This is a genomic window from Saccharibacillus deserti, from assembly GCF_013618475.1.
GTDB lineage: Bacteria > Bacillota > Bacilli > Paenibacillales > Paenibacillaceae > Saccharibacillus > Saccharibacillus deserti.
Genome location: NZ_JABJVN010000001.1, coordinates 288,358 through 403,700 on the forward strand (window position 1 = coordinate 288,358; position 115,343 = coordinate 403,700).

107 protein-coding genes, 2 tRNA genes and 1 pseudogene (2 of these 110 only partly in view) are annotated in these 115,343 nt (G+C 49.0%); 73 read left to right on the top strand and 37 right to left on the bottom strand.

The window, feature by feature from the left end:
• The 4 genes from HOP44_RS01275 to HOP44_RS01290 form a co-directional block, all read right to left on the bottom strand.
• On the bottom strand, nucleotides 1-8 hold the beginning of the coding sequence (locus HOP44_RS01275) for a hypothetical protein (protein WP_172249833.1). 130 nt of this gene lie to the left of the window's left edge; only the first 8 of its 138 coding nucleotides appear in the window; its start codon is at nucleotides 6-8; its stop codon lies off the left edge, out of view.
• A 19-nt stretch (nucleotides 9-27) separates the two neighbouring features.
• Nucleotides 28-399, bottom strand: a complete 372-nt coding sequence (locus HOP44_RS01280; protein ID WP_172249834.1) for a hypothetical protein — start codon at nucleotides 397-399, stop codon at nucleotides 28-30.
• A 25-nt stretch (nucleotides 400-424) separates the two neighbouring features.
• Nucleotides 425-796: a NucA/NucB deoxyribonuclease domain-containing protein gene (locus HOP44_RS01285; RefSeq protein WP_172251499.1), complete on the bottom strand. Its 372-nt coding sequence runs from the start codon at nucleotides 794-796 to the stop codon at nucleotides 425-427.
• Between the two features lie 197 nt (nucleotides 797-993).
• Complete coding sequence (locus tag HOP44_RS01290) at nucleotides 994-1,176, bottom strand: hypothetical protein (RefSeq protein ID WP_172249835.1); 183 nt, start codon at nucleotides 1,174-1,176, stop codon at nucleotides 994-996.
• A gap of 345 nt (nucleotides 1,177-1,521) precedes the next feature.
• Here HOP44_RS01290 and HOP44_RS01295 point away from each other — a divergent pair, with 345 nt between their 5' ends.
• The 19 genes from HOP44_RS01295 to HOP44_RS01385 all read left to right on the top strand — a co-directional run bounded on the left by HOP44_RS01295 (nucleotide 1,522) and on the right by HOP44_RS01385 (nucleotide 27,503).
• Nucleotides 1,522-3,339: an APC family permease gene (locus HOP44_RS01295; RefSeq protein ID WP_172249837.1), complete on the top strand. Its 1,818-nt coding sequence runs from the start codon at nucleotides 1,522-1,524 to the stop codon at nucleotides 3,337-3,339.
• Nucleotides 3,340-3,530: 191 nt separating this feature from the next.
• Nucleotides 3,531-3,773 (top strand): hypothetical protein, encoded by a 243-nt coding sequence (locus HOP44_RS01300; RefSeq protein WP_172193962.1) that lies wholly within the window; start codon nucleotides 3,531-3,533, stop codon nucleotides 3,771-3,773.
• 78 nt (nucleotides 3,774-3,851) lie between these two features.
• Nucleotides 3,852-4,238 (top strand): SH3 domain-containing protein, encoded by a 387-nt coding sequence (locus HOP44_RS01305; RefSeq protein WP_172249838.1) that lies wholly within the window; start codon nucleotides 3,852-3,854, stop codon nucleotides 4,236-4,238.
• 488 nt (nucleotides 4,239-4,726) lie between these two features.
• Nucleotides 4,727-6,427 (top strand): methyl-accepting chemotaxis protein, encoded by a 1,701-nt coding sequence (locus HOP44_RS01310; protein ID WP_172249839.1) that lies wholly within the window; start codon nucleotides 4,727-4,729, stop codon nucleotides 6,425-6,427.
• A 165-nt stretch (nucleotides 6,428-6,592) separates the two neighbouring features.
• Nucleotides 6,593-6,675 (top strand) — tRNA-Leu (locus HOP44_RS01315).
• Between the two features lie 248 nt (nucleotides 6,676-6,923).
• Nucleotides 6,924-8,096 carry a glycoside hydrolase family 88/105 protein gene (locus tag HOP44_RS01320; protein ID WP_172249840.1) on the top strand — a complete coding sequence of 391 codons (1,173 nt, stop codon included), beginning with the start codon at nucleotides 6,924-6,926 and terminating at the stop codon, nucleotides 8,094-8,096.
• A 60-nt stretch (nucleotides 8,097-8,156) separates the two neighbouring features.
• A complete protein-coding gene (locus HOP44_RS01325; RefSeq protein WP_172249842.1) occupies nucleotides 8,157-10,403 on the top strand; it encodes a helix-turn-helix domain-containing protein in 2,247 nt (748 codons plus the stop codon).
• 485 nt (nucleotides 10,404-10,888) lie between these two features.
• Nucleotides 10,889-12,487, top strand: a complete 1,599-nt coding sequence (locus HOP44_RS01330; protein ID WP_172249844.1) for an extracellular solute-binding protein — start codon at nucleotides 10,889-10,891, stop codon at nucleotides 12,485-12,487.
• A gap of 135 nt (nucleotides 12,488-12,622) precedes the next feature.
• Nucleotides 12,623-13,570, top strand: a complete 948-nt coding sequence (locus HOP44_RS01335) for an ABC transporter permease (RefSeq protein WP_425501778.1) — start codon at nucleotides 12,623-12,625, stop codon at nucleotides 13,568-13,570.
• Between the two features lie 88 nt (nucleotides 13,571-13,658).
• Nucleotides 13,659-14,531, top strand: coding sequence for a carbohydrate ABC transporter permease (locus tag HOP44_RS01340; RefSeq protein WP_172249846.1), 873 nt, complete (start codon nucleotides 13,659-13,661; stop codon nucleotides 14,529-14,531).
• A gap of 40 nt (nucleotides 14,532-14,571) precedes the next feature.
• Nucleotides 14,572-15,576: a sugar phosphate isomerase/epimerase family protein gene (locus tag HOP44_RS01345; protein ID WP_172249848.1), complete on the top strand. Its 1,005-nt coding sequence runs from the start codon at nucleotides 14,572-14,574 to the stop codon at nucleotides 15,574-15,576.
• A 41-nt stretch (nucleotides 15,577-15,617) separates the two neighbouring features.
• Nucleotides 15,618-17,414, top strand: coding sequence for a prenyltransferase/squalene oxidase repeat-containing protein (locus tag HOP44_RS01350; protein WP_172251503.1), 1,797 nt, complete (start codon nucleotides 15,618-15,620; stop codon nucleotides 17,412-17,414).
• Between the two features lie 226 nt (nucleotides 17,415-17,640).
• The gene (locus HOP44_RS01355; RefSeq protein WP_172249850.1) at nucleotides 17,641-18,930 is read left to right on the top strand and encodes a Gfo/Idh/MocA family oxidoreductase; all 1,290 of its coding nucleotides are present in this window, start codon (nucleotides 17,641-17,643) and stop codon (nucleotides 18,928-18,930) included.
• A 213-nt stretch (nucleotides 18,931-19,143) separates the two neighbouring features.
• A complete protein-coding gene (locus HOP44_RS01360) occupies nucleotides 19,144-20,451 on the top strand; it encodes a response regulator (protein WP_172249852.1) in 1,308 nt (435 codons plus the stop codon).
• The gene (locus tag HOP44_RS01365) at nucleotides 20,448-22,232 is read left to right on the top strand and encodes a cache domain-containing sensor histidine kinase (RefSeq protein WP_172249854.1); all 1,785 of its coding nucleotides are present in this window, start codon (nucleotides 20,448-20,450) and stop codon (nucleotides 22,230-22,232) included. The genes HOP44_RS01360 and HOP44_RS01365 overlap by 4 nt, the downstream gene beginning before the upstream one ends.
• Before the next feature lie 111 nt (nucleotides 22,233-22,343).
• Complete coding sequence (locus HOP44_RS01370) at nucleotides 22,344-23,738, top strand: ABC transporter substrate-binding protein (protein ID WP_172249856.1); 1,395 nt, start codon at nucleotides 22,344-22,346, stop codon at nucleotides 23,736-23,738.
• A gap of 199 nt (nucleotides 23,739-23,937) precedes the next feature.
• Complete coding sequence (locus HOP44_RS01375; protein ID WP_172194189.1) at nucleotides 23,938-24,822, top strand: carbohydrate ABC transporter permease; 885 nt, start codon at nucleotides 23,938-23,940, stop codon at nucleotides 24,820-24,822.
• Nucleotides 24,822-25,652, top strand: a complete 831-nt coding sequence (locus HOP44_RS01380; protein WP_172249858.1) for a carbohydrate ABC transporter permease — start codon at nucleotides 24,822-24,824, stop codon at nucleotides 25,650-25,652. The genes HOP44_RS01375 and HOP44_RS01380 overlap by 1 nt, the downstream gene beginning before the upstream one ends.
• A 12-nt stretch (nucleotides 25,653-25,664) precedes the next feature.
• Nucleotides 25,665-27,503 carry a glycoside hydrolase family 127 protein gene (locus tag HOP44_RS01385; RefSeq protein WP_172249860.1) on the top strand — a complete coding sequence of 613 codons (1,839 nt, stop codon included), beginning with the start codon at nucleotides 25,665-25,667 and terminating at the stop codon, nucleotides 27,501-27,503.
• A gap of 182 nt (nucleotides 27,504-27,685) precedes the next feature.
• Here HOP44_RS01385 and HOP44_RS01390 read toward each other — a convergent pair whose 3' ends face one another.
• Complete coding sequence (locus HOP44_RS01390; protein WP_172249862.1) at nucleotides 27,686-28,552, bottom strand: polysaccharide deacetylase family protein; 867 nt, start codon at nucleotides 28,550-28,552, stop codon at nucleotides 27,686-27,688.
• A gap of 258 nt (nucleotides 28,553-28,810) precedes the next feature.
• Between HOP44_RS01390 and HOP44_RS01395 the strand changes: the two genes are divergently transcribed.
• Complete coding sequence (locus tag HOP44_RS01395; protein WP_172249864.1) at nucleotides 28,811-30,451, top strand: glycoside hydrolase family 5 protein; 1,641 nt, start codon at nucleotides 28,811-28,813, stop codon at nucleotides 30,449-30,451.
• Between the two features lie 102 nt (nucleotides 30,452-30,553).
• Here the strand turns inward: HOP44_RS01395 and HOP44_RS01400 are convergent, their stop codons facing one another.
• Nucleotides 30,554-32,398 (bottom strand): ABC transporter ATP-binding protein, encoded by a 1,845-nt coding sequence (locus HOP44_RS01400; protein WP_172249866.1) that lies wholly within the window; start codon nucleotides 32,396-32,398, stop codon nucleotides 30,554-30,556.
• 199 nt (nucleotides 32,399-32,597) lie between these two features.
• Here HOP44_RS01400 and rnhA point away from each other — a divergent pair, with 199 nt between their 5' ends.
• From rnhA to HOP44_RS01415, 3 genes are all read left to right on the top strand, one after another.
• Nucleotides 32,598-33,239, top strand: a complete 642-nt coding sequence (gene rnhA / locus HOP44_RS01405) for a ribonuclease H (RefSeq protein ID WP_172249868.1) — start codon at nucleotides 32,598-32,600, stop codon at nucleotides 33,237-33,239.
• A gap of 227 nt (nucleotides 33,240-33,466) precedes the next feature.
• Nucleotides 33,467-34,135, top strand: a complete 669-nt coding sequence (gene ung / locus HOP44_RS01410) for a uracil-DNA glycosylase (RefSeq protein ID WP_172249870.1) — start codon at nucleotides 33,467-33,469, stop codon at nucleotides 34,133-34,135.
• Nucleotides 34,136-34,159: 24 nt separating this feature from the next.
• Nucleotides 34,160-34,573 (top strand): hypothetical protein, encoded by a 414-nt coding sequence (locus tag HOP44_RS01415; protein WP_172249872.1) that lies wholly within the window; start codon nucleotides 34,160-34,162, stop codon nucleotides 34,571-34,573.
• Nucleotides 34,574-34,826: 253 nt separating this feature from the next.
• Here the strand turns inward: HOP44_RS01415 and HOP44_RS01420 are convergent, their stop codons facing one another.
• Complete coding sequence (locus HOP44_RS01420) at nucleotides 34,827-35,291, bottom strand: GNAT family N-acetyltransferase (RefSeq protein ID WP_172249874.1); 465 nt, start codon at nucleotides 35,289-35,291, stop codon at nucleotides 34,827-34,829.
• A 207-nt stretch (nucleotides 35,292-35,498) separates the two neighbouring features.
• Here HOP44_RS01420 and HOP44_RS01425 point away from each other — a divergent pair, with 207 nt between their 5' ends.
• From HOP44_RS01425 to HOP44_RS01475, 11 genes are all read left to right on the top strand, one after another.
• A complete protein-coding gene (locus HOP44_RS01425; RefSeq protein ID WP_172249876.1) occupies nucleotides 35,499-35,993 on the top strand; it encodes a YflT domain-containing protein in 495 nt (164 codons plus the stop codon).
• A gap of 217 nt (nucleotides 35,994-36,210) precedes the next feature.
• A complete protein-coding gene (locus HOP44_RS01430) occupies nucleotides 36,211-37,458 on the top strand; it encodes an ATP-grasp domain-containing protein (protein WP_172251505.1) in 1,248 nt (415 codons plus the stop codon).
• Nucleotides 37,455-38,243 (top strand): Rossmann-like domain-containing protein, encoded by a 789-nt coding sequence (locus HOP44_RS01435; protein ID WP_172249878.1) that lies wholly within the window; start codon nucleotides 37,455-37,457, stop codon nucleotides 38,241-38,243. Before HOP44_RS01430 ends, HOP44_RS01435 begins: the two co-directional genes overlap by 4 nt.
• 22 nt (nucleotides 38,244-38,265) lie before the next feature.
• Entirely contained in the window at nucleotides 38,266-39,069 is an 804-nt protein-coding gene (locus HOP44_RS01440) for a class I SAM-dependent methyltransferase (protein ID WP_172249880.1), read from the top strand.
• A 22-nt stretch (nucleotides 39,070-39,091) separates the two neighbouring features.
• Nucleotides 39,092-40,711 carry an ABC transporter substrate-binding protein gene (locus HOP44_RS01445; protein WP_172249882.1) on the top strand — a complete coding sequence of 540 codons (1,620 nt, stop codon included), beginning with the start codon at nucleotides 39,092-39,094 and terminating at the stop codon, nucleotides 40,709-40,711.
• Nucleotides 40,712-40,732: 21 nt separating this feature from the next.
• Nucleotides 40,733-41,695 (top strand): ABC transporter permease, encoded by a 963-nt coding sequence (locus HOP44_RS01450; protein WP_172249884.1) that lies wholly within the window; start codon nucleotides 40,733-40,735, stop codon nucleotides 41,693-41,695.
• Nucleotides 41,688-42,515 (top strand): ABC transporter permease, encoded by an 828-nt coding sequence (locus HOP44_RS01455; RefSeq protein ID WP_172249886.1) that lies wholly within the window; start codon nucleotides 41,688-41,690, stop codon nucleotides 42,513-42,515. The genes HOP44_RS01450 and HOP44_RS01455 overlap by 8 nt, the downstream gene beginning before the upstream one ends.
• A 33-nt stretch (nucleotides 42,516-42,548) precedes the next feature.
• Complete coding sequence (gene nikE / locus HOP44_RS01460) at nucleotides 42,549-44,198, top strand: nickel ABC transporter ATP-binding protein NikE (protein ID WP_172249888.1); 1,650 nt, start codon at nucleotides 42,549-42,551, stop codon at nucleotides 44,196-44,198.
• A gap of 14 nt (nucleotides 44,199-44,212) precedes the next feature.
• On the top strand, nucleotides 44,213-45,361 hold the full coding sequence (locus HOP44_RS01465) for a PLP-dependent cysteine synthase family protein (RefSeq protein WP_172249890.1): 1,149 nt from the start codon (nucleotides 44,213-44,215) through the stop codon (nucleotides 45,359-45,361).
• A gap of 36 nt (nucleotides 45,362-45,397) precedes the next feature.
• Entirely contained in the window at nucleotides 45,398-46,603 is a 1,206-nt protein-coding gene (gene cntE, locus HOP44_RS01470) for a staphylopine family metallophore export MFS transporter CntE (protein WP_246369544.1), read from the top strand.
• A 206-nt stretch (nucleotides 46,604-46,809) separates the two neighbouring features.
• A complete protein-coding gene (locus HOP44_RS01475; protein ID WP_172249892.1) occupies nucleotides 46,810-49,122 on the top strand; it encodes a putative bifunctional diguanylate cyclase/phosphodiesterase in 2,313 nt (770 codons plus the stop codon).
• Nucleotides 49,123-49,343: 221 nt separating this feature from the next.
• Here HOP44_RS01475 and HOP44_RS01480 read toward each other — a convergent pair whose 3' ends face one another.
• Entirely contained in the window at nucleotides 49,344-50,450 is a 1,107-nt protein-coding gene (locus tag HOP44_RS01480) for a glycerol dehydrogenase (protein ID WP_172249894.1), read from the bottom strand.
• 205 nt (nucleotides 50,451-50,655) lie between these two features.
• On the opposite strand from HOP44_RS01480, the gene HOP44_RS01485 reads away from it, so the two are divergent.
• The gene (locus HOP44_RS01485; protein ID WP_172249896.1) at nucleotides 50,656-51,825 is read left to right on the top strand and encodes a copper amine oxidase N-terminal domain-containing protein; all 1,170 of its coding nucleotides are present in this window, start codon (nucleotides 50,656-50,658) and stop codon (nucleotides 51,823-51,825) included.
• Nucleotides 51,826-52,077: 252 nt separating this feature from the next.
• On the opposite strand, the gene HOP44_RS01490 is transcribed toward HOP44_RS01485, so the two are convergent.
• From HOP44_RS01490 to HOP44_RS01505, 4 genes are all read right to left on the bottom strand, one after another.
• Nucleotides 52,078-53,004 (bottom strand): MFS transporter, encoded by a 927-nt coding sequence (locus tag HOP44_RS01490; RefSeq protein WP_172249898.1) that lies wholly within the window; start codon nucleotides 53,002-53,004, stop codon nucleotides 52,078-52,080.
• 762 nt (nucleotides 53,005-53,766) lie between these two features.
• Nucleotides 53,767-54,099: a hypothetical protein gene (locus tag HOP44_RS01495; RefSeq protein WP_172249900.1), complete on the bottom strand. Its 333-nt coding sequence runs from the start codon at nucleotides 54,097-54,099 to the stop codon at nucleotides 53,767-53,769.
• Nucleotides 54,078-55,769, bottom strand: coding sequence for a glycoside hydrolase family 32 protein (locus HOP44_RS01500; protein ID WP_172249902.1), 1,692 nt, complete (start codon nucleotides 55,767-55,769; stop codon nucleotides 54,078-54,080). Before HOP44_RS01500 ends, HOP44_RS01495 begins: the two co-directional genes overlap by 22 nt.
• Before the next feature lie 22 nt (nucleotides 55,770-55,791).
• Nucleotides 55,792-56,112, bottom strand: a complete 321-nt coding sequence (locus tag HOP44_RS01505) for a hypothetical protein (RefSeq protein WP_172249904.1) — start codon at nucleotides 56,110-56,112, stop codon at nucleotides 55,792-55,794.
• A 183-nt stretch (nucleotides 56,113-56,295) separates the two neighbouring features.
• Between HOP44_RS01505 and HOP44_RS01510 the strand changes: the two genes are divergently transcribed.
• Nucleotides 56,296-57,414: an excalibur calcium-binding domain-containing protein gene (locus HOP44_RS01510; protein WP_172249906.1), complete on the top strand. Its 1,119-nt coding sequence runs from the start codon at nucleotides 56,296-56,298 to the stop codon at nucleotides 57,412-57,414.
• 86 nt (nucleotides 57,415-57,500) lie between these two features.
• On the top strand, nucleotides 57,501-57,713 hold the full coding sequence (locus HOP44_RS01515; protein ID WP_172194212.1) for a hypothetical protein: 213 nt from the start codon (nucleotides 57,501-57,503) through the stop codon (nucleotides 57,711-57,713).
• 853 nt (nucleotides 57,714-58,566) lie between these two features.
• On the opposite strand, the gene HOP44_RS01520 is transcribed toward HOP44_RS01515, so the two are convergent.
• Complete coding sequence (locus tag HOP44_RS01520; RefSeq protein WP_172249908.1) at nucleotides 58,567-58,866, bottom strand: hypothetical protein; 300 nt, start codon at nucleotides 58,864-58,866, stop codon at nucleotides 58,567-58,569.
• Between the two features lie 246 nt (nucleotides 58,867-59,112).
• Here HOP44_RS01520 and HOP44_RS01525 point away from each other — a divergent pair, with 246 nt between their 5' ends.
• The 4 genes from HOP44_RS01525 to HOP44_RS01540 all read left to right on the top strand — a co-directional run bounded on the left by HOP44_RS01525 (nucleotide 59,113) and on the right by HOP44_RS01540 (nucleotide 61,024).
• A complete protein-coding gene (locus tag HOP44_RS01525; RefSeq protein WP_172249910.1) occupies nucleotides 59,113-59,358 on the top strand; it encodes a stalk domain-containing protein in 246 nt (81 codons plus the stop codon).
• 31 nt (nucleotides 59,359-59,389) lie between these two features.
• Complete coding sequence (locus HOP44_RS01530) at nucleotides 59,390-59,671, top strand: stalk domain-containing protein (protein WP_172249912.1); 282 nt, start codon at nucleotides 59,390-59,392, stop codon at nucleotides 59,669-59,671.
• A gap of 18 nt (nucleotides 59,672-59,689) precedes the next feature.
• Nucleotides 59,690-59,947 carry a hypothetical protein gene (locus HOP44_RS01535; RefSeq protein ID WP_172249914.1) on the top strand — a complete coding sequence of 86 codons (258 nt, stop codon included), beginning with the start codon at nucleotides 59,690-59,692 and terminating at the stop codon, nucleotides 59,945-59,947.
• Between the two features lie 72 nt (nucleotides 59,948-60,019).
• A complete protein-coding gene (locus tag HOP44_RS01540; protein WP_172249916.1) occupies nucleotides 60,020-61,024 on the top strand; it encodes a hypothetical protein in 1,005 nt (334 codons plus the stop codon).
• Nucleotides 61,025-61,276: 252 nt separating this feature from the next.
• Here the strand turns inward: HOP44_RS01540 and HOP44_RS01545 are convergent, their stop codons facing one another.
• Nucleotides 61,277-61,699: a hypothetical protein gene (locus HOP44_RS01545; RefSeq protein WP_172249918.1), complete on the bottom strand. Its 423-nt coding sequence runs from the start codon at nucleotides 61,697-61,699 to the stop codon at nucleotides 61,277-61,279.
• 146 nt (nucleotides 61,700-61,845) lie between these two features.
• Here HOP44_RS01545 and HOP44_RS01550 point away from each other — a divergent pair, with 146 nt between their 5' ends.
• The 4 genes from HOP44_RS01550 to HOP44_RS01565 all read left to right on the top strand — a co-directional run bounded on the left by HOP44_RS01550 (nucleotide 61,846) and on the right by HOP44_RS01565 (nucleotide 65,361).
• Nucleotides 61,846-62,094, top strand: a complete 249-nt coding sequence (locus tag HOP44_RS01550) for a helix-turn-helix domain-containing protein (protein ID WP_172249920.1) — start codon at nucleotides 61,846-61,848, stop codon at nucleotides 62,092-62,094.
• 306 nt (nucleotides 62,095-62,400) lie between these two features.
• On the top strand, nucleotides 62,401-63,579 hold the full coding sequence (locus HOP44_RS01555; RefSeq protein ID WP_172249922.1) for an HNH endonuclease: 1,179 nt from the start codon (nucleotides 62,401-62,403) through the stop codon (nucleotides 63,577-63,579).
• A gap of 137 nt (nucleotides 63,580-63,716) precedes the next feature.
• Nucleotides 63,717-64,376, top strand: coding sequence for an Ntn hydrolase family protein (locus HOP44_RS01560; RefSeq protein ID WP_172249924.1), 660 nt, complete (start codon nucleotides 63,717-63,719; stop codon nucleotides 64,374-64,376).
• A gap of 220 nt (nucleotides 64,377-64,596) precedes the next feature.
• Nucleotides 64,597-65,361 (top strand): stalk domain-containing protein, encoded by a 765-nt coding sequence (locus HOP44_RS01565; protein WP_172249926.1) that lies wholly within the window; start codon nucleotides 64,597-64,599, stop codon nucleotides 65,359-65,361.
• A 1-nt stretch (nucleotide 65,362) separates the two neighbouring features.
• Here the strand turns inward: HOP44_RS01565 and HOP44_RS01570 are convergent, their stop codons facing one another.
• The 9 genes from HOP44_RS01570 to HOP44_RS01610 all read right to left on the bottom strand — a co-directional run bounded on the left by HOP44_RS01570 (nucleotide 65,363) and on the right by HOP44_RS01610 (nucleotide 81,466).
• Nucleotides 65,363-68,113, bottom strand: coding sequence for a phage tail spike protein (locus HOP44_RS01570; protein WP_172249928.1), 2,751 nt, complete (start codon nucleotides 68,111-68,113; stop codon nucleotides 65,363-65,365).
• Nucleotides 68,114-68,164: 51 nt separating this feature from the next.
• Complete coding sequence (locus HOP44_RS01575; RefSeq protein WP_343059701.1) at nucleotides 68,165-70,855, bottom strand: transglycosylase SLT domain-containing protein; 2,691 nt, start codon at nucleotides 70,853-70,855, stop codon at nucleotides 68,165-68,167.
• A gap of 26 nt (nucleotides 70,856-70,881) precedes the next feature.
• Entirely contained in the window at nucleotides 70,882-74,313 is a 3,432-nt protein-coding gene (locus tag HOP44_RS23100) for a phage tail tape measure protein (RefSeq protein WP_343059781.1), read from the bottom strand.
• Between the two features lie 602 nt (nucleotides 74,314-74,915).
• Nucleotides 74,916-76,550, bottom strand: coding sequence for a phage tail tape measure protein (locus HOP44_RS01585; protein WP_172249934.1), 1,635 nt, complete (start codon nucleotides 76,548-76,550; stop codon nucleotides 74,916-74,918).
• A 53-nt stretch (nucleotides 76,551-76,603) separates the two neighbouring features.
• A complete protein-coding gene (locus HOP44_RS01590; RefSeq protein ID WP_172249936.1) occupies nucleotides 76,604-77,095 on the bottom strand; it encodes a hypothetical protein in 492 nt (163 codons plus the stop codon).
• Nucleotides 77,082-77,579 (bottom strand): hypothetical protein, encoded by a 498-nt coding sequence (locus HOP44_RS01595; protein ID WP_172249938.1) that lies wholly within the window; start codon nucleotides 77,577-77,579, stop codon nucleotides 77,082-77,084. The genes HOP44_RS01590 and HOP44_RS01595 overlap by 14 nt, the downstream gene beginning before the upstream one ends.
• Before the next feature lie 58 nt (nucleotides 77,580-77,637).
• Nucleotides 77,638-77,865 carry an HU family DNA-binding protein gene (locus HOP44_RS01600; protein ID WP_172249940.1) on the bottom strand — a complete coding sequence of 76 codons (228 nt, stop codon included), beginning with the start codon at nucleotides 77,863-77,865 and terminating at the stop codon, nucleotides 77,638-77,640.
• Nucleotides 77,866-78,014: 149 nt separating this feature from the next.
• The gene (locus tag HOP44_RS01605; protein WP_172249942.1) at nucleotides 78,015-80,669 is read right to left on the bottom strand and encodes an RNA dependent RNA polymerase; all 2,655 of its coding nucleotides are present in this window, start codon (nucleotides 80,667-80,669) and stop codon (nucleotides 78,015-78,017) included.
• 2 nt (nucleotides 80,670-80,671) lie between these two features.
• Nucleotides 80,672-81,466, bottom strand: a complete 795-nt coding sequence (locus HOP44_RS01610) for a hypothetical protein (protein ID WP_172249944.1) — start codon at nucleotides 81,464-81,466, stop codon at nucleotides 80,672-80,674.
• Between the two features lie 183 nt (nucleotides 81,467-81,649).
• Between HOP44_RS01610 and HOP44_RS01615 the strand changes: the two genes are divergently transcribed.
• The 21 genes from HOP44_RS01615 (at nucleotide 81,650) to HOP44_RS01710 (ending at nucleotide 97,224) form a co-directional block, all read left to right on the top strand.
• Nucleotides 81,650-82,714 (top strand): tyrosine-type recombinase/integrase, encoded by a 1,065-nt coding sequence (locus HOP44_RS01615; RefSeq protein WP_172249946.1) that lies wholly within the window; start codon nucleotides 81,650-81,652, stop codon nucleotides 82,712-82,714.
• Nucleotides 82,715-84,392: 1,678 nt separating this feature from the next.
• Nucleotides 84,393-85,622, top strand: a complete 1,230-nt coding sequence (locus tag HOP44_RS01620; RefSeq protein WP_172249948.1) for a hypothetical protein — start codon at nucleotides 84,393-84,395, stop codon at nucleotides 85,620-85,622.
• Nucleotides 85,623-85,990: 368 nt separating this feature from the next.
• Complete coding sequence (locus HOP44_RS01625; protein WP_172249950.1) at nucleotides 85,991-86,782, top strand: hypothetical protein; 792 nt, start codon at nucleotides 85,991-85,993, stop codon at nucleotides 86,780-86,782.
• 437 nt (nucleotides 86,783-87,219) lie between these two features.
• Nucleotides 87,220-88,035 (top strand): hypothetical protein, encoded by an 816-nt coding sequence (locus tag HOP44_RS01630; RefSeq protein ID WP_172249952.1) that lies wholly within the window; start codon nucleotides 87,220-87,222, stop codon nucleotides 88,033-88,035.
• Between the two features lie 186 nt (nucleotides 88,036-88,221).
• Nucleotides 88,222-88,419 carry a hypothetical protein gene (locus HOP44_RS01635; protein ID WP_172249954.1) on the top strand — a complete coding sequence of 66 codons (198 nt, stop codon included), beginning with the start codon at nucleotides 88,222-88,224 and terminating at the stop codon, nucleotides 88,417-88,419.
• Between the two features lie 1,309 nt (nucleotides 88,420-89,728).
• The gene (locus HOP44_RS01640) at nucleotides 89,729-89,929 is read left to right on the top strand and encodes a hypothetical protein (RefSeq protein ID WP_172249956.1); all 201 of its coding nucleotides are present in this window, start codon (nucleotides 89,729-89,731) and stop codon (nucleotides 89,927-89,929) included.
• Nucleotides 89,930-89,988: 59 nt separating this feature from the next.
• Complete coding sequence (locus HOP44_RS01645) at nucleotides 89,989-90,279, top strand: hypothetical protein (RefSeq protein ID WP_172249958.1); 291 nt, start codon at nucleotides 89,989-89,991, stop codon at nucleotides 90,277-90,279.
• 178 nt (nucleotides 90,280-90,457) lie between these two features.
• Nucleotides 90,458-90,760 (top strand): DUF7662 domain-containing protein, encoded by a 303-nt coding sequence (locus tag HOP44_RS23220; protein ID WP_425501781.1) that lies wholly within the window; start codon nucleotides 90,458-90,460, stop codon nucleotides 90,758-90,760.
• Nucleotides 90,753-90,986 carry a hypothetical protein gene (locus HOP44_RS01650; protein ID WP_172249960.1) on the top strand — a complete coding sequence of 78 codons (234 nt, stop codon included), beginning with the start codon at nucleotides 90,753-90,755 and terminating at the stop codon, nucleotides 90,984-90,986. Before HOP44_RS23220 ends, HOP44_RS01650 begins: the two co-directional genes overlap by 8 nt.
• A 335-nt stretch (nucleotides 90,987-91,321) precedes the next feature.
• A complete protein-coding gene (locus HOP44_RS01655) occupies nucleotides 91,322-91,627 on the top strand; it encodes a hypothetical protein (RefSeq protein ID WP_172249962.1) in 306 nt (101 codons plus the stop codon).
• Between the two features lie 36 nt (nucleotides 91,628-91,663).
• Nucleotides 91,664-91,930 carry a hypothetical protein gene (locus tag HOP44_RS01660; protein ID WP_172249964.1) on the top strand — a complete coding sequence of 89 codons (267 nt, stop codon included), beginning with the start codon at nucleotides 91,664-91,666 and terminating at the stop codon, nucleotides 91,928-91,930.
• A gap of 156 nt (nucleotides 91,931-92,086) precedes the next feature.
• Entirely contained in the window at nucleotides 92,087-92,569 is a 483-nt protein-coding gene (locus HOP44_RS01665) for a hypothetical protein (RefSeq protein WP_172249966.1), read from the top strand.
• Nucleotides 92,570-92,911: 342 nt separating this feature from the next.
• Nucleotides 92,912-93,472, top strand: a complete 561-nt coding sequence (locus tag HOP44_RS01670; protein WP_172249968.1) for a hypothetical protein — start codon at nucleotides 92,912-92,914, stop codon at nucleotides 93,470-93,472.
• A gap of 29 nt (nucleotides 93,473-93,501) precedes the next feature.
• On the top strand, nucleotides 93,502-93,837 hold the full coding sequence (locus HOP44_RS01675) for a hypothetical protein (RefSeq protein WP_172249970.1): 336 nt from the start codon (nucleotides 93,502-93,504) through the stop codon (nucleotides 93,835-93,837).
• 48 nt (nucleotides 93,838-93,885) lie between these two features.
• Nucleotides 93,886-94,047, top strand: coding sequence for a YggL 50S ribosome-binding family protein (locus tag HOP44_RS01680; protein ID WP_172249972.1), 162 nt, complete (start codon nucleotides 93,886-93,888; stop codon nucleotides 94,045-94,047).
• Nucleotides 94,048-94,076: 29 nt separating this feature from the next.
• Nucleotides 94,077-94,253, top strand: coding sequence for a hypothetical protein (locus HOP44_RS01685; protein ID WP_172249974.1), 177 nt, complete (start codon nucleotides 94,077-94,079; stop codon nucleotides 94,251-94,253).
• 178 nt (nucleotides 94,254-94,431) lie between these two features.
• Entirely contained in the window at nucleotides 94,432-94,641 is a 210-nt protein-coding gene (locus HOP44_RS01690) for a hypothetical protein (RefSeq protein ID WP_172249976.1), read from the top strand.
• 44 nt (nucleotides 94,642-94,685) lie between these two features.
• Complete coding sequence (locus tag HOP44_RS01695) at nucleotides 94,686-95,468, top strand: hypothetical protein (RefSeq protein WP_172249978.1); 783 nt, start codon at nucleotides 94,686-94,688, stop codon at nucleotides 95,466-95,468.
• A gap of 55 nt (nucleotides 95,469-95,523) precedes the next feature.
• Nucleotides 95,524-96,063: a hypothetical protein gene (locus tag HOP44_RS01700; protein ID WP_172249980.1), complete on the top strand. Its 540-nt coding sequence runs from the start codon at nucleotides 95,524-95,526 to the stop codon at nucleotides 96,061-96,063.
• Between the two features lie 103 nt (nucleotides 96,064-96,166).
• Nucleotides 96,167-96,871, top strand: a complete 705-nt coding sequence (locus HOP44_RS01705) for a hypothetical protein (RefSeq protein WP_172249982.1) — start codon at nucleotides 96,167-96,169, stop codon at nucleotides 96,869-96,871.
• 86 nt (nucleotides 96,872-96,957) lie between these two features.
• Nucleotides 96,958-97,224 (top strand): hypothetical protein, encoded by a 267-nt coding sequence (locus HOP44_RS01710; protein WP_172249984.1) that lies wholly within the window; start codon nucleotides 96,958-96,960, stop codon nucleotides 97,222-97,224.
• A 117-nt stretch (nucleotides 97,225-97,341) separates the two neighbouring features.
• On the opposite strand, the gene HOP44_RS01715 is transcribed toward HOP44_RS01710, so the two are convergent.
• From HOP44_RS01715 to HOP44_RS01735, 5 genes are all read right to left on the bottom strand, one after another.
• Nucleotides 97,342-97,821: a hypothetical protein gene (locus HOP44_RS01715; RefSeq protein ID WP_172249986.1), complete on the bottom strand. Its 480-nt coding sequence runs from the start codon at nucleotides 97,819-97,821 to the stop codon at nucleotides 97,342-97,344.
• Nucleotides 97,822-97,866: 45 nt separating this feature from the next.
• Nucleotides 97,867-98,703, bottom strand: a complete 837-nt coding sequence (locus HOP44_RS01720; protein WP_172249988.1) for a hypothetical protein — start codon at nucleotides 98,701-98,703, stop codon at nucleotides 97,867-97,869.
• A 141-nt stretch (nucleotides 98,704-98,844) separates the two neighbouring features.
• The gene (locus tag HOP44_RS01725; RefSeq protein ID WP_172249990.1) at nucleotides 98,845-99,579 is read right to left on the bottom strand and encodes a hypothetical protein; all 735 of its coding nucleotides are present in this window, start codon (nucleotides 99,577-99,579) and stop codon (nucleotides 98,845-98,847) included.
• 254 nt (nucleotides 99,580-99,833) lie between these two features.
• A complete protein-coding gene (locus tag HOP44_RS01730; RefSeq protein ID WP_172249992.1) occupies nucleotides 99,834-100,469 on the bottom strand; it encodes a hypothetical protein in 636 nt (211 codons plus the stop codon).
• A gap of 16 nt (nucleotides 100,470-100,485) precedes the next feature.
• Nucleotides 100,486-101,523, bottom strand: a complete 1,038-nt coding sequence (locus HOP44_RS01735) for an endonuclease/exonuclease/phosphatase family protein (protein WP_172249994.1) — start codon at nucleotides 101,521-101,523, stop codon at nucleotides 100,486-100,488.
• Between the two features lie 250 nt (nucleotides 101,524-101,773).
• Between HOP44_RS01735 and HOP44_RS01740 the strand changes: the two genes are divergently transcribed.
• On the top strand, nucleotides 101,774-103,093 hold the full coding sequence (locus HOP44_RS01740) for a DNA sulfur modification protein DndB (RefSeq protein ID WP_172249996.1): 1,320 nt from the start codon (nucleotides 101,774-101,776) through the stop codon (nucleotides 103,091-103,093).
• Nucleotides 103,083-104,081 (top strand): phage lytic cycle repressor MrpR family protein, encoded by a 999-nt coding sequence (locus HOP44_RS01745; protein WP_172249998.1) that lies wholly within the window; start codon nucleotides 103,083-103,085, stop codon nucleotides 104,079-104,081. The genes HOP44_RS01740 and HOP44_RS01745 overlap by 11 nt, the downstream gene beginning before the upstream one ends.
• A gap of 602 nt (nucleotides 104,082-104,683) precedes the next feature.
• Here the strand turns inward: HOP44_RS01745 and HOP44_RS01750 are convergent.
• The 4 genes from HOP44_RS01750 to HOP44_RS01765 all read right to left on the bottom strand — a co-directional run bounded on the left by HOP44_RS01750 (nucleotide 104,684) and on the right by HOP44_RS01765 (nucleotide 106,911).
• The gene (locus HOP44_RS01750) at nucleotides 104,684-105,277 is read right to left on the bottom strand and encodes a hypothetical protein (RefSeq protein ID WP_172250000.1); all 594 of its coding nucleotides are present in this window, start codon (nucleotides 105,275-105,277) and stop codon (nucleotides 104,684-104,686) included.
• Between the two features lie 118 nt (nucleotides 105,278-105,395).
• Nucleotides 105,396-106,319, bottom strand: a complete 924-nt coding sequence (locus tag HOP44_RS01755) for a tyrosine-type recombinase/integrase (RefSeq protein ID WP_172250003.1) — start codon at nucleotides 106,317-106,319, stop codon at nucleotides 105,396-105,398.
• Between the two features lie 125 nt (nucleotides 106,320-106,444).
• Nucleotides 106,445-106,516 (bottom strand) — tRNA-Val (locus tag HOP44_RS01760).
• Between the two features lie 92 nt (nucleotides 106,517-106,608).
• Nucleotides 106,609-106,911: a helix-turn-helix transcriptional regulator gene (locus tag HOP44_RS01765; protein WP_172250005.1), complete on the bottom strand. Its 303-nt coding sequence runs from the start codon at nucleotides 106,909-106,911 to the stop codon at nucleotides 106,609-106,611.
• A 207-nt stretch (nucleotides 106,912-107,118) separates the two neighbouring features.
• Here HOP44_RS01765 and HOP44_RS22665 point away from each other — a divergent pair.
• Nucleotides 107,119-109,441, top strand: a pseudogene (locus HOP44_RS22665) (beta-glucosidase).
• Between the two features lie 118 nt (nucleotides 109,442-109,559).
• Nucleotides 109,560-109,829 carry a hypothetical protein gene (locus HOP44_RS01775; protein WP_172250007.1) on the top strand — a complete coding sequence of 90 codons (270 nt, stop codon included), beginning with the start codon at nucleotides 109,560-109,562 and terminating at the stop codon, nucleotides 109,827-109,829.
• Nucleotides 109,830-109,918: 89 nt separating this feature from the next.
• Here the strand turns inward: HOP44_RS01775 and HOP44_RS01780 are convergent, their stop codons facing one another.
• The 3 genes from HOP44_RS01780 to hxlA form a co-directional block, all read right to left on the bottom strand.
• Entirely contained in the window at nucleotides 109,919-110,620 is a 702-nt protein-coding gene (locus tag HOP44_RS01780; protein ID WP_172250009.1) for a Na-translocating system protein MpsC family protein, read from the bottom strand.
• Nucleotides 110,621-110,851: 231 nt separating this feature from the next.
• Nucleotides 110,852-111,433: a 6-phospho-3-hexuloisomerase gene (hxlB, locus tag HOP44_RS01785; protein WP_172250011.1), complete on the bottom strand. Its 582-nt coding sequence runs from the start codon at nucleotides 111,431-111,433 to the stop codon at nucleotides 110,852-110,854.
• A 4-nt stretch (nucleotides 111,434-111,437) separates the two neighbouring features.
• The gene (gene hxlA, locus HOP44_RS01790) at nucleotides 111,438-112,085 is read right to left on the bottom strand and encodes a 3-hexulose-6-phosphate synthase (RefSeq protein ID WP_172250013.1); all 648 of its coding nucleotides are present in this window, start codon (nucleotides 112,083-112,085) and stop codon (nucleotides 111,438-111,440) included.
• Between the two features lie 325 nt (nucleotides 112,086-112,410).
• Between hxlA and HOP44_RS01795 the strand changes: the two genes are divergently transcribed.
• On the top strand, nucleotides 112,411-112,815 hold the full coding sequence (locus HOP44_RS01795; protein WP_172250015.1) for a winged helix-turn-helix transcriptional regulator: 405 nt from the start codon (nucleotides 112,411-112,413) through the stop codon (nucleotides 112,813-112,815).
• A gap of 223 nt (nucleotides 112,816-113,038) precedes the next feature.
• Here the strand turns inward: HOP44_RS01795 and HOP44_RS01800 are convergent, their stop codons facing one another.
• The gene (locus tag HOP44_RS01800; RefSeq protein ID WP_172250017.1) at nucleotides 113,039-113,767 is read right to left on the bottom strand and encodes an MBL fold metallo-hydrolase; all 729 of its coding nucleotides are present in this window, start codon (nucleotides 113,765-113,767) and stop codon (nucleotides 113,039-113,041) included.
• Nucleotides 113,768-113,994: 227 nt separating this feature from the next.
• On the opposite strand from HOP44_RS01800, the gene HOP44_RS01805 reads away from it, so the two are divergent.
• Both HOP44_RS01805 and HOP44_RS01810 read left to right on the top strand, forming a co-directional pair.
• Nucleotides 113,995-114,543, top strand: coding sequence for a stalk domain-containing protein (locus HOP44_RS01805; RefSeq protein WP_172250019.1), 549 nt, complete (start codon nucleotides 113,995-113,997; stop codon nucleotides 114,541-114,543).
• A 119-nt stretch (nucleotides 114,544-114,662) separates the two neighbouring features.
• Nucleotides 114,663-114,998, top strand: a complete 336-nt coding sequence (locus HOP44_RS01810; RefSeq protein WP_172250021.1) for a DUF1292 domain-containing protein — start codon at nucleotides 114,663-114,665, stop codon at nucleotides 114,996-114,998.
• A gap of 228 nt (nucleotides 114,999-115,226) precedes the next feature.
• On the opposite strand, the gene HOP44_RS01815 is transcribed toward HOP44_RS01810, so the two are convergent.
• Nucleotides 115,227-115,343, bottom strand: partial view of an aminotransferase class I/II-fold pyridoxal phosphate-dependent enzyme gene (locus HOP44_RS01815; RefSeq protein ID WP_172250023.1) — the 3' end only. It continues 1,362 nt past the right edge of the window; 117 of the gene's 1,479 nt are visible here — the last part of the coding sequence; the start codon falls outside the window, past its right edge; it ends in the stop codon at nucleotides 115,227-115,229.

Here is a 115,343-nt window from a genome sequence, read left to right on the forward strand (position 1 = left end):
TTGGACATGTGGGTTTCCTCCTTCCGGTTACAATCCGAATAGTATCCGAACCCGGAAAAAAGACACGAAAGAACACCGGAACTTGAGCGGCCTCAGCATCCGATGTTTGTACAGAATCGGAATGGGGGAGTCCGTATAGGGATTGCGAAGCACGATGATCGGACACGCGGCCAAAAGCCCCGGAAAAAGAGGCAGGCCTGGCGTGTCGGGAACCGGAATCAGGTAGGGGGAAGAAGGCGCTGCATAATGATGCTGTTGATGGTAGGACAGATGGCGAAGTTCCGCTCCGGCCGATTCGCCGGCCGCACCGGGCAGACGGATTTCGGGAAGCAGCATGAACAGCACGCAAAGAAAAAGGACGGCGAATTTTCGGTAAAATGATTTCTTTGCCTGGTTCATTGCGGCTTCCCTCCCGTCGTTTCTTCTATTGGAATACGAATTCAACCCGCGTGCCGTCCGGATACTCCTCCAGCGCATTGCCCACCCAGGAACCTGCGCCGCGATTGTCGGCGGGAACGACATATTGAATGTCCGCTCCCGTGCCGCCTTCCTCGCACATGGCCATCGGCCATTCGTCGCGGTCAAAGCCTTTTTTGGTCGGAATTCCGCGCAGCGAGTCGTCGCGGTTCTCCTCCGCGCCGCCCCGGTCAATCGTGCAGACGGCGGATTCCCCTTTGGCGATGGCTTTCTGAATATGCGCAGCCGTCTTCGGGTAGCGTTCCACGGGGAATTCGACCGTAACGACCTGGCCTGTCCGGGTATCGGAAGTCCCCAGGCCGGGATCCAGATCGAGCATGGGGGCGGCCCACTTGTACAGCTGCGGGGCAAACAGCGCCAGCAGCACCGCAATGACGATCGTGATGAGCGACGGGGCTCGGCCCTGTTTTTTGCGAGGGGATTTTTTGCTCACGCCAAGAAGCCTCCTTAACCGGTAGTCGGAGCTTCATTATACCGGAAAAAAGGCTTCTTCGCGCACACAAAATGCGGAGCGGTTTATTTATCGAGTTCTTCGGAGTCTTCCGGGTCGTCAATGATGCTGCGTTCGCCCGTCAAATTGTCTTCGGTAATCTTGTCGAACGAACCCGGATCGGTATCTTCATAGCGTTGATCGGCTTCGGGAATCCCGTCGGGACCCGGTCCTTCGTCGATACGTTCGGCCTCTTGGTCTCTGGTCATTTTGTTCATCCTTTCGTCTTCAATCGATTCTGTTTCCTCTTAAAAGCATACACGTTCCCGATTCGAATGAATCACTTTGTAAAATCGGGCTGGATCCCGTTCACAAAGCAAGCATTTCCGGCATACGGCAGAGATTGAACGCGCTGCGCTTCGCAATGATCGCGCCCAATCATGAAAATGTGAAAAAAAGAACGAAAACGAATGAAAACAGCCTCAATCTGACATTGCTAATTATCGCCGAAATCCTTAAAGTAAAGCGGTAGCTTCGAAAGACGTGCGAGAGCATGCGTTTTCCGAAATTTGATATTCACCCACGACATTAAACAAAAAGGAAGTTAACCGACCATGACAGGCAAAATCAAAAGATTTCTGATCGGCAGACCCATGAAATCGAACGAACTGGAAGGCGAAAAGCTCGGCAAACTCAAAGCCCTGGCGATCCTCTCGTCGGATGCCTTGTCGTCCGTTGCGTACGGAACGGAACAAATTCTGCTGGTCCTTATGCTGGCAGGGGCTGCCGCATTGTGGTATTCGCTGCCGATCGCCCTGGCCGTACTGGCGCTGCTTGCGATTCTGATCGTATCTTACCGCCAGACGATCTTTGCCTATCCCACCGGAGGCGGCGCCTACATCGTCGCGAAAGACAATATCGGCAAATTCTCGAGTTTGATCGCCGGCGGCTCGCTGCTTGTCGATTACATCCTGACGGTGGCGGTCAGCTCCTCGGCGGGCACGGACGCCATTACCTCGGCTTTTCCGATTCTGCATGAAGACCGCGTACTGATCGCGCTGGCCATGATCGTGTTCCTGACGCTGATGAACCTGCGCGGCGTGACGGAATCCGCATCGGTGCTTGCGATTCCGATCTATGCTTTTGTCGTCTCGATTTTCCTGCTGATCATTATCGGCACGATTAATTATTTGACGGGCGGGGCACCGGCTGCCGCACCGCAGATGGAAGCGACGATCTCGAACGTCAGTTTGTTCCTGCTGCTCAAAGCGTTCAGTTCCGGCTGTTCGGCGTTGACCGGCGTCGAAGCCGTCTCGAACGCCATTCCGAATTTCCGGGACCCGGCTCCCAAAAATGCGGCGGCGACGCTTGTCATGATGGGATTGATCCTTGGCGCGATGTTCACCGGGATTACGCTGCTGGCCTACTGGTATGGAATTCGTCCCGACGAGAAAGCAACGGTCATCTCCCAGATCGCGGAAGCGACGTTCGGGCGGGGCTGGATGTATTTCGTGATTCAGGGCGTAACGGCGCTGATTCTGTTCCTGGCGGCCAATACGGCGTATTCGGCTTTTCCGCTGCTGGCCTTCATGCTGGCCAAAGACAAATACCTGCCGCATATGTTCATGGTACGCGGCGACCGCCTGGGCTTCTCGAACGGCATCATTTTCCTGAGCGTCATGTCGGCCGTTCTGGTTGTCGCGTTCAAAGGCAATACGGACAGTCTGATTCCTCTGTACGCGGTCGGCGTATTTATTCCGTTCACGCTGTCGCAGCTGGGGATGATGATCCGCTGGATCAAGCACAAACCGAAAGGCTGGCAGGGGAAGCTGGTCGTGAACACAATCGGTATGCTGACGACGCTGTCGATTACGCTGATTTTCGTATTCACGAAATTCTCGCAGGTCTGGATTATTTTCGTCTTCCTGCCGTTCGTTGTTTATCTGTTTGCCAAAATCTATCGCCATTATGAGAATACCGCAGACCAGCTGCGGATCGATTTGGCGGTGGACAAGCCGTGTGTCAAAGGCAACACGGTCATTATCCCCGTATCCGGAATCACGCAGGTGGTACGCAACACGGTCAGCTACGCCAAAACGCTGTCCGACAGCGTCGTAGCCGTCTATATCGGATTCGACGACGAGTCGATCCGCAAGATGGAAGACAAGTGGGCCGAGTGGGATCCGGGGATCCGGCTGATCGTGCTCAAATCCCGCTACCGCAGTATCATGCGCCCGCTGCGCAAGTTTATCGAGACGGTAGAGTGGAAAAAAGGCGAACACGACAATATTACGGTACTGATTCCGCAGTTTATTACCAAACACTGGTGGGAAGCGGTACTGCATAATCAGACCAGTCTTATGATGCGGGCTTATCTGCTCAATTACAAAGATGTGATCGTAACGACGGTTCCTTTCCATCTGCATAAATGAGCGGAGGAACCACCCCGGAACAGCCGGCGCAAAAGCCGGACAAAGGATTCGAAGATTCATCGCGAAGGGCTGCCGATATCATTCGGCGGTCCTTTTTTATAGACAAAATAGGGACTCGCCGGCTTGAAAAAGAACGTGCGTTCGTATATAATAAACATATCGAACAAACGTTCGGAATGGAGGGAACGAGAATGCCGGCCAAGTATATCGGAGAAGTAGTGGAGATCGTCTATATGGACAAAGACGGCAATCTGTCGCAGCGGAGAATCGAAGTGCACGGGATTCGCGGCGAGCTGGTATATTCGACCTGTCTGGCAAGCGGCGAACGGCGAACGTTCCGCAAAGACCGGATTCTGGCTTGCCGTCCGTCGCCGTTCCGGCGGCGGGAAATGCCCAAGAATACACGAAGAGCCGTTTATGCGGCCAGACCCTAGTGCTTGGGCTGCGGATTAGTCGGCAATCGAAATCGTCCGGTCGAACGGACGGTTCATACATAAGGAGCGAATCGGAGAATGAACAAGGAAACGAGAACGGACACGATAGCGATTCAGAAAGTGACCGTGATCCGTGCTTATAAGACGGCGTATCCGGAACCGATCGAACTTCAAAAAGGGGAATGTATCCTAACGGAAGAAGAAGACGAAGAAAACCCCGGCTGGATCCGCTGCCATCATCCGTACGGCCGGTCGGGCTGGGTGCCGGTTAATCGTCTGATCCGGGACGAGTCCGGGAAACGGGCAATCGGACTTGCCGCATACAGCGCGCACGAATTAACCGTCGAACCCGGGGAACGTCTGACCGTGCTGGAAGCGGAGAACGGTTGGCTGAGATGCCGCCGGATGAACGGCGAAGAAGGATGGCTGCCGAACCGGCACGTGGAATGGGATGCGCTGCATTAAGAGGAAGTTTCCTTGGGGAAGCTTCTTTTTTTGACCTCAAAAAAAGGCCGTCCATATGGACGGCCTCTCTACCCGCGGCGCTATTTGCTTGCTTGGCTTCCGTATCCCGCGCCACCGGGCAATCTCTCGTTAAAGAGCTGCACCGGCTCGGGTAAGGGATACGCTCAGCATGCCATTATAGATGTGAACGCACCTCCTTTCTGTTGAGGTTATATTAGCACAGTGTAAACGCGCTGCCAACCTTTTTTTGTATAAATAATTCCAAATCTTTGTTCGATGCATTAATAAACAAAAAGGTGAAAAATTCACAAAAGAAAATGACGGGGCAGAACGCTTCTAAAGAAGACAAACGGGAAATTCTGAGCCGTTCTCTAAATTCCCGGGGATTTTTGTCGATAAATAAATAGAGTTTGCAGCCTGCCGGGAACGGACATTTTGGCAGGCTCGTCTTTAGGAGAAACCAGTACAGACAGGAGAGGAAAAACAGCATGAAGAATTCGATTCAAATCAAACTGCTGAGCGGATTTATGGGTGTGATTGTCCTGCTCGTCATCGTCAGTCTCGTTTCGCTGAGCAATCTCAACGGAATGGGCCAGCAGGCCAAGGAAGTCAACACGAAATGGATGCCGAGCGTCACGCTGCTCGGAACGTTAAACGGCGATATTTCCGATATCGAACGGCTGGTCCTGAATCTGATCGTTGAAAACCGTTCAAGCAATTTCGTCTCGATCTTGGAAGATTATACGGCCCTGCTGGAGAAGATTGAACAGGGAAGAACCGAGTATCAGACCCTGATCCGCAGCGATGAAGAGCAGCGGCTGTACGATCAGTTCTCGACTGAATATGATGCGTTTGTCGCGGCGCTGCCGCCGCTGATTCAGGCTGCGCAGAACAATCAGGTGGAGAATTCGCGCAAGATTCACCGCGAAGTGTATGGACGTTGGGAAACGGCCAACAACACCATCATGAAATTGATCGAACTGGATAACCGGCAGGCAGGCGGCAAAACGTCGGAAGCGGTCGACAAGTCGGAAGCGGCTACCCTGATCGTTATCGTGCTCGGTACCATCGCCATCATTCTCGCTGTGCTGGTTGCGCTGCTGCTCGGCCGGATGATCGCAACGCCTCTGAAACGCGTTCAAAAAGCGGCCGAGCGTATTGCGGCCGGCGATCTGACCGGCGAAGAGATTCAAGTTCGCGGACGCGACGAGATCGGCGCACTGGCTTCTTCCTTTAACGTCATGACGCTGAGTTTGCGCGAATTGATCGAGTCGGTAGCCGCATCTTCGGAACTTGTGGCCGCATCCTCGGAAGAACTTACGGCAAGCGCCGAACAAAACAAACTCGCTTCGGAACAAATCGCGGCTACCGTTCAGGAAACGGCAGCCGGCACGGTTCGCCAGGTGGATATTGCGGAAACTTCTTCGCAGGCCATGCAGGAAATGTCGATCGGGGCCAATCAGATCGCAACGCGGGCACAGACCGTATCTTCCTCGGCAGCCGAAGCCGCCCATAAATCGGAAAGCGGCAACGAAGCGATCCGTCAAGCCATCGGCCAAATGGATTCGATTCGCGACTCCGTCGCCTCCATGAGCAGCGTAGTCAAAGAGCTGGGCACCCGTTCGGAAGAAATCGGGATGATTACTAACGATATCACGGCTATTTCGTCGCAGACCAATCTGCTGGCGCTGAACGCCGCGATCGAAGCGGCGCGCGCGGGCGAAGCCGGTCGGGGATTCGCGGTGGTCGCCGACGAAGTACGCAAGCTTGCCGAACAGTCTTCGGAATCGGCGAAGCGGATTACCGAACTCGTCTCGCTGATCCAATCCGATACGAGCAGTGCGATCGAAGCGGCCGAAGCCAACGATCGGGAAGTTTATAAAGGCATCGAAATGGTGTCCGCGGCCGGCGATGCTTTTGAGAACATTCTGGAAGCCGTCGGCAAAGTTGCCGGCGATATCGAAGAGGTGTCGGCGGGAGCGGAGCAAATGTCCGCCAGCACAACCGAGATTCTGCATTATGTCCAGCAGAGCTCGACGATCGCGGGAGAAGCTTCGTCGGGGATGACGGAAGTGTCGGCGGCAACGCAGCAGCAGCTGGCTTCGATGGAAGAAATCGCATCTTCTTCCTCGGCGCTGTCCGAGACGGCGGAGCAGCTGCATGCCAATGTCAGCCGCTTCAAGATCTGATTCTGCTCCACAGCTTGCAGCCGAGGCCGCGTTCCGACAGGAACGCGGCTTTTGCGCGGCCGGAAAAGCCGAATCGATTCCCTTTTTGCCGCTCCTATACTTGGGATTGACAGAGGAAAGAATGGCATGCTATGATCTTTTGAGTCGGCAAACTTTCCTTATTAAGCCGGGGTGGTGGAATGGCAGACACAGCAGACTTAAAATCTGCCGGGAGTAGTCCCGTACCGGTTCGAGTCCGGTTCTCGGCATCCGATGGACCCAAGCAGCGAATCTCTTCTCCAGAGAAGAGATTCGCTGCTTTTTTTTCGTTTGGATTTGTACCGAATATCCCCGGCCGTTCATCCGCACCTTTTCAAATTCGATTGAAAACAGGCTTCGACTCCCCTATAATAAGCGATAAGTTAAAAAGGAAGCGCTTAATTGAAGAGATTCGGCCGAAGAGACTTCCGGACGGGATTTCTGAGCACTTGGGCAAACAGACGAACGGAGGCGGAGCATGAACAACAAAGGGGCGATCGATACAAAATCGGGAGGGGAAACAGAGGTGGACAGCCAGGCTTCTGGGAGCGTAACAAAAAGCGCACTGGTCGAAGCGCTCGACCTGGTGACGGATCGTCTGATGAACCTGCAGCGTCCCGATAATGAAAGCGAACTTCAGGCTCTCGACGGCGAAGCGGAACGCAGAGGTTATTTTGCCCGGGATTTCGGAATGGACGAGTGGGACTGGCCGCAGGGAGTAGGCCTGTACGGTCTGGCGAAGATCGGCGGGTACTTCGAAGACGGGCGTTTCGGCGACTATGCCCGGCCCTGGATGCAAGCCCGGTTCGAGCAGGGGATGCCGAGCCGGAATATCAACACGACGGCGCCTCTGCTGTCGCTGATGGATCTGGACGAGGCGGAGGCGCTGAGCCTGGAATGGACGGAGTGGTTGATTAACGGTCTGCCCCGTACCGAAGAAGGCGGCTACCAGCACGTGACAACCGGCCGCACATCGGCCGAACTGACGCTGAACGAGAACGAGATCTGGATCGATACGCTGTTTATGGCTATTTTGTTCACCGCGAAGATGGGCGTCAAATACGACCGCGAAGATTGGCGGCAGACCTCGCTGCATCAACTTCTGCTACATATCAAATATTTGTACGACCGCAAAACGGGATTGTTCTTCCACGGCTGGCATTTTACCGGCAGGCATAATTTCAGCGAAGCGTTCTGGTGCCGGGGCAACGGCTGGTTTACGCTTGGACTGCCCGAATATATCGATCTGATGCGCCCTTATTTGAGCGAAGGCGTGCTGCTGTATCTGACCCAGACTTTCCGTTCCCAAAGCGAAGCCCTGCTTGGTCTGCAGCACGAGAGCGGACTCTGGCATACCCTGCTGGACGAACCGGGCAGCTATACCGAAACTTCGGGTTCTGCCGCGATCGCCGCGGGGATTCTGTTCGGCGTACGCCGCGGGCTCCTGCCGGAAGAGTACGCGAAGCCCGCGATGCGGACCGTCGCTGCCGTACTCGAACGGATCGGCACGGACGGTAAGGTTGAAGGCGTCTCGGCAGGCACGCCGATCGGGCGGCTGCGCGAAGATTATGCGGCGATCGTGACCGCTCCCATGGCTTACGGACAAGCGCTTGCCATCGTGCTGCTTGGCGAGGCTTTGTACCGCGTATAAACAAACCGAGCAGGGCTCTAACAGGATCCGCACGCCGTAAAGCGAGGAGGAAGTCACCCAATGTCCCGAACCTGGTACCGCCGGCTGCTGCTGTCCTATTTTCCGATTTTTTTGCTGACTGTTACGATTCTGATCTTCACTTCGTTTGTTTTCGTCAATGACATCTCCAGGCAGGAGACGCAAAAAGCGGACCGGGCGGCCTCCCGTTATCTGGTGGACGATGTGGACCGGGCCGTGCGCGAAGCCGAAATGTCGGTACTGGAGGAAGTGGAGTCCGAACCGGCCTACAAATCTTATTTCAACGGCTCCGCAGCCGAAGACAAGACGAATGCGTATACGATCGCCCGCAGCCTGCGGAACATGACCGACGCTTCGCCATATATCGAATCTGTGTATCTGTACGACCGCAGGAATCAATTTGTGCTGACCCAGAGCGGGCTGACCGGAACGGAAGGGTTCGCCGACGCGGATTGGCTTAAGCGGATCGATGCGAACAAGCTGGCGGCGGGCTGGCAGCCCCTGCGGGAATATTCCTCCGATCTTGCCGTCGGGATGCCTGTCCGTGTCCTTACGATCAACAAGAGTATGCCGCTGCCGTTCGGTACCGAAGGGACACTCGTGATCAATGTCAAGATGAGTGCCATCGAACGGCTGGTCGACAATCGGGTCAACGAACAGCTTTCGTTCCTTGATATTGCGGGCCCAAACGGAGAGAAAATCTACCAGGCCCACTCCGAACCGCCGGGAGAAGGCAAGAAACTGAACGAGTTGAAGCTTAACCGTTTGGGATGGACCTTTTCCAGCGGAATCAAAGCGGGAGGTCTGTTCGGATGGGTATCGGTCATCTCGTATCTGTGGGTTGCGATTGCATTGGGCACCGTGCTGTGCGCGATCGTGTACCTGGTTTATATCACCCGCCGCAATTACAAACCGGTCCAAGTCATTATGAACCGGATCGAAGCGCATCAGATCCGGACGATGGATCAGGGCGGGACCCAAACGGATGAGCTGAAGATGATCGACGGGGTACTCGAGAGTCTGATTCACCATACGCAGGATTACGAACAGAAGAGCCGGGAGAACGAACGGCTGCAGCGCAGCCGATTGTTCAGCGAACTGCTGCGAAGCGAGCGCGCCGAGCAGACGGTCGAACGCCTGCAGACGCTGTCGCCTCTTGAAGGCGCTTCGGCTGCATCCCGGTTTGCCGTCGTCGTGCATGAGATCGAGAAATACGAAAGCGTCTTTCAGGGCCGCTACACGCGGGGAGACCAGAACGCGCTCAAGTTTGCACTGATGAACGTTTTTCAGGAATTGGCAAGAGGGTCGGGGCTGCAGGCCTGGGCCGAGTGGGTCGGCGGAGACCGGCTGGCAGTGGTCTTCCTGGCCGAATCCGAAGACGGCGAGACGACCGAAGCGCTCCGCCGACTGGCCGAGAGTTATCGGGCCTGGGTGGCGAGCCATCTGAGGCTGTCACTCTGCTGCGGAATCGGACCGGTGGTAGACGGTCCGGAACATATCCGCATATCTTATGAAGCGGCCGAATCCGTCATGCGGCACAAACTGCTGCTCGGCGGGGATATCGTGCTGGCCGGCACCGAAGATTCGTCGCCGAGGCTGCTGGAGACCTATAAGTATCTGCAAACGATTGCGGAGCTGGTTAAGCAGTTCCGGATGTCGAACGGACAGTGGCGAAGCCAATTGGAGCTGCTGATCGAAGAATTCGAACAGGATTTTGTCCAGGACGAAGATATCCGTTCGCTTATTCGGGCACTGCTGCAGATGCTGCGCCGTGAAGTGGCCGTGATGTCCGACTCGCTTCAGCAGGCATTGTCCGAAGAACAGACCGCCGCATTCGAAAGCCGTCTGCTCGAAGCCGATACGCTGGATGAAGTCGGCGCCATGCTGTCGGATTATTTGACGGATCTGTTCCGCCTCTATATATCGGCCAGCGAAACTAAAAGCTACCGGGCAATGGTCAGCGAGATGAAGGCGTATATCGAAGAACATTTTGCCAATCCGGATCTGTCCCTTAAGCATTTGAGCGACCGGTTTCAGGTATCCGGCAAATATGCGAGCTACTTGTTCAAGACGGAATTCGGTATGAAGTTCGTAGACTTTCTGACCGAGCTTCGAATGAAGGAAGCCGAGAGGCTGCTGCTGGAATCGGAATGTCCGCTTCAGGATATTGCGCTCAAAGTCGGCTATGCCAACGCGATTACTTTCGGCCGGGTCTTCAAGCGTATTTCGGGAATCACGCCGGGCGACTATCGCCGGCAGAAACGAAGTTTGCCTCCGCTCGAGAATTGAAGTCAGGCAGCCGCATTCGCACCGGTTTTCCCGTTTCGGGAAACAGGTTGGCGAATGCGGCTTTTTGCTGTAGGTTAGCTTCCCTTTAAACAGGAAAGAAGCTCCAAACCCGCCGCACGAATCTCGGCAGTTGCACGAAAATAGTTTATAAACCGGGTTTTTTTGTGTTTTGTAAGCGATTACTTAAGCCTTTTTCCCGCGAAAAAGGTCAGGTTGACGAAAAAAGACGGTTGGATAAACCGAAAGGCGATTTTGGGCTTCTTTTTCAAATCCGAAAGAGGTTTATTGCCAGTCCGAGCCGCAGTGTGGAATACTGAGGGCACTTCCGAAACAGGCTGCAGCGGTTTCTTCTACAGGGAAAGCGCAGAAGCCGGACTCAAGCCAAGCGCTTGTTTCTATAGCCGGAACATCAAAATTGTCTGAACTGCTGCAGGGGTCTGAAGATGATGCAGTACCGTCACACCACAGAAAAAGGAGATGGGAAAATGACAGGCAAAACGCGCAGAGGGGTCATTAAAAAAGCAATGGGAGCCGCAATCGCCACCGTAATGGGGGTTGGGCTGTTGTCGGGCTGCGGAGGCGGAGAAGCTTCTACCAAAGAAGGGGCGGCAGCGGGTGCGAACGGCGAACGCGTCACATTGAAAGTGGAAGTGTTCGACCGCGGCAACAGCCCGTCTCCGTACACGATCACGAATAACTGGTTAACGCAGTACGTGCAAAAAGAATTCGGCGACAAAAACAATATCGATGTCGAATTCGTACCGGTCCAGCGTTCGGAAGAAACGACTAAATTGAACGTGCTGATGGCAAGCGCGAGCGACGTTCCGGATATCGTGTTCGTCTACGATTCCAGTGTCTTCTATCGGTACGCACAGCAGGGCGGCTTGACCGATGTGGGCGAACTGATCAAAGAACACGGTCCGAACCTGCAAAAATACCTGGGCGACGAGACATTGAAATTCGGCCAGCTGGAAGGCAAGCAGTTCGCGATTCCGGGTAAACGAGCGATCACGGCCCGTTACAACTCCTATATCCGCCAGGATTGGCTGGACAAAGTCGGCATGAAAGCTCCGACGACAACGGATGAGCTGTACGAAACCTTGAAAGCGTTTAAAGAAAAAGATCCGGCCGGACTCGGTGCCAAAAATATCCCGATGGGCATGGCGCTTGCACCGGCCCAATATGAAACGCTGATCTATTCCTTCATTAAACCGGTCGAAGGGGACCTGACTTACAGCCAGCGCTATGAGCTGCCGCTGCATGAAGGCTTCAAAGAATCGATGCAGTTCCTGAACAAACTGTACAACGAAGGACTCATCAGTCCCGACTTCAGTCTCGATGAGGAAAAAGAACAGCTGTATAAAGATTTCCAAAACGGCAATATTGGCTACATGTCGGAAGACGTGGGGCAAATCCTGTACGCGGACGGCGGGCTCGACAACCTGACCAAAAACGTCCCGGACAGCAAAATCGCGGCACTTGATGCTTACACGAATCCCAACGCGGACGGCAAGCATATTAAATCGCGTTACGGTCCGAACGGGATGTATATCATGATTCCGAAAAGCAGCAAGCGTTCCGTCGAAGCGATCAAGTACCTGGATTGGATGACTTCCGACAATAACCTGCTCACAATGTCGACAGGTGTGGAAGGCGAGAACTACGATCTGGTCGACGGCATTCCGGTCATCAAGGAAGACGCGCCGCAGGAAACGAAAGACCGCGTCTACAACGGCGGCGATATGGCGATCATGGCCAACGGCAAAGTGATCGGCGATCAGGAAATGAACGAAAAAGCATGGATCGCCGGCTTCCCGAAAAACAACCAGAAACTGATGAGAGAATCGATTGATATCGCGAATACCGATACGGTCGGTCCGATCGTCTTCGATCGTCCGATCGAAGCGGAATCGAAATACGGCACGGCGCTGAACGACAAGCTCAAAATCGTGATTGTGCAGTCCGCGATGGCGAAACCGGACCAATTCGAAGCCGTCTACGAACGCGAAATGAAAGATTACATGAACATCGGCGGTACCGCGCTCAAAGAAGAACTGGAACAGGCTCTGCAGGAAAAGAAATAAGCAGCCGCAGCAACAGACCGGGACGAACGGCGTGAACGGCGTACGGCTTAGCCCCGGTTTCATTTTGCAGACAGGATTCGGCGTTCGCCAAAAGGGGACGCCGAAACCCGATCTGTCCGCGAGGAGGAGACCGACTTGACTTTAACCAAAGCAACCCATGCGAGTAAATCGGGAGATTTCGGCAAAAGAAAGTCTTACATCAAACGCTACTGGCAGCTTTATGCGCTTCTCTCGCTGCCGCTGGTCTACTTTCTGATCTTCCGCTACGGTCCGATGTACGGCGTACAGATCGCCTTCAAAGACTTCAACTTGTTCCAGGGGATCAACGGAAGCGAATGGATCGGTCTGGAAGCGTTCCGCGAAGTCTTCGCCATGAACGATTTCTATATCACACTGCGCAATACGTTTATGCTCAATTTTCTTGATCTGCTCGTCTCGTTCCCGGCGCCGATCATTCTGGCGATCATGCTGTACGAGATCCGGAACGCCTGGTTCAAAAAAATCTCGCAGACCCTCCTGTATATCCCGCACTTTATCTCGTGGGTCATTATCGGCGGGATCGTGTATCAGCTGTTCGGCACCCAGTCGGGTATGGTGAACGCGATACTTCAGGGACTCGGCATGGATCCGCTTCCTTTCCTGACGGACAAAAATTCGTGGCTGATCACGTATCTGTTCACGGGAGTCTGGCAGAGCGCGGGTTGGGGCACGATTCTCTATCTGGCTGCGCTGACCGGCGTCAACAAGGAGCTGTTCGAAGCCGCGGACGTCGACGGGGCTTCGCGGATGAAGAAAATTTGGCATATCACGCTGCCAAGCATCAAACCGACGATCATTACGCTTCTGATCCTGAACCTTGGCAAAATGGTCAGTATCGGCTTCGACCGCCCGTACATCATCGGCAACACGGCCGTGCGCGAATATTCGGACGTGCTGAGTACGTTCGTCTACCGAATCGGCCTGGAATCGGGTCAATACACGCTGGCTACCGTCGTCGGGCTGTTCCAGGCCGTTGTGGGTCTCGTGTTCATCCTGGGTTCCAATTATATTTCGAAAAAGGTCACCGGAGACGGTATCATGTAATCTTGCCTGCGAAGTCGTTTACCTATGCAACATCCGCTCCTTAAGCGGCTAAACCCACTTCCGAACCAGGGAAAGGAGAGTCTCCGAGATGAGTTCACGCACCTCGAACCGGATTTTCGATATCGTCAATATCACGTTCGTATCCCTGTTTGTCCTCTTCTGTCTGCTGCCTTTCGTGCATATGATCGCGGTCTCGCTCAGCTCCAACCGGGCGATTACCTCGGGCGAGGTTACGCTGCTTCCCGTCGAATTGAACTGGGGCGCTTACACGCAGGTCTTTTCCGATCATTCCATGCTGACATCGCTCGGCTTTACGATTCTGCTGACGCTCGCAACGACTCTGCTGTGTATGCTGTTCACGATCGCCGCGGCGTACCCGCTGACCAAAGGCAAGCTGAAAGGCCGCAAATTCTTCATGTATCTGATTGTCATTACGATGTTCTTCAGCGGCGGGATCATTCCCGAGTACCTGCTGATCCGGGATCTGCACATGCTGAATTCCGTCTGGGCACTCATTTTGCCGGGATTGGTCAGTCCGTTTAACCTCATTATCCTGATTACGTTCTTCAAAAACATCCCGCCGAGCCTGGAAGAGTCCGCGGAGATCGACGGCAGTTCGTATCTGCATACGCTGATGAAAATCGTGCTGCCCCTGTCGCTGCCGGTCATGGCGACGCTCGCTTTGTTCTATGCGGTCGGCCGCTGGAACGGATTCCAGGATGCGCTCATGTACATCACCGACCCGCAGATTTATCCGCTGCAGCTCAAGCTGTTCCAGATGGTACAAAACAACATGGTGACCGAACTGACGCAGATGGAAGGCGCGAACCGTACTGCGCTGACACCGGAAGCACTGAAAGCGGCCACCGTCGTCTTCGCTACCGTGCCGATTCTGTGCGTGTATCCGTGGCTGCAAAAGTACTTCGTCAGCGGCGTCATGCTCGGAGCGGTCAAAGGCTGATCCTGCGACTAAACGGGAAATGCGTAAGGAGGAATGCCGCATGAACGACAGTCTCACGGACGATACCCAAGCAAGCGACAAAGGTTCGTATTCGTTTTCGACTTGTTGGAATATCCGCCGGCAGCCCGGCGGACGTGCGATGATCGAAGAGATCGCCGCGCTCGGTTTTCGCCGGGTAGAGCTGAATTACAATGTAACGCGGGAGATGCTCAAGGAGATCGAGCCGATGATCGAACGCGGGGAGATCGGCGTGTCCAGCGTGCACAATACGTTCCCGCACATGCCCGACCCCGATTACGGCACCGATTCGTTGCTGCTCGGATTCGCAGACGAAGCTCGCCGGCGCAAAGCGGTCTCGCTGCTCGTCGAATCGGCGGATTACGCGCACCGTTACGGCGGGGAAGCCGTTGTGGTCCATCCCGGCGAAGTGCCGATCGACCATGCCGTCGTCAAGCATCTGGAGAAGCTGTATCACAGCGAAGGCCGGGAATCGGAAGCGTACCGCGCCGCCTGGGCCGAGTTTATCGAACGCCGGCAAAGCGAGGCGGACGTTTATCTGCAGCGGATTATCGCAAGCCTCGACGAAGCGTGCAATCTGGCCGCTTCCAAGGGGCTGAACGTCCGCTTTGGGATCGAGACGCGATCGCGTCCGAACCAGATGCCGACGCTCGCGGAAGCGAAGACGGTCATCGAAGCGCTCCGGGGAGCGCCGGTCGGCATCTGGTACGATACGGGACATGCGATCATGATGGACCGGCTTGGCCTGTACGACAGCGTGGGAGAGATGGACGGGCTGATGGATCATATCGTCGGTGTCCATATTCACGAAACGATCGGATTGTCCGATCACTGGTGTCCGTACGTACACAGCGGCGACCCGCGGTTCTATGATGCCTATCTGCCCGTGATCGAACGCGCCGGGACCAAAGTGTACGAATTGAAAGCGGCCTGCCTGCCCGATGAAATCGAAGCCGGTCACCGGATGCTGACGGATAAGCTGGCGGAGCGGGCGTCGAAAGCGGGGCACGATGCAGCAAGACTTTAAGAGAATCGATATGAGGCGGAAATACAGGGGAGGACGAGCTTATCCTTTACGAACGGCTGGTACAAAAAAACGACGAAGCGGTAGAAAGCGGCCTGCTGAGGCAGGTATTGGAACCGGAAAGCCGGTATTACGGCGGCACCGTAGATCCGTCGACGGGGATCGCCTGGGTCAATCATACGTCGGGAACGCCGACGGATATGTGCAACTGGGGAAGCGCGCTGGTGAATCCGGATTCGGTGCATTACCGCGACGAATCGTTATTGGAACGGCTGCGGCTGGCTTCGGAGTTCGTGCTGCGCGCCCAGCACGGCGACGGTTCGATCTCGCCGGGCTGGACGAATTACCATTCGCCGCCGGATACGGCTTTTGTCGTCGTGGGTTATTCGCAGCTGTATGAACTGCTGGAACGGGCGCAGTGGGAGCCGCTGCGTCCGGTACTGGGCAACATGAAGCTGTTCCTTGAGCGTACGCTCCCGGCTCTTGTGACCGGAGGCGGTCACACGCCGAACCATCGCTGGGTATTGTGCGCGGCGCTCGGCTGCCTGCACCGTCTCCTGTGCAGCGAAGAAGCGCTCCGCCGTGCCGACGAATGGTTGGCCGAAGGCATGGATATTACGCCGGACGGCGAATGGACCGAGCGCAGCAACGGGATTTACAGCGCGGTCAGCGATATTATGCTGATCTATGCGGCGCGTCTGCTCGGTCGCCCGGAACTGCTGGAGCCCGTGCGTCTCAATCTGCGCATGATGGTCTATCTGGTCCATCCGTCGGGCGAGATTGTCACGGATTATTCGGGACGGCAGGATCTGGGCCATTTCCACGATCTGTCGCCGTATTACCTGCCGTATGCCATGCTGGCGCTGCAGGGCGGCGATCCGCTGTTGGCCGGTATGGCCGAACTCGCAGGCGCCGTACTTGACGGACCCGGCGCCGCTTCCGTTCATGTTCTGGTGCAAATGCTGCTGGATCCCGAACTGCGCGGGCCTTTCGGGGCCGAAGCCGGCCAAGCCGCCGCGGCCGTACCCACGCGTTACGAGAAAGTGCTGAACGGCGAATTCCTGCGCGGCGGTTATTTGAAAGACATGGAAGGGGCGGGGCATTACGGACGTATCTTCCACAGTCGTCTGCATACGGACTTCGGAGCGCCGGTCGCCCGTATCCGTGACGGCGGCACCAGTGTGACGCTGATGACCGAGACGCCGTCTTTCTTCGCTTTGCGCCACGGCGCGGCGCGGCTTCTGGCTGTGCAGGTCTCCTCGTACTTCTCTCCGGGTTATGTGCCGATGCAGGAGATGGCGCCGGCGGAAGGCGGGGGCTACCGCCTGTCCGGCGAACAGAAGAAAGGGTACTACGGACCGGTTCGCCGCGAACAGCTTCCGGCTTCGGCCGGAACGAAGATCAGTCCGTGGTATCTGCTGCCGCACCATGCGCGGGAACTGACGCATGAGCAGACGTTCCGCGTCGGGGTCGAGGCCCGGTCCGCGGAAAAAGGAAACGCCTGGGTTCTGCGGATTGCGGCGGAGGAGCCGCAGGACGTCATGACTCAGCTGTCGTTCGTGTTCGGCGGAGAAGGAGAGATCGTATCCGGCGAGCTGCTCGAAGCAGGAACGGATCGCTGGCTGTGGAGCGGCGGGATTCTGCGCTACGAATGCGGCGAAGACTGGATCGAGCTGGAAGGCGGTGAACTGTCGCATTTGTCGAAGTCGGTCCGCGAAGCGAACCTGCCAAGCGGCTGCAAAGCCGTATCCGTTAACCTCATGACGCCGCTGGACAAGACGATCACGATCCGGCTGTCCCCGAATGCTTCCGGCGGTCCGGCGGAAGAGTTGGCGGATTAGGGATTGCAGCGGGTCGAATCGAGCCGGGGCGGATTGGTCGTATCGGACGGACGCAAAACCCGTGCTTTTTCCAAGCACGGGTTTTTGACGTGTCTTTGGAAGGGCCGCAAGCGGATTTTGTGCATAAAAAGCGGCATTTCGCCCATTTGAACATAAAAAGCGGAGAATTCGATCTTTTTTTGCGGTACGCTTACAAGCAGGCAGGGCAATCAGAGGAGGGGACAAAATGGGCACAAAAACGTATGTCCTGGTCGGCACGGGCGGCCGGGCGGAATTTTTCTATGGAGCGATCGCGAACCGTTTTCGGGAAACGGCGGAACTGCTCGCTTTTTGCGATATCAACCCGGTACGGATGGACTATGCGAACAAGCTGCTGCGAGAGAAATACGCCTGCCCCGAAGTGGATACGTACCCAAGCGACCGATTCGAAGACATGATCGCCGACAAGAAGCCGGACTGCGTGATCGTGACCAGCGTCGACCGCACGCATCACCGGTATATCGTGCGGGCGCTGGAACTCGGATGCGACGTTATTACGGAGAAGCCGATGACGACCGACGCGAAGAAATGCCAGGAGATCCTGGACGCCGTCTCGCGTACCGGGCGCAAAGTGCAGGTGAGCTTCAATTACCGGTACGCGCCGCATCATACGAAAATCCGCGAGCTGATCGAAGACGGTACGATTGGCGACGTAACGTCGATCCATTTCGAATGGCTGCTCAACACGCGGCACGGCGCCGATTATTTCCGCAGATGGCATCGGGACAAGCGCAACGGAGGCGGCCTGCTGGTGCACAAGTCGACCCATCATTTCGATCTTGTGAATTTCTGGATCGCTTCGCAGCCGGACACGGTGTTCGCGATGGGCGACCTGCTGTTCTACGGCCGGGAAAATGCGGAGAACCGCGGCGTAACGAAATTCTATGATCGGGCGACGGGGCATCCGAACGCCGAAGGCGATCCTTTTGCGCTGACGCTGGATGACAACGAACAGCTCAAAGCGATGTACCTCGACGCCGAAAGCGAAGACGGCTATATTCGCGACCAGAGCGTATTCGGCGACGGCATCTCGATCGAAGACACGATGAGCGTCATGGTCCGGTACAAAAATCGGGCGCTGCTGACGTATTCGCTGAATGCCTATCTGCCGTGGGAAGGCTACCGGATCGCTTTTAACGGAACCCGGGGGCGGATCGAAGCGAACGTCGTCGAACAATCGTATGTCAACGCCGGCGGCGACAAGGCGCTTGAAGGCGCGCTGAAGGGTGCGAACATTCTCGTCTTCCCGATGTTCGGCGAGCCGTACAAAGCGGAATTCGAAGAAGGCGAAGGCGGCCACGGCGGCGGCGATCCGGTGCTGCTGAACGATCTGTTCGGCGAACCGGCCGAAGATCGGTTCCGCCGGGCAGCCGACCATGTAGACGGCGCGCGTTCGATCCTTACCGGCATTGCGGCCAATCTCTCCATGGCGCAGGGCCGGCCGGTAAAGGTGGACGAGCTGGTACGGTTTTCTTAAACGGAATTCACAAAAAATAGATCATGAACAGCCGCAGCGCGTGGACGCTGCGGCTGTTCGTGCGCCCGATCTCGCGTGAGACTCGTCGGGAACCTAAAGAAAGTCCACCTTTCCAATAGATCTGTCCTTCTGCACGCTTGAGATTCGACGGTATAATAGTCAGCGACAACACCTTTATACAGCAGATCCAGAGGAGACGGAGGTTGGTTCGGAATGAATATTTTGATCGTGGACGACGAGCCCCGCCATCGCAGGGGAATGATGAACCTGATCCTGTCGCTGAGTCCGGGCAATCGATTGGATGCTGTCGGAGACGGCGAAGCGGCGCTGAAGCGAATCCGGGAAGATCGGCCGGACCTGGTGCTGACGGACATCCGAATGCCGAACATGGATGGCCTGCAGTTCCTGAAGCGGCTGGAGAGCGAGCGGCCGAAGCCCCGCGTCGTCATGGTATCCGCGTACAATCTGTTCGATTACGCGCAGGAAGCGCTTCGGTACGGAGCAAGCGATTATCTGCTCAAACCGGTGGACGGGAGCAAACTCGAAGCGATGCTTCGGCGGATCGAAGAGGAGCTGGAGCTGGAAGAGCGTCAGCGGCACGAAACGAACGAACAGCAGCGGCGCCTGGTCCGGGCGCAGTCCGTGTATCGGAGCCGTCTGTTCGCGGATTGGCTGGACGGCAGCCTGCCGTCGGACGAAGCGCGGGAGCTGGAACATACGGAGCGGCTACAAGCAAGCGGCCTTGTGATCTTCACGGAGATCGGGATCAAGCCGCAGCGGCGGCAAGACTTCGACGCGCAGCAGGTCCTGAGAAGATTGGAGACAGGCTGGTCGCAGCTGGGAGACGCCTCTTCGTTTGCCATAGACAGCTGGCAGGAAGGAGTTATGCAAACGGTTACAATCGTTCGCGATTCCGCGCCTTTGTCACCCGAAGAACGTATGGAAATCCGCGGGTGCGCGGATCGTATGCTGGGCGATTTGGAGATATACGGCGAGGTGTTTCACGGAATCGGTCCGTTCTGCACGCCGCTGCAGGCCGAAGGCGCGGACGCTTTCCGTCTGGCCCGGGAAGCGGGCAGCCACGGTATTCGCAGGAGTCTGCACGGGCCGGTATTTTACGATGAACGGCCTGTGTCGGAAGCGGCATCGGCGAACCCGGAAGTCTGCGCAAGCGCAGAAGCCGATGCCGACGCGCTTGCGGCGGACTGCTTGAAATGGATCGAGGAGCATTTGCACGAAGAGCTGACGCTGGAGCGCGCAGCGGAACGGTTTTTTTTCAATCCTTCGTATTTCAGTACCTGGATCAAACAGCAGACCGGCAGCACGTTCACCCGTCATCTCACGGAAGCGCGAATGCAGCGGGCCAGGCTGCTGCTGGGCGCGGGACGCCGGATTCGGGAAACGGCGGAAGCCTGCGGTTACCCGGACACCAAATATTTCTGCCGCGTGTTCAAGAAAGCACACGGGATATCGCCAGCCGCTTATAAGCACGGCTCGATCCGACAGGTGACGGCCGAATGAAGCGTTCGCGTTCGTTCCGCTCCCGTTTATTGGCCAGTTATGTCCTGCTGACGGCCATTCCGCTGCTTGTCCTCGGCACTCTGTTCTATCAGGCGAGTCTGCGCGTCGTCACGGATCAGGCGCAGGATAACGTATACGAGATCGTCCGCAAGAACAACGAACTGATGGATACCAAGCTGCGAATCATCGACCAGAACAGCATGGCTTTGTTCACGGACAGGGATTTGTTCGAACTGTTCAACGAATTGGACCCGTCCAGCGGTTCGGAACTGCTGGCTGCGGACCGGCAGGTCTCCGATGTGCTGCGCAATTATTTTTCGAGGATCGACGATGTATATACGTATCAGCTGTGGACGTCGTACTTCACTTTCGGACAGCAGCTTCCGCAGGGCGACCCGACGAAATCGGAGGTGTACCGTACCGCGAAGGAAGCCGGCGGCCGCTTGGTCTGGTATCCCACCTACGACTTCGCGGGCATGTTCGCCCAACCGGATTACGCCCGGGAGAATATCGATTTCCGCCAACTGTTCTCGGCGACCCGTGTGCTCGACTTTTCCTATTTGTATAATTCCATTCTGCGCCGGCTGGACGAAGATGTCGAACGGCCCGTACTGGTCATCAGCTTCAAGTCCGAAGCGCTCAACGAGCTGTTCGCGGGCAGTCTGCCCGACCGTTCGCGGTATTTGGTACTGGACGAACAGAATCGCGTAGCGGCGGGAGATAATCCGGCGCTTATTTCGCGTACTTATGCCGAGCCGTGGGTGAAGGAGCTGCAGGAACTGGGCAGCGGCAAGCGGCGGATGACGCTCGGCGGCGAACGGGTCATCGTCTGCTTCGACCGTTCGGAAGTCACCGGGTGGCTGTCGATCGTGATCACGCCGGAATCGTCGCTGATTCGCGAACTCGCCCCCGTAATCCGGACTTCGACGCTGCTGCTGGCCGTCATCATGACCGTCGCCGCACTGGCTTTGGCCTATTTCATTTCGGGCAAGATCACCAAGCCCGTCCAGCGTTTGACGGCGGCGATGCGTTCGGTCGGCGAAGGCGATTTCGACGCGCGCGTACCGGTCACCTCAAGCGACGAATTGGGACAGCTGCTGAGGCATTTCAACCGGATGAACGACCGGATCGGTTCGCTTGTGACGGAAGTTTACGAGACCCGGCTCAAAGAACAGGAAGCGGAAATCCATGCGCTGAACCGGCAGATGAATCCGCATTTTCTCTACAACACTTTGAACGTCATGAACTGGATGGCGATCGAAAACGACCAGCGCGAATTGAGCCGCATGCTGGTCTGCTTGTCCAATATGCTGCATTATACCTCCCGGCGGGAATGGGGAACGGTATCGCTGGACGAGGAGATCGAATGGATGAACAGTTATTTCTATATTATGCAGGCCCGCTTCGAAGACAAATTTACGGTCGAATACGATTTGGATCCCCGGTTATTCGGATACGATCTGCCGAGACTGACTTTCCAGCCGTTTGTGGAAAATGCCATCCTGCACGGATTCGAAGGTCTGGAATCCGGCGGTCTGATCCGGATTGCCGGCCGGATCGAACAAGGGAATCGGATCTACGGGATCGGAGATAACGGGAAAGGCATGGAGGCGGCGGTGCTTGAAGCCATTGCCGAAGAAGAAGGCGCTTCCGTCGGGATCCGCAATACGATCGCGAGAATCCGGATGCAGTACGGGCCCGAAGCTTCGGTGACGATCGAATCTTCGCCGGGCGAAGGGACCCTTGTCGTTATCCGGCTGCCGGATCAGAGCCAATCATAGTCCACCTATCCAATGAAGTTCGGGTTATGTAAGCGTTATCAGAGAACCTATACTGAAAGCAATCATAGACTGCAGCTATGACCCACACACCAACCGAGGGGGAACGAACAGATGGCGGGAGTAAAAAGACAAACGGCTTGGGTAATCCTGGTCTTGTTTCTGACGACAGCGGTGTTGGCCGGATGCACGCGTTCCGGTTCGCAGCTCGGCGAAACGGATTCCGGATCGGACAAGGACGGCGGCGGAGAACGGATTACGCTGCGCCTGACCGCATGGGGGGCGCCCGACGAAGTGGAGCCCTACAAGATCGCAATCAAGAAATTCGAGAGCGAACATCCGAATATCAAAGTGCAGCTGCAGCATATCGCGGCGGATTACGACACCAAGCTGACGACGATGGTGGCCGGCAACGACGTGCCCGACGTAGCGATGATGGAATCGGGCAGTATCGCTTATCCGCTGGCCGAGCAGGGCAAGTTCTACAATCTGCAGGACTTTCTGACCGACGATCCGGATCTCAACGCCGAGAGCCTGGTGCCGAATATTACCTATTCGCTGGAAGAAGGCAATATTATCGGCATCGCGCCCGGTCCGGAAACGTTCGGCTTATTCTACAACGAAGATGCGTTCAAGGAAGCGGGCGTAGAGCCGCCGCCGTCGGATGCGAAAGACGCATGGACCTGGGACGAATTCGTGGAGGTCGCCAAGAAGCTGACGCTGGACAATCAGGGGCGCAATGCGGCGGACCCGAATTTCGATCCCAAGAATATCAAACAGTACGGCGTCAATCTGGCGTCCTGGTGGGCCAGCTACAGCAACTTCGTCTATTCCAACGGCGGAGACTTCATTTCCGAAGACGGCAAGACTTTCGCGCTGAACCAGCCTGAAGCGGTGGAAGCGCTGCAGAATCTGGCGGATCTGGTCAACGTGCACCATGTCGCGCCTTCGCCGGTCCAGTCGAAGAATATTCCCGCAACCCACGTGGCCCTGCAAACGAAAAAGGTTGCCATGGCGATCGAAGGACAGTGGGTCAGCTCCTCGCTGGCCAAGTCCAATTTCAACTTTAATGTGGGTGTGCTGCCGGTCATGAAAAAGCCGGTCACCACGGTCGTCTGCGCCATGTTCTCCATGTTCAAATCCACGGAGCATCCGGAAGAATCGTGGGAACTGATGAAGGCGCTGATCGATCCGGAGTCGTCGATCGACATGCTGACGGCGGGCACCTGGATGCCGGCAGAGCGGGACTGGTATACCGACCAGGCGCTGCTCGACCGCTGGACCAAAGACCAGGCGGCACGTCCGTCCGGTTACCAGGGAGCCGTCATCGACATGCTGCTGGAAAACAGCCATCCGACGCCGACGGGCTACGTCAAGAACTTCAACAAGATCATGGACGTCGTCACGCCGGCGCTCGACAAAGTCTGGCTCGGTCAGCAGAGCGCCCAGGAAGCGCTGGACGGAGTCGCCCAGAAAGCCCAGGCGCAGGTTCAGGGCCGCCGGGACTAGAAGTTCGGCGGCTTAATACGCCGGGCTGCCCGGCAGAGACGCACAACAGATACGTCCCGCGCCGAGAAGCGGAGACCGGGGAAGGGCGGGCCCTTCCTCCGGTTTCGCGCGGCGTCCTGCAGATTCGACAGGAAGCGCTCCGGTACGGATTCGGCCGCTGCCATCCTGATCCGCATGCGTATCGGACATGGAGGTCAATATGAGAAAAAGCTTGTTCTACGGACTGCTGTTTACTTCGCCGGCCATCGTCGGATTCATTGTCTTTACACTGGGACCCATGATCGCGAGTCTGGTGCTCAGTTTCACGGATTATTCGGTGTTCAAAGACCGGACTTCGTTTATCGGATTCGACAATTACGTCCGTATGTTCTCGGGGGCGGACGATTATTTCTACCCGTCTCTTGCGGCGACCTTTTACTTCGTCGTCCTGCGCGTTCCGGCCGTTATTGTTCTGTCGTTTTTCATTGCGCTGCTGCTGAATATGAACGTAAAAGGCAGAGCCTTTTTCCGTACCGTCGTCTATCTCCCCAGTATCGTGCCGGCCGTGGCTTCGGCCATGATCTGGATGTGGCTGCTCAATCCCGACCTGGGGCTGATCAATACGCTGCTGAATGCGGTCGGACTGCCGGGCAGTCTGTGGCTGTACGGAGAAAATTCCGTTGTGCCGGCTGTCGTGCTGACATCGCTGTGGGGAATCGGAGGAACGGTCATCATTTTTCTCGCCGGTTTGTCGGGCATCCCGCGCCAGTATTACGAAGCGATCGACGTGGACGGGGGAGGCTGGTTCAGCAAGCTGCGCCATATCACGATTCCGCTCGTATCGCCGACGATCTTTTTCAATGCGATCATGACCTTGATCGGTTCGATCCAGGTCTTCAACGAAGCGTATATTCTCACTCAGGGCGGACCGAACAACAAAAGCTTGTTCTACGTCTTCTACCTGTGGAGAACCGGTTTCCGGGACACGGAGATGGGATATGCCTCGGCTCTGGCCTGGGTGCTGTTCCTCGTGATCTTGTTCTTCACGTTCCTAGTGTTCCGCACGTCCAAGTCCTGGGTCTATTACGAAGGGGAGGGTCGCTGATGAGATCGTCCAAGCTGTCGCTGACTTTTGCCTACTTGATGCTGGCGCTGATTACGGTGCTGTTTATCGGCCCGTTTCTGTGGCTGATCCGCAGCTCCTTAATGGATCTGTCGCAAATCTTCACGATGCCGCCGGAATGGATTCCCCGGCCCGTGCGCTGGGAAAACTTCGGCCGGGCGCTCACCGTGCTGCCTTTCGGCACGTATTTCATGAACACGTTTACGATCACGATCTCCGTCATTATCGGCACGGTGGTCAGCAGCAGTATCGCGGCGTTCGGCTTCTCGCGTATCGACTGGCCCGGCCGAAATGTCGTCTTCGCCATCTTGATGTCCGCGATGATGCTGCCGGGGGCGGTGACGCTGATTCCGAGTTTCCTCGGCTGGCAGGCCCTGGGTTTCTACGATACCTTTTACCCGCTGATCGTGCCCGCCTACTTCGGCGGAGGCATCTTCAATATCTTCCTGCTGCGCCAATTCTATCTGACCATTCCGCGGGACTTCGACGAAGCCGCTTTCGTGGACGGGGCGTCTTATTTTCAAATCTACCGCTCGATCATTTTCCCGCTCAGCCGCTCGGCGATTATCGTGGTGTCGCTGTTCTGCTTCCTGGCGACCTGGAACGATTTCATGGGCCCGCTGATCTATCTCAAAAGCGAGAATTTGTTTACGCTGGCGCTTGGACTTCAGATGTTCCAGGGGACGTATACGGCCCAGTGGGATCTGCTGATGGCGGCGTCCGCAGCGGTCGTGCTGCCTTGCGTCGTCGTGTTCCTGATCGGACAAAAATACTTTCTGGAAGGCATTACGCTGACCGGATTGAAGGGCTAAAGGAGCGGGAAGATGATCACAACCGAAACGAAGATCAAACGGTGGGACAGCGTGCCGTTCACAAGCGTAAAGATCTGGGACAAATTCTGGCGCCCCCGGTTGGAGCAGGTTCGCAAGATAACGCTTCCCGTCTGTCTGGATCAATGCGAGAAGACGGGGCGCCTCGACAATTTCACGAAAGCGTCCGGCCGGATGGCCGGGGAATTCCGGGGGATGTATTACGACGATTCCGACGTGTACAAGGTGATCGAAGGCGCCGCCTATACGCTGATGCTGCAGCGGGATACCGGACTGGAAGCCCGGCTGGACGCGGCGATCGACGAGATCTGCGCGGCGCAGGAGCCGGACGGTTATCTGAATACCTACTACACGCTGAATGCGCCGGACCGCAAATGGACAGACATGGAAAAGCACGAAATGTACAACGCCGGCCATCTGCTGGAAGCGGCGGTCGCCTACCATGCGGCTACGGGCAAACGAAAACTGCTCGATAGCGCCTGCCGGCTGGCCGATCATATGGATAAACGGTTCGGTCCGGGCAAACAGCATTGGGTCGAAGGCCATGAAGAAATCGAGCTGGCCCTGGTGAAACTGTACGGCGTCACGGGCGAGGTGCGCTACCTGGAACTTGCGCTGTGGCTGTTGGAGGAGAGGGGCCAAGGCCGCGGCCAAGGCGAAATCTGGGACAATCCCGAATGGGGACCGGCTTACTGCCAGGACGATGTGCCGGTAAGCGGGATTGAACGGGTTACAGGCCATGCCGTGCGGGCGATGTATCTGTACACGGCGATGGCGGATCACGCCCGCCTGTCCGGCGATTCCGCCTACATCGGTGCCCTTAAGCGGGTATGGGCGCATACGGCGGAACGGAATCTGTATATAACGGGCGGGATCGGACCGTCGCGGCATAACGAAGGCTTCACGCACGATTACGATCTGCCCAACGAGAGCGCCTACTGCGAGACCTGCGCGGCAATCGGCATGGCATTCTGGAACCATCGCATGAATCTGCTCTTCGGCGAAGGCAAATATGCCGACCTCGTCGAGACGGAGCTGTACAACGGGGCGCTGTCCGGTATCTCGCTCTCGGGCGACCGGTTCTTCTACGTCAATCCGCTGGCTTCCCGGGGCGATCATCATCGGGTCGAATGGTTCGATACGTCCTGCTGCCCGACCAATCTGGTCCGCTTTCTGCCCGCAATCGGGCAGTATGCGTACGCCCAAAGCGGTGACGGGATCACGATCAACCAGTATATCGGCGGCAAAGCCGATCTTGCGGCCGGCGGAGGACGCAGGGTAGAAGTCACGCAGGTCACGAATTATCCGTGGGACGGAACGGTCGATCTGGGCATCGGCCCGGCCCAAACGTCCGAATTCACGCTGAGGCTGCGTCTTCCGGGCTGGTGCCGGAGCTATCGGCTGTTCGTCCGCGGGGAAGAGACTGCCGCGGTACCGTCAGGCGGATACCTGGAGCTGCGCCGGATATGGCGTCCGGGCGATCAGATCCGGCTGGTGCTGGATATGCCGGTCGAGGTGGTGCGCGCGCGCCCGGAAGCGGAAGACAACCTCGGCCGCATCGCTCTTCGGCGCGGCCCGATCGTCTACGCGCTGGAAGAACGGGACAATCCCGGACTGGCGTATGACGGTTTCGCACTCGACCCGGTTCGGGCCGTCCGGGTCCTGCACGATCCCGACCTTCTGGGCGGCGTGACCGTACTCGAAGCGGAGAGCCGTATTCCGGGGCGGCCTCCTGTGCGCTTTGTGCCTTATTATGCCTGGGACAATCGCGAACCCGGGTTTATGCAGGTATGGGTAAAAGAAGAACCGGACACCGGGTTGTACCGTTTCTGAAGCTGCGGACGCAACCCTGGGCTTCCGAAGAGCGTGTCTTCGACATGATATCGTTTCTTCGCCGAATTTCTCCCTCGCCTTATCGCTTTGCTCGGAATCAGACTTTCTCGACGCGTTGAAGCCCGGCTCTCTTGGAGATCCGGGCTTTTTTTTAGGGCTTGCGGACGCAGGGCAGCCTGGTTTCAGCGTCCCGTGGACGCGGATCGCTGAAGCTCGCGCAGTTCGCGCCAGCCGATCAAAGCGATATTTTCCTCCTCGATAACGCGCCGTACGTCGGGATCGAGGAACAGGCGGTAGTCGTACAGGCGGTAAGGCCAGCTGTCGGTGATCGCTTTGAGCTCTTCCGTCTCCAGCGACGGGTGAAACAGCAGCTCGGTTACGCCCGGTTCCAGCCCGCGCAGCAGGTCGATCACATGGTCTCGGGCAAAATCGTAATCTTCGCCTTCGCGGTACGTGAACGGCAGCCCGATGACCCGATCGGGATGCAGGACGCCCTGTTCTTTTGCGAGCGCCGCGATTTCCGCTTCGTCGCCGCTTGCGTAAGCGGGATGCTCGGAGAAGCGGACCGGCAGGTCGTATTCCGCCCCCAGTTCGATCAGCAGCCGATGATGCACATTGCGCAGGCTGCCCATATGGTTGTCCAAATGCGTCGGATCCATGCCGAGCCGCTGCGCCATTTCAATCTGGGCGACCATTTCGGCCCGGACGACGGCCGGGTCCACATCCGGCATATAACCGGAATCGGGCGGGAAATGTCCCTGTTCGTCGGTCAGGATGCGGGCTTCGGCGCTCTGCAGTACCGGTCCCCACTTGTAGGCTTCCCATTCGCTTGTCGAGGTCAGATGTACGCCCACATCGAGCGCGGAATCGAGTACGGCGGCCCGGGCCGCTTCGGGCGCCCACGGACAATTGACCATCAGGGTGGTCGAAGTGATCGCGCGGCGCTCCCACAAGTCGATGATCGCACGGTTGGTCGAGTGGCACATCCCGAAATCGTCGGCGTGGACGATCAGATGGCGGCGTTCGGTCCAGTTTTTCAGCGTAAGCATGATAGGTCTCCGTTCTGTTCGTATTTCCGTCCGAAGTCTACTTACCGACCGCGTTCGGGTCGTTCTTTTTCCATTATGCCCGCAAACCGCTGCGAAAATCCAGCGCACCGCCGCAGAAGCCCGCAGACCCGGAATAATGTCCGTTGATCCGAAAAAAAAGTCCTTACGCCCCGCATGGATAACGCTTACAATTTGGGAGACTCCTGTCCGACTGTCAATCGGGCAGGCCTACGTATCGAAGAATCGGGAGGGAAAGCCATGTTCGGGAAAACGGACCGCTCGCTTGTCAAAGGCTTCCTGCGGGCGCAGGGAAACCGGATCGTCAACGGAGAAAACGAAGAGATCGTTCTTACCGGCTGGGGGCTCGGCAATTGGCTGTTGAGCGAAGGGTACATGTGGAGTACGCATCACGAACGCTTTGATCGCCCGAGGCGGATCGAAGCGGTGATTCGGGAACTGACGGGCGAAGCGTATGCGGAGAAGTTCTGGACCGCTTTCCGGGAGCGTTATATTTCGCGGGAAGATATTCGCCAAATGGCGGAGCAGGGCTACAACTCGGTCCGTATTCCGTTCAATTGGCGGGTTCTGATGAAAGAAGGGCCGGACATCGTCTGGATCGAAAAAGGATTCGCTCTGATCGATCGCTGTCTGGACTGGTGCGAAGAATTCGGTCTGTATGCTTTTCTCGATCTGCACGGTGCGCCGGGCGGTCAGACGGGTGCCAATATCGACGACAGCCTCGACGATCGGCCGCGCCTGTTTACGGATCCGGACAGCCGCCGCAAAGCGGTTGAATTGTGGAAAGAACTGGCCCGGCGGTACCGGGAACGCTGGATCGTCGGGGGATATGACCTGCTGAACGAACCGCTGCGTCCGGGTCTTGTTCCCGATCGGCACGAATATCCGCTGGTGCGGAAGCTGGCGGAATTCTATGACGAGACCATTGCGGCGATCCGCGCAATCGACGAGCGCCATATGCTGTCGATCGAAGGGCACCATTGGGCCACGGATCCGGCGATTTTCTACAAAAGGTACGACGGGAACATGGTCATCCATTTTCACCGTTATGCCTGTATGCCGGGCGCGGAAGCCTACGAAACTTATCTGAAGCTGTCGCAGCGCTTGGATCAGCCGCTGTGGCTCGGCGAGACGGGCGAGAACCTGCCGGAGTGGTATGCCGCCATGTATCCGCTGGCCGTTTCGCTCGGGATCGGATACAATTTGTGGCCGTGGAAAAAGATGGACTGCGACAATTCGCCTTATTCGATCGTGCGTCCGGAAGGCTGGAGCGAGCTGACCGCTTATCTGGAAGGCGGGGCGCATCCGGGATACGGACGGATGCATGAAGTTTTCGACGATTATCTGGAACGGATTGTTACGGCCAACTGCCGCTACAATCCGGCGGTTTCCGCTTCCGTCTTCCGGCGGCCCGGCTGTGCGGTGCGGGGAACCGATTTCGACGAACAGCCGGGCCGGGGCTTGTCGTTCAGCGGGCTTCGGCAGGAAGGGAATCTGTACGAATACCGTGCGGGTACCGGCATGGAGATTGTGCCGCTGGCCGACGATCCGCCGCCGAAGCGGTTTGTGTTCGACTGCGGCTGGGATTTCCTCGGTCTCGCGCTCGAAAAAGAAGAATTTGCGGTGTATACGTTCACTTCCGTCGGTCTCGGGATGTTCGCGGAGATCGTCTGCGAAGCCGTGGAAGGAGACGCGGAAATCGAGATCGAACAAGACGGGAGCGGAGCGGTAAAGCATCGGGTCGGCAGGGGTAGCGGAACGCAGGTCTGCATGGCGGACCTGCAGGAAGCGTCCGAGACGAAGCTGAAGCTGCGCGCTGCGCGCGGAAGGCTGATCGTCCATACCGTTGCCGTCCGGGAAGTGGAACGCGAACCGGATTGAAAAAGCGGGGTACGGCGGAATTCCGCCGTGCCCCGCTCTCGTCTTCGGTATGCCGAAGTGTCTGCGAATCCAAGGATTGGCGTCCCGGTCCGAATCCCGGCTTCAATCCTGCGCTTGCGCCGCAAACTGTTTGTCGTGCAGTTCTTTGTACAGCCCGCCCTGCGCAAGCAGCTCCGCGTGGCGGCCGCGTTCCGTGATTCTGCCGTCGTCGACGACCAGAATCTGGTCCGCGCCGCGCACCGTAGACAGCCGGTGCGCGATGACGATCCCGGTTTTGCCGTGCAGCAGCGATTTCATCGCCTGCTGCACGTAATGCTCGGAGCGGGTATCGAGCGCCGAGGTCGCTTCGTCGAGAATCACGATTGGAGGGTTCTTCAGCAGAACCCGGGCAATGGCGATCCGCTGCTTTTCGCCGCCCGACAGCTTGATCCCCCGATTGCCGACAAGGGTATCGTAACCGTCCGGAAGCCCGGTAATGAAATCGTGGATGTAGGCGGCCCGGCAGGCGGCGATCAGACGCTGTTCATCCGCAGTCTCGTCGGCGTACAGCAGATTCTCGCGGATCGAGCCGTTGAACAAATACGTATCCTGCGTGACCAGTCCGATATTGGAACGCAGCGACTCGAGCGTCAGCGACCTTACGTCGGCACCGCCGATCGACACGCTGCCTTCGGAGACATCGTACAGACGGGGGATCAGCTGGGTAATCGTCGTTTTGCCCGCTCCGCTGGGTCCGACAAGAGCGGTGACCGTGCCCGGTTTGGCGGCAAACGATAGGCCGCGCAGCGCGGGTTTGTCCGGCCGATAGGCGAAGCCGACATTCCGGAACTCGATCCCGCTGCCGGAAGCCCCGGCGGGAAGGTCCGCAGAGGCGTTTACCGGAAACTGCGGCGAAGCTCCGGGCCGGTCCGCGATCTCCGGCACGAGATCGAAATATTCGAAAATGCGCTGAAACAGCGCCACGGAACGTTTGATATCGACATAGAGATTGGTCAATTGGCCGACCGGGCCGTACAGCCGGCCCAGCAGCGCGACGAAAGCGATAATGGCGCCGACGGTAATCTCGCCCTGAATAAACAGATAGCCGCCGTATAAATAGATCAGCATCGGCCCGATCGAACCGAAAGTGCCGACAAGCATCATAAACCAGCGGCCGGCCGTGGCTTCGCGGATTTGCAGCCGGGTGGTCTCGGCGTTCGCTTCCCGGAAGCCTTCGTATTCGCGCGATTCGCGTGCGAACAGCTTCATAAGCAGATAACCGCTGATCCCGAGCGTTTCTTCGATGATCCGGTTCTGCTGCCCCAGCTTCTCCTGCGTCTGCCTGGCGAATTTCCAGCGCACCCGTCCCATCCGCCGGGTGGGTGCGGCGAACAGGGGAAGCACGCACAAGCTGAGGATGGCGAGTTTTTCATTCATGATAAACAGGGTGACGGCCGTCGAAACGAGAATCAATACATTGCTGGCGAAGCTGACCAAAGTTCCGCTGAACACGCCCTGGATGCCGGCGATATCGCTTGTCATGCGGGTAATGACTTCGCCCTGCTTGACGTTGGAGAAAAACGAGAGCGGCAGACTTTGCAGGTGACGATACATATTGTTCTTCATGTCGTAGACGATATGCTGCGAAATATAGGTGTTGAGGTAACTTTGCAGAACGCCAAGCGTGCCCGATACGATCGTAGCCGCAAGCGAAGCCAGAACAAGGAAGGTTAACAGCCGCATATCCCTGCCGGGCAGTGCCCGGTCGACGATCTGCTGGATCAGCAGAGGCGGAAGCAGCCCCAACAGCGAAGTGACAAGCAGCACGGCGAACACGGCCAGCGTGCGTTTGCGGTAAGGAACGAAATACGAAGCGATCCGGCGCAGCATGGCGGGAGACAGATCGGGCTTCTCGGAATTTTCATCGAATTTCATGCGCCCCATACCGGGGGTTCCCATTTTGGACATCGGTTCAACTCTTTCCTCCATAGTCTTCCAGTCGCGATGGGAATAGTTTAGCATGAACGAATTTTGTATACAAGTGTATACGAATTGAAGAGATGTATTTTTTGGCTCTGCCTCCTTCCTATACGGTTGCATTTGGAAGGATCGAACCCTTATAATGAAGTGTTTCACAAAAAAAGGCCCAAAAAGGCTGGAGGTGCGCATGGGCAAGTCGAAGTTTTATGTCGTCTGGACAGGCAAACAGCCGGGGATCTATTCCACCTGGGCGGAATGCAAAGCGCAGGTGGACGGGTTTCCGGGCGCCCGCTACAAGTCGTTCGAATCGAAGAGTGCGGCCGAAGAAGCTTACGCCGGCGGCGCTAAGCCTTACATAAGGTCCGGCGGCGGAGCCGCGAAGAAACCGGCGGCTGCGAGAGCCGGAGCCAAACCGGCAAGCGACATCGATTACAACAGTATCTCGGTGGATGTGGGAACGCGCGGCAACCCGGGACCGGTGGAATACAAAGGCGTCGATACGGCGACGGGAGAAGTGATCTTTTCGCACGGGCCGGTATCCAAGGGAACGAACAACCTGGGCGAATTTCTGGCTATCGTGCATGCCCTGGCCCACATCCAGCGCGAAGGCAGCGACAAATCGGTGTACAGCGATTCCGTCAATGCCATCAAATGGGTCAAGCAGCGCCGGGTATCGTCGACGCTTCCGCGCGACCCGTCGACGGAAGAGATCTGGACGCTGGTGGACCGGGCGGTGGAGTGGTTGGAAACGCACCCGTACAGCACGAAAATCATGAAATGGGAAACCCGGGACTGGGGCGAAATCAAAGCCGACTACGGCCGGAAATGAAGCGGGCCGTGCGCCTGCCAAATTGCGCCTTATCCCTAAACGTGCTAGTATAATTTCTAACGTTTACCGGACCGCCAGGCCGGCTCTTGTTCGCGCGAGAGTCGGCTTTTTGACCGTTTTTCGGTGTCCGAAACGTCGGGACCGTTTTCGGGTAATTCCGGGTAAAGGCCGAACGAATTTCCCTTAAGGCAAGCCGCGGCAGGAAATTCCGGAAAGGAGCGAAACGAATGTTTGGCAACGATTGGGACGAGGTATTAAAAGACGAGATTCGTCAGCCGTATTTTGAAGAGTTGATGCAGCGGGTCGGGGAAGAGTATCGGACGCATACCGTATACCCGCCGGAGCCTCTTTTGTTTCAGGCATTGAAGCTCACCCCTTTTGCCACCGTCAAAGCCGTTATACTCGGTCAGGATCCTTATCATGGACCGGGTCAGGCCCATGGGCTGAGTTTCTCTGTGATGCCGGGGGTGAAGATTCCGCCCTCGCTGAGAAATATGTACAAGGAATTGAACTCGGACCTCGGTCTTCCGATCCCGAACCACGGGTATTTGATCCGCTGGGCCGAGGAAGGCGTACTGCTGCTCAACGCCGTGCTGACGGTAAGGGAAGGCCAGGCCGCCTCGCATCAGAAGCTGGGATGGCAGCGTTTCACCGATGCGGTCATCCGGGCGATCGGGGAGAGAACGCAGCCGGCCGTATTTATTTTGTGGGGCGCCCATGCCCAGAAAAAAGCAAGCCTGATCGATACCGGACGCCATGCCGCATTGAAATCCGTGCATCCGAGCCCTTTGTCGGCAAGAGGCGGTTTTTTTGGCAGCCGGCCTTTTTCGCAAACCAACGATTATTTGAATTCACACGGCATCCAGCCGATAAATTGGGAAATACCGTCGCTGTAAAGCGACTGCCCGGAGGTGCGCGCTTTGAAACATTGGGTAGGGAAAAAAGTGGTGGTCGACAATGGTGGGCCGTATCAGACGAAGCGCTACGGGACCCTGATTCGCTGGAACGACAAAGAGCAGTATGTGGTTCTGAGTCCCGGAGGCGTACGAATCGGAATGAAAGATATTATGTCGATCCGGGAAATCGATGTCCTGCCGCAGGAAAGCCGTCAGGCCGCAGGCCGTCCGAACGCTATCGGTTATGTGATGAAAACGATGCGGCAGTTTGAACATGCGATTCTGTTCCGTTCATCGGTCATGATCTGGGCGGGAGACAACCTGCTGGCATCGGCGGCTTGTATCGCCAAGCACAACGACCAGACGGTCACGCTCGAAGACGGCAGCGTTCTGGACAAGCGGGAGCATCGTTTCGTCGTTCGTTCTTTCCGGGGATAAAACGGCGGGAACAAGCGGGGCGGCATCCATCTGTTCAATCCCGGGTCCGTGTCGATGCCCAAAGGCGGCTGGCCGCCGTCTTTCGGGATATTGGACGAGAACGGACTGACCGTGCAGACGCTAGGTGACACCGAACCGATGCGCCCGGCGCTGGATTGATCCTGGTCGCCTATCGGCCGGAAGCCAACTTGAAAAGCCGGAACCTGTAGGTTCCGGCTTTTTTTCGTGCCTTCGAAAGGATTGGACCATCTCCTCAGTTGGAATCGGCGTCCATCCATTCCTTGACCATGCGTACATGCAGAATACCGGCATCGTAGAACGGTTCGCCGGGAACGGTGCGGTATCCGAGCGATTGGTAAAAGCCTTCGGCCTGGCACTGGCTGTCCAGTACGGCGCTGCGGTATCCGGCTTTGCGGGCCGCCGTTTCGAGAGATTCCATCAGCAGGCGTCCCACTCCGCGGCCGCGATAGGCGGAGCGGACAGCCACACGCTGCATTTTGGCCGCCCCGTCCTTGTAGGGAGTAAAGCGCCCCGCCGCCGCGTCTTCGTCTTCGGCGGCGAGCAGGACATGTCCGGCGGCCGATCCGATCCGGTCATAGTCGTCGATCTCCAATTCTTCGGGCACCTGCTGCTCCTCGATAAAGACCTCCCGCCGCACGGCAAGACACCGCTGCAGCTGACTGTCGGTTTCGATCGTGATTGCGTTCCAGTTGTTCATGGGAAGTCCTCCTGTCCAAGCCGCCTAACGGCCTAATCAAAGATTCATTATAACGAACAAAACGCCGAATATCCATGCGGATTCCGAAGCGGATTCGGCTTCGCGAAAACGGTCGATCGGTTAAGGAAGCTCCGAATCGGTTAATAGGGGAATGAGAAGGAAGAGAGACACAAATCCGCCAAGACCAGAATGAGACAGGAGGAAGTCATGATGACGAATCGAAACATTATCGGTGTATTTCCGACCGAACAGGCCGCGCTCGACGCCATTCACCAACTGAAGGCCCAAGGGGTCGGCAGCGACCAGATTACCGTGATTGGCCGCGATCCGCAGCATATCGAAGAAATCAGCGAAGATACGAACCTCAAATCCCCAGAAGCCAATACGAAGCCCGAGGAATCCAAAGGCTTTCTGAACAGTATCCGGGATACATTCTCGGAATCGGGCACAAGCGAGTTTACGAATGTAGGTCCTTATGTGGCGGCCGGAGCGCTGGCCCATAAGTTCATCGGCTCGGATACCTATTACGGCGGCAACGGCTGGAGCGACGATTTCACTTCGCTTGGCTTCAGCGTCGAAGAAGCGAAGAAATACGACGAAGCGGTTCAGGCCGGCGGCATTCTGCTGCTGCTCGAAGAATCGGCCGGCGACCTGGGTGCCATTCGCAGTATTCTCGGCACGACTGCGAATACAAGCGAATAATTGACGGTAGACGGAACGAAATGTTTAAAAAAGGCCTTTTCCGGATTTTCGGAAAAGGCCTTTTTTTGATCCATAAAGCTTGTAAATCGCGGCTTGTGAAGTCCAATCTTTCGAAAATCTTTTTGCGGACGGATCTATTGACAAAAAAATCAATGGTGTATATTGTATAATCGTAATCATTACGAAAAAGGAGGGGGAAGTTACGGCACATTTATTGATGATCGAGAGTTGGGTAGGGGCAAGCGGGAATCTGCTGCCGCCGCTTCTCAAAGAAAAAGGGCATACGTACAGCTTCGTGACCCGAAAGCCGCTTCACTACGGAGAAGGAGGCAGCCAACCGCTGCATCCCGTTCTGGCGAATGCGGAAGAGGTACTCGTCACGGAGACGAATGACACGGCGGGGCTGATCGGGTTCCTACGTTCTTATTCGTTTGACGGCGTCATTACGGTATGCGATTACTACATCGATACGGTAAGGGAAGTCGCCCGGGCTTTTTCTCTTCCTTGTCCGTTTCCCGATACGGTCGAACATGTGCGAAACAAATACCGGATGCGGGAAGCTCTGGATCAGGCGGGACTCTCCAATCCGCCGTACCGGATTACGCGCGATTGGGAAGAAACGAAAGCGGCTGCCGAACAGATCGGCTATCCGCTTGTCGCGAAGCCCGTCGATCTGGCTTCCAGCGCGTTCGTCAACCTGATTCGCGATGTCGAGGAATTACATAAGGCTCATACAGCCCTTGAAGGTTTTCCGCTTAATTTCCGGGACCAGGAACGCGACCGCCGCCTTTTGCTGGAAGCGTTTATGTCAGGCAGCGAAGTGAGCGTGGAAAGCGTCTGCTGCGCAGGACAGATCCATACGCTCGGCATTACCGACAAGTCGGTCACCGGGACGCCTTATTTTATCGAGAACGGGCATATGTTTCCCGCCAATTTGAATGAAGAAACGGCGGAGGAAGTCAGGCTGTTTGTCGAACGGGCGCTGAGGGCGGTTGGATTCGACCACGGTATCGCGCATACCGAAGTGATGCTGACCGCGGACGGTCCGCGCATCGTCGAGATTAATCCGAGAACAGCCGGCAATTACATTGTCGAACTCGTGCACCATGTCACGGGACTCGATCTGCTGGATGTCTTCGCGGACCTGGCGCTGGGACGCGAGCCTGTGCTTGATACGCGGAATTCGGGTATTCAAAGCGCGGCGATTGCGTTTCTCGTTCCTCCGGGCGAAGGCACAATAGCGCGAATGGAAGGCCTGGAAGAACTCGCGGACGACGAGCGAATTACCCGGTTCCGGTTCGTGGACTGCGAGCAGCGTTTCGTGGAAGCTCCGATCGATAACGCCTGTTATCTGGGCCATGTCGTTGCGGTGGACCGCGAAGGCCGACAGTCCAGGCAATATGCCGAGGATGCGCTGTCCCGGATTCGGCTTCATTACGCGGAGCAAGGCGGGGCCGCGAAATGAATCTACGTACATTGCAGGAAAAGATTCTGCGGGGAGAACTCGGCTCCGATCCCGAATCGGTCTGCGTAACCGGCGCGGTCAGTATGTACCAAACGACGCAGTTCCCGGGTTCTTCCGTCAAATACCGGAATCACTACCTGCTGCTGAGGGTGCAGGAAGCATTCGGCGCCTGTTCGCATACGCCCGAGCAGCTTGCCGCGGAAGCGGCGGAAGAATGCTCGGGCCGCTCCGTGGCGCAGCTGCTGCGGGATCCCCGCCTGCCTGTGCGCGTCGCGGCAATGGATGCCTATTTGGCGGCCATGCGTCCGCATCGCCTGGCCTGCCGGGAAGCGGCGGACATTGCGGCAGGCACTCCGCTGGAGAAAGCGCAGCGGCGCGATGCCCAAATTGCCGAGACCGCGCAAATTGTGCCGGGCAGCAAGGTCGCGCTGATCGGCGTCGTCAATCCGTTGATTGAAGCGATCGAGCAGCGAGGAGGGATCTGCCTGCCCTGCGATTTGCAGATGGACTATACGCAGCGCGGTCAGCGCGTGGAGAAAGACATGCACATCGTTCTGGACCAGGCGGACAGCGTAATCTGCACGGGAATGACCTTGAGCAACGGGAGCTTCGATTCCATTGTGGAAAAGGTCAGAGCGCGCGGCGTTCCGCTTACCGTCTATGCCCAGACCGGCAGTGCCGCTGCCGCAAGATTCGTAGGCGAAGGAGTCAGCCGGGTCGTGGCCGAACCGTTTCCTTTCACCCAGTTTAGCGGCGGCGTCTCCGAGCTGTTTATCTACCATTGAAGGTTGGAAAAGGAGGAATAACATGCCGGCAAACGTCAATCCGGATCGCGATAACTTTTTGCATGCCAATCCGCCGCTGTATCTGACTTTTAACGGGGAAGAAGATTCGGGCATGGCGCGGTTTATCCACAAGCTGCTGCGCGAATTCGGGTCGGGACCGAAAGTGCTGGACGTAGGCTGCGGACCGGGACGGGAGGTCGCCTGGCTGAGCGAAGCGGGTTATGACGTCACGGGGCTGGATCAATCCGAAGAGATGCTGCGCTGGGCCAGGGAACGATATCCGCGGCTGCCTTTTATACGGGGAGATCAGGAAAGTTTCGAACTGCGCGAGAAATTCGATGCGTTGACCTGCGTGGGCAGCACTTTTTTGTACAATTTTACGAATGAGAATGTACACGCCAGTCTGGCCTGCTTCCGCAGTCATTTGAACGAAGGCGGGCTGCTGTATCTGGACATGCGCAATGCGGCTTTTTTCCTTACCCGGGAAGGGCAGCGCTGGCTGCAGGAAGAATTGGTCGATCAGCGCGTGTACGAAGGGCAGGCGGTGACGCTGCGCACCCGTTTTTCGATCGACCTGCCCCGGCAGCTGCTGCTGCGCGATTACAGCTGGGAATTCAACGGGCAGGAGCCGATCGCGGAACATCTTCAGCACCGGCTGCTGTTTCCGCAGGAACTGGTCCGGTATCTGAACGAAGCGGGCTTCCGCGTACTGGAATTGTTTGACCATCCGGCCCCGCATATCGGAGCTTTCGAAGAAGATCAACCGCTCGCGTTCGGAACGAGCATGCAGGGCAGAAGACTTCAGCTGCTTGCGCAGGCCATTTAAATAAAGTTGGGGGTTCGTTTGTATGAATAGAAAAAAGCTTCTTCTTCCGTTGCTCTTTATTTTTGTGATGATCTTGTGGGGATGCAGCGGCGGCGGCCAGGCGGCAAGCGAGAATGCGGCCGGGAATCGGGCCGAAGCGGCGCAGGCGGATAACAGCGCCCCGAACAGCGGTGAGGCTCCGGGCACGGATGAGAAGGCTCCGCAGGAGCTGGTCATCGCCGATCAGGAAATCGCGGCCGCGCTGGATCCCGTCCAGCCGTTGACGTCCAGCTACCTGATCGCGATCGGCGCGGGAGAAACGTTGTTCAAAGCCGATCCCGAAGGAAAGATCCGGCCCGTGCTGGCCGACAGCGCCGAAGCGATCGACGCGAATACCTGGGAGATCAGTCTCAACCCGGAGGCGAAGTTCTGGAGCGGGAAAAAGGTCGATGCCGAGGCGGTCGTCGCTTCGCTGGAACGCTCGCGCGAGCTCGACAAGCAGGTTGTTCCGTACATTCAGGATCTGACGTTCTCGGCGGTGAATGCTTCTACCTTGCAGGTCGAAACGGCCCGCGAAAATATGGACGTTCCCTTGAACCTGTCTTCGTACCAGACGCTGATTCATAACGCGGAAGCCGCTTATGATTCGGTAGACACGATGGACTTGTCGGGAATGTACAAAGTGACCGCATTCGAACCGCAAAAGCGGATGGAACTTGCGGTCAACGAAAACTATCGGGGCACGAAGCCGGCGATCGCGCGCGTCGTGCACGAACAGATCAGCGACGAGCAGACGCGCGTGCTGTCCGTATTGAGCGGAGCCAGCCATATTGCCCATAAGCTGCCGGTATCGGCGATCGAACAACTGCAGGCCGAAGATACCGTCACGCTTGCGACAACGCCCGCTTCCAATACGCAGACCGTTTATTTGAATTTGGACCAGCCTAAATTTCAGGACGTGCGGGTCCGGCAGGCGCTTTCCTGGGGCATCGATCGCCAGGAACTGATCCTGCAGGCCGCAGAAGGACAAAGCTTCCCGGTTACGACCTGGCTCAGTTCCAATCCGGCGTTTGCCGAAGCGCGAAGCGCGGTGTACGCGCAGTACGATCCGGAGCAGGCCGGCCGGCTGCTCGACGAAGCCGGGTGGGTGCCCGACGGCTCGGGCATCCGGATGAAAAACGGCGAACCGCTTACCCTTTCGCTGATGACCTGGGGCGGCGATCGCGCGCTTGGCGAGACGCTGCAGTATCAGTGGGCGCAGCTCGGGATTCAGGCCGAGATTCAGCACGGCGACTACAGTCTGATCGAGACGGCGCGCGAGACCGGGAAGTGGGATGCTTTTATTGAAGCGTGGAGCACGTTTGGCGAACCGCATACGCTGCTGACCGGACAATACTCGCCGGAAGGCGGCGGCAATTACGGAGGATTCGACGACGCGCGGGCAAACGAACTGCTGGCCCAATTGGAGGGAGCGTCAGACGAAGCGTCGCGGCATGCCCTGGCGCTTGAAGCCAATACCTATATCGCCGAACAGGCTCCGGTGATCAGTCTGTATCCGCGTCCGCAGGTTACGGCAGTCAGCAGCACTCTGGAAGGATTCGTCGATCATTTTCGCCCGTTCGAAAATCTGGTAAACGAACATCTGAAATTTGTTTCTCCGTAACGGGAAAGGAGGCGGACGCTAATGGGACGGCGACTTCTGCTTACGTTTCTGCAGACGCTGATGACCGTTTTTGCGGCTTCGATCGTTCTGTTCGCGCTGATCCGCCTCGCCCCGGGAGATCCCGCCAAACTGCTGATCGGCAGGACGATGGAGATTGCCCTGGATGAAAGGACCTACGCCAAGATGTTGGGCGAAATGCGGACGGAAATGGGCTTGACCGGCAGTTGGTTCAGCCAATATCTGTCCTGGGCCGGCAGCCTGCTGCGGATGGATTTGGGCACTTCGTTCTATACGCAGCGGGCCGTGGCCGCCGAAATCGGCGAACGGCTGCCGGCCACGTTCCTGCTGGCGGGTACCGCGCTTCTGATCCAGGTGGGCATCGGTCTGCTGATCGGCATGTTATCCGCTTTGCATGCCGGCACCCTGCTGGATACGCTGGTCCGATTGGGATGCGTGCTGCTCGCTTCCGTGCCAGGCTTCGTGATCGGTCTGCTGCTGCTGTTGGCGCTTGCCGTCAAGCTGGAACTGTACGCCATCGGCAGCGAGGCGGGTTTATCGCGATTATGGCTGCCGGCTCTTACGCTGGGCCTGTTGGGAGCGCCGCAGATGATCCGCGTCGTACGGGCCAATCTGCTCAGCGAATTGGGGCAGGTGTATGTGCAGTCCGCGTTGTCGCGGGGACTGGGCACGCGCCGCGTCGTCGGACATGCGATGCGCAATGTGCTGCTGTCGACGATTACGCTGATCGGTCTTTCGCTGACCGCTTCTATCAGCGGAGCCGTCGTAATCGAGAGCATTTTTGCGTGGCCCGGGCTGGGCGAATACGCCCTGAACGGAATCCTGCACAAAGATTATCCGGCGCTGCAGGGATATGCCCTGGTTACGGTCTTGTCGGTCGTGGGGATCCATCTGACGGTAGAGGCGCTCTACGTCTGGCTCGATCCGCGGATCACGCGCCGGAAAAAGGAGGCGGCCCATGAATAGCCGGCGAGGTTCGCATACGTTGGTTTTCGGAATGGTCATGCTGGTGCTGCTGGCCGTGCCGATCTTCGCCGCTCCCTGGTTGTCGTTGGACGATCCTCTCGCCATGAACGCGGGCGCGCGGCTGGCGCGGCCCAGTCTGGAGCATCCGCTCGGCACCGACCGGTTCGGGCGCGATCTGCTGACCCGAACGCTGCACGGGGGCCGGACGACCCTGCTGTCGTGCGGACTTGCGCTGGGATCGGCTTTGGCGGTCGGCATGCTGCTTGGGGCTTTGGCCGGCATGTTCCACGGTTCCTGGTTTGATATCGTGCTGATGCGGATCATCGACGTCCTGCTGGCTTTTCCGTTCATGGTGTTTGCGATGGTGATTGCCGCCTTGTTCGGCACCAGCCTGTTTCATCTGCTGTTGGCCGTCGTGATTCTGTGGTGGGTCAACTTTGCGCGCCTGACGCGCAGCATCGTGCTGAATACCCGCAAAAGCACTTCCGTGGACGCCGCGTTCGTACTGGGGATTTCCCCGCTCCGGATCCTGCTCAAAGAGCTGCTGCCGCAAGCTTTCGGTCCGGTACTCGTGTTGGCCACGTTTGAGTTGGGCCATTTGATTTTGGCGATTGCGGCGCTGTCTTTTTTGGGACTGGGCTCCCAGCCGCCTTCTCCCGAATGGGGCAGCATGCTGGCCGACGGCCGCGCCCATTTCATGACGACTCCGCATGTGCTGCTCGGTCCGGCCTTGTTTATCGTGCTGACGGTGCTGGCGTTCAATTGTATCGGCGAAGGACTGCGGGATCGAATCGATCCGTATGAGAAACACCGGATTTGACGCAGCGGAAAAAGAAAGCGGGGGGAAGGAGGCATGGAGATCGCGGACAAGCGGGAAAGGCTTCAAATCGAGAATCTGGAAGTGACCTATCGGCAGAACGACAACGTTCACACGGTGTTGGACGGCATTTCTTTTACGATGTACGAAGGCGAAATTTTGTCCCTGCTCGGCGAAAGCGGATCGGGCAAATCGACGATCGCCAAAGCGCTGATCGGACTGCTGCCGCCTTCCGCGGCGATCAAGTCGGGGACGCTTGGCCTGGACGGCGAACCGGTCATCTTCTTGTCTCAGCCGGGCGGGGCCTGGAATCGCCTGCGGGGTCGAGGCATCGCCATGCTGTTTCAGGATGCGCGATTGGCGCTGAATCCCGTGATGAGCATCCACGCGCATTTTCGCGAGACGCTGCGTGCGCATCGGCTGGCACCCAAACAAGACCCGTCTTCGATCGGCGCAGGTTGGCTGGCGCGCCTCGGGTTTGCGGATCCGGCGAGAATCCTGCGCTCGTATCCGCATGAGTTAAGCGGGGGCATGTGCCAGCGCGTCTGTCTGGCGCTTGCGCTCTGCCTGCGTCCGCAAGTGCTGATCGCGGATGAACCGACTTCGGCTCTGGATACGGTGAACCAGGGGGAAGTGCTGGATCTGCTGCAAAGCCTGCAGCAGGAACTTGGTTTGTCGGTGCTGCTGATTACGCATGACCTGAACCTTGCCGAAGCGTTAAGCCATCGAGTGATGATATTGGACAAGGGGCGCATCGTGGAAAAAGGAGAGACGGCCCGGGTGCTGGCGCAGCCGAAGCACGGTTATACGCGGCAGCTCCTGGCTGCCCGCAATCTCACCTCGCTGTCGGAAGCGGTATCTGTTTCGGGCAGACGCGACGTTCCCCTGCTTGAGCTGCAGGATCTGAAGCAATCTCACGGTTCGCAGCGCCGGATCTTGAACGGCGTAAATCTGCGGCTGCACGATCGGGAGATCATCGGCATTCTGGGACAAAGCGGATGCGGCAAATCGACGCTTGCCCGGTGCATCGTGGGACTGGACCCGGCGGATGCCGGGACCGTTCGATTCCGGGGGCGCGATATTACCCGCTTCAAGGGCAGAGCGAGGCGCAAGCTGGCCCGGCATATCCAGCTCGTGTTCCAGGATGCCCGGGCCAGCCTGAATCCGCGCCGCAGCGCGCTGGAACTGGTACAGGCTTCCTTGCATGCTTTCCGGATCGGCAGCCGCAGGGAGAGGCTTGAACGTGCCCGCTTCCTGCTGAACGAAGTCGGCATCAAGGAGGCGGCCCAGCACCGCAGGCCGCCGCAGCTCAGCACGGGACAATGCCAGCGCATCGCCATCGCCCGCGCTTTGGCCCTGCGGCCCGAGATCCTTATTTGCGACGAAGCCGTTTCGGCTTTGGACATGAGCGTGCAGGCGCAGATTCTGGAGCTGCTGCAGCGGCTGCACCGACAGTTCGGTTTTTCGATCCTGATGATTTCCCACGATGTTCGGGTACTGCGCACGTTTTGCCATCAAATCGCGGTCATGCACGAAGGACGATTCGTCGAGCAGCTTCCGGGCAGCCGCCTTGCGTCCGGGGAACACGATCATACCCGTCTGCTGCTGCGCAGCGCCGATCGCTTGGAAGCGGAGGCTCGACCGGCTTCGGCCAGGGAAACTAACATGACGCACAGTTCGCACTAGAGGAGGACACCCGCATGAGCGCTACGATTTTGGACACGATCGGACAGACTCCGCTCATTTCGATTTCCCGCATGAACCGTCCCGAAGAAGCACAGGTCCTGTTCAAATACGAGCGGTACAATCCCGGAGGCAGCATCAAGGATCGGGCCGCGCTGTATCTGGTCGAGACGGCCGAACAAAGAGGCTGGCTGAAGCCGGGCGGAACGTTGATCGAATCGTCCAGCGGGAACTTCGGGATTTCGCTGGCCATGATCGGAGCGGCCAAAGGCTACCGCGTCATTATTCTGGTCGATCCCAAAACGACGGAAGCCAATCTGGCCCTGATCCGAGGATTCGGCGCGGAAGTCATCGTCGTAACGGAGCAGGACGACAGCGGCAGCTATCACAAAACGCGTATCGCGCTGGCGAACAAACTGGCTAGCGAAATCGAGGGCGCTTACCGGCCGGATCAATGCTTCAACCGGCTTAATCAGGAAGCGCATTATCAGAGCACGGCCCGGGAAATTCTCGAACAATGTCCGGGCCGGCCGAGCGCGTTCGTCGCGGCCGTCAGCACGGGCGGACAGCTTGGCGGAATCTCGCGCTTTCTCAAAACGTACGCGCCCCGCACTCAAGTCGTCGGCGTCGACGCGGTCGGCTCGACGGTCTTCGGCGGACAGGCCAACGCTTACCGGACGCCGGGCGTCGGTCTAAGCTGGACGCCCGTTAATCTGAGCCTGTCGAATCTGGATTATGCCTACAAAATTTCGGATGAACAGGCTTTCGTCACCGCCCGGGCGTTCGCGCGCCATGAAGGCATCCTGATGGGACCGTCCAGCGGAGCCTGCGCGCTTGTCGCGCTCAAGCTGGCCCAGCAGTGGGGACCGGAACACCGGATCGTCAGCATGGTGGCGGACGGCGGGGATCGGTATATCCAGACGTTGTTCAATGATCCATGGATGCACAGTCAAGGATTTTCGACGACGGCGAGCCCTGCGGACATTCGCGGGATAGCCCGCCGCCTGGAACCGTGGAGCGCATCGCCGGGCGAGTGTGCCAACGAGCAGACGGGGCTGATCGAGGCGCTGCAGGTACCGCAGGCGACTTTGCTTGCGAACGCCGAACTTCATTTAAGCGATACGATTCAGGTTCGACGCCCGCCCGCCGCCGCTTTTTTGGATTGACCTTTTCCTGATTAAAGTAAGGGGAGTTGTTCCACATTGAAGCAATCGCGAGTGACTTCCTGGACGTTTATCCGTTTGTACGGTCTGGCGTTTTTGTTTTTCAGCGCCAATTCCATGCTTGCCGTACTCGTGCCGCTGAGAAGCGAGGCGCTCGGGGCCAGCAATGCGACGATCGGTTGGATCATGGGCGCTTATATGCTGACCTGCATGTTTTTTCGTCCGTTGGCGGGCAAAGTCATCCAGCGTCACGGAGCGTCCCGGGTCCTTCGCATCCTGCTGTTGGTGAACGGGTTTGCTTTACTGCTGTATCCGCTGGCGGGACTGTCCGGTTTTTTGGCTGCCCGTCTTCTGCAGGGGATCGCGACGGCGTTTTTTTCAATGGCGCTGCAGATTGCGATTATCGATTCGTTGCCTGACGAAGAACGATCGCAGGGCGTTTCGCTCTATTCGCTCTTCACCTACATGCCGGGCATCATCGGGCCGGTGCTTGCGCTCAGTTTGTGGGACTGGGGAGATAGGAACGCCTTTTTCGCGGTCATGGTCGTGATTGCGGCCGGAACCGCGCTGTTCGGATTTACGACGCCCGTCCGATCGAACGGCTATCCCGCGAACGGCGGGGACAAACAATCGGAAAAAAAAAGACAGGCAGCAGAGGACGGGATATGGCGTTCTTTCGGTCGGGTGATTACGATTGCGCCTCTTGCGCTGTGCACCTGGTTGATGCTCGGGACTTCCGTCGTGTTCGGAGCCGTTACGGTATTTATTCCGCTGTATGCGGCAGAAATCGCCTACGGTCATGCGGGGCTGTACATGATGATCCAGGCCGCGGTAATCGTGGCTGCCCGGTTTGCGCTGCGCAAGCGGATTCCGTCCGACGGCAGATGGCGGCCGCGCTTCATCCAGGGGATGGTGATCCTTGCGGGGATCGCCGCCCTGCTGCTGGCTGCCGCGGGATCGGTCGGGCCGATCGCTTTTTACGCGTCCGCTTTTATGATGGGGGCGGCTCAGGCGCTGCTGTATCCTTCCTTGACGACGTATCTGACTTTTGCGCTTCCCCGGGCTTCCCGCAACGTGCTGCTCGGTTTGTTTATCGCTTCGGCGGATTTGGGTATTTCACTTGGCGGTCTGGTGATGGGCCCCGTCGCGGACCGGTTGTCGTACTCCGGCATGTACGGCGTATGCGCTTTGCTGCTCCTGGCATTGATCGGCGTGGAAAAAAGGTACCGCATTCGCGTTCGGTGACCGCCTTATAACAAATCCGATCGAATAAAAGTGTGATCATAGAAGCTCCAAGACAAAAGACCGGGCCGGCGCTGCCCGGTCTTTTGTCTTGGAAATAAATAAGTTTGAAAAAAACGTTTTATTACATAAAAAGTAAAAAAAGCTAAGCGCATGCAGGGGAGAGGCCGATATAAGACCTATCTTACTACCGTCGCGGAGGCCGCAAAATGAAAGACAAGCGAATATTTTATGCAATCTCTGCGGGTTACCTCGTTCTGTATTTCATCTTGTCGAATCTGTACAGGGGGAACGAGACCGCACTCATATGGCTGGGACATTTAAATCTCGTTCCGGTCTTTCTGTGTACTTGCTTAATGCTCTATGTCACGCGCCGTTCCCGGCCGAAAGATCGCGTCTTCTGGACGTTTAATCTGGGCAGCAGTCTGTTTTACCTGTTTTCGCTGCTGGTCTTGTTCGTAGATACGCTGTCCGAGCGGACCGTGCTGCCTTCTCCGAGCATCGCCGATTTATTCTGGGCCGCCCAGGGAGGTTTCATCTTCCTCGCTCTGCTTGCTGTCGTGTATCAGCGCATGCGGGGTCTTCGTCTGATTCAATGTCTGCTCGATGCTTCGATCTTCATGTCGACGACGGCCGTATTCAGCTGGAGCCTGATTATCGCGCCGCTGTTCGAATCTTCGCTGCGGCAGGCCGATCGGGCGGCCGTGTTCTTCAACCTCGGTTATCCGATTACCGATCTGGGCAATTTGTTCCTGATCAGTCTGCTTCTGTTCGCCAACCAATCGATCGGCAGCGGACGCACAAACCGGAACTTCCTGGCAAGCGTACTGCTTCTGACTGTAGGCGATTCCGTCTATCTCTATATGCAGCTGAATGGCGCCTATACGCTGGGAAGCCCGATCGACCTTACGTGGACCGCTTCGCTGCTGCTGCTGACAGCCGCCGGACTCGAGTCGCTGGGAGAAGAACCGGTCAAACGAAGTACCCGTCTGTCGGCGACGCTGGCAGGACGTACAAGCTGGATTCGCCGTCTGCTGCCTTATATCAGTCTCGTGGCGCTGTTCACCCTCATTATTGAAAAACTGTCCGACTTCGGCGTAATCGTGGTCGGCAGCGGATTCGCGGTTCTGCTCATTATCGCGAGACTTATTTTGACCTTTATCGAGAACGATTATCTGCTGAACCGGCTGAGCCATGCAGTGGAAGTCAAAGAGCACGAAGCCAATCGCGATCCGCTTACCGGACTTCCCAATCGAAGAAAATTCGATATCGAATTGAAGAAAGCGGTCGAAAAAGCCGGTTCGGAACACACGCAGCTGGCTCTTCTGTTCTTCGATCTGGACCGGTTCAAGCATATCAACGACAGTATGGGCCATACGGTTGGCGATCGTCTGCTGCTTGTCGTGGCGGAGCGCCTGCGCGAGTATATTCCCGTTTCGCGTCTGCTTGCGCGCCAGGGCGGCGACGAATTCACCGTTCTGGTCGATCCGCTGGACGGTGAAGTCGAAGCTTACCGTACGATTGCGGCAATCGAGGAAGTGTTCAAGAAACCGGTCACTTTAAACGGAATGGTGCTGTATGTATCGGCGAGCATCGGAGCGGCTTTGTATCCGCGCGACGGATCGACCGCCGACGAGCTGATGCGCAGTGCGGATATGGCGATGCACGAAGCCAAGAAAAACCGCCATCAGAAAAGTCTGTTTTTTGAACCTTCCTTCCGGGAACGTCTCGCTTACAAAGTCGAACTCGAACATGAACTTCGCGGCGCGATCGAACGCGGGGAAATTTCCCTGCACTACCAGCTGCAGAAAAACATCCAGCACTGCACGATCGTCGGTGTCGAAGCGCTGATCCGCTGGCATCATCCGATTCTGGGGGCGATCTCTCCTGTCGAATTTATTCCGATTGCGGAAGAGACGGGCATGATTATTCCGCTCGGAGAATGGGTGCTCAAGACGGCCTGTCTGCAGCAGGTCGAGTGGGAGCGGGAAGGCTTGGGTTCGCTGCGGATGAGCGTCAATGTGTCGCCTTATCAGTTCCAGGACGAGTTGTTCGTGGAGAAGATTCTGCATACGCTGCGCGAAACGGGCGTCGATGCGGAGCAGATCACGCTTGAAGTGACGGAGTCGCTGGCGATCCGGGATGTGGAGAAAGTGGCTTCCCAGCTTAAGCTGCTGCGCGAATGGGGCATCAAACTCGCGATCGACGATTTCGGTACCGGATACGCATCGCTCAAATATCTGCGTACGTTTGAACCGCAGCTGCTGAAGATCGACCGCTTTTTCGTGGACGGAATCGACCTTGAGGCGGAACGCGGAGATATGGTGCGGGCGATTATCGCGATAGGACGGAGCCTTAATATGGAAGTGCTGGCCGAAGGCGTGGAGACGGAGAATCAGCTTCAGTTTCTGCGTTTGGCGGGCTGCGACGAAGTTCAGGGGTATTATCTCGGCCGACCGCTGTCCGCGGAAGCATTGGAACAAGTACTGAAAAGCCCTGCCTCGATGAAAGGGACCGGCTGATCCGGACGGATCCTGCAGCGCATGGACAGAGAAAGTCCTATTGGCTTCGCTTTCAATCAGACTTTCTCGACAGCCTGACCGCCGACGGAATCGGCGGTCTTTTTTTGCGTGAAGCCGGTCAATCCGCGTGTTCTGCCGGCAGCGAAGAAATCCGCCCTGGTGGCAGACGAAAAAGCCCGGGCTTCGACAACTGCGAAGTCCGGGCTTTGAATGATACGGAATCAGCGGCCGATTTTCGCCTTGTACGCCAGCGAATACTGATCCGCCGCGAGAATGGCGTCGAGCACGTCATCGGCCGTGACCGGGAACGGCAGGTTATGCGCGGTCTCGCCTTCCTTCGTAGCCGCTTCCGCGACGCGGTACAGGTCTTCGTTCGAGACGTCTTTGAGGTGCAGATCTTCCAGCGTGACCGGCAGGTCGAGCTTGAGATAGAAGTCGATGTAGCGCTCGATTTCCTGCAGCGAACGACGCTCCAGCGCAAGCTGTACCAGCGTGCCGAACGCCACTTTCTGTCCGTGCGTCATATGGTGGATATCGCCTTCGAGCACGGTGAATCCGTTGTGGATCGCGTGCGCGCCGGCGAGTCCGCCGCTTTCGAAGCCGAGTCCGCTCAGCAGCGTGTTCGCTTCGATGACCGCGTCCAGCGCCGGCGTCACGACTTTGCGTTTGACCGATTCATAGGCGAGCAGCCCGTAATCGAACAGCGTTTCTTCGCATTTGCGCGCGATCGCTTCCGCCGCAAGCGTCGTCAGGCCGCCGGCCATCGTGGTCGCTCTCGCTTCGATGACGGCGCGGCATTCGACCCAGGTCGCAAGCGCGTCGGCGATTCCCGAAGTGAGGAACAGCGGCGGAGCGCCGGCGATCACCTTGGTGTCGACCAGAATAAGATCCGGGTTCTTTTTGTAAAAGGAATAAGCGTCAAAAGCGCCTTCGTCGGTATACAGGACGGACAGCGCGCTTGTCGGCGCATCGGTCGAAGCCGTCGTCGGCACAATGACGCAGGCGGCGCCCAGCACATCATTGACGGCTTTGGCCGTATCGAGCGTTTTGCCTCCGCCCACGCCGACCACCAGGTCGACGCCTTCGCCCAGATCGGCGATCCGTTTGATCTCGCCGCGAGACGCCTCACCCTGGAATTCCGCCTGCTTCGCCGAGATCCCGGCCGCTTCCAGGCTTTTGACGACGCGGTCGCCGGCGATCGGCCAGACGATCTTGTCCGCGATGACGAGCGCCGATTGGCCCAGCGCTTTCGCGTATTCTCCGGCTTTGTCGACGACGTCTTTGCCCTGCACGTATTTGCCGGGGCTGATAAATACTTTTTCGCTCATGGTTTTCCAGCTCCTTTCGGATAGCGGCTGCCGCAGAAAGGCAGCCTTACCCGACACCATTACCCGAAAAAGCCCCTTCACGACTCGGCAAACCTTTTTCCAAAAAAGGTCCGCCGATTTGCAAACTTTTGCGCTTCTTCGTTCGTCTTAGAGATGTGTGCAAGAGGCTCAAGTAGGCGAAATGCCGAATCGGAGGGATTTTGGGATGAAAAATAAAGCATATAAATGGATCGTGGGGCTGTTGGCGGGAAGTCTGTTGATCTCGCCGCTGCTGCCGATCGAAGCGGCCGCGCAGACGCCGCCTTCGCTGTCGATCAACGGAGGAGCGGCGCAGAGCGGAGAACTGGAGATCCGGGGCGGCCGGACTTACATAGCGGTCCAAGCCGCGTCGGAACGTCTCGGATTCCGGGTCGATTACGATCGCGGCTCCAAAGTCGTTACGCTGCTGCGTCCGGATACGAAGCTGAGCATGAAGCTTGGGCGGGCGGAAGCCGAGATCGACGGCAAGCGTGTCAAAGTCGGAGCCGCGGCGTTCAGTGCGAACGGACAGGTGTATGTGCCGATCCAAGCGCTTGCGTCGGCTCTCAAAAGCAAAAGCGGCTGGAAAGCCGAAGCCAAAACCGTTACGCTGAACGATCCCGGCCGGTACGTGATCCACTCGGAAGGCGGACAAACGGTCTGGGTGTCTTTTGCCAAGGGAGACGTTTACTCGCTGGAAGCCGGCGTTCCGAAAAAGCTCGCAGGCGCCGGCGTCTCGGGGCTTGATTGGGGAACGGTCGACGTGCGGGCTCTGGGCAGCGGTGCTTATCTGCTCTCGGTCGGCCGGGAATACGGCGCTTCGTCGCAGACCGTGCATAACCGCTTCCAGTTTCTCGTTCAAAAAGGGAAAGTGACGAAGCAGGCGCATTACCGGTATTCCGGCATGTATGACACGGATAACTTCGGACCGCAGAAGCTTCCCGCGCAGCGGGCTTACCTGAGCGACGGCCGTACGGTGCAGGTCGTAGGCGCCGGCGGGCGGGCTGCGGCGGATTACGATCTGGCGAAGCTGACGAAACAAACCGGACCTTTTATCGTCGAATCGGTCACGGCCGATTATTTGCTCGTGCGAGCGTTCGACACGCTCCAGCCGACCGTGATCGACCTGAACACGGGCAATTCTTCGCTGCTCTACAAAACGCTGCTCGGACAAGCCGAGCGGGCGCAATGGGATGAAGTGACAACGGATGTCGGCGAACTGTTGCTGCTTCAATCCAGACTTCGCTTCGTGAAACAGGAAGGCAATCGGCTGGATTTCACGTATAAGAAGATCGCGCCCGGACCGGATCAGTTCGGCCGCGAATTCAAAGCCAGTTATACGCTGAAGCGGTCGTAACCGAAACGAAAAACGGGGAGCGGCCTATGGACGCATAGCATCCATGCCGTATGCGCGGCAGGCAGAAGCGCCGAAGCCTCCCGCTCGCTTGAGCATTTGAATAAAAGCCCGGATAGGCCGGTGTTCGTTCCGAAAAGGGACGGGTACCGGCTTTTTTGCTTTGTCCAAAAAGGAAGCGGGCGGCGGACGCGGCGAAAAAGCCTCCGCGCGAGGAGGAGGCCGATTTGTATTCGGGTACGGGGGGCTTCCTGATCAATCGCTGTCCGGATTGGAAATCGTGGAGTCCGCCGCCGGCTTCCGATCCGCAGATGCCAGTCGATTGGAAGTATATTCCATATTTTCTTCCGGGACTGCTCCATCCCGAGGTTGGATGCTTCGCATTCGGGCGAACAGCCCGAGCACCGGCAGCAGCAGAACGCCGGCAGCCAGCAGAGCAGCCCGGATCGAGAAGCGGCTGCCGATCCAGCCGACGAACGGACCGCCGGCCGTCTGGCCGAGCGCGTCGGCCTGGCTGACCATCGACAGCACCGTGGCCCGGGTCCGGCTCTCCAACTGGCTGTTCAGCCAGGCCGAGTACAGCGGCGAGAACACCGCCGAGGCTGTTCCGGCCAGCAGAAGCGCCGCGAATGCCCAACCGAAGCTTGGCGCAAGCGCCAGGCCGATCACGGCCGCGACGCGCAGCGCCATCGCCAGCAGCAGCGCGGTCGATACCGCGCGCCGGCTGCGCATGTCTACCCGGCGCTCCGCCAGCCGGACGCCGGCCAGCCCCAGCAGCGTGATCGATGCTTCGATCAAGCCGAACCAGATGGCCGGGGGCCAACCGGTATCCGGCAGGCCGGTTCCGCCGCCGCTGAGGAGCAGCGTCGGCCAGAGACGGTCGTAGCCTTCGGATGCCGCACCCGACAGCAGCGTAACGGCGACCAGCCCCAACAGCAGCGGGCTGCGGCGTACGACCTTCACGCCGGCTGTCCAGGTGCCGGCCATATCGCGCAGCGGACGGACGAAGCCCGTCTCGCGCATCAGGCTCGTCAGCAGCAGGCCGAGCAGCAGATAGATGAGGCCGCCAACCAGAAACGGCAGGTTGGGCGAGAGCTGCGACAGCAGGACACTGCAGAGAATGCCGATCAGCGAAGCGGCCAGCGCGAACCGCTGGGCGCGCAGCATAACCGCGCCTGCCAATTCGTCGCCGGTCTCGTCGACCAGCCAGGCCGTATTTGCGCCGCTGACCTTCGCGAACTGCAGAGAAATTGCCGAAGCCGCCGTCAGGATCGAAGGTGGTGCATCGTAAAGGAGAACCCGTAAGATTTACCGTACCGTCGTCCCTGCCGGAACCGGCGTGCCTGCGCCGCCGACCATGAATGATTGGGAGTAGAACGGCGACTGGGTTTTCGTTTGAAACATTAACACGTGCAGCACTTCCATGGGATAAGCCGGTTCCGAGCATGACCGCCGATCTGCGGCGGTCATGCTCAAGTGCGTCCGATTCGCTGTAAGCGACTCAAATATGGGAACATCATACAAATATTACAGGTACATGTCCAGCGTAAATGCCGTAGGGCGATGATCTGCGGCGTCGGTAATACGCGATTAGGTGGCGGCAAGGAAACCGTGGTTTTCGGAAACGATGTCCGAAACCACGGCTGAACTTGACCGAATGCCGGTCGGTAAGCGGCGAAGCGACCGAAGGGTTCATTCTTTTTTTGTAGAAATCAGGGCGCTTGAGCAAATGGATGAATCTTATTCGGACCGGGCAATAGGACTGCGTCATTTTCAAAAACGGTTCTTTTGAATATTTACGGCGGCGGGGAGCAAATAGGAAATATCCGGCTTGGAGAACCCCTAAACAGTAAAAATCCAGGGAGTCGTGCTCCCTGGATTTTGGATGGATCGATCACCGCACGCCGTGTTCGTCGTTCCGGATGAAGGCTCTGCCCGCCGGTCTCAATCGGCGAATGGAATCGCTTCGCCTCCGCTGGTCTGAAGAAAAGAGAGGTTGGATGCGCAGCCTGCACGGTCGGCTTCTCGAAGAGCTTCCGCAAACTTTTTCTGGTCGATCCCCAGGCTTATTGCCGTCGGATCTTTTTCCCACTGGATTTTTTTGAGAACCTGGTACAGAAGATTGGGATTGATCGAATCATCGCCACCTTCCTGGGAGATGATTCCAGCATGATTTTTGTAAGCTTCAACAATAGCGAGGAGGATCACGTTAGGCCGGGATAAATCCGGTTTCTGCCGTGATCGAAGGCGGCCTCCTAGCGGTCCAGCGGCCAGCATCGCAGCGAAACAATCTTCGTTTCGCCGCCTTCGGCGAAGAAAGAGATGCCTGTCGATCCGGCATCCGGATAAATGCGGGCCGTCATCGTCAGCTCGCCGTCCCCGGCAAACACCTCGACCGAAGACCGGTCGACGAAGATCCGCAGCCGCAGGCGTTCCTCCTGCAGCGCAAGAGGCGCCCGGCGTACGCCGCCGGGCCCGGCGCCGGAGCGCTCCCGATCGAGGATCAACCGTTCCCCGATCCGGTCGTACGCCAGCACCGTTTCCTCGCCGCGGACTGCGCCGGTCCGCAGCGCGAGACCGAACCGAGGCGCCGTGCCTGCCTCGAATTCCACCTCCAGCTCGACACACTCGCCGAAGACGCCGGGGAACCCGCGACCGCGCAGCAGACCGCCCGCTTGTTCGGCTGCGCCCGCAGCCGCAGCTGCGCTTGACCCATCGGACCGCAGACCGCCCGCTTGCTCGGCTCCGGCTGCTGCACCGGGCAGACTATCGGGTTCCACCGTATCGGTCACGGTTCCTGCCTCATTTATTCCCTCCGTGCCCGTTTTGTCTCCGGCCTGCGGTGCATCGCCTCCGATTCGCTCATCGGCGTATCGCACTTCTTCGCCGCGCAGCGACTCGAGCTCCGGCGCCGGCCGGCTTGCAATCCGCCCGTGTTCGAGCGTCAGCACACGCGGCAGCGTCATCGCGCCCGCCCAGCCGCGTGCCTGCTCCGGCATTTCGCTTTCCCACATCGCCATCCAGGCGATCAGAATGCGCCGGCCGCGATCGTCGAGCGTCGTCTGCGGCGCGTAGAAGTCGAAACCGTAATCGAGTGTTTGGAATTCACCGTGTTCCAGCAGCCCTGTCCTGTAATCCAGTCGCCCCAACACGTAACCCGCCTGATGCAGATTACGGTACAGTTCCCCGTCCGGAGCGACGCCTTGCGGCGAGAACGCCAGCACATCGAAGCCGCCAAGCGGGAACAGGTCCGGGCATTCCCACATATAGCCCAATTTGTCCGCCGGTTCCCGGCCGCCGGCCATAACCCCGACGAACGACCAGTCCGTGAGATTGTTCGAACGGTAGAGAAGTACTTGGCCGAGATGCTGCTGCGTACGCGAACCGAGCACGCAGTAGTAAACGCCTTCATGTTCCCACACTTTGGGATCGCGGAAATGAAAAGCATGAATATCGCCGTTCGGCGCTTCCGCAATTACGGGATTGCCCGTCAATTTTTCAAAGTTCGTACCGTCGTCGCTGACGGCCAGCGCCTGCACCTGAAGCAGATCGGCATCGCGGTCCGGGCCGGTCCAGCGGTTGCCCGTGTACATCAGCCACAGCCGGCCGTCTTTTTCGATAGCACTGCCGGAGAAGCAGCCGTCCGCATCGTAGTCTTCGGAAGGCGCAAGCGCGATCGGAAGCGGCTGCCAGTGCGCCAGGTCGGAGCTTTTGACATGGCCCCAGTACATCGGCCCCCACTCGGGAGAGAACGGATGATGCTGGTAGAACAGATGGTATTCGCCGCGGAAAAAGCAAAAGCCGTTCGGATCGTTGATCCAGTAGGCGGGCGCCGCGATATGGTAGCGCAGCCTCCAGGGATCTTCGGCGACGGCTGTTCTTTTGTCCGTGATCGAAAGTTCCGCGCGCTCGAGCGCCCGGCGATGCGACTGCTGCGATTCGGTCATCGGGGATGTCCTCCTTTTTCGCTTAAAAGTCGTTCCAGTTCCGTGCGCCCTGACTCGATCGGCTGCGTTCGCTGGACTGCATGTCTTCGAACATTTCGATCGCTTTGAGCGTGCCGTACAGCGAATCGAACAGATGGAGCGAATACTCGTTTTTGTCCATGACGAGATGTTTGAATTTGTCTTTTTCCGCAATAAAAGAAGCCGTTTCTTTCGAATTCTTGTGCCGGGCCTCCAGATAGACGGCAGCGCTGGACAGCCAGAGCGTGATGCTCCGAAAGTCTTCGGCGGCAGCCACCTTTTCACGAATTTCTTCACCCTGGCGCGTTAGTTGGTTCAGTTCCATGGAAATCCTCCTTAAGACTCGAATATGATTCCAGTTTAACAGAAGCCGCAAGCATCCCCCAAACTTTATCCATTTTTTGGGCGGGTTCCGATATAATAAAAGAAAGCTTGCAGCATAAAAAGAAAAAAGGGGCGGAAGATCATTAAACGACTATCGAAACGCAGCGTTTTTTATGGGGCAGTATTGTTTATTTTGCTTATGCTTGGCGCTTGCGGAGAACAGGGCAGAGAGAAAGAAGTCTACATCCCGCCGCTGCGGACCGACATCGAATCGGCCGTAACCATGCCGCAGGAAGAGGAGGAAACGGATCCTGCGGGGGGCATACTGGAGAAATCGGCGGCTGTCGAAGATTCCCAAGACCTATCGGACAAGCAGGGAAATTTCGAGGAAACGGATCAGCCGCTTGAACAGGAAGACACGCAGGCCAGCCGCCCGGTGGAAGAGACGATCGCCGAAAGCGAAGTCTCCTATTGGAGAATCGACGGCGGCGACGCGAATATCCGCAAAGCTCCCGATTATCATTCCGAGTCGATCCAAATTGGGAAAGAAGGACGGGATCTGGAATATTTGCACAAGAAAGTAGAGGATCCGCGCGACTCCAGGATTTGGTATAACGTTCAAAATGATGCCGGAGAGATCGGTTGGATCAGCAGTGCGGTCGTGGTCCGGTCGGACGGCCGTTATTTTGCGGCGGAGCCGATATCCGACGACGAAGCAAACTCGGCAGCGGAGGCTTCGGTTTCCACGGTCCGCTATTACGCGACCCGTGAAGCCAATATCCGGCAGTCTCCTTCGATCGACGCCCCCACAATCGGCCAGGCGGCCGGAGATTCGGTGTTGGAAGGGTTGAATGGCCAGTCTTACGATCCGTCGGACGGCAGAACCTGGTATTACGTGCGGACGCCTTCGGGTCTGGACGGCTGGATCAGCAGCAAAATGGTGACCGGGTACGCGCCTTCTGCCGAGTCGGCGTATGTGCAAGAAGAGACCGGCGGCGTGTATTACGAAAACTGCGCAGCCGCCGAAGCGGCGGGAGCCGCACCCGTGTATGAAGGAGAGGCGGGTTACGCCGGTTGGCTCGATCGGGACAGCGACGGAATCGGCTGCGAGATCAGCGACTGGGATTCCTATGACGGCGGTTCTTCCGATTCCTCCGATCCGCCCATTTCTTCCGATGGAAACACTGTCTATTTCAAAAACTGTACGGTCGCCAGGGCGGCCGGAGCTGCTCCCGTGTACGCGGGCGATCTGGGTTATTCGCGCAAACTGGATCGGGACGGCGACGGCGTCGGCTGCGAATAAAAGCACAATGTGCAAAAGTTGCCGAGCGGGTACCTAAAGGGGTAAGGTGTAGGGGTAAGTAATCGAACGAACAGGAGGCGTGTGCGATGGAAGAAACGACAGTGATCGCGATTCATTTTACGGACGGAGAAGTGCTGGAACTGGGGATTACCGAGGAAGAGTTCGAACGTCTGGACGGCGAGATCACCTCGAATCCATGGGTCGAAATCGACGGCAACACCATCAACACGGCGACGATCAAGTATTTCTGGTTCTACGAAATTCCGACGGATGAAGAGGCCGGGGAAGAAGTCCTGTAACTTTGGCAGCAGCAAGGAGGCGGACACTATCGCAAATGTTTTTGTGCACTCTCGCGCAGCGGTATGGGATGAATGGAAGAGGCAGTCTCTGACCTTTGACCGGATTCCGACAGAAGATGAATTCATCACGCTAAATGTGGCAGAAGAATGGTATGAGGTAGGCATCGTGCTGCATACTCCGCTCGACCCTGAAGTCGATGCGGAGATTTATATTCAAAAAGTAGACCGCAATAACGTGTATAAAAGCATGTTTAAGTATTGAAGCAGCCGAAAGGCTGCTTGGCACCCCGACCGCTCCGTCAATGGAGCGGTTTTTGGCGTTTTTCACCCGGCGATCAAGATAGTGGGCTGCGGATTATTTACCGAGTTCTGTACGAAAGACAGCCATTTTACGGAAAGCACGAGGATTGGCTGAACATTTTCCAACGTGGATAATATTCGGAAAACAGATAAATCTGAAGCTTATGGTCAGGTTATTTTGTGCTAAGATAGCAATCAAGTACTGGAGAATACATATAGGTTGAACGCCCATGCGTTCTATAATTTCTATCTTTACCTGGATCGGATGGAGTGAATACCTGGATGCTGCGAACCTTTTTTTCTTACTTGTTTTTGAATATCCTGTTTTCTCCCCTGTATATAACGAGCGGATTTTTTGAGTTCATGGTGCTTACGGGAAGTCCGCATTCTTATGGGGCGTTGGAAATCACGGGTATTTACTTGGGGAACTTGCTCCCGAATCTGATGCTGTGGATCGCTATTCGAATCTGGGGCAAAAAATTTCGCTGCGATCACCGCCTCAGTACGCTTTTATTGATTCTAGCGGTATTGGTTATCGGGTACTTCCTTCTGTTCACGCCTCTTCGATATGACGGGATGATCGAGGAACTGCTGCAATAGTGGATTCGAGCAGGTCAGCGATGCCGTGAAGAAGCGGGTCGTAGAACATAAAGAAGCGGAGCGCTGCCTGTATGGGCGACGCTTCGCTTTTTTTATGTTTGGCTTTTTTGGGCAGAATGGATAGAGGGTGCTGGCTTGGCCGCAATCCGCTAGGATGGAATATTTCAAAGTTTATAAAAGTGTATATAAAAAAGAAAAACCCTTGGATATCCAAGGGTTTTTCAAGTATAGGACGGATGGGGATCGAACCCATGACCCCTACCCTGTCAAGAATGAAAATAGAGAAAGTAGAGTATCGTTAGGTTTTACACGTTCAAAAGTGGACGAACCACTATCTTGTAAATCTGATACTTTTAATTATAAAGTGGTCAGCAAAAGAAGTAAAGTGTCTAGTGAAAATGCTTGAAATAATCTCTTTGTAAGTAAAAAATGTTTTTGATATCTATGCTTTCCTAGGTATGATTAAGAGACTTAGAAAGTAAAAGAGGGAGAGAAATAATTGAAAAAGAAAATCTTAACGACCGTTATGGCTGTAGGTATTGTTGCTGGCTCTATGACATCTGCTACTTCGCTGGCGGCTACTCAAACGAAGGTTACATTCGATGGAACTACTATAAGTTTTGAGGTAGACCCAGTTGTACGGGAAGGCGTGACTCTCGTTCAATTCCGTCCAATCTTTGAAAAATTGGGATATACCATTTCTTATAATGGGGCAACAAATGTCATTACGGCTATTATAAGGTGAGAAAAAGATTCAACTGAAGTTTGGAAGTCCAATGGCTGGTGTTGGAGAGAAGGCCGTTAATATGGGTATGCCTGTAATTTCTATTCAAAACAACCTTATGGTTCCGCTGCGGTTCGTATCTGAGCAAAGTGGGGCAGTGGTTGTTTGGAATAAGACGACCAACACCATTGCAGTTTCGACTAAAAAAGAACATGGTGAAGAGAGTCCTAAGCCGACTGTCGTTACTACTACGAACATTGTAAAAGACGGAATTACATTTGCAACCCAACCGTCCAAGTACATCAAGAACTTGACAGTCGGGGTTTCTGTATAACAAGAGATGGCCTACAAAATGTATCGGCAGTTCCTGATTTACTATAAAAATGAAGGGAACACAACGCTTGATATTTCAAAGTTGCGTTATATGGCAGTAAATCACTTAGATACTTACGGGAAATTCAATTCTACGGTCCCGAGTGAAGTCTCTTTGGAAGATGCTCCAAAGCAAAAGAAAGCTTTAGCCCCAGGTGAAGAGTATGTGGTTCAGCTTTTGATTTATGATGATAGAAACCAAGCTGACTTTGTTTATTTTTCATTAGATAACTTTTAAAATCAGTCTTTTAAATTCCAAAAGTAAAATAAAAAGCACCTTACAGGGTGCTTTCAGATTAAGGAGGAACTATTGAATCCACTTGAGATGTATAACTTGTTTATTCAAAAACTTATTAATTTCATAGAGGTCAATCAAAAATATATTCCTTTTCCCAAAGTACTGATTTGGTATTTGAAAGTTCCCTGGTATCTTAAATTAATTGTTACCCTGATTATTGGCTATGTAATAGATCGAGTTGTTTACACAGCTGGATTTATAGTTTTGCAAAGCCGATCCAAAAATGAAGCTTTATCTTTTATAAGTGCTTTTCAAAATCCAATAGATTTTCCGGATAGCTTAGTTTATAAGTACTCTTTCTTGTTTTTTAGCATTTTAGGAGTTATATCACTACCTTTTTTAACCTTACTATTTTTTATAATCTTATTCAGAAGAATATCTGAAAAAACTTCTGATCCTCTAACAAAAGGATTTAAGGCGTTATTTCTAATAGTTGCTTTGATCATAATTGCGGGCGTTGGGTTTCTGATTCTTCAAATAGTGGGCCTGATTCCTTATATTATGTTTTACTCTTCCAAAGATGTTAGTCCGGTCGAATTAGTTTTACGTGCTCTCTTTAATCAAGGATCTTTGAATCACGAAACAACTGTCCTAAGTTATGAATATTTAAATAAACAGGTAACGTATTCTCTTGTATTTGAAGTATGGGGATTAATAATACTAGGAGCAATGTGGTTTGCTGCAAATCGGTTAGGCTCTCAGAAAAAACATTCACTTATATATATATTTCTAAGTGGATTGGGTCTACTAGTTATTATTATAGGAATTATAGTTATGGTAACTCACACGTTTTACGTCACAGGTTACTTCGGTAAGAGTTTGGCTAACTACGATTTAGATTATGTAAGGGTTGAGTATAAGGTAAATGGAGCCCAGTCGATTCAAGGGATAAGGATTTCTGAGGATAAAAATAGAATCATCTTAAGAGATGGCTGTAATGTTACTCATTCGATCACTAGTGAAGAAATCCACATTACTTCTGTGACTGAGGTAGGAGAGTGTATGAAAGAATCGTAAGGCTAAAATAATCCCTTTGAAAAAGGATATAGTAATACTTATTTCTATTATCGTTTAAATCATTCGTAAGTTCTTCTTGCTAGTAACAATTTTAAAAATAAAAAGACCCATTAAGGGTCTTTTATTTCTCTACAACCTTTACCAAAGGTATTTTCCTTTTAAATAAGCAAGCAATATACAAAGCGTGCCAAGTACGATGATGGTAATCCCACGCAAGATTTTAGTGGCTATTATTTTCAATTTTTCTCCCCCTTAGTTCAATTTGTTTATAGCCGACATAAACTTCTCTTCCTTCGCCTCGCTATGTATCTTAAATAACTTAATTGCATCGCCACCACGCTCCAAGAACCGTCTATATTTACCTAGGTTAATCGGTTCTTGGAACATTTCTTCTAGAGCTTCGGTCGGAGAAGCTTTAAACAATTTTAACCAAGCCTTTTCATTAATATTTTGTTTAGAGAGTCGTTCCAATCTAATTTCATGAAAGACTTCGATTGCAGCGAAACTAGGTTGTATGCGAGATTTCAAAAGCTTTTTCATGATGCGGTCTATTGCTTCTTTATGTTGCTCGGTTGTTTGGCAATAGTACTTGATCATTCCAACTAAAATACAAGCAGTGGGACGGAATTCGAAAAAGTCCATAACCGATTCATTAGAAGAGTAAGTAACAGACATAAGTGATTACCTCCAATTTTTGTTTTCAATTTGCTAAGTAGCATGTAAGATGAGAAATGACAGAGAAGTAATTGTAACTACTTATAGTTATATTATATATCTATAAGTAGTTACAATCAAGAGAATTTTAAAGGGGTTTTGAGTATATGATTAAGATTGTGTTAGAAGAATCTCTTGAACGTTTGGGAGTATCGATGCGTCAATTGGCTTTGAGAGCTGGCTTACGTCCCAATACTGTTACCGAACTTACAGGAAACCGTGCTAAACAGGCGAATTTTGAAACACTTGATAAAATTTTAAATGCAATGAATGAGATTGCTGAAGAAAGAAAGTTGAGAGTAAGTTTTAGTATTTTAGACATAATCAGTTATGAGTATATACGTAAAGAAGAGTAACGGATTTCTAATAATTTTGAAAGAAATCAACGCAAGCGCCATAATAGATTCCTAAGCTAAAGTTCTTAACGTGCTATTTAGATCGCTTTTGAATCTTTGGATGTAACAGTTCAATGAGACGAAGTAGAGTATTTAGTCTATAAGTGGAATAGAATGTATTGATATAATTAGAGCCTTTGAAAAAGAATATTAAGATTTAGTGTAGTTAAACTAGCAATAAACAACGTTCCACATGAACACGTCTTAAACTACTTAAGTAACATAGCTTATCTAGAGAATATAAAAATAATTAGTAGGTGGTTATTTATGTACCAATGTATATATTGCGACGCTGAAATCTTAAAACGATCTAGCGAACATATCATTCATGCTGCATTAGGCTCAAGCTTACAATCTGATAAAATTATATGTAAAGACTGTAATAACTATTTCTCAAGAAAAGAGTCGGGAGACATTGATAAGAAGTTTGTTGAACAATTCGAAGTATTTAGAAATTTACTAAATGTAAAAAATGATCGCGGCAAGTTGCCACCTACTATAAAGCGTTTGAAGCTTGGTAACGAAGAAATCATCTTAGAGCCAGGCGGAAAAATAGCTTATCAAAAATCCAGAAGAGAAATTATTAAAGATGAAGAAGGGAAGGTAAAGTTTCATATCTCTTCTCCTAACCTTGAAAAGGGCAAAGAGCAATTAAGACATATTAAAAAGCAATATGGAGAAAAAGCTGAACTGATTATTGAACAAGCTAAATTAAAGAGGTCGTATGCAAATACTCCTATTGAATTTGATTTTAGTTTAGGAGGAGAAGAGAATACAAAAGCAGTTGCTAAGATGTTATATAACTTTGTGCATTATCTAGATAGAGAGTCTTTGATTAGTTTGCCAGAACTCGATTGGAGTGATATCAAACAATATCTTAGATACAATGCGACTAAGAGTAATATAGAAACAGGGTATGATTTTATAAATCCAATTCCTATTGAGATCCCCAAAGATGATTTATCAAACTATATCTTTATATCAGGCTCGAGTCAGCAAGGAATCATTTTCGGGCATGTTGTAATATTTGGAAGTATTAGTTTTTCATCCATTATTCACAATAGATACGAGGGGGTCGATTTTGGGTATGGCATCAAGCAACCGTTGAATGTTAAACAAAGTGAGGCATTTTACGAATTTGAAATTCAGCCTTTTAATAGCAATATATTCAGAGATAAGCTTGCTTACTCAGAAATTCAAATAAATAAGATGGGTAAGGAAATTAATAAACTTTTAAGAATATATCAAGATAAAGCAACGAAAGAGGCACAGAACAAACTGATAAGCGAAGCAATGAATAAAGTTTTTAAAGGATATGAAGGAGAATACTTTTCATCTGAGATATTGCAAAATCTTTCTAATGTGATAGCGGATGAATATACAAAATTTCTTTTTAGAATTGATACAGAGACACCTATTGATCTTGAAGATTCAACAGATAAATGACGCTAATTTTTACAACATGAAAGTACTCACCTTAGTATGTTAAAGCTGATTCTTCTATGTTCGAAAAGGTTCCAAATAAATGAAAATTTCTTAAAATTCATTATAGTGATTTACTTATCAAAGAAAAGAGGTTATTTATGACTTTAGTATTGGCAATGAGTTATGATGAAGGTGTTATTGTTGCAGCTGATACGTTGAGAACGATTTATGATGAAAACAACAAGAGATTAGAAGGAAGTAAAGAAGAATTCAAGATTAAAATTTTGCATAATCGTATCGGAATTGCAGTTGCTGGATTGGGTCAATTGAGTGATGCCTGTGTGTCAGCTGTACAAAGCATATGCAGAAGTCGAACTGAAATTAGTTTTGAAGAAATCGAAAAAATTTGTATGGATTATTTCAAATTTTCAGTTGAAAAATTTAATGAACACAATAATAAGCATGTTATGGGTATGCATGTTCTATTGTTTGGCATCAGCGATAAAGGCAAAAAGTTCATAAAACATTACTCTTTCGAAAAAGATAACGTAGCAATTTATCCTGTAAACATTCAACAGCCTTATGCCATTGGTAGTGGTGTCTCCGTGTTAAACATAATGGAAAATCCAATTCAGATTAATGAAACCAATCCAGACGTTATACTGAACCACTTTTTAAAGCTAATAACTCAAGTATCGAAGGAAGAAGAAACAGTAGGAGGGGATATTCAATCCGTTTTAATAAACCAAGAAGAGTTCGTAAATCTTGTATATGATGGAAAAGAAGCGAAGACAACGATATTTAAATGGAAAAAATAAGAGTAAGAATAGTAAAGGGAATGCTTAGAATAAGAGAAAAACGAAAATACAGCTCTAAGGACAAAAATATCCTTAGAGCTGTTTATGGTTTCTATCGATAAAATGTGAGTTTCATCAAGAAGCCTAAACATGCTAATTTTTGATTTTGAAATGGAAAATGTTAGCCGAATTTGGTATGATCGGCTTAGAAAGCCACTTACCATTAAAGGGGATAGCAATAATGAAAAACAAAGGCAAAATAGGATACATACTTTCAGGCGTAGTATTGGGAGTTGCTATAACAACCACCGCTCCAACGCTGGCGGCTACGGTTAGTACAATTACCGCCAAGCTTCAAGGAGACGTTAAAGTAACTGTAGATGGTAAAGCTGTAGCTGCAAAACCGATCAACTACAATAATCAAAATTACCTGCCAGTTGGTGATATCGGAAGGGCGTTAGGTGCTAGCGTGAAATTTGATAAGGCGAAGAATAGTATTTTTGTAACGGGGAAAGAAGATGCGAGTAGTGGAGCAGGGACGAGTACGTCTGGTGGGACGAACGTAAGCCCTGTAGCACCAAAAACGGAAGGCGTACCAATGGTCAACCAAGGGGAGAAAGTTGTTACAGGCGGGATAAGTCGTTCTATTGATAAGGTCGAGTATACGAAAGAAGAATCAGAGGTAGATGGTGTTGTTTTAGGCAAAGGTATAAGCGTATATTATACTGTTTCTAATAACTCTTCAGCGCCTTTAGCTAAAATAGTTCCCCGATTTTTATTTGAAACTAGTTACGACGTGGCTACTGAAGAATTAAATGCAGTGGGAACTAGTATATATATGACTATTAACGGAGTCGATTGGAGATCACAATCTCTACTACCTGGAGAAACTGCGACCGGATTTGTTCATTATGCTTCGACAAGAGATTTTGTTGTAAATACAATTGCTCCATATGCTAACCATAGCCAAGATCCTAGAAAATATGGCATTTGGAAAATTCAATGAACTAAGCGCCTAAAAAGGTTCGCATATACAAACTTGCATTGATTCTACCTAAACCATTGGATGTTAGTTCGATTGTGTGCCAGCCAGGGGTCGTAATCCACGGCGTAACATCGACATTGTTAGTTCCATAATATTGCGATCCTCTTTGCGCGCCATCAATTATGATTCTGATATTGGAAGCATACGCACCTTCATAGATACCATATTCAATATCGTGGGAATGCGAAGGCATCTCAATCCGATGAGAATGTTCCGGCATTTCAATAGCATGATTATGTTCTGGTAAAACAATTTCATGTGAATGAGGAATAAGCGAAACTCTATGCTGATGACCTCCAGAAGATGACCAGGTTCTAGTAACGCCGTTTACATCTTTAAATTGAAGCCCTGAAGCCCATCCATGGTTATGTCCAGTACCAGTAGTATAATAGCTGTCTGTCAGGGTAGTTCCTTCTAAATTAGCATCACTATCTTCAGCGGTTGTTCTCCTTCCACCACCGTTTTTAGTCGTCGTTAAATTGATTTTTTCGTATGCTGTTGTGTTCAAATTAATCATAGTACTCGCAGCGCCCTTACTATACGCTCTAAACGCTTCGGCGGAGAAATTAAGCTGAACCTCGTCGATACGAAGAACGTTAGGAGAGATATAGAACTTCAACTTCAATGGGTGAGTCGAGTCAACGTTATCTGCGAGTTGAATAGTGTCAGTTTGTAGAATCCCGTTCTCATCAAGAACAACATTCCCCTTTTTACTTACAATCTTCAATCCGTATTTGCCTGATTCATACTGTCCGAGCTGGACACGAATCTTGCCTGTAGCATCTCTAACAGTGAGAAGGTCACCTTCGATAGTGAAACTTCCGTCATCGTCACTAATAACTAGTTTATTGCCTAATAAGATCTTTCCGACCAAGCGCTGCGCAAAAATACCTTCACTCGTTACTGCTGTTTGCCACGTATTGCCGCCATCATTTGTTAGCGCCAATTGGGAATGTTGGAAGATAATCATTTTAAGCGGATCACCTGGGTCTTTGATGATAATTCCCCGTCTGCTTATCTCGACATCCTCATTTACACCAGCATTGATATTTCGTTGCACAGCATTCCAAGTAGTATTAAGGAGTTGTGAAACCTCATCGGTGGTAGCCTTAGCTTGATTCCATTTAAGAGCACTAGTACTTAGCGTGTTAGAAGCGCCGACGCTCTTCATATGATCTTTAAGAAATCGCTCTTCGTCAGTTAACAAATCCTGAGCGTTAGAAACAGTAATATCAATAGAGGAAGCTTCGTAGTCAAATACAATATCGGAGACGTGCGCCTTTACGTTAATTCCAAGTTCTTCGTGTTCAATCGTGACAATATCGCCACAAGATAGCCTTCCTACGTTGTGCTGCTCCGTCATAATTTCATAAAAATTAACGATAGATAGCTGAGTAATAATTTTAGGCTCTCTGATTTTATCGAATTGTTTTTTACCTTCTTCAAGTAAATCTTCGGGTTTAGTAAAGTTCTCATCGCTAAATTCTTTTATGAAGATGAAGTTTGTATTAAGCACTTCTAACTGATCGGCGGTAAGATTACTTTCAATTGCTAAAAGCTTACTAAATTCGTTGATGGATAATTCAATATTAGCAATTTGGGTTTTTAGCGATGTAATCTCTGATTCTTTCGCAGAAATTTGCGCCTGTTTGCTATTCTTTTGATTAATAAAAGATGTATTAGGAATAGGAGGATCATTCTTTTGAGTGGCATTATACGTAGCCAAGTTGTCTTCAATGATGATCAGTTCATTCTTAAATGTACTTAGTTCGTTGTTTTTGGTGCCGAGCGTTGCATACAGCCCGTTAACTTGAGATAGGAGAGCATTAAATGTAGTGGATTTTTCTTCTATTAGTGCCCTGTATCGCTTAAGCGCAATACATAGATCGTCCTCCATGTAATAACTATGTTTAACGACGTTGCCTTGAGCGTCTTGTTCGAACGGATACATAAAGTAAGAATAGTCTTCAATGTAATTAGAGCCCGTTGGATTAACTGCTTGAATCGACATTCCATCTTTACCAAAGAGCTTTAGGCGTGTACACATCTCATCGAGATTAAGCTCATACTGAACGCTTTTCATCAGTTTCCCCATCTTGGTGACGAAACCTTTGTTTACACCGTAATTGTCAGGATCATAGAAGTTAATGGTTCGATTGGCTGTATCCCAAACAATTAAAGCAACAAATTGTTCTGCTATACGATTCATGCCTTCGAGAATACCGCCGCTGTGGTCGAATGTTCTATATTTCAGATCAAATTGAGCATCCACGTAGCCCAGTGTCCAACCTGTATTCTTTAGCAGATCGCGAGCAATTTGAGAGAGCGTGTAGGACACGACGCTGTAATCTTTTACTGAGTGATTGTTAAGTTGCAGTCCTAGCCCATAACAATTTATAACTACATAATCCGAATCATCCATTACTTTTGATTTCTTATCGACTATGTAGTATTCCTTTTCGTCTCCGTGTTCAAATCTAATAATGTATCGTTCTCTAAGTATATCTAAATGTTTGTTTTTAACTCTATCTGCAATGGAATCTCCTTGAACGAAAAGAGGAAGAGTGAATTCAAGTTCGTTTATATTGCCTCTGCTGACAGTTCTTTTTACTTTGTAGGCTTCTGGTAGGTTAGCAATTGTCGTTCTAGTTTTGTTTGGCTTACACAGATAAATATCTGGTTTTCCTAATGGTTTAGTATATTTATCGATCATATAATTAATACTCCTTAGATAAAAAATAAAAGAGAGGCATATTTGCCTCCCTTAACGTCTATGAATGCCTTTCTTTTTCATTTCCGAAACTACGTGCGAAGCAAAGGTCTTTGCTTCTTCTAGAGTCCCATACACCTTGTCTATGTTGAAATTAATCTCTAGTGGACTTACAGAATTGTCGCTGGACTCGTTCTTTTTAGGCATGATCATGCTGCCGATCTTGTCTACGATGTTACCAACAGAGAAATTCGCAGCAAAACCTTTAACGACGTTGACAGCTTTAAGCAGATTTGATGTGTCGTCTTTGTTCAACACGAGTTCCTTTTCGTGTAGCATAGCCAACTTTCCTTCTGGACCCCAAGCAGCGGTCATACCGCCAGTCTCGGCAGAGAAGATGTTCATGGCGCGCAATGACGCATACGACCCGTCAGGGAATCCGTATTGAGATCTAAGGCCATCGTTGGCTGACTTCAGATTGTTATATCTATCTTGAAGCCCAAGATAATACTGTGTCGGCTTACCTGTCTTGTTTTGAGCAGCAGCATCCTTCATTTGTTTGACCAAATCTTTGGCCTTTTGCTTGTTAGACAGATACGCTTCCCAAGCTGATTTCTTAGCTCCGTCATCTTTGATCGCTTGCTGATTATCTTTACTATAATCATCGACTGCGCGGAAGTCTTGCCCCACACTATACTGGAGATTCTCTTTCATCTTACTGCTGGCAAGAGCACTTTCGTTTTGCAGGAATAAAAAGAACTTGGCATATCCATCGGTCATCTCCGTGAGAGTCTGCTGAACAAGAGTTTTATCGTTACTAAGCAGGTTTTGCTTCATGACGTACCATTTTGATTCGTCTTCTAAAACATCTTGATAATACTGTTGTTTTGCTTTTTTTTCTTCTTCGATGTCGTCCAGCGTCTTCTTTTGTTTGTCGTCTTCGACTTTCTTTTCTCTGTCTAATTTGTTTTTCTTGTCTTCTAATTGATCATTAAGGTTCTGCTTCCTCAGATCGCGTTCACGGTCAAGTCTGAATTTAGCAATGTCTTCATCCTGGTTGCCGAGCTGCTCTTGAAGTTGTTCGCGCTTAGCTTTAGCTTCCCAAGAATCATCGAGAGAGAGCGTATTGATCTGATTCTGAAGCTTTTGTCGCTCTTCGAGTTTCTTACTCAGCTCTTTATTGTGATCATCCGTTGTTTCTTGCCGATCAATATTCTTTAATTGAGCCTGAATGACTTCTTCGAACTTATTATATTCGTCTTCCATATTTTTAATCGCTTTTTCGTGACGCTCATCTTCAGCTTCTTTACGCTTATCAAGAACTTCAAGCTCCAAGTCACGTTGCTTTTCAATCATCTTCTTATAATTTTCAATAAGTTTATCCGCATTATTCATTTGCTGATTTAAATCACGTTGACTTACCAAAAGTTCTAGATTCGTCTTATTGAGTTCTGATTTACGCTCGGTTAGCTGCTTTAACATCGTAGCGTCTAAGTCTTTTCTTTTCAGAGACTCATCAATATAAGCTAATTCTTTATTATTGACCGCAATTTGACGCTCAGTGATTGCAACTTGTTTGCCGACTTCAGTTCGATACTCTTCTGTGCCTTCAGTAAGGAGAGAGAGGCGGCTCTTTGAGGCGTCCATAGAGTTGTTAAGCTTTTTACGTTGCCCTTCGTAAATCTCAAGTTGAGAATCAATGAAATTACCGATATCATCTTTAACATCAAGATTGGTGTTGAAATTTGTCATACTCAAACCAGCATAACGGTTTTCTAAGTCCTCTTTTTCGGCCGATCCTAATTTTCCGTTCTTTAAGCGCTCTTTGATGAGTGCCATTTCTTCTTTATTGGCAACGACAATCTGCTTTTTGAGTTTAATCTGGCGCTGTAATTCTTTACGGTAGGTTACAGAAGAGGTATCCATGTTTGCAATAAGAGCTTCAGATTTTGTGAGTTCTCGATTGATACTTTCTGTTTCTTTGCCAAGCTGATCAACTCGACTATTGAAGATGCCAGTTCTTCGATCTTCCATCGTCTTTTTTTCTTCTACAATCTTCTGATCCGTGTCTTTTAGAACATTATCGTACTGTACCTTATCAATTTTCTTTTCCTTGAGTAGAGCGGCAACACGCTTCTTCATCAGTTCATAGGTATCGATCTTTTGCTGAGACAACTTGTTTTGAGTGATTTCTTCATCTCGCCAAGCATTGCTGGTTTCGCTATAACGAGACTGCTTGGTTTCACTTAACGACATATCTCTGCTTCGATCATTAATGATATTTTCGAACTGAGCAATCTTAGTATCGACAACTTTTAGATCGTTCTCGTATTGCTTATCTTTGAGATCTTCAACTTGCTTATCTCGGTCCTCTAGCGCTTTTTGTTTATCCGACTCAGAAATGACGTCGTATTTATACTTAATTGATTTATCACTAGAAAGGAGAGCGGCTTTCCCACCACTATAATAACCGAGCACGTTCTCTACGTAATTAGGGTCACCATACTTTTTAACTCCTAACTTCTTCTTTTGTGCCGTAGAAAAAGCCTTCATATTGTCAACAGAATAACCACCGTTATCTTTAAAGAAGTCCAGGACACCGGGGCCCATGTTATAGGCTGCAAGAGCAAGTATTGGATCTCCGCCTGCCTTTTGAAGCATGGTTGCAAAGTAGGCGGTGCCTGTACCGATTGAAGCTTCGGCATTGTAGGGAGCAGCCATAGACAGTATCTTGCTAACCTGCATGACATTCTTATCTGCAATACCCTTACCTAATGAGATTCTTGGGTTGCAATCGCTTTTATGAGAGCCGCTTCTACATTATACTTTTCTGCATACTTGTTGATTTCTGTAGAATAAGATCCAGTCACTTTGTTAGAAGTGGGAACAGTGGAGGAGGGGGAAGAAGTACTTAAACCAGCGTCGCTAATGTGCCGAGCAGTGTTGTACTTAGGAGCCCAATAGCTGCTATTCATATCAGCAACTTTAAGCCCGCTATTGCCCATATGAACAAACTTCTGATCGCCAATATATACGCCCACATGACCATTAGTTCGGTTCGTATTGAAAAAGACAAGATCGCCGGGTTGAAGATTTGCTTTAGAAGTAACTTCGGACCCTTTTTTAACCTGGCTCTGTGTGTCGCGTGGAAGATCGATATCTAAGAACTCTTTGAACATTTCCTGAATGAATTGCGAACAGTCTGCGGTTACACCCGCAACAAACTCTTCGAATGTTCCTTTGTATTTGCCGTTCACATTCGCATATTTCCACTCTTTAGGGTCATTAGCCAATGTGATAGCGTTAGAGAGGAGGGATTCGAGTTTACTGCCATCTTGAACACCCGGAGAGCCATCTGCGGAATTACCTTTAGTTGTTTTGGTAACCTTTTGAGAAATGAGATCTTCAGCAGAAGCATTCTTCAGAAGATCGATTTGCTCTTGGATTTTCTTGTTCTCATCTTCATAAGAACGAATCATAGCTTGGGAATCTTCGCGCATTCTCTTCCGAGATCGTTCCATCTTATCTTGCTGAGCCTGAAGATCTTTTAGCTTTTGTTGAGTATCGGTAAGAATCTCGATTGTCTCTGTATAGGTTTCATTAAGCTTATTTTGTTCTTTTTCATTTTTCTTAGCGGCATCTTCGGCTTTCTTCTGGGCATCTGCTTGTTCGGAAGTTCCGTATGTAGTGTCTTTGAGAGTCGAATTAGCTACCTTTGCCGCGCCAGCCATTTCGTTATACCTGTCCGCATTGTCTGAAATGAGATCACGAAGCTTTTGCAGTTCACCCGTAGTGCCAGTTGGAATACCCGCTGCTTCCGCCATAGCATTAATGGCGTTTTTCATATTGCCCGCCATAGACAAAGTGTTCGCCGCATACTCAGACATTTTAACCGTATTTATTCTTTCATCGATTTGTGCGAGCACAAGCTTAGAGTCGGCAAGCGCCTCAATTGCTTTGATTTCTAGTCCATAACCCTTGTTGATCTTTTCTATAGCACCGTTAACAACTGCGATCGTTCGTTTCTCTTCGTTATCAATATCGCTATTAAACAAGTCTATTTTTGAATCTCTTAAAAGCTCAACAGCATCTTTTTCTAAAGTCCAGCCGCCTGCCGCTTCTTTTGCGGCATTTGCAAGTTGAGGATATTTAGCGACAAGATCGCCTACTTGTTCTGCTGTCAGTTTTTGGCCTTGTCTCATTTGATACAGTACATTATTAAGCGTTTTAACGTCATCAGCGTAGTTATTAAACATTTCAGCAAAAGTTGAGGTTTTTCCGTTAACTGTTTCTAATGAAAGAGCAGTTTCATCGGCAGCTAAACCAAGATTGTTAATTTCCTGAATGGCAGGATCAAACTTAGCATCAGCCGTAACAGCGCCCATTTGACTAAGAGACGTAGTAAGTTTCTGGATTTTATCGTCTCCGAGTGCAACATTCGGGCCAATTAAAGCGCCTAATGCTTCGCCAATCTTATAAACGTCTTTTGTATCAATTTTAGAGATACCGTCTCCATACTTCTCTAGACTAAGTTTGAAATCAAGAGCAGAAACATTGGCTGTAGCTGCCGCATCTGCCAAGGATGATCCATAAATTCGCATTTCAGAGGTTACTTCTTTTCCATCGGCTACCATTGTATCAAAGTAGTTAGACATAGTAGCCTTCAAGGATTCCGACTTCTTCTTAATGTTAACTTCATATTCGGAATTCGCTTTATCAAATGCATCTTTTCTTTTTGACGCTTGTACTCCAAGCTCTTGCAAGAACCGATTTAAATTATCTCTATCAGCCTCAACCTTTGGATCTAATGCGATAGATTGAGTACCGCCGCCCAAATCATAATTAAAAGAGAATTTTTTACCTTCTTCGACTTTTGCAAGAAAATCGTCGACAATTTTCTGAGCTTCTGCCGAGTCTTTTCTTAGCTGAGCAACATCGATAGCGCCATTCTTGATCTTAGCGTCAATACCAGTGCTGTTATCATCGTACTCTTTAGCAAGACGATCTCTTTCAAGTTTGGCTTCAGTTTCAAGGCTGGCTATGCGATCATTAATAGCTTTTGTATTTTCTGCAACAGAGGCCGTCTGCCCATCAATAGTAGTGGTAGATAAGCCGTATTGAGCGGAGAGTTGCTGTTCGACCGAAACCAGTCGAGACTTTTCTTCCGCTGATTTATTTTGTTTATCCGAAAGAGCCGTATATTCCTTACCTAATTGCTTAAGCGTTTCTAAGTTTTTATTTGTTTCGGCAAGCTTGCTCTGAGCAGAATCAAAATCTTCAACGGACTGTTTAGCATCTGAAAATTTACCAGTAATCCATTCCAGAATTTTCCCAACTGCAAAAAATGCCAATCCAGCGCCTAGAGTAGAAGCTAATCCAACGGCCGCAATTCTAGTCGCCTTTAGTGCTCCTTCCATAGTAAACAATCCTGCTACAGTAGTTCCGATCTTCCTACCAAAGTTTAGTAGTGAGGTCTGCATTGCACCTAGTGTCATATTAAACGCCATCATTGTGACCTTAGTCCCCACGAAGGCGGCACCGGCAAGGCCAAGAATAACGGGTAGCGCACCGAATTTATTCACCAATTCGGCAAAGTTGTTGGCTAGGTTAGCAATAGCACCAGTGAATACAACGATAGAATCAGAAACAAACGCTTTGCCCATAGCTAAAGCAAACGTGTCCCATGCCGTCTTCATTGACTGAACCCGCGCACCAAGCGAGCCCATATATTTCTCGTTTTCTTTCATGGCTGAACCCTGCGAGTTTAAAGCGGAGTCAGTGGCGGCAGTTGCTATATTCCAGTTCTGCATAAGGCTCAAAAACGAATTGAGCTGATACTGACCAGCTAACTGATAGGCTGTATGTTGTTGTTGTGCATCAGAAAGCGTATTCCATTTGGCCGCAAGATCGTTGAGAATATCCGAAACGGGCCTAATATCACCCTGCATATTTTTCATGGCTATGCCTACACCATTCAGTACGCCTTCAGATTTTTTCATCGCGGTCAAGCGCGAAAGGATACTTTTTAATGAGTTCCCGACTACTGATCCGCTCTGTCGAGTGGCGGTGGTGATGGCTGTTCCGTATCCTAAAATTTCTTCCATACTTGCCCCGAAGGTTTTGCCTGCCGAACCTGATCGGGTCAGGATTGTTGCTAAATCCTGAGTTGTAATCGATAGGAATAGGTAAGGATTTGATGTTATCTCCGCCTTTTCCCCTCCTTCACACCGTACATGCGACTTTCACCGCATACGGCGTTCCATCTGTCTTCTCATAAAGAGAACAGACTTAGGGCTGTTCCTCCTTCTCCATTACAGAGAACTCATTGGTCGTACCCTTACTCTCACAAGAATAAATGCGTTTCGGTTCAACCTTATCGCAACCGTCTCGGATAGTAGTCCTTGTTTCGACGTTTCTTGCTTTCGCTGTTCCTTACTTTTTAGCTATACATTCTGATTTTAGGTTTTCCCTCTGAGTCTTTGAGCTTGATATCCCCATTGTTGGATATAGCGAATTTCTCAACTTCGAAATGTACTCTTCGCCACTCTATAATTATGTATAAGACTCGTACCTTCGGGTTTTCGTCAGTTCATAAAGAACATTCTAACCATGATCAGCTTTTCAGCCGCCCGATTTATCTGCTATTAAATAAGCATTCAATCGACTTCACCTAGCTTCATACCTCATTTTTCTACTTAAAATGACGCATGTAGGAGTATTAGCGTTGCAGTTTTAGAATACATGGTTTCCTCATTCCTGCAATCAAAAGTAAAGTTAAGCCTAAATAGGCTCCTGCATTTCCCGTTTAAGCGGTTATAACAGAACGGCTCGCACCAAAGTTATTATCGACTTCATTAAGCGCATCAACAATCCCGATAGATTTGCTTGCCTCAACGTTAAATACAGTCATAGCTGCTGTTAGCGTATCGACGGACTCTTTAGGCGTTAAATCAGAGATGTTTTGCGCCAGAGTAGAGACCTTAGTTAACTCATCGGTCTGGGCACTATCAAAACCCATACGAGCAAAACCAATCGCATTTTCATTTACATCTTGAATGCTGCGTCCGAATTCATTTGCAATATCAATGTTCCGCTGCACGATAGTAGCAAAATCGCTATGTTCATCCATGACTCGGCGCAATTGTGTTTCCTGAGCATCTACGTTAATTACAGTACTGAAAATGCTTTTAAGAGCTGTTAAAGGAGCATACATAGCAGACATGGCGAGTTGAAACTTAGCCATATTAGCCATGGCTCCAATAAGACCATCACCGAAAAAACTAATTCCTTTTTTAGCATCTTTTGCGCTAGAAGAAATAGATTTAAACTGCTCATTTATCCCTGAAATCGTATTAATTCTATCTCTAGTGCTTCCTGCAAGTCCTTTAAGTTGATCTTGAAGTCCTTTGATATCTGTATTTAGCTTACTGCCATTTTTAGAATTGTTGCGCGCTCTTTCAAGTTTATTTGTTACATCTGTGATCGCTTTTGCGTATTCTTGATATTCTTTTATTTCTGTGTTGATACTTTGTACAGATTTATTTCTAGAACCGAAGGAGCCAGAGACGCCATTCAGCTTGCTTTCAAGTTGATTCAATCCCGCAACAAGACCGTCATTCTTAGCATAGCTAGTCCTAGAGGCGTTGATCCGAGCAGCGCTATCCATAACGGTTTTAGCGTACTGCTGTTCTAGACGTTCATTCTCTTGTAACGCAGAATTATGCAGTTTATCATTAGCCACTTTCTTTGCCGTTGCCTTTGTTTCGGCATCGGTTATCGCTTGTCTAGTCCTCAACGTTTCTCTATGGACTTGTTCCCGCTCAGCGTTGACCATTTTTTCATAGTCGAGCGCCTGCTTCTGAGCCTTCGCATAGTCCATAACCTTATTATAATTACGCACATATCCATCGGGATCTGTATTGACGGTTACTGTTCCGCCTTTTGAATTCTGATATGTATTCGAAACGCTGCTTATCGCACCGGCCTTGTTTTTGTTCTCCTTCATTTTCGTCCTGGAGTACCCAACTAATTCGGCTTCAAGATCTTGAAGGGTTTTCTTTTGTTTATTATAAGCGTCCGTCTCTTCTTGAATCTTCTTCTTAGATTCATCGACGCGTTTGTTGCTTTTCGTGATGATATCGCCATTCTCAAGTCGCTGCTTCGTAACCTTTTCAATGGTTCCGTCAAGACGTTTAAATGTTTCGATTTCTTCGTGAACAACTTTCTTCTGAGCCTCAAGAGCAGTACTTAGCTTTTTCGTGGCTTGAACGAAGCTATCCATCGATTTAACGAAGGACTTATCAACGTCTACTTTTAAATCTAGAGTTTTTAGGGAGGGATGTTTTGAGAGGGTTTTTATTGCGGAGTTAATATTGCCTATACTTGCACCGATGTTTAGATTGGCGGTTATAAGCAATTCAATCGAATGATCGTTTGCCATTTTGCACGTCCTTTATGATAGAAAATAAAAAAGAGAGCCAGAGGCTCTCAGGATTAACGCGAGAATTTTTGTGGGTTTTTAGATCGATACTCTTCCCACTTTTTCTCTTGAATAATTCTTCTTGCTTCGGCTCCATTAACAAGCTCTTCGAACGCAGCGTAATAGCGTTCAAGCTGATCTTCAGGAAACTCATTTATTAGTTGACTCATCAGAGATTCGTCGCCTCTATGTACTACACCATAGTTATAGAGTAACGTTGCGAACGGATAGATATCCGCTTCTTTATAGCCCTCTGGGCCTTCAATATCTGTGAATTCTCGGATAAGTAATCCATGAAGAATAAAATTGAGTTTTAAAGTGTAGCTCTCAACTGCTTGTTTATCTTTTTCAATACGCTTAATCTCTTCTGCGATACCGGTCATAATCTGATCAATCGAAGATTGCTCGAAAAGCTGAGATACTTCAATGTCGTATCCATGAATCACAACGAACTTAGTGAATTTCGGCTCTGTCTTTGGAACCACAAACTTATTACGCTTCGTCATTTTTCAAACCCTCCGCGTATTTCAATACACGAGATAGATTGTAACTATTAATTAAATTCGATTTACCGTAGAGGTTGCCGAACTCTTCTTCTGCCCAAGCAAGGCGGCCGGCATGGAATCCCTGGATGATTTCAGTTAGAAGAGAGGGGGCAGTAAGGTTTTTTCCAGCATCATAATAATCCATTGCGACTTTGAAGGCATCTTTCCAGTTAGCGAAGGCTTTGCCAAATTCAGCATCAGTAAACTTTTCGATAAGCATAGTTTGAAAAAGAACTTTACTCATGATCAAGAATTCGAACTCTTCGCAATTATTCTTCAAAGCGTCTTCGAGTAGTACAACGGCTTTAGAAGCAATTTTATCGATCTGATCTTCCGGCCAATCCACACGCAACTTTACTTCGAATTCTCCGTTTAGGACGGAGATTGTTTTTAGCCGCGGTCTAGATTTTTCCATCTTCTTTAGCTGTTTTGCAGTCAATTTCATTTTTAATTCATCCTTTTTTTGTTTTAATAAAATAGTGTTTTCATTTGTTATTTTTACGCTATTGAATTTCGTCTATTAGTTTAGGGGAAGGAATAAAGAAGGGGATTTTTACTCCATTTTCTGTTCGAGTATCAAAAACGCCAAATCCAGCCAGCGTAATTTTTTCGTCGCAGAGTAGCAGGTCTGAGATTTCTTTAAAGATCAACGAAACCGCCTGTTCTGACTTATCCTTACTCATTCCGCCTTTGTGCCGCAGACAGGCGGCTAGGTTCCTCCTATTTGTCATATTAATTGCTCCTTCTAAAAGTTAAGGGTTAAGAGAAAGGAGGAGAGAGCGCCTACGATGACTCTTTCCTTCTCCCTTGTATACCCTTAACGTTCAGCAAATAAAGACGAAAAACCGTTGATAAATAAAGGTTTATTTATAATATTTGATTATTTAATATGTCCACGCGCATTTTTTTTATTTCTCCGTTCGCGTTCCTTTTGCTTTTTGTATTCTCGTCTTAGGCTGAGAGAACAATCTTCACATCTCACTTTGCCTTTCTTCCTCAGGGTTTCCTTACCGCACTGACATGTCATTAGTAGCGACATATTACGCTGTATGTTCAACAACATCTCTCTTCCGAAGATTTTCCAAATAGTCTCCGCATATTCTGATTTTTTAATATAGAGCGTGTATGTAATGATCAGATCTGTAACATCGACTACATTGGGATTTATCGCAGCTATATCTTTGTACAGCTTACTATATTGATATAAAGCCTTCTCATCGAATACTTTTATCTGATGTTTCTGCTTGTTGAAATTATCAAAGGTATCGAGGATTAGCCTATCTGCATCATTTAGATTTCTGATTCTCGCTATGTAATTCTCGAACTCATCTTTTTTATGTATTAGCATCGAATAGTCCATAGGTTCTAGAGCGCCGGGTTTAAAGTGAAGCCGATGATTTGGAATGTTTTTTCTTAAACGTGCCATTGGCGTATTAGAATCTGCGTCATTGTTTACTCTGTCGGCTGATTTATCTTTCGCATATACGAAAAACCCTGGTAACTTGCCACTCGTAACACTATTTATTTTCTTTTGAATATCTTCAGGAACAGGAGGACAGTAGCGGGTTTTAGCGAAGTCTACTGCGTAATTAGCTAAGCAGGTTAGTATTTTGATAAGATTAATATCCGCACCTTCTTCGTTCCACGCCTTTGTAATCTTATTACTGTACTCACCGACGTTCGACGAACGATAAGCTTCAACCATTCCCTTGAACAGCGATTCATGATTAATAGGTTCAGCTAATGCGGTTCCTCCTGTATAATACAACGGCACTATGGACTCCATACTTCGATGAGCTGCTCCAACTAGAGTCTTATTCGATGACACCAGAACCTTGTCACCGTCCACATCGAACTGAAGGAGGCGGCTGATTGGATCATGTACAGATGTGAAGACTCCGTTTACCGTGAACCATTGCGAGATACGGTTATCAAGCCTGTTAACTCTCACTGCATGTTCACGGTACAGGTGAGGGGAGCGGAGACAGTCTACCTCTTCGTCATTCTTGAAATGCCGACAGTACACTTCTCCGTTTGCCAATAAGCCTTTAGGGTTCTCAATACCTAAGAATACATGCTCGCAGAAAGCATAAAGATCAGGAATAACAAAGCAGTATAAGCCATCTATAATCAATCTCGCCGCCTTCGCTTGCCGGATATTTGACGCTTTTATCATTTTGATCGTTCGTTTCAAAAAAGGAGTATGTAAGAGAGGAGGATATAGATTTGCTGCTCGCTGCAAATAACTGCTTTTATTGTCTACTTGGGTAGCGCCAAGAGCTTCGAGCATCTTTTCCTTGCTTGACGCCAATCCTTTAATCAACTCCGTGGTCGGCTTGCTTAACTCTTGTATCTCTTCGTCTGTGATTTCTAGGGTTTGAAAGAACTGGTAGTTCAATCGAACGGTGTCGTAACCCTCTGAATCGTCTTTATTGAATTGCGCTGCCTGACAATTATTTTTCTTATAAAGCCGCTGATATTCTTGCCAGGAACTATAATACTTCCACATCTTAAACTGACTCTTCGTGAAAATCACTTCGATTTTGTCTTTGACGATATCGTACTGTTTGCCATAGATGTCTGTAACAATGGTATTACCGCTGTCTTTTGCAAACTTTGCAAAATCAAATGGAACAAGAAGCCCCTTGATCCAGGGTAAGCGAGTCATGAATGAGTGCTGGCTTTTTGACGGCAAGATCATCCCGCATCCGTCAGTGTGATTAATAGTGACTGGCATTTCTTTTCGTTCGACGTTGTATTGTTCATCAATATGATCAACGAGTGTTGTATGCAAAGATGATGAAAAGTCCTCGACTACTACACATTTGTTGATATTAAACGAATGCCAGGGAGCAGAAGCAGTCATAGAAAGTGCTAGATAGGCGAGAAACTTATTTACGTTCATGCCGCCCAACTCATTAATCTTCTCGATAGTTAATCCGCACATAAGAGTGTTGGAATGCTTTTTATACGCGCTTTCCTTGATGAAAACACCCTTTCTCTCGCGTATCTGTCCTGCTGAGGAAGAGAAGAAAAGATATTTTTCTTCGTTGAACAGAAAACCGCGTTCTATGAGTTGCTTTAAAATTTCTTCTGAATAGGACTTCACAATAATAATATCATCATAAACATTCATTTCTTTAATGTTGTCAGAAGCCTTAAGTTCGAGCGTTCGAGTAAGAACAGACTCGAAAAGTGAAATGATATTATGTTTATCGTTGATGCTGTTAGGATCTAGCGTACGCACTCTTTCATTCGTGTTCGCAAACTCACGAAAAAGTTTATTTAGGCGGTTGATTTCTTTGATAAGGCTGGCACGCCGAGCACGAAGGGCTTTGATTTTTTGAGCATTATTATCTTGAGATTCGCTCTCCATTTCTTTTTTGATCGCTTTATCAATATTTGTTACTTCAATTCTGATTTTAAATAGCTCGTCATGTTGAACGCGTTCATTGGGTATTAAGAAGGCCGATGAATCAACGGCGTATACATATAGCTGATTAGAAAGACTTGCATCTCTTTTTATTTTTATCACCCTTAATTTTTATTATTTTTATCTTTAAGGTCAGGAATTTCTACTGTCACTTGGTCGAAAGAAATAGGAATTTTTAATAAAGCGGGAAACCCGTTTAAACTTGTCTCCAAATTCAAAATAGTAGTCTTGCGACTCCTTTTTGAAGCAACCTTTTCTTTTATTCGTTTTTCACCGGATAGTGCCTTCTCGGACTGCAAGACGCACATATCTTCTCCAAACATAAATGGTCTTCCGTTATCAGAAATAAGATATTTTCCAATATGCTCTTCAGCTTTTTGCTTTTGGGGGAATTTTGTGACCTCCATCTTACTTAGGTTGATAATATAATTTGGCTTGGCCGTAGCAGTACGTGTATTCTCTGATAGCGTTAGTGGTCTGAGATTCGATAATGCGTATCCGATGTTAGAATCAATCCGATCTATAGAGGGTCTTTTAGGATGAGCACACGAATTACTCTCAAAAATATTTGAAAGTCTAACCCACTCGTTCCAGAAGCTTGGTTCGTTCAATAGATCCAAGCTCATCACAAAAGGATCGTTCCAGTCGCATTGCATACCGGAATAATATTTATCGCTTTTCTTTGAACAGGCCTGAATACGCTTTTCGCATGAACCGTAAAGAAAGAAAAAGGAGAGCTTATGATCTTCTGAAATCAGACTTTCTTCGTTTGCTTTCTCGGCAAAATAGATGCCGCGAATTTTGTAATCCGCCATTTTAATATTAGGATAACGTTGTTGCCACATTTCTTTAATTTCTGGCCGAACTATGTACCAACCATGCTTTTCAATCTTCGGCATATAATCTCCTTAGCTATGTATTACGGCATTAGTTTTAGCGCCGCAATACTATTATATCGCAATCTATATAAAAGTAAATTTTTTTATAATATTTATCTTAATAGAAAAATGAGGGTTGAAAAATTTATATTACTGATTAAAATTAATATATACAATAAAATATGTAAAAAGGAGTTGATTGAAGTGTCTAGCTTTCAAAACAATGTTGTAGGGCTACATACTAAGTCAGTATATGAGAGCATCACCGCCTTCTTTATGAAGTGCAGCAAGAAGAGCGAGAATACGACTAGAGTTTATGGCTCGGCAATTAGCCGCTTCTTTTCTTGGCATTGCAATAAACAGTTAAATGAGTTGCTCGAAAGTGACTTGGACGTAACGAACGATAGAATAATTCGTTATCAAGACTATCTTTCTAACGATCTCGACCATGCGAATAGCTACGTAAACACTCAACTTTCTGCTATCTCCAGTCTTTACAATCACCTTCAACGAAACCGATTCGCTGTAAGAGCAGACGACTTAAAAGTCGATCCTTTACCAGACGAGAGTGAGCGACATGGCGAACTTGAATATGAAGAGGCTGAGCAAATGGCAAGACTTGTCCTTAAACAAGTAAAAGGCCAGGAGAAGCACTGTCTTATTAGAATGGCATACGTGACAAGTTTCCGTATCAGTTCGCTTTTAAACATAGAATGGACAGACATCGTTTATTCTGAGAAAGACGGTTGCTATTTAGTTACAACGATTGGTAAGCGGCGTAAACGTCATACACGACCTATATCAGCAGAACTTTACGAAGAACTTCTTAAAATCAAAGAACAAGATTATTACCAGCGCTATAATGACAATAAAATCTTTCATCTGACAGAGAAGACAGCTAGGACAATGATTCATAATCTGTGCGAAGAAATGGGTATTCCAGATGAACGAAATATTGTATTCCATAGCCTCAGAAACGTAGCAGCGGGATTTATCCGTGATAATGGCGGAGACATTGAAGCGATCCGCGAACAGCTCAATCACAACGGCTATGGCGCTCTTAAGCATTACATGCATAGCAACAAAGACTACGCGAATATGCCTGGCTTAAAGATGGAACAAGAGCTAGACCTTGGACTGTTTGAAACGCTTAATAGAGAAGAGCTTTTAAATATCATACTTTCACAACAAGGAAGCCACTTGAACAGTCTGTATCGTGCAGCAGAGCAACTTCAAACGAACAAAAGTCAGAATATTCGAGCAGTTTAAAACCGCTTCACACCGCTGTTTTTTACCTAAGTACAAATCATGCAAGGCGGTGGTACAAATCATGCAGGATGGTAGTACAATTCATGCAAAGCAAAAGTACAAATCATGTCTGCATGAATTGTACTGTATAAAGAAAAACATAAATACTATACAATATACGTAATAAACATAGATACACAGTATTAAGGAGAGAGCTAAAGCGCTTCTCCTTTTTTTGTTTTTGGCCGATTATTTTGAGGGCGCTAGAACGTTAAATACTAAAGAGAAATTACAGCATCGATTCTAAGCTTAGATTTCATTGCTAGCTATTTGAAATTAACGGATACAATTGTCGGTTAGGGTGATTGTAAGGGTAGAGGTATTGAGGTTGAAATTACATTATTAAATCAATAGATCTGACGAAGAATGGATGTTAAAGGTCATCGGTAACAAGAAAGCGTATGCGGTAGTTATCGAAGTTAAAAAAACAATACGGTTAATCCTAGTTCAACTTGGTGGTAATCCCTTATTCTTTTACACGAAATTCAAACATAAACCTTCGACCCCACACTTTATACCCGGACAACTAGAAGTGCTTGATTTATAGATAAATAACAATGAAATTTGAGCTTAAAATCGATGCTGGTAGTGACAGTTACTTCAACCCACGCTTTAATCGAGATCCAGAATAAATCTCGCCTTATATTCACTTACATTTTGAACGTGTCTCAAAACTCAATAAATGAATAAGGAAAACGGAACAAAGCATGTCTACCCTTACAATCACCCTAGCCAGCGCACAAACATTCTAATTCTACACATTACATTAGGAAATCAGAGCTTAGAATCGATGTTGCACTGCCAAGCTCATAACCACTTTCCATAGCAGCAAATCACAGAGAACTTCATATTCAAAACCCGTCCTGAAACAATTCGACATCAACCAACGAAACGATAAACAAAAACAACCAAAACAAGAGAGGGAAAGCGCCTCGCGCGCGACCCCCTCTCTAATACTGTGTATAAAGTATACTTAGTATATTGTATAATATTTATCTTTATATTATTACAGTGTAAATCATGCAACATGAATTACACTTTCGTAACGCATGAATTACACTCGCGTAGCGCATGATTTACACCTAGGTGAAAAATGGCGGTAAATCAACGTTTCTGAAATAGAAAAAAGAGCAGCCAGAACGAGAGCAGAAGTCGCGTTTCGCGCTTCGCTCTAATACTGTGTATACGTATATTTAAGTCTATTTGTATAGTATTTATCTTTATATTTATACATCGGAATTTATGCAGACATGATTTCCGATTTTGCCCTGCATGAATTCCGATACTGGTCTGCATGATTTCCGACGCTGCTCTGCATGAATTCCGATTAGGTGAAAATCGGCTTAAAATAAAGACTAATAAATCCGAGTCTAACCCGTCCCTATTAAGATAAATATTATAAATTTATTGATTTTTACTCGGATCGGAGCTATACTAGAAGGGTAGCATAATATAATTGTGCTTAGAGCATCAGTAAACAGAAACCGTTCTATATCTTTTAAAGTAAAGGAACAATAAATCATCAAGACAAAAAGAAAGAAGGAAGGTGCACCATGCAGGTTAAAGCTCCGTAGTAAGGAAAGGAAGAGATAGATCCGTTTTAAAAGTTAAAATAATAAAAAATACAAAAGGAGAAAGAATGATTAAGGTAGTAGATAGCATCATGGGTAGTGGGAAGACACAAACAGCTATTCAAATGATGAACAATGACCTAGATAGCCGCTTCATTTTTGTTACACCGTATTTAGACGAAGTTGAAAGAATTAAACACGCATGTGCAAAGCGAAACTTCTATGATCCAAAGAATTACGATTCAAACGGTGAATCGAATGCCAAGATAGATTCTCTTCATAAGTTGTTGGCAGATCGCAAGAATATTGTAACAACTCACGCGCTCTTCACAAGTGCAGATGAAGTAACTAAAGAGCTTATTTACGCCGGTGATTACACGCTAGTTCTAGATGAAGTAATCGACGTAATTACTCAATATCCTTTGTCAAAGGGCGATCAAAAGTTGTTGCAGAACTCTAACATGTACGATATAGACGAAAGAGGTTTTGTACGCTGGAATGAAGAGAATGAAGAAGCGGTTGAATATGAAGGACATAATTCAGGCTTCAAACGGGCAGTAAAGAGTAAAATGATTATGAAACATTCTGACTCCGTTTTTGTTCAACTCTTCTCAAAATCCGTGTTTGAAGCATTCTCGAATATCTACGTTTTAACCTATTTGTTTGAAGGCCAGATTCAAAGCGCATACTTTAAATTGCACAATATGCCTTATGAAAAATACCATGTACATAAGCTAGATAATGGAGCATCCATCTTTAAAGCTGGCGACAATAAAGAAGAAGAAAAGTTGCTTAAACAGAAGTTGAAGGAGAAGGTTCATGTTTTTGAAGGCTCAATCAACAACGTTGGAGAGAAAGACTACACCTTATCCTCTAGCTGGTACGAAAGGCACAAATATAATGAAATAGTCAAAAAGTTATTGAAAAATCATCTGATTAACTACTTTCAGAATAAGAACGGTGTAAAAGCTAAAGATGTTATCTGGACTACCTTTTCTGACTATAAAAACAAGCTGAAAGGTAAAGGGTATACGACCAGCTTCTTATCGTGTAATGCAAGAGCCACTAATGCTTATGGTGATCGACATTACTTAGCCTATATGATTAACCGCTTTGAGAACCCTGTTATAAAGGCTTTTTTTCAGCAACATAGTATCCAACTCAATCAAGATCTTTGGGCTACCTCTGAACTTATTCAATGGGTTTGGAGAAGCGCTATCCGTAACAATGAAGTAATACATATTTATATCCCCTCTAAACGAATGAGAGAGTTGCTTTATAAATGGCTTGAATCATGAGATGGTATTGAAGGCAATTGTTAGAGTGAAAGAACTTACTCGCAGTAAGAGTTTTTTGCTTGTCTCTTAAAAGGAAAATTTATAAAGAAAAGATCAAAAGCAGAGGGTCCCGGCTATCCAATTCAGCTACCGCTTCATTGGAATCACCGTGACACACTCTCACTACGCAAGCGTAGCGAGAGGATATTGATACATAAACTGTTATAGTGAGCCGCAAAGGGTGAATTGCCGCAGGCAAGAGGGAAACGGCGGCAGGTTCATTAACGGTTTATGAGCGTAGCGAATCGTTAATGAAGTTGGTGAAGAGTTTCCCTAAAAGAATTACATTAGTAAGTAATAATAAAAATATAAAAAGGAGAAATAATAAAATGATTAACCAAAACGTAGATTGCTCTAAACTACATGTAGGACAAAGAATCGAAAGCCAGGATGAACTATGCAAGCTGCTAGGAGTAGATAATATGGAGGGTGACTATAGTGAATACGAGCAAATTGGTCTATTCGCATCTTACTTTTCTTTTGTTGAGGATGAAGAAGGCTTTCTAATCAAGGAAATCTATAATGGGAATAGAGGATTGGTTGATGGAGAGCGCTTTGTATCTAAGCTTGAACATGCGCTTCTGCATACACTGGATAATCAAAAGGATATCGCTTCTTTGCTTGTTCCAGTAGATTCCTTTACCTATATGATGGATCAGATTAACCGCTCTGAGTTGCCAGTTAGAGATCTGATGCCAGCAGCGCTAGAATACTTGAATAGCGAAGAAGCAAGAGCGTCCTATTACGAAGATAAAGACTCAGTTTCAATCGCTGTTCATGAAGCACTTTTGTCTTTGAGCGATCAGGCTCTAATCTATAAAGTAGAACACTTTGTAGTAATGGAGGATGGAAAAGCGCGGATTACTACCGACGAAGAGACATTGAACATCTTGACTGTACATCGAGACGAGCTGGTTAAGAGAGGCAATAAATTTTCAACCAAAGACGATTTGAAAGAACAAGGGGTTTGGCACGAGTTTAGAGAGACTGTGAGGCAGAATCTAAAGCAAGAGCTTGGGTATGATTACGCAGGAGAAGCCTATCTGATCGGATTCAACCATGACGATGTAAGAGATGCGCTTCTTCGTTTAGCAGCAATCGAAGCAAAACAACTCAACTAAATACATATGAAAGATAGAGGCTGTTCGAGATGATCGAGCGGCTTTTTTGTTGCATTCAGTACTCTAAAGGCTCAATATAGTGCCAATTGATTCAAATCTAAAAAATAGATCAGTTGTTTAAGATTTACTGTGAGAGAAATAAATCTTTTTTGAATAATAAATTGATTTTTTATAACAAAATTTTAGCAAACTTATACTGTGTTCTTCTCGTTTATATAAGTGAGTACAGCATAGAGCATAGATGGAAGGGATTTTTAACAGAGATAACAAATTAATTTATTCTTTTAATTCAATAGATTTAAAATGCTTAAAAACAATATGGAACTAACATAGGAAGAAAATAGAAAAAATACAGCAATTTGACAAAATTAAAAAGAAGTAGTAGGGTTTAATTAGGAATTAAGTTTTCCTAAAATAAATTACAAAAGGAGTTTACTATGAAAAAAGTAATGATATCGGTTATATCTTCTGCTTTATGTTTTGGATTAGTTAGTCCTGTGCTTACTTCAGCGGCACCTATAACATCCGCAGTCGAGGTAGATCAGATGACACCAGAGAAACAAAACTTCGTTTTTTTGGAAGGGAATCCGGGGGATTTACATCTCGTTTATACTTATGAGAGTGAGGGCATCACTTACAAAGTGGACGAGCACTCAAATGAAGATTTTACCGAAATCCATAGCATTATTTACCAAAAAGAGGCTAATGGAGAATTCGTTGAATTCAGCACTCAAGACACTACCATAGATAGTGAAAATTCTCTTATTAAACTTACTACGGACCAAGGCGGAGTCATTTCTTCTGAAGCACAAAGTGTAAAGAGTATTGAGCCCATTGTCTCAGGAATACCGGCTATCCACTCTGATCGAGGAGATAGCTTCACCACTATGGACAGTTACAATGGGACTCCTGTAAAACCTTGGGTATATAATTCTTGGAAAGAAGGATCCTCGTCTATAGCAAGGTATACTCTTACGGGTGTAGTTGGGGCACTATCTTTAATAGCGGTTGACTACGCACCAGGAGCATACAAACTTGGTGCGGCTGCGATAGGAGCTATGGCTACTTTATTCGTTGCAGATAATGTTCAGACAGTGTATTACAAACAGAGATACGGTCAGAAGAACTCTGCAGTTGCCCCAAGTGTAATTGTTGCTAATCAAATTGATACTCTGTACTACTCAGAACCAGGTTTTAAATATCTAAAAGGACGGACAAACCCTATAAGATCGTTGCCGGGATATGTAGAATAAAAGTTCTTTTATGATAAAAGATCCAGCCTTGATTTGTTGAGGCTGGATCTCTTATTATAATTTATAAGAGAAATGTTACTGGTAAATGAATGTAACATAGATTTTAAATTCTTATTAATCATTTATCTGATATACTATAAATAGAAATCTGTCTTGGCGCGTTCAAAAATTAAGGAGGTAAAGACGTTGAGAAATAAAATAGATTTAAAAATATTCTTAATGAATTTTATTAAATTTTTTGTAGTAACAATGGTAGTTTTTTTGGTAGGAAATTTATTTGTATTACATAAAGAATGGGATGAGATTGATCATAAATTTTATTTAATAGTTGGAACTACTATGAGTTTACTGAACGCACTGGTTACAAGTAGGTCTAAGGAGTAATTATATGCTGTATTTTAAAGCAAAGCTTGCATTCTGGCGTCTCTTGATTGTTGAGATTCCAGAATTTTTAATATTCAAAAGCAGTTACTCTAATGATACGTTATTGAATAATTATAAGATTAAAAAGGCTACCTGAGTAATTTTTTGTGATTCTCAAAATCCTCAATAAAATGTTGTAAGAATATTAATTGTTAGTAGGTGGAGGTTTTTCTAAAATTGCATCGCTAAAAAGGCGTGAAAACGGAGAAAGCCTTGCGGGAGTAAGATTTTTTGAAAAATAGGAGGTAAAATAGGCATTTGCATCGCAAAAACGTTGATGTGACGCGGTTTTCGACTGTTGATAAGGGAGAAAATCGGCTAAAATAACCTGTAATCAAAATAGTTACAATTATGTTACCAATAGAAACACTTGATACATAAGGCTTTTACGATGCGATCACGATGCAAATAGCGATACAAATTAATCAAAAAGTTACAAAAAGGTTACAAGTAGAAAGGCTAATTTTAAACCGTGCTGTGGAAATGGAAGTGCTTATGCTCTATTCCGCGCTTGGGATGCCCTGCCGGATTTCAAATATCCCCCCGGCATATAGGGCTGTGGATACCTGAAAAAGAGGATTGCAGGGTAAAGAAGCCCGGAAACACTGGGTTTTGACGGTGTTCGGCAGCCGGATCACTTACCGGATCTATCAACTGTGGATGATTTCAAAACGGAGCGGAACTGTCGGAAACTCTTTCGTTCGCCTTTGCTATACCCCGCCTACAATTTGATTTTACATCGCATCGTAAGACAAACCTGTAACTACAATACTTACTTTTATCTAATGTAGACATGCTGGCTATACACTGCTTACATTTTATCCTGCTCTTCATCTTTCTATCTGATATTCACACACCTTTATCAACTATAAGTAATTGGATCAAAGCTATTACATCGTCACGACTAGTATAGTTTGATCTTTAATATCCTCAAATTCTTACTCTAGCTCATTTACTCTATACTGTATTGGTAAAGATTATTATGACTGCTTGTCGCTATAAAGAATAAACCTTACATTTTCTGCTCGTTATTTGTTCAGCTTGAATCTAAGATATATAACCTGAATTTCTAATCTTAAATTATATATCAATTTCTTGTTCTTGATTCCAATACTTATACTAAAAGTTCAGTTCAGATAAGATAAATAAGTACTATTCAATTCTTGAGCTGTATATTTTTTAAATCGTAGATTATTAAAATAAATATGTACAAATATTTTAATTAATATATAATGTGATGTAGAGTCAAATTTCTAATGAAGGAGTTTTAATGAACAAAGAGCCACCAATTCAACAAATCATATTTTGTGACGAGATTTATAACATGCAGCAATTTACAGACGGTTCTAAGCGAATTTTTAAAGAGAAGAATGCAAGAGGATTTAAAATTAATATTAAAGTTTCTGGAGATCCTGAAGAACACAAACAAGGCATACAAGCATTAAAAGACTTTTACAAAAGGGTTTTATAAAACTCCTCTTTAAACAAAAATGTAATACACATGATGATTATAGGAAGGAGGTTTATGTTGTGAAAGAAGCAGATTATAAATTGATCTCAGCAACCAGTGAGGGAGAAATACTAATTGCTTATAAAAGTAAACAAGATATTAAATTCAGCTCTGTGAAACAGATTGAGTTTGTAACGCACAGGTATGGAAAAGGAGCTGCAGAAGGTTATGCGATGAACTATTTTATTCGAATTACTAAAGAAAATAATGAAACGGCTCAATATCCAAAAGAAAAGATGGATCTTGAAGCGGCAAAAAAGGTTTTGATAGAATCAGGTGTAGCTTTTAACGAGAGAGATGAAATAATATAAAAACATAGGTAAAAAAACAGTAATCGACAAGGCTCGCACTCTAATAGGAGTGCGAGCCTTGTCGATTACGGAGTAGGACTTTTATTTAAAAAATATGCCACAAACCTATACATCGAAACCTATACTTTCGCTTACTAGTTAGAAATTTTTCTCTATGATAATATGCAGAAAAGGGGGAATGATTGAATTGGCTTCTAAATATGACTGCATAGGTGAATACTTAGCAAAGGTGAAAAAGGATAAAGCAACTCTTTTCTATTCAGAGATGAACAATTTGATCCAAAGGCTAAGCCCAGAAAAGCCTTTACCTCCGAGCGCTTATAAATTTGAAAATTGGTGGGGAAACGATCAAAAGTCGCATACTCAGAGTAGATCGTGGCTGAGCGTAGGCTGGAAAACAGACATGTCTAGGAGCGAACTAGGGAAGTTTATCGTCTTTGTACGAGCAACGGCAAATACAAGGAGAAATAGCTATGAATAAAAACCACTTAAGCGAAAAAGAGCAGTTTAAGGAGATTTTGAACCAAGAAGAGATAAGTCGCATTGAAAATATTGAACTCAGAGATATCAGAATGAAATATTGGCATTTACGACATGAGGCATTCCTTGATGAACACAATATAAGCGATCAAAAGCTAGAGCAGATTATAGAAGAATTAAGACAGAAAGAGATGAGAGAAGTAAAACGTTTCAGAAACGATGTATAAGTAGACTTTTATAAAATGATTATTTGATCAAGGAGATGAACGACAGTGCCTAATTCTAACGCCGCTGCTGCAATGCGAGAGCTTCGTAAAAGACGCAAAGAGAACGGTCAATGCATCTACTGTGAAAACCCCTTAGAGACTACTACAATGTGCGCGTTCCACGCAGCGGCAGTTAGAAAATATAAGGACGCTCCTAAACGCGAATCAGGACACAGATATCCGCTTAAGCGTCGTTCTAAGCGAGATCCTGACGTGATGGTTGGAGCCGATTGGAGAACGTAGAAGGAAGGGTAAAATGTGTAGGTAAAGATTGTTATTAGGAGGAGTGGAAGACAATGAAAGAAGAGGCCGCTTTAATTAGAGATGCTTTGTTAACGCCAGGGGAATATAGCTCCGTTGAAGAAATTAATAAAGGCGGTTGCGCTAAATTCGCAAATCGGCTTATTGAAGCTACAGGGAAAGGAGAGTTAATGTGGAGCAGCAATTTTCACAAGTATTTTGACCTAAAACATAAGAGAGACAGGTATCATGGGCATGTTGTGGTTTTCTACAAAGGAAAACTTTACGATGCAGAAAACACAGACGGAGTTGTCCATCCAGATGACTTGAATTTTTTTAAGCATAGATTTATGAATGGATGAAAGAACTATTTTATTCAAAGTGAGGGAGGGATAATTATGAGTCTATATAATTTTAAGGTTATTAAGGTCGAGAATATCAGGACACCAGAAGGAAATACAATACCCCAATATACCGTAAATTGCTCATTGTTGTTTACTAGCCCGCCAAGCAATATTATTCTAAAAGCTAATCGAATTGATGGCTCTATGGTAGTTGTTCCTGCTAGCTATTTAGAAAAGCTACATAAAACCATAACGCTACCGTCTCATATAAGAGAGAAATTTGTATTAGCTTTGAAAAACTTTATAAAAAGCGCTGAATAAAATAGCTCTTTCATCGTTCAATTAAAATGCAATCAAAGATAATAGTGTTCGAGGAATGATGTCCCGAAATACTACTGTCTTTGATTGCATTTTGAAGTTATGAAAGGTACTAATTCAATAAAACGAATCTGTGAAAATGAAACGGGGGGATTGCGGATGAAGGACAAGTTAAAAGGATTGGTTGTGGGTATTCTAATTGGTACTATGGTTACAGGATCAGCGGCTCTAGCTGCTAATACACAAAGTATTCAAGTAGCCATTACAAATATGCCACTTTACTTTAATCTCGTAAAGAAAAGTGAAACAAAAACAATCACTTATAATGGAACTACATATGTGCCTGTACGTCCAGTAAGTTCTGCAATCGGTCAAGAAGTAGCGTTGAAAAATGGCGGGCTTTATATCGGAAAACAACCTAAAGACACTTCAATCACTCAGGCTCAGGCGGTCAAACTCGTCAAAGCTAAATACGGATATGATGATCCGTCTATTTATGTCGAGGTAGATCATATGGAAGGTAACAACTATGTAGTTCATGTATATGAGGTAGTCATGGATGATGAAGAAACAGGACATACCGCAACATATAATTGGTATTATGTGAATAAGACGACTGGAAACATAACATCCATGTTTTAAAGTACACAAGAGCATACTAGTTAGCATATTCATAGAACCGTCCATCTTAATGATGGACTTTTTTTATAGCAATATCCTGGAACAAGTGATAAAGGAAAATACATACTAAAGAGCGAATCATTTAGCAGAGGAGATGATAAAATGAAGGTGGCTTATGCAGTGTGTAATATCAATGAGAGCAGCAATAAAATGTATAAGACCGCTGCTGGAACATTCGAACGAGGTTTAAAGAATGCCGAACTATACGAACATCCTTTTGGCTTAGTAATTAGAGGTGACGAAAAGCGGACTAAGGTATTTATTACTACAAATGCTTAACTATCGGTTAGGAGGGCGATGCCAATGCCATATTTTATAATCGATAAATTGCCAGTTCATTTGACCGCTAGCAACGATGTGGTGATAAGAAGAGAGTTGTATGGAGAAGACAATCTAACAATCAGCTACATTAAAGGCTATGATGACAAGTTCAATCAAAAGACTGTAGGCTTACTAAAGCAAAAGTACAGGGAAGATCGAGGAAAGTTCATAGAAGATTGGGTAAGATTTGATCTCCAAGATAGCGAAGCAAAAGAAGGTGTCTTCGATTTACTATATGACTATTGCGCGTTCAGGCGTTGCGGATTCCTTTCGAAAAACCAAAATGATGACTATGAATTAGACATTCTGAAAGACTACGACGAGTTCATTTATCCTCTCGGCTTACAATATTACCTTAATCTCTTTGCACCACCTACAAAGCTGCTAAATAGAATCTTAAATAAAAAGTCTGTATCAAGTAGAATCCTAATCGATGTGAATCATATTATCAGAGTTAAAGGTGAATTAAGAGGGTTTGTCGTGGAAACGGATAAAGAGTTCTTAAAGTGCGGAGAAATCTTTGAAGTGGTTTTAAAGAAATAATACTTTTATTCAGAGGAGGAAACGATGAATTGACTGGCAATGACATATTGTTGGACGACGAAAAATATCGTGTATTTATAAAAGAAGTTAATGAAGAAAGAGAAAAGTTAGATAGAAAAAGAAAAAAGCGCAAACCTGTCGTGGAAATTGACCTGAATCGAATAGAAGACATGTGGGAATACGAATTTCAAGCAAAGTACCATAGAGGCGACAGCCTGAAAATATTAGCCTCCAATTCTCTAACGAATCTTAAAGAGGAAGTAAGAGTCAGAGGTTGTCCCTATGCCTGGCTGACATCAAAAACAGGCAACTTTTCGCACGGACAAGATGTGGTGGATGAGTACTTGTACAAGCCACAGTATTAAGGTTTAATCAAACAATTCTTTCGTAAAGAAAAGAGGAGAGAAAAGAAAATGCAAAAAGGAATTGAAATCAAAGGATCGGTTTTCGCAGATGTGGGTGATGTGGATCACGATGAATTTTTAGATAAGTTCATTGATTTCGTGGAATCAAACGGTTGGAGCTTTGGTGGCGGGACTAAGCAGGTAGATGAAGAAGGGAATAACTTGGATTGAACTAAGTCTCTTAAGGATGTGGATAGCCTGTGGGAAGACACAAGATTAATGAAGAAGATAAAGTTGTAAATATGGTGGTCTCTATCAGGGGATACATATTGGACAATATCAACAATGACCCTTCTGCGCTGAGTGAGATTCGAGATTTCATTGAAGACAGATGGGGAATTAAAGATGTAGAAAAATACGATGAAAAAGACGGCTGAAGCGGATCGATTGGCTTGAACGTAATCTTGAAACAAACAAGAGTAGGCTGGACGAATTAGAAACTAAGCATGGAGAAAAGTCTGATATCTATAAAATGATGAGTCCAGCAGCTATAAAGGCGATATCGAAATTCGAGTCTGAATTATCTTCGCTAAAGAGACCTGGAGGCGATGCGAAATGATCGAGAAAATCCTAAAAGACTTGAATAAGATCTCAAGTAATAACCTGAGCTTTATCGAAGCGGCCCAAAAAGCAATCGAAACAACGCCTAACAATGATCGGTTCTACAATGTTTCTGCACAGGTAGACATGCAGGATAAATTGAGTAAGGCGATTGATTTGCTTAATGAATATGCCGACCAGCAACACCTATATAATAGGAAATAATAAAAGTGTTTTTTTGCTTATATAAAGGTAGGAGCTGAGGAGAAGTGTTCAATATTGAAATGATTTCGCAAGAAGAACACGATATCATCAAAAGAGCTCAAGAAAATTATGGATTCCTGCTCGATATAGCAATCGACGTATTAAAGCTTTCTTGGACATTTCCTAAGGTCCTGCAGATTGATGCGTGGGTTTTTGCAGGCTTCCTTTCTCAGTCTAACAATGCTTTATATCTCTATCTTCTCTCAACTTTGAGAAAACACGCGGCACAATCAAACTTTAACGCGCGACTATCAATCGAAGCTTCAATTATGGCCTGTTATGCTTTAAAACAAACAGATATAAATACGTTCATTGAAAAGGATAGCTTAGACAAGCCAAGAGCTAAACAAAATGCAAAATCGAAAGCAAACAAATGGATCGAGTCACATTATAAAGAGCATTCGGATAGGCTGAGAGAAATTAAGAGCGAGATAAATCAGACATTCGCTCATTCAAACATAGTTTCAGCTTTTGGACATTTTGAGCTAAGCGAAGCCAACAAGCAGTCGTATACTTGGTTTTTTGATCTAACGCTTGACCGAGATGTTCATTTTCAGTTGTTGAAATTTATTGATTTGGTCTTAGCGCAAATAGCAATGTATAAGGATGTAGTTAGTGACTATCCGTTACTTCACTTCAGAGATGATTTCGAGCCAGATTACGATAAAACACTTACTATGTATGCAGCACTTTCAGATTATTATAAGGGGATAGCGCAAGAAATCGAAAAAGGTAATATCGAAGACATCCCCATATTTCAAATTATTCAGGACGAAGAAACACAATAAAGTTAGCCTTTTATAAAAGAGAAAACATAACCGAATTGGAGTGGTGAGTAGAGACATGAATGATGATGAGTATAATGAGTTGATCGTCACGCTTGCTCCTGTAGGGAATGATACCCTGTATAAAGAACCTTTTGCAAAGTACCGGCATCGTGCTAAGCAGCTTTTACCTCATTTCCCCGACTGCGTTCTTGAACATTGGATTTATAGGCACTATTCCGACATAGACGATTATAGTTTTCTCGATTTTAGAAAAATGAGATTTGAGAAAGAATTCTGGGATAAGGATAAGATTTATAGCGACGTAAATTCATACCGCGACAACGAGCTTCTTGATGGACTTGGTTATCAGTTGTACGAGAGATATGACCCCTCTTGGCTACAAAAGCACATGCTTGAGCATTCTACTTGGCCTGTCCCTATTATAGTTTTTAAGAATCAGGATCGTAAAAGGGGGAGAGATGGTGAGGCTATGGGTACGCCATTTCACCTAATCGAAGGTCATTTAAGAATGAATTATTTTAGAGAAATATATAGAAGAGAAAAAGAAAGATTGCTAGACTCTCACCCAGTCTGGAAAGTAACGCTAACAACTTGATCGAGGAAACTATCATTTTATAGCGAGTATTTTGAGGCGTAAAGATATTGAGAGACTTATATCTGAATTACTTTTTTAAATGACGTGAAGGAGGGTAAGGCATGTGAATACGCATTTGGGGATAAAGCTGCGCAATAAAGAAGGCGGATCGAGACTTACCTTAAACAACTATATTCCGACAGGCACTAAAGCAATGACTAATCTACCTTCAGATGAGCTAGCGAAAGGGGTTGAGAAACTCCTAAATAAGTTCACTCTTAATATGAATTACTTTCAGTCATTGTCGAAAGATGAGTTCAATAAAGAGCTGAATAAATTAGTAGAGAAAAATGATTTTGTACAAATTGAAGACATGAACTCCCTAAGCAATGTATCTGGATATTATATAATGGTTTTGGATGCTTATTGCCAAATTTATATTGGCATAAGTAAAAACATAAAAAGACGGATAATGGAACACTGGAGTACACAGATTCCTTTGAGCCAGCTTTTATTAACTACAGAGGGGTGGTCGATACCGATTGATTGTTTTAGGGCTTTAGACACCACAAGAGTATTCATCTGCTGCGGAAACGAAGAAAACTTTTCTGACGACCATATGTCTAATATGATGCGCGAAGATCTCTTAATATATAGATTTCCAGTGGATTATTGTCTAAACATAGCTACCTTTTGGGGGAGTCCAGAAACGCACTTAGAGAGACTCAAGAGTGTCGAACTGAAAGATTTGAAAATTTACGGAACAAGTCCTCTGACAAGAGTAATAGAGCTTCGTGAGGAGTTTGCTAACCGAAGAGGTATAAAGTAACAGGGATTACAGTCTATATAATCGTTTTTGGCAAAGTGTGATAAGTTCTTATCAAACTAATCTTTCATGAAGAGGAGAGAAAATATATGAGTAATGAGGATCTTGAAACGGCGGTAGTCATTTTGCTCGGAGAGATTAACAAAGTAAGAGAATATACAAATGACAAAGGGAGCAGTAGGCTGCTAGACGAAGATGATTTATTGGAGGCTGTGAAGAACGTAGAAGGCAAGCTTAGCAAAATAAAGCAACTTGCTCTTAGCGCTTCAGATAATGCGATTGTTAAAGAAGCTAAAAAGATGAATTTAGTCAAGAAGATTAACTTCGGACTTATTTCTATAGCAACTTACGTATAATAGTTTTTCTCTTGAAAATTCAAGTTATTATTTTTAGCCTCATAGCAGCTTTATTAATCATTTTTTTGTTATTTTCTTAATAAAAAAGAGCGCGATTAACGCTCAATGTCTTATTTTTTATAATTGTGCTTGCTTATTCGAGTTGATCAGTGTCTTCCAATCTACATAGGCACCTACATTCTTCAATGGATCTGTGCTAATGACATAGCCTTTGAATGGCTCATAGTGGCTCAGACTCGATATGCGGTCAAACAGTCCAGCCAAGATGTCTTCATTAGTCTGACCCATAAACGTTCCCATCTCAAACGCCTTTCCTCTATGCTCATACTTCTTCTTAAATCCTCTTCTAACTCTATCACTCACAACAAAGTAGTAATACGCTACAAGCTGAATCCCGTCAGCATAAATTTGAATCCAGCCCACAGCCTCATTATAGTGATAAGGATGCTTATACATCCTTCTAAGCTCTCTACATAAGGCTTCGTCGTCTTTGATACTTTCAGGTATACGTTTAGCCAAAACCTTATCAGTCTCTTCTCTAAAGGCTTCTTTGCTCAAACGATAAACAGGGAGTTCAAATAATAGCTTTCCCTGCATTCTTTATACCTCCTGTCTAATGTGTCAAATTCTATTTACTTCGACTTATTTATCCTTTTGGCTTGAATCATTAAACTCTATCTCTCCAATAAAGTAAGAAAATTTTGAAGGATCTTTTGCAAATTCATCAAAGAAGCGCTTTACTAAGATACCGGAACCGCTAGAAGAAAATATATCATTTTCGCTAAGCATCTTTAGCTGCTCTTCTGTAATAAGCGGACTTCCTTCGATGGTTTTATATTGTTTAAGAAGGTGAATCGACTTCGATAGATGTGTCATAGATAAGGCATCTTCACCGCCTTTCAGATCTTCATAAACTTCTCCTACAAAAGCCCTGATAGCGGGCAAAATTGAAAATGCCATCATCTCCATGAGCTGACTTCGACCCTCTTTATGTGTGTCTTCCATCATTAGTAAAGACACAACCCCAGGATGAACAAAGTCTGACAGCATAGCGTTTGCAAATGACACATAATCTTCGATTTCTTCTAATGATTTAGACGCGGAAGATACACCTGTGCCTGTTCCTAAAAACTTAAAAGCATCCCTTTTCTCTCTCGTTATTGTTTGTTCATCAGTGTGATATTGATAAAGTCTCGCAGCAAAGTCTAGTATGCTACGTAACAAAGCCATAGCGTCGTGATATTGTTCATTTGTCCACATCAAAACAATGGAGTTGAATGTGGAAACAATGCGCTTGTTTAAGACTCTTTTATACTGATCATTATCTTCAAGATGAGGTTCAAATCCCTTTATCATTGTTCCTATTTCTTCTAAGAACGATACGTGATCGTAAGTTGAGAATTCAGTTGAGTTTAAAGACTCTATTACTTGATCAAAATCTTCAAATATTTTATCCGCATCTATGCCGTTTTTCTTCATTTACTTCCGCTCCTTCTCATTAGATATTAACCTTGTCATCTCTCAAAAATTGCGTAGCTAATAGGGCAAGTATATGACGAAAAGACGACTTTCAATTTTTTTAGTCGCCTTTCAAAAATATATTATTCTAATTGAATTCTACTATTTCTCTATAATAGGATACTGCTGTATGAACACTCGAATCTGATCGTCTCTAAATTGGTTGTTTTCTTTGAATATTTCTCTCAGCATAGTCATTAAGCGGATGCAGTCTTCAATAACTTGCTTGGAAAAGAAAGAGGATATAATAATTTTTTTTCGCGCATCTATCAAAATATCGTTTGACGCAAACAGCGAGTGACGCTCGATTTGTTGAGTTAAAGCAACATCTTTGCTATTTGACTCAGAAAGATACCCTGATTTATGAACCATAATATTGCGGATATTAAAATATAAATACAGGTCTTCTAAAAGAGCTGCATTATCATGGGTTAGCTTAGTCATTAATATTGCTCTACTTATAGCGTCCAAACACTTCTTTATAGTCGATCCTTCTGCTTTTCGACTAAACCTAAATCCTTGTAAATTTCTAGACTTCAGCTCTTCGCATATAGACGTCAAAGTCAATTCCAATTGAGTCATACACGCAATCAATAAAGACTGTCTAAGCAAAGACGGGTATCCAAAAGATAATTGTGTAGAGCGTTTATGAAGGTTAAAGATGTATTGGTTACGTATTACTATGCCGGAAACATCACTGTCTCGATAGATGTTAAATGGCCTTGCAGGGTTTTCTTTTATTATCTTATCAATACTGCTCTCCATGTCTTCAGAAAAGATCTTCGTTGTTTCCATCTCGTACAAAAAAGAATTGAAATGTGCTTCTAACCGATCCATATAAACCTCCCGCTTAGAAGTCTTTTAAGTAAGTATATCAGCAACACTAATACAGGAGTAGGCGCAAGTATGGCGACAACAATTTTTATATCAAGTCCAACCAACTATTTTGTCGTATGCTTACACAGGATCATGTAACAAAATTTTTATTGAAAAGACACAAAAATAAAAAAATGACTTGAATTGATATATATTTCTTCGGAATCAGAACAAAAAAGCCGCTCGATTAAAAGCGACTCAGCTTTCCATATAATTTAGATGCGTGAAGAAGTGATTAAATACTCAGCAGATATCCGATCCTCTATAAATTCTTCCAGCCAGTCGGCTACTACATCTTTAAGATCTTCAATACTATCTAGTGACTCTTGAATCTCGTCTGCATCATCGAAAATAATTGGGAACGGATTAGCTCCCTTATTGTATGTCACTTCTGCTAGGTATGATCTTGAAGAGTTGTCTTTTACTAAATCGATTATTGTCGTACGCTTTCCAGGAACGCCTCCTATTTCTTTAAGTTCTAAATAAGAATTTTTAAGTTTGGTTGTTGCTTCATTGATAACTTGTTGAAGTGCTTCTGCAACATGACTGGCATTTATTGCGTCTTTTACTTTAATGTCTTCAGTGTGCACAGGATCTTGCTCTTTTGAAGGAAGATAAGGGGGGGCAATCTTATAATAAAGGTTTTTAGGTTTATTTTGTTCTGTTTTCGCCAATCTAGAACGTGTTTTCCAACCTCTTTGATTGCGTTTATGTCTTAATTTTTGGACGAACCTTCCATTAACAAGAATGCCTAAATGTTGTCCATGTTCATCAAACAATTGATTTATAGTATTACTTCTTCGAGTCACTGAGGGCGACACATCACTACCTACTGGTTTCCTTGTATTCATATCTGCTCTACTCCTTTCAAATCCCCTCGAATGAGAAACGGAATCTTATTGGTAAATGATCGGAATATGCGTGCTTTTTTGATTTAGACTTAGGATGCTTATGCTTATCTATTAAACTGCCTTCTTTAGTTTCATTATAACGCGTAACGATCTCAAAAGCATTATAATCAAAATAATCATTTAAATTTGAAGTAAACACTACCTGATCCAACATATGAGCCTTAATATTATTATTGGCTCCGCTCTCTTTATAATACGTTCCTTGGGCAGCATCCTCTTCAATACCTCCATGCAGCGACCAAGAAGGATTGTAAAACCGCTGTGTCTTTCTTCTTTTGACTACAACTGTCGTTCCTTCTATTACGGCACAATCTGAACTATCTTCCATCTCAAATACTTTTCCACCTACAAACACATCGAACTCTCCAGTATTGACTTCGACTGCTGAAGCTAAATCCATTGTAGTATCGAAAGAATCATTATCCACCATACCAGTATCAAAGGGGTCCATGTTAAAATCGCCTGCAACTATTATTCCATCTACGGGGATTTCAAGTTCGCTTACATATCGAAAGATTTCATGCTTCGTTTTATTTGCCATTTCTTTAAGCACGCGATGAGGAGTGTTATATTGTGCAGGTAAATGTACCGCAGTCAACAAGAAGCGTCTTTTAGGCATAGTAATAGGTAACAGAGTATATCTTCCCCTCAGAACTTCTTCTGTCGGATCAATCATATCGGAATTCAAGCGATGAAAAATTGCTACTTTACTGGGTTTATCTTGCATGGAATTTTTAGTTTGTTTGCTTTGAGTTATAAACAATTCTGTTTCTATTCTATCTCTGACATCTTTATTATTACATTCTGCAAGTATGATAAGGTCGAATTTGTGTTGCGTGTCAAGCTCTTTGAGCGCCTTGATGATAGACTCTATTTGTCTATCGGATTCAGCTTTCAACCTTTTGCTTCTGCTATCTTGTCCATTGTTGCTATTTTCCTTGGCTACTTTAACATTCCAAAATAGTACGTTTAAATCGTTCTTTTCGTCTGCCACCGGAAGACTCTCCTTTACCAATCAACTTGGTGAATTGCTACGCCTCCAAATTGTAAGATATCTTCTGATTATTTACAAACGGTAGACAGAAAAATAAGTTTCTCGTTCTCTATTAGTCTTTTTTGTATTGTTATGAAAGGCTGATTTCATGAAAATTCAACTTCGAAAACTCCGCCTAATAAATTAACATTATAAAATGATGAAATACATATGTATAATACAATATGAAACGATGTAAGGAGGGACAAATATGCTTAAGCAAAGAGTTGAGCTAGAAATGCATTTAAATGAACCTATTAAAAAAATAAAACGAAGCAGAACAAAAATACATAAGGTCGATAACCAATTCATGGATTGGGGAATGGATATCGGAACATTCACTGACTTTGTGAGGAAGATCAGTGAACTAGCCGGATGGGAGCTGTGCTTGCTTACCCAGGCAATGTACAACGTAACTAATGACAGCAATATAGACCCAAAAGAATTCTTCACAGAGCAAGAAATCAATTCAGCAATCAGAAGCGCCAAAGTAAAAGAAGACGACAACGATGAGATTAAGCTGCCGATAGTGTTGTCCGAAGTCATAAAGATAAATTACGAAAGCTTCATCACGAAGATAAGCATGCACTACTTGGCTCAAATGTTTGAATCTAAGCTGATTACTTATGATTATGAAACACAGCGTAGTGCGAAGTTTAGAAAGACTACAGATGGGGTCATTGCTGTTCCAGACGTGAAAATAAGTAGCGTTAAAAACATTGCTGAGAATATGGTTAATGAAACTTACTTAGAAGATATGATTACTCTAAATGTTTATTCAAAAGAAGTAGAGCCTATCGAATATAATGAAAAGAGCCAGGAGCTTACTATAAACGAAGGCGCAACGATATCGATACTAGATGGATTTCACCGTCTCCAGGGTGGTATCAGAGCTTATAAACAGAATCCCGAACTAAATCAACAAATGATACTCTCTATACGTTCTTACGACTTGGATACAGCTAAGAGATTTTTTGGCCAAATTAATACCATAAATCCTGTTAAAAAAGAGAGAAGAAAAGAGCTATTGGCTGAACGTATTAGCGATGTAACTGTGGCTAATCTACAGAAAAAATCCAGCTTAGGACAAGGGAGAATAGCTTCGGCTTCAGATATATCGAAAGCTGCTAATCAGTTAACTACTTTCGATCTAATGAGTTGGGGAATAGATCGAATATTTAAACCTACAACCAGATTAGAGGCTATAGATCTATCAGAATATCTGCAAACTTATTTTGATTATCTAGTTGGGTCTTATAAAGAAGAATTCTTAGACAATCCCAATGGTTATCGAGACAGTTATACTAATCCACTATCATTCATTATTTACTTAGCTATAGCAAAATATTTTCAAAGTAATGATAAGAAGCTTAGTGAGCTTAAAGAGTATATTGAAAACACCTTTGATTTCAATGATAAAGAGTTAAGCAGCGTAATAAATGATGCTCGTGGAATTAACACGAAAAAAGTTAGAAACAATGTTTTGGATTGCGCTGAGAAGTTAATCGGGGGTAGCGGTAGTGTCAAATAAAATTTACTCAGATACATTTTTTAATGAGTCATTAAAATTGAGGTATTTAGATACTTTGAACGAAGGTTCAAAGCCTGTAGCTGAAAGAGTATTAAAAAGGGCAGCTTATCTAGAAGAAAATTCGAATAAAGATCTGTATAACTTCAGTTTGAGTGAATGTGAAAAACTTATAAAAGCATTAGGTGCACGTACGTTAGGTTCTGCCAGAAGCTCTTTTATGGTAGTACGTTATTATATTCGTTGGGCTATAAGTGAAGGATTAAGAGACAACAATTTAAACCCTCTTGATACAGTTGCAGGAGAAGATTACTATTTGACTCTCGTAGATAATTCAGAGAGTATGCTTTTTACTAAATTCCGCATAGATATTACTGTAGCAGATCTAGTTAATGCTCAAGATAGTGCAATAGTACAGTGCTTGTTTGAGGGAATAATGGGTACAGGTTATTCTGAGATATTAAACCTTAAAAAAGTTGATCTGATAGGAACAGAAGAAAGTACTTTCATTCCTTTAATCGACGATAAAGCAGGAGAGAGAAAATTAGAGGTTTCGCGGAAGCTAATAGACTTGCTTAGAGATGCAGCAAGAGAAGACATCTATCAATATAAGAACGGCGAGGCGTCTGAAAACGCAAAGTATACGGAGATAAGCTTAGCAAACAACGAATATATTTTCAGATCAGGGGGTACGAATCTGAAGAACGAAGATATGAAAGCAAGTTCTCATTTAATACTTAGAAGACTGAAAACCGTAGAAGAAGTGCTTGACTATGTTAATTTTACTGCTATAAACATCAGAAAAAGTGGAATGTTAAGTATTCTAAAGACCATATTATTTAATGCTGATGGAAAGCTGATTAAAAATAAAATGAGCAGTGATGATGAGAATCTAATAGCGAAACAATTCAATATAAAGCCTGCTTCTTTTTATAATTATAAGAGAGAATTTTTAAACCTTGATACGGTACGTAAAATATATCAGTTATAAATTTAGTAATTGTTTTATTGAGTAAGAGCTTCTTTAAAGAAGCTCTTTTTATGTATGCAAAAGGCTTAAAAAGGTAAGAATCTTTATTATAATTAAAATATATAAATTAAAAATAGGTGATAAAGATCAGACTTCGAAAATAAGACGAAGGAATGATGTCCAACATAGAAGTAAAAATATATTATACAATAAAAAATAAAAGTATTTAATTATTTCTAGAGGTGTATCATATGAATATACGAGCGATAGCATATTGTAAAGTCAGTACTAGTTCTAAAGATTAAGAAAACAGTTTTGATAGTCAAAAAAGCTATTTTGAAAGAGAAATAAATCGTGATGAAAATTATGAGCTTATTGGAATCTATACCGATAAAGGAACCACAGGTACATCTACAAGTAAAAGAATCGAGTTCAAACGTATGCTTCGAGATGCTGGTTACATCTAACGAACGAGATCTATTAAACAATACATGAATCGGATGTTATCTATTCAGGGGAGAAGAATATATCCTTTGAGTAGGTAACGTCTGATTACGTATGATTTAATACAGCACATTAGAATATAATCCCCTTGTCAAAGATAACAAGGGGATTATCAATTTCTATTTATTTGGGCTTGCCATTTCCAATGACAGACCCATATAAAACTCATATCTTTCACTAGCTATAAGCGAAGCGCTAGAAGCCAGTTCTGCTCCTTTTTTTGCATTTGAGACATACATGCTGTAATTGTATTGAGTAGGATTGATATAAAATTTGCTCAAATAAGAGTTAGCTGTTTTGTAAGCATTAATTGCTTTGAGGTAATTACCCAATGTTTCTTTCACTTTAGCATCGTTGATATATTGCAATCTTTTAGATAATGAATTTCTAGTGTCACTTAAGATTTTAAGTCGAGTTTGGACATAATTTTGTTCCGTATTCTTGTCAGAATCTCTTATTTCTTTGAATGCAGAATCCAGAGTGTCATTTACACTGTACAGCAATAAGCCGAGTTTTTCAGATTGATGAAAGAAGTCAGCATAATAAATATGATTATATAGTCGGTTCATTTCAGGGAAAGTTAATGGAGCAGATATGCTTATTTGAGTATTTAAATAATTAGATGACGTAGGACTAGCGAAAACCTGATTTGTGGTAGGTGCTAATGTTGCTAAAGTGACGCTTATTAGTAAGGCGCTGATCTTTGTTCTCACGTAACATCGCTCCTGCTTTTTTCTTGAACAATACCAGAAAAAGGAATCAATGAATAGATACTTGCTTACTCTTAACGTAAAAAAGAGACAGGTGCTAACCTATCTCAATGAATAAACGTTATATATCCAGATTGTTAAGTGGATTAAACTTCTCATTTTGTTCAGCAAGCGCGGTTCCCCAAAGTGCAAAATATCTAAGTGTCATAGCAACGTTCGAATGTCTAAGAATCTTCTGAACTGTGCCAATGTCACAACCAGCCATAATCATGCGGTGTGCTGCTGTGTGACGAAAGGTATGAGCAGAGAGACGAACGTTTTTGAAATTCATCTGCTCCTTTAGGTGTTTGAAAATCATCTTTAAAGCATTATCCGTAAGTTGTTTTCCTTCACGATCAGTGAATACATATTCAGGCATGACGGCAAAGTTAGTTTCTACAAATAACTTGTATTCAAGAAATTCCTTTTTAAGTTTATCAGCCATTGGAAGGGAGGAGGCAACACGTTTTTTACCTGTAACGGTAATAACCTGATCTCTAAGATTCACATCAGACCATCGAAGATTTACGGTTTCTCCTAGGCGACAAGCAGAGGAAAGCAGGAAGATGATAAGGAAGTAACCGCGATATGCATAATAGGTTTTGTCACGGTATTTTAGACGTTGGAAGTAGTTAAGCATTTGCTTGATTTGAGCATCAGAAAATACTTCGATTTTCACTTCTTCTTTTGCAAATCCTAAGCGTTTTGTTGGATTCGTCTTCTGGGTGAAAATCTCCATTTCCTTCTCAAAGTAGTTGAAGAAGATTTTAAGCGTGTGAAGTTTGGAGTTAACGGTAGTAGGGTTGTTGTTTTTCTCCTTGCCGCAATAAACTAAGTAACTTTTAACCAATGATTGAGTGCAGTCCTCAAGGTTCAAAATTTCGTTTTGGATTGCGTATTCGTAAAACTCACTCAACGTCATGAAGTAAGAAGTGATGGTACGAGGGGAGACATTTCGATACTCTCGATCCGACTTGAATTCAGTGAGCGCAAACTTTAAAAGCATAAAAAATAACCACCGTCCTGTAGTTTTTTCAAACTACAAGATAGTGGTTATCTTTTTTGAAATCGTGTCTGAGGTTGACCACTAATCAAGTGATTACCTCTAAACCCTTACCGTTACTGCTCGTATAGGACGGATGGGGATCGAACCCATGACCCCTACCCTGTCAAGATAGTGCTCTCCCGCTGAGCTACCGTCCTTCATGTGTGTCTCGCAAGAATCAAGTTCTTGTCGACAAGAAAGATCATACCATGAGTTCCAGACGTATAGCAAGCATTATATTTAAAAAAGTTTAATTTTTTTTCGGAATCCGTTTGCGATAAGCACCCGGAGTCACGCCGGCCCATGTCTTGAACACCTGCGAGAAGTGGCTTTGGTCGCTCCAGCCCAGCAGCGAACAGATTTCGGACAAGCTGTGTTCGCCGAGTTCCAGCAGGCGTTTGGCTTCTTCGACCTTTTCGCGGCGGATGTAAGCGGAGAGGGAGATGCCGGTTTCTTTTTTGCACAGCCGCGACAGATAAGCCGGATTCAGCCGCATAGCCTTACCCAGACGCTCCGGTGGCAGCTCCTCATACAGATGATTGAAAATATACATTTGCCGCTTCGGCAGCAGCTTCCGCTCGGTCTGTCGGTTTTTCCATCCGCAGCGCTCCTGTCCCGAATTCTTTTCCCCATTGTAACGAACAGGTACGAAATCCGCAAAAAAGGTCTGTTTTTTCATAGAATCGGAAGATGTAAACGCTCTACAATGGACAGGAACGAAGAGTTTCGCGGCATCTCCCATATAGAGAGGAGCACCAACATGACTCAATTAAGCCAATCGTCCGGTACGCCGGATATCCAACAACTCATTTCGCAAATGACGCTGGAGGAGAAAGCAAGCCTCTGTTCCGGCAAAGACTTCTGGCACACCCAGGACACCGAACGTCTCGGCATTCCGTCCGTGATGGTCATCGACGGTCCGCACGGACTGCGCAAACAGGCGGAAGGCGCGGACCATCTGGGGTTAAGCGACAGCGTGCCCGCGACCTGCTTCCCGTCGGCAGCGGGTATCGCGTCTTCGTGGGACCGCGACCTGATTCGCGGCATGGGCGAAGCGCTCGGCGAAGAATGCCAGGCGGAGAACGTGGCCGTGCTGCTCGGACCTGGAGCGAACATCAAGCGCTCGCCGCTGTGCGGCCGGAACTTCGAATACTTCTCGGAAGATCCGTATCTGTCGTCGGAGATCGCGGCCAGCCATATCCAAGGCGTGCAGAGCCGGGGAGTCGGCGCGTCGCTGAAGCATTTTGCCGTCAACAACCAGGAGCATCGCCGCATGTCGGTAGATGCCGTGGTGGACGAGCGTACGCTGCGGGAGATCTATTTGGCGAGCTTCGAAGGCGCGGTCAAAAAAGGACAGCCGTGGACGGTCATGAGCTCGTACAACCGGGTGAACGGCATCTACGCTTCGGAACATAACGAACTGCTCAATAGGATCCTCAAGGAAGAATGGGGGCTGGAAGGCTTCGTGATGTCCGATTGGGGCGCGGTCAATGAGCGGGCGGAAGGACTCGCGGCCGGACTGGAACTGGAAATGCCGTCAAGCGGCGGAATCGGCGCGGAAAAGATCGTGGATGCGGTCCAGAGCGGTTCGCTGCCGGAAGATAAGCTGGATGCGGCGGTCGGGCGCATTCTGCGCATCGTTTTGCGCACTGCGGCGGAGAAGGTGGAGAACGCTGCGTACGATCGGGAAGAGCATCATGCCCTCGCCCGCAAAGTCGCCCGGGAAAGCATGGTCCTGCTCAAAAACGAAGACGGTATGCTGCCGCTGCAGCGTTCGGGCCGAATTGCGGTGATCGGCGAGCTGGCCAAACGTCCGCGCTATCAGGGGGGCGGCAGCTCGCATATCATCCCGACCAAGCTCGACAAGATCTACGACGAGTTCGTCAAAGCGGCCGGCGAAGCGCAGGTGAGTTACGCAAGCGGCAAGCGGCTACAGCCTCAGGAAAGACGAGACGGACGAGTCGCTGATCGCGGAAGCGGCCAAGATTGCGGGCGAAGCGGATATTGCCGTGCTGTTCGCCGGGCTGCCGGATGCGTATGGATCGGAAGGTTACGACCGCACCTATCTGCGTCTGCCGGACAACCAGCCGCGGCTGATCGAGGAACTGTCGAAGGTACAGCCCAATCTGGTCGTGGTGCTCAGCAACGGTTCGCCGGTCGAAATGCCGTGGCTCGGCGGGGTCAAAGGGCTCCTGGAAGCCTATCTCGGCGGCCAGGCGTTGGGCGGCGCGATCGCGGACCTGCTGTTTGGCACGGTGAGTCCGTCGGGCAAACTGGCTGAGACTTTCCCGGTACGTCTCGAAGACACGCCGGCCTATCTGAACTTTCCGGGTATGGGCGACCGCGTGGAATACCGGGAAGGCCTCTATGTAGGCTACCGGTATTCCGACAAAAAGAAGATGCAACCGCTGTTCCCGTTCGGGTTCGGTTTGTCTTATACAACGTTCGAGTATTCCGAGCTGCAGCTCGAAACGGCGCATGCGAAGGCCGGGCAGGGGCTGCAGCTCAGAGTGAAGGTGACGAATACAGGCAGTGCCTTGGGCAAGGAAGTGGTGCAGTTGTATGTACGCGATGTCGAGAGTACGGTGGACCGGCCGGAACGCGAACTGAAAGGGTTTGAAAAAGTAGAGCTCCAGCCGGGCGAGACGGCGACCGTATCCTTCGCGCTCGACCGCAGAGCTTTCGCCTATTACGACGTCGAAGCGGCGGATTGGCGCGTCGAGAGCGGCATCTTCGAGCTTGGCGTCGGGTCTTCTTCTCGCGAAATCAAGCTGACGGCCGAAGTCGAAATCGAAGGCGATACGCCGATTATCCGGCCGGTGCACCGCAATTCGCTGATAAGCGATCTGATGCAGCCGGGACGTCTGGATCCGGACAAGAAAGCGCTGCTGGACGAGTTCCTGCAGGGCGGATTGTTTACGCCGCCTGCGGAAGATTCGGCAGATGCGCAGACAGAAGCCGATAAGGAAGATTCCGAAGAAGACGAACACGGCAGCGCGGATATGATGGCGGCGGTCGGTTTTGCGGGAGACCCGAACGGCGAGAATAAATTGAACGATCTGCTGGAGAAGCTGAACCGCTGATCGCTGTCTATCGCGTTTTTGAGAGAAAGAAGGCAAAAACGTGTAATAGAGAGTGAGGGCTTGCGTTGGGATGTCGAGCGACGAGCCCCGCGATCCACATCCGAAGGAGGAGAAGGCTTTGGAACGCATGGGACAATTCAACCGACGCCGCGGACTTCGGCGGGAAGTGTTGGGCAGACTGTATGACAGCTGGTTCGACCTTGCCGGCGAACCGATTATTTTGACGGGAGACGAGATCAACGGAGAGACCGAGCGCAAGCTCGCCTATCGTTATCTCGCGGAGAAAGGGCTGCTGCGCATGAGTCCTCTTGGCAATGGAACCTTCGAAGTTACGATCACCGTGCAGGGCATCGACCGGATCGAAATGACGACGGGCGAGAACGAATAACCGGCCGAAGGATAGACCCAAGAACCGGGGCGTACGATCCGGTTCTTTTTTGCATACTCAAAAAAAAGAGCCGCCGCAGCCCCGAAAGTTTAGGGAGCCATCTTCTGGGAGCTGCCGAATACATAGACCAGCAGACTGCGGTCGTCGGGAAAGACCCAATCGAGATAGACACCTTTGATGCCTCTGTTGACGATTCCGTCAAAAGGAGGTTCTTCGCAGAATCTGATTTTTTCGACCCGGCGTTTCGACATGCGCAGGATTTCGGAATGTCCGTCTTCGATCAGTGCTTTTTCCACTTTGATCAGGGTACCGTCCCTGACGATCACAAGCAGCCGCTGCTCCATCCAGAACGAATAGATTTTCTCCGGAAAACGCTGTACGTCGTAAGTGAGCGATGCGACATGGCGATGGATTTTGTTTTGTTCCGGATAGGGGATATTTTCGCGCAGGAATGCCGGTTCGTGGAGCACCATGAAGATCAGGCAGGACAGGTCCTCGTCGTTCCAGTCGTATCCTTGGGATTCCACTTTCAGATCGCAGTCGTCTTGGACGAAACGGCACAATTCGGGCATCAGATAACCGACCATCAGCTCGCGCATCGACTGCAGGGCCCCGTGCGATTCTTCGAGGATCATCGATTCGACCAGCGGCTGCAGAAAGCGCTCTGCGCCGATCACAATACAGCTGTTATCGAGTGTGACGTTCACGCGTGCAGGCGAGACTCCGAAATGTTCGGCGAACAGGGAGAGTGTCTTGTAGCGGATGGTTTCAGAAACGGTGTCATTGGACATGGGAAGCCGGCCCTTTCTGTAATCTGATATGGGATGGGGAAGTTGGAGGGATTGGGGGGTGTAAGCAAGTAAATTTATCTACTTTAAAATAAACCTAATCGGGCTCTTGAAACCTCTGCGTCGGCTCTGGCCGAAAATAAAGGGATTCCGTTTCCGAATTGTGGAGAATGCAAAAAGCGGCCCGCGCTTCAAAGAAGCGCGGGCCGCGGAAAGCCGCCTGTCTTAAACAGGCTATTCAAGATTGGCATGCTTGCCGTACATGCGGTGCGTATCGAGTTCCCGGCGCTGCATCAGCCGCAGCACGGAAGCGTCGCAGAGCAGCAGCAGCGTCTGCTCGAACAGCGAGCCCATCGGTTGAATGGTCGCGTAATCGTCGTCCTGCCTGGATTTGGAAGCTCCGGGCAGCCGGACGACTAACGAAGCCAGTCGGGCAAGCGTTGAATCGGGATTCAGCGTCACCACGGCCACGGAAGCGCCGAGTTCGCGCGCTTTTTCCGCGATCGGAACCAAAGTCCGGGTCTCGCCCGAACCGGAAGCGATCACAAGCAGGTCGCCGGGTCCGATCCCGGGCGTCGACGTCTCGCCGACCACGTGGGCCGAACAGCCCGCATGCATCAGTCGCATCGCCAGCGCTTTGCCCATCATGCCCGAACGTCCGGCGCCGGCGGTAAAGACATTCGCCGCTCCGTCCAGCGCTTCGGCGAACGCTTCCGCCTGCAGCGGATCGATTCCGCGAACGGATTCGCTCAGCTCGGCGGCGATTTGCGCGGCAAACTCGGCCGTGCCGGTCAGAGCGGAAGAAGAACCGCTCATCGGCTTAGACCCGTGCGGCCGAGCCGGCTTCGATCAGACGGCGCATTTCGGCAGCCGTACCCGCTTTATCGTCCTGGCTGGCGATACCGCCGCCCACGATGATCAGATCGGGCTGAGCCGAGATAACGCCGGGGAGCGTATCGAGCTTGATGCCGCCGGCTACGGCCGTTTTGGCTTTTTTCACGACCGACTTGATCGTTTGCAGATCTTCGAACGGGCTTTGGCCTTCGGCCTGAAGGTCATAGCCGGTATGCACGCAGATGTAGTCCACGCCCAGGGCGTCGACCTGCGCTGCACGTTCCGCCAGGTTCGGTACGTTGATCATATCGATCAGGATTTGCGTGCCGTGCTTCGCGGCTTCTTCGACCGCTCCGCGGATCGTCGAATCGTTCGACGCGCCGAGAATCGTCACGATGCTCGCGCCGGCTTCCGTCGCTTTCATGACTTCGTAGCCGCCGGCATCCATGACTTTCAGGTCGGCCAGTACATCAAGCTGCGGGAAAGCTTCTTTCAGCGCTTTGACGGCGTGAAGACCTTCGTTGATGACGATCGGCGTACCGATCTCGACGATATCGATATATTTCTCGACTTCCTTGACGATTTCGATTGCGCCCGGGATGTCGACCAGATCCAATGCCAATTGCAGTTTCATATTCAAACACTCCTTGTGGGTTGAGGGTATGGGTCAAGCGGCGGGACGCCAATAGGTTTCGAACCGTTCGGACGCCCTGCTGCTGAACCCATTGTAAGCCCGCAATCTCCTTTCGCGGAAGAAGGCACTTCAAAGTGGGGAAGTTACGTAGAGGATACTATTGCGCCGGGCAAGGGTTTGCGAAAGCCGGTATCGCCTGGGATCCTACTTTCTTTGCGGGGAGGTACGGTTCTAATGTATACTATTGGGAGCAAAGCGAAGCGGACTTTGTCTGTAGAAGAGGATGCGGTTTCGCGAAGCACAGACGAAACGGAGGCTTTTGAAGATGGCGAGCGAAGTGAAAGAACGGATCGACCTTCAGGCGATCAACTGCGAGAAGGAACTGACGCTGGCTGTAATCGGCGGCAAATGGAAACTGATTATTTTGTGGCATCTGGGCCTTGAAGGAACGAAGCGGTTCAGCGAACTGAAAAAGCTGATTCCGAATATCACGCAGAAGATGCTGACCAATCAGCTGCGCGAGCTGGAAGAAGATCTGCTGGTGCACCGCGAGGTGTATCGCGAAGTGCCGCCCAAAGTCGAATATTCGCTGACCGCTTACGGCGAGAGCCTGACGCCGGTTCTGCGCATGATGTACGACTGGGGCAAAAAGTACGGCGAAGAAGTCATCTGGAACACGCCCGAATCACAGCAGAAAGAAGCAGACACCGCTTCGGCCGACGTTCTTTAAGAAGTCCGGCTGCTGACGCGGGGTTTTGCATCCCATGTCAGCCGGTACTTTCTCCGCCGCTCCGGTAAATCCCGAAAGCAGCCGCTAACGAATTTCTGCTGCAGCCGCCACGTTTCCAAAGCAAATAGGAATTTCTCTACAGTCTAACCGGCGCAGTTGTGCGCCGGTTTTTTTGGTGCGGAATTTCTCCTGCGGCCGCAGACAGAGGGCAGCCGGGTAACCTTCAGATCGGATACACGACGCCCTGTTCCAGAAACTCCATCCTGCCCGTCCGTCCCACAAACCGATCGCGGTTGTCCGCGTAATGCATCAGCTTCGTTATAGCCTGGATCTCTTCGGGAAGCGACAGCAGTTCATCCAGCGTCGTATGCACGGCTCCAGGGCCTTCCAGCTGCACTTCGTGCAAAATGCGGCGCACGCCCCGGTCTCGAACCAGCGCCGTCAGCAGTTCGGGATCGAACGTCATGTCGGCACTGTAGAACACATCGCGATTGAGAAGAAGCGAGTAACTCTTTTTGCCGGCAATATGTTCGGTATGCACCAGTTCGACGCACAGGTTCGGCGCAAGCTCCCGCACGTCGCCGACCCGCAGCGGACGGACATCGAACGCGTCTTCGAGTTTGTCCAGTCCTTCCTGGGTCATCCCGCCCGAGAGCGTGTTTTGCCATAAAGGATCGACGAGCGATTCGGGTACAAACAGCACCGGCCGGCGCCCGTGTTTGAATTTCATCTGGAATCCGTATTCTTCGAGCCCGCCCACATGATCGCCGTGCGTATGTGTGATCAGGACCGCGTCCAGTTCTTCCATCCCGATTCCCAGCTCGTACAGCGCCAGCGGTGCGGTAATGCCGCAGTCGACCAGCAGCTTGAAACCGTCCTGTTCGATCAGCGCGTTGTTATTGAAGTATTTTTTCGCAAAAGCGTTGCCGGTTCCGATCATTTGAAGGTTCATTGCGCATGCCCCCAGTTCCGTATTCGGCGAGCAGCGGATGCAGGCCGTTTCTTTCGAATCATTATGGACGATTTCCCTGCAGTAATCAACAAACGGACCGCAACTTGACAGGAGGGAACGAGTATACATTGATAAGAAAGGTCTTGAGAAAAGGCCGGCAGGCGTTGCAGAGGGAAAAGCTTCGACCTGCGAAGATCCGAACGACAGAGAGAGGATGACGCCCGAACATGAGGTGGAAAAGAATTGCGGTCTGTGCGCTGGCTTTGTCGCTGCTCAGCGGCTCCACGGTATTTGCCGACTCGGCCCTACAGAAAATAAAGGTCCTCATCAACGGGAACGCGGTGAGCACGGGCGGTTACCTGATCGACGGGACGACTTACGTGCCGGTACGCGAATTCGACGGGTTGGCCGAATACAACGAAAACACCAAATCGGTCAGCTTTACCAAGCCAAACGTCGATATTTTTCTGTTTAAAGGAGATACGCCGTTCGGCAACGTAAGCGTAGGCAAATTGAAGTTCTATATTTTCTCGCAGGTCGACGGCCTGAATACCGATATCGAAGCCGTCAAGGTCGTGATGCGGAATCCGGCCGGAGAAGCCAAAGATATCCAGTCCCAGGAACTGAGCTCGCGCAAGGACAATTTCTGGTTCAAGACTTATGATTTCACTTACGATTTCAGCCGGGCGGGCAAGTATTACGTCGAATTTTATATCAAAAAAAGCGGCAGCCCCTACTCGATGGTCGCACAAAAAACGATCAACGCCGTCGATTGAAAATAGGCTTGTTTCTCAAATTGACCTCATACGGGCGAAGTGGTAGGATAAACGTTGTCCATTAAATTTTAGGGCGTACATGCGGCATGCGCATACGCCGTAGGAAACGGGGTTTCACAATGAGCGAACACGAACATAACCACTCCCACAATCACGAGCACGGCGAGGATTGCGGATGCGGTCATGACCATAGCCAGGATGAAGAAATCGTAGTCGCGTTCAGCGACGAAGAAGGCAACGAGAAGGAAATGGTGCTCGTTCAGACTTTCGACGTTGGCGAAGACGTTTATGCGCTGCTGCTTGAGCGCAATAATCCGGAAGCGGACGGCTTTATTCTGCGCCTCGAAGAAGAAGACGGCGAGACCGTTCTTGTCAACATCGAGGAAGAAGAAGAGTGGGCCAAAGTCGAAGCGGCTTATAACGAGCTGGTTGCGGCGCAGGGCGAAGAAGAGTAATTGGGGCGCGCGCAGCTTGCTGCGCACGATCGCCAATACAAAAACGGATGTTCTCCGCGAGAGCATCCGTTTTTGCGTTGGCGCTTTGGCCGGTCCAGCTTCCGTCTTATGACGATCCTGTCTACGCTGTCGAAACAGCCAAAAAGGCGGCCGCATCCAAGCGGCCGCCGCTGAAAAGGCCCAGCCTTCGGGCCGGAAAAAGCTCCGACGAAGCGAACAGGCGTCTTCTTACCGGATCGCGCCCGGTTCGACGATAACCTTGACGAAGCGTACGCTGCGGTCTTCGGGTCCTTTGACCGGCAGGCCGACTTCGACGTGATCGACGATGTAGTTGATGTTGTCCTG

Coding starts and splice junctions, on each gene's coding strand:
- HOP44_RS01280 (WP_172249834.1), bottom strand. CDS start 399: ATGAACCAGGCAAAGAAATCATTTTACCGAAAATTCGCCGTCCTTTTT.
- HOP44_RS01285 (WP_172251499.1), bottom strand. CDS start 796: ATGCTCGATCTGGATCCCGGCCTGGGGACTTCCGATACCCGGACAGGC.
- HOP44_RS01290 (WP_172249835.1), bottom strand. CDS start 1,176: ATGACCAGAGACCAAGAGGCCGAACGTATCGACGAAGGACCGGGTCCC.
- HOP44_RS01295 (WP_172249837.1), top strand. CDS start 1,522: ATGACAGGCAAAATCAAAAGATTTCTGATCGGCAGACCCATGAAATCG.
- HOP44_RS01300 (WP_172193962.1), top strand. CDS start 3,531: ATGCCGGCCAAGTATATCGGAGAAGTAGTGGAGATCGTCTATATGGAC.
- HOP44_RS01305 (WP_172249838.1), top strand. CDS start 3,852: ATGAACAAGGAAACGAGAACGGACACGATAGCGATTCAGAAAGTGACC.
- HOP44_RS01310 (WP_172249839.1), top strand. CDS start 4,727: ATGAAGAATTCGATTCAAATCAAACTGCTGAGCGGATTTATGGGTGTG.
- HOP44_RS01320 (WP_172249840.1), top strand. CDS start 6,924: ATGAACAACAAAGGGGCGATCGATACAAAATCGGGAGGGGAAACAGAG.
- HOP44_RS01325 (WP_172249842.1), top strand. CDS start 8,157: ATGTCCCGAACCTGGTACCGCCGGCTGCTGCTGTCCTATTTTCCGATT.
- HOP44_RS01330 (WP_172249844.1), top strand. CDS start 10,889: ATGACAGGCAAAACGCGCAGAGGGGTCATTAAAAAAGCAATGGGAGCC.
- HOP44_RS01340 (WP_172249846.1), top strand. CDS start 13,659: ATGAGTTCACGCACCTCGAACCGGATTTTCGATATCGTCAATATCACG.
- HOP44_RS01345 (WP_172249848.1), top strand. CDS start 14,572: ATGAACGACAGTCTCACGGACGATACCCAAGCAAGCGACAAAGGTTCG.
- HOP44_RS01355 (WP_172249850.1), top strand. CDS start 17,641: ATGGGCACAAAAACGTATGTCCTGGTCGGCACGGGCGGCCGGGCGGAA.
- HOP44_RS01360 (WP_172249852.1), top strand. CDS start 19,144: ATGAATATTTTGATCGTGGACGACGAGCCCCGCCATCGCAGGGGAATG.
- HOP44_RS01365 (WP_172249854.1), top strand. CDS start 20,448: ATGAAGCGTTCGCGTTCGTTCCGCTCCCGTTTATTGGCCAGTTATGTC.
- HOP44_RS01370 (WP_172249856.1), top strand. CDS start 22,344: ATGGCGGGAGTAAAAAGACAAACGGCTTGGGTAATCCTGGTCTTGTTT.
- HOP44_RS01375 (WP_172194189.1), top strand. CDS start 23,938: ATGAGAAAAAGCTTGTTCTACGGACTGCTGTTTACTTCGCCGGCCATC.
- HOP44_RS01380 (WP_172249858.1), top strand. CDS start 24,822: ATGAGATCGTCCAAGCTGTCGCTGACTTTTGCCTACTTGATGCTGGCG.
- HOP44_RS01385 (WP_172249860.1), top strand. CDS start 25,665: ATGATCACAACCGAAACGAAGATCAAACGGTGGGACAGCGTGCCGTTC.
- HOP44_RS01390 (WP_172249862.1), bottom strand. CDS start 28,552: ATGCTTACGCTGAAAAACTGGACCGAACGCCGCCATCTGATCGTCCAC.
- HOP44_RS01395 (WP_172249864.1), top strand. CDS start 28,811: ATGTTCGGGAAAACGGACCGCTCGCTTGTCAAAGGCTTCCTGCGGGCG.
- HOP44_RS01400 (WP_172249866.1), bottom strand. CDS start 32,398: ATGTCCAAAATGGGAACCCCCGGTATGGGGCGCATGAAATTCGATGAA.
- rnhA (WP_172249868.1), top strand. CDS start 32,598: ATGGGCAAGTCGAAGTTTTATGTCGTCTGGACAGGCAAACAGCCGGGG.
- ung (WP_172249870.1), top strand. CDS start 33,467: ATGTTTGGCAACGATTGGGACGAGGTATTAAAAGACGAGATTCGTCAG.
- HOP44_RS01420 (WP_172249874.1), bottom strand. CDS start 35,291: ATGAACAACTGGAACGCAATCACGATCGAAACCGACAGTCAGCTGCAG.
- HOP44_RS01425 (WP_172249876.1), top strand. CDS start 35,499: ATGATGACGAATCGAAACATTATCGGTGTATTTCCGACCGAACAGGCC.
- HOP44_RS01430 (WP_172251505.1), top strand. CDS start 36,211: ATGATCGAGAGTTGGGTAGGGGCAAGCGGGAATCTGCTGCCGCCGCTT.
- HOP44_RS01435 (WP_172249878.1), top strand. CDS start 37,455: ATGAATCTACGTACATTGCAGGAAAAGATTCTGCGGGGAGAACTCGGC.
- HOP44_RS01440 (WP_172249880.1), top strand. CDS start 38,266: ATGCCGGCAAACGTCAATCCGGATCGCGATAACTTTTTGCATGCCAAT.
- HOP44_RS01445 (WP_172249882.1), top strand. CDS start 39,092: ATGAATAGAAAAAAGCTTCTTCTTCCGTTGCTCTTTATTTTTGTGATG.
- HOP44_RS01450 (WP_172249884.1), top strand. CDS start 40,733: ATGGGACGGCGACTTCTGCTTACGTTTCTGCAGACGCTGATGACCGTT.
- HOP44_RS01455 (WP_172249886.1), top strand. CDS start 41,688: ATGAATAGCCGGCGAGGTTCGCATACGTTGGTTTTCGGAATGGTCATG.
- nikE (WP_172249888.1), top strand. CDS start 42,549: ATGGAGATCGCGGACAAGCGGGAAAGGCTTCAAATCGAGAATCTGGAA.
- HOP44_RS01465 (WP_172249890.1), top strand. CDS start 44,213: ATGAGCGCTACGATTTTGGACACGATCGGACAGACTCCGCTCATTTCG.
- HOP44_RS01475 (WP_172249892.1), top strand. CDS start 46,810: ATGAAAGACAAGCGAATATTTTATGCAATCTCTGCGGGTTACCTCGTT.
- HOP44_RS01480 (WP_172249894.1), bottom strand. CDS start 50,450: ATGAGCGAAAAAGTATTTATCAGCCCCGGCAAATACGTGCAGGGCAAA.
- HOP44_RS01485 (WP_172249896.1), top strand. CDS start 50,656: ATGAAAAATAAAGCATATAAATGGATCGTGGGGCTGTTGGCGGGAAGT.
- HOP44_RS01495 (WP_172249900.1), bottom strand. CDS start 54,099: ATGCTGGCCGCTGGACCGCTAGGAGGCCGCCTTCGATCACGGCAGAAA.
- HOP44_RS01500 (WP_172249902.1), bottom strand. CDS start 55,769: ATGACCGAATCGCAGCAGTCGCATCGCCGGGCGCTCGAGCGCGCGGAA.
- HOP44_RS01505 (WP_172249904.1), bottom strand. CDS start 56,112: ATGGAACTGAACCAACTAACGCGCCAGGGTGAAGAAATTCGTGAAAAG.
- HOP44_RS01515 (WP_172194212.1), top strand. CDS start 57,501: ATGGAAGAAACGACAGTGATCGCGATTCATTTTACGGACGGAGAAGTG.
- HOP44_RS01520 (WP_172249908.1), bottom strand. CDS start 58,866: ATGGGTTCGATCCCCATCCGTCCTATACTTGAAAAACCCTTGGATATC.
- HOP44_RS01530 (WP_172249912.1), top strand. CDS start 59,390: ATGGCTGGTGTTGGAGAGAAGGCCGTTAATATGGGTATGCCTGTAATT.
- HOP44_RS01535 (WP_172249914.1), top strand. CDS start 59,690: ATGTATCGGCAGTTCCTGATTTACTATAAAAATGAAGGGAACACAACG.
- HOP44_RS01545 (WP_172249918.1), bottom strand. CDS start 61,699: ATGTCTGTTACTTACTCTTCTAATGAATCGGTTATGGACTTTTTCGAA.
- HOP44_RS01550 (WP_172249920.1), top strand. CDS start 61,846: ATGATTAAGATTGTGTTAGAAGAATCTCTTGAACGTTTGGGAGTATCG.
- HOP44_RS01555 (WP_172249922.1), top strand. CDS start 62,401: ATGTACCAATGTATATATTGCGACGCTGAAATCTTAAAACGATCTAGC.
- HOP44_RS01560 (WP_172249924.1), top strand. CDS start 63,717: ATGACTTTAGTATTGGCAATGAGTTATGATGAAGGTGTTATTGTTGCA.
- HOP44_RS01565 (WP_172249926.1), top strand. CDS start 64,597: ATGAAAAACAAAGGCAAAATAGGATACATACTTTCAGGCGTAGTATTG.
- HOP44_RS01570 (WP_172249928.1), bottom strand. CDS start 68,113: ATGATCGATAAATATACTAAACCATTAGGAAAACCAGATATTTATCTG.
- HOP44_RS01575 (WP_343059701.1), bottom strand. CDS start 70,855: ATGCAGGTTAGCAAGATACTGTCTATGGCTGCTCCCTACAATGCCGAA.
- HOP44_RS01585 (WP_172249934.1), bottom strand. CDS start 76,550: ATGGCAAACGATCATTCGATTGAATTGCTTATAACCGCCAATCTAAAC.
- HOP44_RS01590 (WP_172249936.1), bottom strand. CDS start 77,095: ATGACGAAGCGTAATAAGTTTGTGGTTCCAAAGACAGAGCCGAAATTC.
- HOP44_RS01595 (WP_172249938.1), bottom strand. CDS start 77,579: ATGAAATTGACTGCAAAACAGCTAAAGAAGATGGAAAAATCTAGACCG.
- HOP44_RS01600 (WP_172249940.1), bottom strand. CDS start 77,865: ATGACAAATAGGAGGAACCTAGCCGCCTGTCTGCGGCACAAAGGCGGA.
- HOP44_RS01610 (WP_172249944.1), bottom strand. CDS start 81,466: ATGCCGAAGATTGAAAAGCATGGTTGGTACATAGTTCGGCCAGAAATT.
- HOP44_RS01620 (WP_172249948.1), top strand. CDS start 84,393: ATGATTAAGGTAGTAGATAGCATCATGGGTAGTGGGAAGACACAAACA.
- HOP44_RS01625 (WP_172249950.1), top strand. CDS start 85,991: ATGATTAACCAAAACGTAGATTGCTCTAAACTACATGTAGGACAAAGA.
- HOP44_RS01630 (WP_172249952.1), top strand. CDS start 87,220: ATGAAAAAAGTAATGATATCGGTTATATCTTCTGCTTTATGTTTTGGA.
- HOP44_RS01640 (WP_172249956.1), top strand. CDS start 89,729: ATGAACAAAGAGCCACCAATTCAACAAATCATATTTTGTGACGAGATT.
- HOP44_RS23220 (WP_425501781.1), top strand. CDS start 90,458: ATGATTGAATTGGCTTCTAAATATGACTGCATAGGTGAATACTTAGCA.
- HOP44_RS01650 (WP_172249960.1), top strand. CDS start 90,753: ATGAATAAAAACCACTTAAGCGAAAAAGAGCAGTTTAAGGAGATTTTG.
- HOP44_RS01655 (WP_172249962.1), top strand. CDS start 91,322: ATGAAAGAAGAGGCCGCTTTAATTAGAGATGCTTTGTTAACGCCAGGG.
- HOP44_RS01660 (WP_172249964.1), top strand. CDS start 91,664: ATGAGTCTATATAATTTTAAGGTTATTAAGGTCGAGAATATCAGGACA.
- HOP44_RS01665 (WP_172249966.1), top strand. CDS start 92,087: ATGAAGGACAAGTTAAAAGGATTGGTTGTGGGTATTCTAATTGGTACT.
- HOP44_RS01670 (WP_172249968.1), top strand. CDS start 92,912: ATGCCATATTTTATAATCGATAAATTGCCAGTTCATTTGACCGCTAGC.
- HOP44_RS01680 (WP_172249972.1), top strand. CDS start 93,886: ATGCAAAAAGGAATTGAAATCAAAGGATCGGTTTTCGCAGATGTGGGT.
- HOP44_RS01690 (WP_172249976.1), top strand. CDS start 94,432: ATGATCGAGAAAATCCTAAAAGACTTGAATAAGATCTCAAGTAATAAC.
- HOP44_RS01700 (WP_172249980.1), top strand. CDS start 95,524: ATGAATGATGATGAGTATAATGAGTTGATCGTCACGCTTGCTCCTGTA.
- HOP44_RS01710 (WP_172249984.1), top strand. CDS start 96,958: ATGAGTAATGAGGATCTTGAAACGGCGGTAGTCATTTTGCTCGGAGAG.
- HOP44_RS01715 (WP_172249986.1), bottom strand. CDS start 97,821: ATGCAGGGAAAGCTATTATTTGAACTCCCTGTTTATCGTTTGAGCAAA.
- HOP44_RS01720 (WP_172249988.1), bottom strand. CDS start 98,703: ATGAAGAAAAACGGCATAGATGCGGATAAAATATTTGAAGATTTTGAT.
- HOP44_RS01725 (WP_172249990.1), bottom strand. CDS start 99,579: ATGGATCGGTTAGAAGCACATTTCAATTCTTTTTTGTACGAGATGGAA.
- HOP44_RS01730 (WP_172249992.1), bottom strand. CDS start 100,469: ATGAATACAAGGAAACCAGTAGGTAGTGATGTGTCGCCCTCAGTGACT.
- HOP44_RS01740 (WP_172249996.1), top strand. CDS start 101,774: ATGCTTAAGCAAAGAGTTGAGCTAGAAATGCATTTAAATGAACCTATT.
- HOP44_RS01755 (WP_172250003.1), bottom strand. CDS start 106,319: ATGCTTTTAAAGTTTGCGCTCACTGAATTCAAGTCGGATCGAGAGTAT.
- HOP44_RS01765 (WP_172250005.1), bottom strand. CDS start 106,911: ATGTATATTTTCAATCATCTGTATGAGGAGCTGCCACCGGAGCGTCTG.
- HOP44_RS01780 (WP_172250009.1), bottom strand. CDS start 110,620: ATGTCCAATGACACCGTTTCTGAAACCATCCGCTACAAGACACTCTCC.
- hxlB (WP_172250011.1), bottom strand. CDS start 111,433: ATGAGCGGTTCTTCTTCCGCTCTGACCGGCACGGCCGAGTTTGCCGCG.
- hxlA (WP_172250013.1), bottom strand. CDS start 112,085: ATGAAACTGCAATTGGCATTGGATCTGGTCGACATCCCGGGCGCAATC.
- HOP44_RS01795 (WP_172250015.1), top strand. CDS start 112,411: ATGGCGAGCGAAGTGAAAGAACGGATCGACCTTCAGGCGATCAACTGC.
- HOP44_RS01800 (WP_172250017.1), bottom strand. CDS start 113,767: ATGAACCTTCAAATGATCGGAACCGGCAACGCTTTTGCGAAAAAATAC.
- HOP44_RS01805 (WP_172250019.1), top strand. CDS start 113,995: ATGAGGTGGAAAAGAATTGCGGTCTGTGCGCTGGCTTTGTCGCTGCTC.
- HOP44_RS01810 (WP_172250021.1), top strand. CDS start 114,663: ATGAGCGAACACGAACATAACCACTCCCACAATCACGAGCACGGCGAG.